This window comes from Burkholderia anthinoferrum, from assembly GCF_002925705.1.
GTDB classification, from domain to species: domain Bacteria; phylum Pseudomonadota; class Gammaproteobacteria; order Burkholderiales; family Burkholderiaceae; genus Burkholderia; species Burkholderia semiarida.
In genome coordinates this window covers 1-113048 of sequence record NZ_LFZP01000001.1, presented here as the reverse complement: position 1 = coordinate 113048, position 113048 = coordinate 1, and the positions used below count along the sequence as shown (strand labels likewise).

103 protein-coding genes, 1 tRNA gene and 1 pseudogene (1 of these 105 running past the window's edge) are annotated in these 113048 nt (G+C 66.7%); 48 read left to right on the top strand and 57 right to left on the bottom strand.

All coding sequences use genetic code 11. From position 1 onward, the window contains the following. Window positions 1-187 carry the final stretch of a Cd(II)/Pb(II)-responsive transcriptional regulator gene (cadR, locus tag C5F75_RS00565; RefSeq protein ID WP_059580548.1) on the top strand. Its footprint begins 245 nt before the window's first position, so the window shows 187 of its 432 coding nt (coding positions 246-432); the start codon falls outside the window, past its left edge; it ends in the stop codon at window positions 185-187. 68 nt (window positions 188-255) lie between these two features. Next, window positions 256-828 (top strand): PadR family transcriptional regulator, encoded by a 573-nt coding sequence (locus C5F75_RS00560; RefSeq protein WP_059580544.1) that lies wholly within the window; start codon window positions 256-258, stop codon window positions 826-828. Between the two features lie 52 nt (window positions 829-880). Here the strand turns inward: C5F75_RS00560 and C5F75_RS00555 are convergent, their stop codons facing one another. The 4 genes from C5F75_RS00555 to C5F75_RS00540 all read right to left on the bottom strand — a co-directional run bounded on the left by C5F75_RS00555 (window position 881) and on the right by C5F75_RS00540 (window position 5206). Further along, complete coding sequence (locus C5F75_RS00555) at window positions 881-2323, bottom strand: FAD-binding oxidoreductase (RefSeq protein ID WP_089464484.1); 1443 nt, start codon at window positions 2321-2323, stop codon at window positions 881-883. Between the two features lie 14 nt (window positions 2324-2337). Further along, window positions 2338-3126 (bottom strand): ABC transporter substrate-binding protein, encoded by a 789-nt coding sequence (locus C5F75_RS00550; RefSeq protein WP_059580541.1) that lies wholly within the window; start codon window positions 3124-3126, stop codon window positions 2338-2340. Window positions 3127-3174: 48 nt separating this feature from the next. Then, window positions 3175-4329 (bottom strand): pyridoxal phosphate-dependent aminotransferase, encoded by a 1155-nt coding sequence (locus tag C5F75_RS00545; protein ID WP_059580538.1) that lies wholly within the window; start codon window positions 4327-4329, stop codon window positions 3175-3177. Between the two features lie 208 nt (window positions 4330-4537). Then, complete coding sequence (locus tag C5F75_RS00540; protein WP_059580535.1) at window positions 4538-5206, bottom strand: TetR/AcrR family transcriptional regulator; 669 nt, start codon at window positions 5204-5206, stop codon at window positions 4538-4540. Window positions 5207-5324: 118 nt separating this feature from the next. On the opposite strand from C5F75_RS00540, the gene C5F75_RS00535 reads away from it, so the two are divergent. The 4 genes and pseudogenes from C5F75_RS00535 (at window position 5325) to C5F75_RS00520 (ending at window position 10041) form a co-directional block, all read left to right on the top strand. Next, window positions 5325-6977 carry an acyl-CoA dehydrogenase family protein gene (locus tag C5F75_RS00535; RefSeq protein ID WP_059580533.1) on the top strand — a complete coding sequence of 551 codons (1653 nt, stop codon included), beginning with the start codon at window positions 5325-5327 and terminating at the stop codon, window positions 6975-6977. A 50-nt stretch (window positions 6978-7027) separates the two neighbouring features. Further along, complete coding sequence (locus C5F75_RS00530; protein WP_059580531.1) at window positions 7028-8536, top strand: class I adenylate-forming enzyme family protein; 1509 nt, start codon at window positions 7028-7030, stop codon at window positions 8534-8536. 381 nt (window positions 8537-8917) lie between these two features. Continuing rightward, window positions 8918-9751 (top strand): annotated as a pseudogene (locus C5F75_RS00525) (RNase A-like domain-containing protein). 2 nt (window positions 9752-9753) lie between these two features. After that, the gene (locus C5F75_RS00520) at window positions 9754-10041 is read left to right on the top strand and encodes a contact-dependent growth inhibition system immunity protein (protein ID WP_063892429.1); all 288 of its coding nucleotides are present in this window, start codon (window positions 9754-9756) and stop codon (window positions 10039-10041) included. Between the two features lie 289 nt (window positions 10042-10330). Here the strand turns inward: C5F75_RS00520 and C5F75_RS00515 are convergent, their stop codons facing one another. The 4 genes from C5F75_RS00515 to hemE form a co-directional block, all read right to left on the bottom strand. After that, window positions 10331-11470: a branched-chain amino acid ABC transporter substrate-binding protein gene (locus tag C5F75_RS00515; RefSeq protein ID WP_059580526.1), complete on the bottom strand. Its 1140-nt coding sequence runs from the start codon at window positions 11468-11470 to the stop codon at window positions 10331-10333. 84 nt (window positions 11471-11554) lie between these two features. After that, window positions 11555-15487: a trifunctional transcriptional regulator/proline dehydrogenase/L-glutamate gamma-semialdehyde dehydrogenase gene (gene putA, locus C5F75_RS00510; RefSeq protein ID WP_059580522.1), complete on the bottom strand. Its 3933-nt coding sequence runs from the start codon at window positions 15485-15487 to the stop codon at window positions 11555-11557. A gap of 414 nt (window positions 15488-15901) precedes the next feature. After that, window positions 15902-18163 carry a primosomal protein N' gene (locus tag C5F75_RS00500; RefSeq protein WP_059580519.1) on the bottom strand — a complete coding sequence of 754 codons (2262 nt, stop codon included), beginning with the start codon at window positions 18161-18163 and terminating at the stop codon, window positions 15902-15904. Between the two features lie 451 nt (window positions 18164-18614). Further along, window positions 18615-19709 (bottom strand): uroporphyrinogen decarboxylase, encoded by a 1095-nt coding sequence (gene hemE / locus C5F75_RS00495; protein ID WP_316252108.1) that lies wholly within the window; start codon window positions 19707-19709, stop codon window positions 18615-18617. A gap of 149 nt (window positions 19710-19858) precedes the next feature. Between hemE and C5F75_RS00490 the strand changes: the two genes are divergently transcribed. Next, entirely contained in the window at window positions 19859-20659 is an 801-nt protein-coding gene (locus C5F75_RS00490) for a transporter substrate-binding domain-containing protein (RefSeq protein WP_059580514.1), read from the top strand. A gap of 748 nt (window positions 20660-21407) precedes the next feature. Here C5F75_RS00490 and C5F75_RS00475 read toward each other — a convergent pair. The 26 genes from C5F75_RS00475 to C5F75_RS00345 form a co-directional block, all read right to left on the bottom strand. Beyond that, entirely contained in the window at window positions 21408-23135 is a 1728-nt protein-coding gene (locus C5F75_RS00475) for an AMP-binding protein (protein ID WP_059580697.1), read from the bottom strand. 288 nt (window positions 23136-23423) lie between these two features. Next, a complete protein-coding gene (locus C5F75_RS00470) occupies window positions 23424-23849 on the bottom strand; it encodes a F0F1 ATP synthase subunit epsilon (protein WP_006477288.1) in 426 nt (141 codons plus the stop codon). A 151-nt stretch (window positions 23850-24000) separates the two neighbouring features. Continuing rightward, window positions 24001-25395, bottom strand: coding sequence for a F0F1 ATP synthase subunit beta (gene atpD / locus C5F75_RS00465; RefSeq protein ID WP_011350527.1), 1395 nt, complete (start codon window positions 25393-25395; stop codon window positions 24001-24003). A gap of 66 nt (window positions 25396-25461) precedes the next feature. Continuing rightward, entirely contained in the window at window positions 25462-26337 is an 876-nt protein-coding gene (atpG, locus tag C5F75_RS00460; RefSeq protein WP_034209645.1) for a F0F1 ATP synthase subunit gamma, read from the bottom strand. 119 nt (window positions 26338-26456) lie between these two features. After that, entirely contained in the window at window positions 26457-27998 is a 1542-nt protein-coding gene (gene atpA / locus C5F75_RS00455) for a F0F1 ATP synthase subunit alpha (RefSeq protein WP_059580508.1), read from the bottom strand. Between the two features lie 44 nt (window positions 27999-28042). Then, window positions 28043-28582, bottom strand: a complete 540-nt coding sequence (locus C5F75_RS00450; protein ID WP_034188172.1) for a F0F1 ATP synthase subunit delta — start codon at window positions 28580-28582, stop codon at window positions 28043-28045. 2 nt (window positions 28583-28584) lie between these two features. Further along, complete coding sequence (locus C5F75_RS00445; RefSeq protein WP_006477283.1) at window positions 28585-29055, bottom strand: F0F1 ATP synthase subunit B; 471 nt, start codon at window positions 29053-29055, stop codon at window positions 28585-28587. A gap of 129 nt (window positions 29056-29184) precedes the next feature. After that, window positions 29185-29454 carry a F0F1 ATP synthase subunit C gene (atpE, locus tag C5F75_RS00440; RefSeq protein ID WP_006482730.1) on the bottom strand — a complete coding sequence of 90 codons (270 nt, stop codon included), beginning with the start codon at window positions 29452-29454 and terminating at the stop codon, window positions 29185-29187. 75 nt (window positions 29455-29529) lie between these two features. Beyond that, window positions 29530-30381: a F0F1 ATP synthase subunit A gene (atpB, locus tag C5F75_RS00435; protein WP_012492242.1), complete on the bottom strand. Its 852-nt coding sequence runs from the start codon at window positions 30379-30381 to the stop codon at window positions 29530-29532. Between the two features lie 110 nt (window positions 30382-30491). After that, window positions 30492-31016 carry an ATP synthase subunit I gene (locus C5F75_RS00430; RefSeq protein ID WP_059580504.1) on the bottom strand — a complete coding sequence of 175 codons (525 nt, stop codon included), beginning with the start codon at window positions 31014-31016 and terminating at the stop codon, window positions 30492-30494. A 557-nt stretch (window positions 31017-31573) separates the two neighbouring features. Further along, window positions 31574-32704: an SLC13 family permease gene (locus C5F75_RS00420; protein ID WP_059580501.1), complete on the bottom strand. Its 1131-nt coding sequence runs from the start codon at window positions 32702-32704 to the stop codon at window positions 31574-31576. Window positions 32705-32714: 10 nt separating this feature from the next. After that, complete coding sequence (locus tag C5F75_RS00415; protein ID WP_006482728.1) at window positions 32715-33608, bottom strand: ParB/RepB/Spo0J family partition protein; 894 nt, start codon at window positions 33606-33608, stop codon at window positions 32715-32717. A 31-nt stretch (window positions 33609-33639) separates the two neighbouring features. Then, entirely contained in the window at window positions 33640-34419 is a 780-nt protein-coding gene (locus tag C5F75_RS00410; RefSeq protein ID WP_059580499.1) for a ParA family protein, read from the bottom strand. A 51-nt stretch (window positions 34420-34470) separates the two neighbouring features. Next, window positions 34471-35157 carry a 16S rRNA (guanine(527)-N(7))-methyltransferase RsmG gene (rsmG, locus tag C5F75_RS00405; protein WP_059580496.1) on the bottom strand — a complete coding sequence of 229 codons (687 nt, stop codon included), beginning with the start codon at window positions 35155-35157 and terminating at the stop codon, window positions 34471-34473. Then, entirely contained in the window at window positions 35154-37124 is a 1971-nt protein-coding gene (mnmG, locus tag C5F75_RS00400; RefSeq protein ID WP_059580493.1) for a tRNA uridine-5-carboxymethylaminomethyl(34) synthesis enzyme MnmG, read from the bottom strand. The genes rsmG and mnmG overlap by 4 nt, the downstream gene beginning before the upstream one ends. A 391-nt stretch (window positions 37125-37515) precedes the next feature. Continuing rightward, a complete protein-coding gene (locus tag C5F75_RS00395; protein WP_059580489.1) occupies window positions 37516-38271 on the bottom strand; it encodes an ABC transporter ATP-binding protein in 756 nt (251 codons plus the stop codon). Then, window positions 38271-40055: a branched-chain amino acid ABC transporter ATP-binding protein/permease gene (locus C5F75_RS00390; RefSeq protein ID WP_059580486.1), complete on the bottom strand. Its 1785-nt coding sequence runs from the start codon at window positions 40053-40055 to the stop codon at window positions 38271-38273. Before C5F75_RS00390 ends, C5F75_RS00395 begins: the two co-directional genes overlap by 1 nt. 4 nt (window positions 40056-40059) lie before the next feature. After that, on the bottom strand, window positions 40060-41115 hold the full coding sequence (locus C5F75_RS00385) for a branched-chain amino acid ABC transporter permease (RefSeq protein ID WP_059580483.1): 1056 nt from the start codon (window positions 41113-41115) through the stop codon (window positions 40060-40062). Window positions 41116-41315: 200 nt separating this feature from the next. Continuing rightward, window positions 41316-42473 carry an ABC transporter substrate-binding protein gene (locus C5F75_RS00380; RefSeq protein ID WP_059580480.1) on the bottom strand — a complete coding sequence of 386 codons (1158 nt, stop codon included), beginning with the start codon at window positions 42471-42473 and terminating at the stop codon, window positions 41316-41318. Then, window positions 42474-42755 (bottom strand): hypothetical protein, encoded by a 282-nt coding sequence (locus C5F75_RS36095; RefSeq protein ID WP_059580478.1) that lies wholly within the window; start codon window positions 42753-42755, stop codon window positions 42474-42476. It lies immediately after the preceding gene. Between the two features lie 768 nt (window positions 42756-43523). Then, window positions 43524-44501 (bottom strand): branched-chain amino acid ABC transporter permease, encoded by a 978-nt coding sequence (locus C5F75_RS00370; protein ID WP_059580695.1) that lies wholly within the window; start codon window positions 44499-44501, stop codon window positions 43524-43526. Then, window positions 44501-45385: a branched-chain amino acid ABC transporter permease gene (locus tag C5F75_RS00365; protein ID WP_059580692.1), complete on the bottom strand. Its 885-nt coding sequence runs from the start codon at window positions 45383-45385 to the stop codon at window positions 44501-44503. The genes C5F75_RS00370 and C5F75_RS00365 overlap by 1 nt, the downstream gene beginning before the upstream one ends. A gap of 128 nt (window positions 45386-45513) precedes the next feature. Continuing rightward, window positions 45514-46713, bottom strand: coding sequence for an ABC transporter substrate-binding protein (locus C5F75_RS00360; protein ID WP_104011764.1), 1200 nt, complete (start codon window positions 46711-46713; stop codon window positions 45514-45516). 75 nt (window positions 46714-46788) lie between these two features. Next, on the bottom strand, window positions 46789-47544 hold the full coding sequence (locus C5F75_RS00355) for an ABC transporter ATP-binding protein (RefSeq protein ID WP_059580474.1): 756 nt from the start codon (window positions 47542-47544) through the stop codon (window positions 46789-46791). Further along, a complete protein-coding gene (locus C5F75_RS00350; protein WP_006477266.1) occupies window positions 47541-48320 on the bottom strand; it encodes an ABC transporter ATP-binding protein in 780 nt (259 codons plus the stop codon). The genes C5F75_RS00355 and C5F75_RS00350 overlap by 4 nt, the downstream gene beginning before the upstream one ends. Window positions 48321-48740: 420 nt before the next feature. Then, the gene (locus C5F75_RS00345; RefSeq protein WP_104011782.1) at window positions 48741-50426 is read right to left on the bottom strand and encodes a GMC family oxidoreductase; all 1686 of its coding nucleotides are present in this window, start codon (window positions 50424-50426) and stop codon (window positions 48741-48743) included. Between the two features lie 164 nt (window positions 50427-50590). Here C5F75_RS00345 and C5F75_RS00340 point away from each other — a divergent pair, with 164 nt between their 5' ends. From C5F75_RS00340 to C5F75_RS00320, 5 genes are all read left to right on the top strand, one after another. Next, on the top strand, window positions 50591-51490 hold the full coding sequence (locus C5F75_RS00340) for a LysR family transcriptional regulator (RefSeq protein ID WP_059580472.1): 900 nt from the start codon (window positions 50591-50593) through the stop codon (window positions 51488-51490). 151 nt (window positions 51491-51641) lie between these two features. Further along, on the top strand, window positions 51642-52643 hold the full coding sequence (locus C5F75_RS00335) for a hypothetical protein (protein ID WP_059580468.1): 1002 nt from the start codon (window positions 51642-51644) through the stop codon (window positions 52641-52643). Window position 52644: 1 nt separating this feature from the next. Continuing rightward, window positions 52645-53451, top strand: coding sequence for a hypothetical protein (locus C5F75_RS00330; RefSeq protein WP_059580467.1), 807 nt, complete (start codon window positions 52645-52647; stop codon window positions 53449-53451). Then, the gene (locus C5F75_RS00325) at window positions 53451-54257 is read left to right on the top strand and encodes a hypothetical protein (RefSeq protein ID WP_059580465.1); all 807 of its coding nucleotides are present in this window, start codon (window positions 53451-53453) and stop codon (window positions 54255-54257) included. The genes C5F75_RS00330 and C5F75_RS00325 overlap by 1 nt, the downstream gene beginning before the upstream one ends. A gap of 134 nt (window positions 54258-54391) precedes the next feature. After that, on the top strand, window positions 54392-54925 hold the full coding sequence (locus tag C5F75_RS00320; RefSeq protein ID WP_059580462.1) for a class IV adenylate cyclase: 534 nt from the start codon (window positions 54392-54394) through the stop codon (window positions 54923-54925). Between the two features lie 54 nt (window positions 54926-54979). On the opposite strand, the gene C5F75_RS00315 is transcribed toward C5F75_RS00320, so the two are convergent. After that, window positions 54980-55465, bottom strand: coding sequence for an Lrp/AsnC family transcriptional regulator (locus C5F75_RS00315; protein WP_060310246.1), 486 nt, complete (start codon window positions 55463-55465; stop codon window positions 54980-54982). 106 nt (window positions 55466-55571) lie between these two features. Here C5F75_RS00315 and phhA point away from each other — a divergent pair, with 106 nt between their 5' ends. Next, complete coding sequence (gene phhA / locus C5F75_RS00310; RefSeq protein WP_104011763.1) at window positions 55572-56498, top strand: phenylalanine 4-monooxygenase; 927 nt, start codon at window positions 55572-55574, stop codon at window positions 56496-56498. 60 nt (window positions 56499-56558) lie between these two features. Further along, window positions 56559-56936: a 4a-hydroxytetrahydrobiopterin dehydratase gene (locus tag C5F75_RS00305; protein WP_256939962.1), complete on the top strand. Its 378-nt coding sequence runs from the start codon at window positions 56559-56561 to the stop codon at window positions 56934-56936. Window positions 56937-57028: 92 nt separating this feature from the next. Here C5F75_RS00305 and C5F75_RS00300 read toward each other — a convergent pair whose 3' ends face one another. After that, window positions 57029-57259, bottom strand: coding sequence for a DUF3717 domain-containing protein (locus C5F75_RS00300; protein ID WP_006401493.1), 231 nt, complete (start codon window positions 57257-57259; stop codon window positions 57029-57031). A gap of 122 nt (window positions 57260-57381) precedes the next feature. Between C5F75_RS00300 and C5F75_RS00295 the strand changes: the two genes are divergently transcribed. Both C5F75_RS00295 and C5F75_RS00290 read left to right on the top strand, forming a co-directional pair. Continuing rightward, complete coding sequence (locus C5F75_RS00295; RefSeq protein WP_006401494.1) at window positions 57382-58074, top strand: response regulator; 693 nt, start codon at window positions 57382-57384, stop codon at window positions 58072-58074. Window positions 58075-58179: 105 nt separating this feature from the next. Then, window positions 58180-59664, top strand: a complete 1485-nt coding sequence (locus C5F75_RS00290; protein ID WP_059580457.1) for a sensor histidine kinase — start codon at window positions 58180-58182, stop codon at window positions 59662-59664. A 162-nt stretch (window positions 59665-59826) separates the two neighbouring features. On the opposite strand, the gene C5F75_RS00285 is transcribed toward C5F75_RS00290, so the two are convergent. The 7 genes from C5F75_RS00285 to mnmC all read right to left on the bottom strand — a co-directional run bounded on the left by C5F75_RS00285 (window position 59827) and on the right by mnmC (window position 68727). Next, window positions 59827-60357, bottom strand: coding sequence for an SET domain-containing protein (locus tag C5F75_RS00285; RefSeq protein ID WP_059580454.1), 531 nt, complete (start codon window positions 60355-60357; stop codon window positions 59827-59829). Window positions 60358-60534: 177 nt separating this feature from the next. Beyond that, window positions 60535-61647, bottom strand: a complete 1113-nt coding sequence (locus C5F75_RS00280) for an NADH:flavin oxidoreductase/NADH oxidase (RefSeq protein WP_104011762.1) — start codon at window positions 61645-61647, stop codon at window positions 60535-60537. Window positions 61648-61857: 210 nt separating this feature from the next. Continuing rightward, window positions 61858-62568, bottom strand: a complete 711-nt coding sequence (locus tag C5F75_RS00275; protein ID WP_059638594.1) for a glutamine amidotransferase — start codon at window positions 62566-62568, stop codon at window positions 61858-61860. Between the two features lie 28 nt (window positions 62569-62596). Further along, window positions 62597-63235, bottom strand: coding sequence for a MarR family winged helix-turn-helix transcriptional regulator (locus C5F75_RS00270; protein WP_059638537.1), 639 nt, complete (start codon window positions 63233-63235; stop codon window positions 62597-62599). A 505-nt stretch (window positions 63236-63740) separates the two neighbouring features. Beyond that, window positions 63741-64856, bottom strand: a complete 1116-nt coding sequence (locus C5F75_RS00260) for a YbdK family carboxylate-amine ligase (RefSeq protein WP_059580447.1) — start codon at window positions 64854-64856, stop codon at window positions 63741-63743. Window positions 64857-64870: 14 nt separating this feature from the next. Continuing rightward, entirely contained in the window at window positions 64871-66085 is a 1215-nt protein-coding gene (locus C5F75_RS00255; protein WP_060008864.1) for a cation:proton antiporter, read from the bottom strand. Window positions 66086-66756: 671 nt separating this feature from the next. Beyond that, on the bottom strand, window positions 66757-68727 hold the full coding sequence (mnmC, locus tag C5F75_RS00240) for a bifunctional tRNA (5-methylaminomethyl-2-thiouridine)(34)-methyltransferase MnmD/FAD-dependent 5-carboxymethylaminomethyl-2-thiouridine(34) oxidoreductase MnmC (RefSeq protein WP_059580441.1): 1971 nt from the start codon (window positions 68725-68727) through the stop codon (window positions 66757-66759). Window positions 68728-69115: 388 nt separating this feature from the next. Between mnmC and C5F75_RS00235 the strand changes: the two genes are divergently transcribed. Beyond that, window positions 69116-69394 carry an HU family DNA-binding protein gene (locus C5F75_RS00235; protein ID WP_006401505.1) on the top strand — a complete coding sequence of 93 codons (279 nt, stop codon included), beginning with the start codon at window positions 69116-69118 and terminating at the stop codon, window positions 69392-69394. A gap of 128 nt (window positions 69395-69522) precedes the next feature. Here the strand turns inward: C5F75_RS00235 and C5F75_RS00230 are convergent, their stop codons facing one another. After that, complete coding sequence (locus C5F75_RS00230; protein ID WP_011694012.1) at window positions 69523-70836, bottom strand: GTP-binding protein; 1314 nt, start codon at window positions 70834-70836, stop codon at window positions 69523-69525. Window positions 70837-71003: 167 nt separating this feature from the next. Then, window positions 71004-71480, bottom strand: a complete 477-nt coding sequence (locus C5F75_RS00225; RefSeq protein ID WP_059580438.1) for a lytic transglycosylase domain-containing protein — start codon at window positions 71478-71480, stop codon at window positions 71004-71006. 367 nt (window positions 71481-71847) lie between these two features. On the opposite strand from C5F75_RS00225, the gene gspD reads away from it, so the two are divergent. Genes gspD through gspF form a run of 3 tightly spaced genes read left to right on the top strand, consistent with a single transcriptional unit; the run spans window position 71848 to window position 76908 of the window. Then, window positions 71848-74190, top strand: a complete 2343-nt coding sequence (gene gspD, locus C5F75_RS00220; RefSeq protein ID WP_060310251.1) for a type II secretion system secretin GspD — start codon at window positions 71848-71850, stop codon at window positions 74188-74190. Then, a complete protein-coding gene (gspE, locus tag C5F75_RS00215) occupies window positions 74187-75686 on the top strand; it encodes a type II secretion system ATPase GspE (protein WP_059580435.1) in 1500 nt (499 codons plus the stop codon). Before gspD ends, gspE begins: the two co-directional genes overlap by 4 nt. Window positions 75687-75690: 4 nt before the next feature. Further along, entirely contained in the window at window positions 75691-76908 is a 1218-nt protein-coding gene (gene gspF, locus C5F75_RS00210) for a type II secretion system inner membrane protein GspF (RefSeq protein WP_059580432.1), read from the top strand. 36 nt (window positions 76909-76944) lie between these two features. On the opposite strand, the gene C5F75_RS00205 is transcribed toward gspF, so the two are convergent. Then, window positions 76945-77355 carry a hypothetical protein gene (locus tag C5F75_RS00205; RefSeq protein ID WP_011882773.1) on the bottom strand — a complete coding sequence of 137 codons (411 nt, stop codon included), beginning with the start codon at window positions 77353-77355 and terminating at the stop codon, window positions 76945-76947. Window positions 77356-77535: 180 nt separating this feature from the next. Here C5F75_RS00205 and gspG point away from each other — a divergent pair, with 180 nt between their 5' ends. From gspG to C5F75_RS00165, 8 genes are read left to right on the top strand one after another with little or no spacing between them, the layout of a single operon-like run. After that, complete coding sequence (gene gspG / locus C5F75_RS00200) at window positions 77536-77988, top strand: type II secretion system major pseudopilin GspG (RefSeq protein ID WP_027783126.1); 453 nt, start codon at window positions 77536-77538, stop codon at window positions 77986-77988. Window positions 77989-78027: 39 nt separating this feature from the next. Then, window positions 78028-78597, top strand: a complete 570-nt coding sequence (locus C5F75_RS00195) for a GspH/FimT family pseudopilin (RefSeq protein ID WP_059580429.1) — start codon at window positions 78028-78030, stop codon at window positions 78595-78597. Then, window positions 78594-79001, top strand: coding sequence for a type II secretion system minor pseudopilin GspI (gspI, locus tag C5F75_RS00190; protein ID WP_059580427.1), 408 nt, complete (start codon window positions 78594-78596; stop codon window positions 78999-79001). Before C5F75_RS00195 ends, gspI begins: the two co-directional genes overlap by 4 nt. A gap of 7 nt (window positions 79002-79008) precedes the next feature. Then, on the top strand, window positions 79009-79668 hold the full coding sequence (locus C5F75_RS00185; protein WP_060008867.1) for a PulJ/GspJ family protein: 660 nt from the start codon (window positions 79009-79011) through the stop codon (window positions 79666-79668). Between the two features lie 2 nt (window positions 79669-79670). Next, the gene (gene gspK, locus C5F75_RS00180; protein WP_059580677.1) at window positions 79671-80780 is read left to right on the top strand and encodes a type II secretion system minor pseudopilin GspK; all 1110 of its coding nucleotides are present in this window, start codon (window positions 79671-79673) and stop codon (window positions 80778-80780) included. A 26-nt stretch (window positions 80781-80806) separates the two neighbouring features. After that, window positions 80807-82183, top strand: a complete 1377-nt coding sequence (gene gspL, locus C5F75_RS00175; protein WP_059580420.1) for a type II secretion system protein GspL — start codon at window positions 80807-80809, stop codon at window positions 82181-82183. Beyond that, the gene (gspM, locus tag C5F75_RS00170) at window positions 82180-82686 is read left to right on the top strand and encodes a type II secretion system protein GspM (protein ID WP_054928223.1); all 507 of its coding nucleotides are present in this window, start codon (window positions 82180-82182) and stop codon (window positions 82684-82686) included. Before gspL ends, gspM begins: the two co-directional genes overlap by 4 nt. A gap of 36 nt (window positions 82687-82722) precedes the next feature. Continuing rightward, window positions 82723-83511, top strand: a complete 789-nt coding sequence (locus tag C5F75_RS00165; protein WP_059580674.1) for a type II secretion system protein N — start codon at window positions 82723-82725, stop codon at window positions 83509-83511. 24 nt (window positions 83512-83535) lie between these two features. On the opposite strand, the gene C5F75_RS00160 is transcribed toward C5F75_RS00165, so the two are convergent. Both C5F75_RS00160 and C5F75_RS00155 read right to left on the bottom strand, forming a co-directional pair. After that, complete coding sequence (locus tag C5F75_RS00160; RefSeq protein WP_059580417.1) at window positions 83536-85107, bottom strand: efflux transporter outer membrane subunit; 1572 nt, start codon at window positions 85105-85107, stop codon at window positions 83536-83538. 312 nt (window positions 85108-85419) lie between these two features. Beyond that, the gene (locus C5F75_RS00155) at window positions 85420-85704 is read right to left on the bottom strand and encodes a hypothetical protein (protein ID WP_059638559.1); all 285 of its coding nucleotides are present in this window, start codon (window positions 85702-85704) and stop codon (window positions 85420-85422) included. Window positions 85705-85878: 174 nt separating this feature from the next. On the opposite strand from C5F75_RS00155, the gene C5F75_RS00150 reads away from it, so the two are divergent. Both C5F75_RS00150 and C5F75_RS00145 read left to right on the top strand, forming a co-directional pair. After that, window positions 85879-86367, top strand: coding sequence for a MarR family winged helix-turn-helix transcriptional regulator (locus C5F75_RS00150; RefSeq protein ID WP_059580411.1), 489 nt, complete (start codon window positions 85879-85881; stop codon window positions 86365-86367). Between the two features lie 177 nt (window positions 86368-86544). After that, a complete protein-coding gene (locus C5F75_RS00145) occupies window positions 86545-88107 on the top strand; it encodes a DHA2 family efflux MFS transporter permease subunit (protein ID WP_059580409.1) in 1563 nt (520 codons plus the stop codon). Between the two features lie 72 nt (window positions 88108-88179). Here C5F75_RS00145 and C5F75_RS00140 read toward each other — a convergent pair whose 3' ends face one another. Then, on the bottom strand, window positions 88180-89106 hold the full coding sequence (locus C5F75_RS00140) for a LysR family transcriptional regulator (protein WP_059580406.1): 927 nt from the start codon (window positions 89104-89106) through the stop codon (window positions 88180-88182). 141 nt (window positions 89107-89247) lie between these two features. On the opposite strand from C5F75_RS00140, the gene C5F75_RS00135 reads away from it, so the two are divergent. From C5F75_RS00135 to C5F75_RS00085, 11 genes are all read left to right on the top strand, one after another. Continuing rightward, window positions 89248-89721, top strand: coding sequence for a CidA/LrgA family protein (locus tag C5F75_RS00135; protein ID WP_060008905.1), 474 nt, complete (start codon window positions 89248-89250; stop codon window positions 89719-89721). A gap of 13 nt (window positions 89722-89734) precedes the next feature. Next, window positions 89735-90457 carry an LrgB family protein gene (locus C5F75_RS00130; RefSeq protein WP_059580404.1) on the top strand — a complete coding sequence of 241 codons (723 nt, stop codon included), beginning with the start codon at window positions 89735-89737 and terminating at the stop codon, window positions 90455-90457. Window positions 90458-90668: 211 nt separating this feature from the next. Further along, window positions 90669-91169: a flagellar basal body-associated protein FliL gene (gene fliL, locus C5F75_RS00125; RefSeq protein ID WP_179231707.1), complete on the top strand. Its 501-nt coding sequence runs from the start codon at window positions 90669-90671 to the stop codon at window positions 91167-91169. 22 nt (window positions 91170-91191) lie between these two features. After that, on the top strand, window positions 91192-92190 hold the full coding sequence (gene fliM, locus C5F75_RS00120; RefSeq protein ID WP_059580399.1) for a flagellar motor switch protein FliM: 999 nt from the start codon (window positions 91192-91194) through the stop codon (window positions 92188-92190). Continuing rightward, entirely contained in the window at window positions 92183-92686 is a 504-nt protein-coding gene (gene fliN, locus C5F75_RS00115) for a flagellar motor switch protein FliN (protein WP_059580396.1), read from the top strand. The genes fliM and fliN overlap by 8 nt, the downstream gene beginning before the upstream one ends. After that, entirely contained in the window at window positions 92683-93249 is a 567-nt protein-coding gene (gene fliO, locus C5F75_RS00110; protein WP_060008870.1) for a flagellar biosynthetic protein FliO, read from the top strand. Before fliN ends, fliO begins: the two co-directional genes overlap by 4 nt. Window positions 93250-93285: 36 nt before the next feature. Next, window positions 93286-94047, top strand: a complete 762-nt coding sequence (gene fliP, locus C5F75_RS00105) for a flagellar type III secretion system pore protein FliP (protein WP_059580391.1) — start codon at window positions 93286-93288, stop codon at window positions 94045-94047. Window positions 94048-94064: 17 nt separating this feature from the next. Next, the gene (fliQ, locus tag C5F75_RS00100; protein ID WP_006401718.1) at window positions 94065-94337 is read left to right on the top strand and encodes a flagellar biosynthesis protein FliQ; all 273 of its coding nucleotides are present in this window, start codon (window positions 94065-94067) and stop codon (window positions 94335-94337) included. Between the two features lie 28 nt (window positions 94338-94365). Continuing rightward, entirely contained in the window at window positions 94366-95148 is a 783-nt protein-coding gene (gene fliR / locus C5F75_RS00095; protein WP_060008873.1) for a flagellar biosynthetic protein FliR, read from the top strand. A gap of 353 nt (window positions 95149-95501) precedes the next feature. Continuing rightward, window positions 95502-97520 (top strand): site-specific DNA-methyltransferase, encoded by a 2019-nt coding sequence (locus C5F75_RS00090; protein ID WP_060008874.1) that lies wholly within the window; start codon window positions 95502-95504, stop codon window positions 97518-97520. Beyond that, a complete protein-coding gene (locus tag C5F75_RS00085; protein WP_104011761.1) occupies window positions 97520-100546 on the top strand; it encodes a type III restriction-modification system endonuclease in 3027 nt (1008 codons plus the stop codon). The genes C5F75_RS00090 and C5F75_RS00085 overlap by 1 nt, the downstream gene beginning before the upstream one ends. Before the next feature lie 206 nt (window positions 100547-100752). Here C5F75_RS00085 and C5F75_RS00080 read toward each other — a convergent pair whose 3' ends face one another. The 4 genes from C5F75_RS00080 to egtB all read right to left on the bottom strand — a co-directional run bounded on the left by C5F75_RS00080 (window position 100753) and on the right by egtB (window position 103874). Then, window positions 100753-101007 (bottom strand): hypothetical protein, encoded by a 255-nt coding sequence (locus C5F75_RS00080; RefSeq protein ID WP_059580380.1) that lies wholly within the window; start codon window positions 101005-101007, stop codon window positions 100753-100755. A 56-nt stretch (window positions 101008-101063) separates the two neighbouring features. Beyond that, on the bottom strand, window positions 101064-101360 hold the full coding sequence (locus C5F75_RS00075; RefSeq protein ID WP_060008881.1) for a hypothetical protein: 297 nt from the start codon (window positions 101358-101360) through the stop codon (window positions 101064-101066). Between the two features lie 293 nt (window positions 101361-101653). Then, the gene (gene egtD / locus C5F75_RS00070) at window positions 101654-102667 is read right to left on the bottom strand and encodes an L-histidine N(alpha)-methyltransferase (protein ID WP_059637965.1); all 1014 of its coding nucleotides are present in this window, start codon (window positions 102665-102667) and stop codon (window positions 101654-101656) included. Then, window positions 102651-103874, bottom strand: coding sequence for an ergothioneine biosynthesis protein EgtB (gene egtB, locus C5F75_RS00065; protein ID WP_060008884.1), 1224 nt, complete (start codon window positions 103872-103874; stop codon window positions 102651-102653). Before egtB ends, egtD begins: the two co-directional genes overlap by 17 nt. A gap of 578 nt (window positions 103875-104452) precedes the next feature. On the opposite strand from egtB, the gene C5F75_RS00055 reads away from it, so the two are divergent. Next, window positions 104453-104929 (top strand): carboxymuconolactone decarboxylase family protein, encoded by a 477-nt coding sequence (locus C5F75_RS00055; RefSeq protein ID WP_059580368.1) that lies wholly within the window; start codon window positions 104453-104455, stop codon window positions 104927-104929. After that, window positions 104929-105810: a sigma-70 family RNA polymerase sigma factor gene (locus tag C5F75_RS00050; protein ID WP_060008908.1), complete on the top strand. Its 882-nt coding sequence runs from the start codon at window positions 104929-104931 to the stop codon at window positions 105808-105810. The genes C5F75_RS00055 and C5F75_RS00050 overlap by 1 nt, the downstream gene beginning before the upstream one ends. Before the next feature lie 77 nt (window positions 105811-105887). On the opposite strand, the gene C5F75_RS00045 is transcribed toward C5F75_RS00050, so the two are convergent. Both C5F75_RS00045 and C5F75_RS00040 read right to left on the bottom strand, forming a co-directional pair. Then, window positions 105888-106394: a DUF2628 domain-containing protein gene (locus tag C5F75_RS00045; RefSeq protein ID WP_059580361.1), complete on the bottom strand. Its 507-nt coding sequence runs from the start codon at window positions 106392-106394 to the stop codon at window positions 105888-105890. A 449-nt stretch (window positions 106395-106843) separates the two neighbouring features. Then, window positions 106844-106920 (bottom strand) — tRNA-Val (locus C5F75_RS00040). Window positions 106921-107599: 679 nt separating this feature from the next. Here C5F75_RS00040 and C5F75_RS00035 point away from each other — a divergent pair. From C5F75_RS00035 to C5F75_RS00025, 3 genes are all read left to right on the top strand, one after another. After that, on the top strand, window positions 107600-107950 hold the full coding sequence (locus C5F75_RS00035) for a hypothetical protein (RefSeq protein ID WP_226094359.1): 351 nt from the start codon (window positions 107600-107602) through the stop codon (window positions 107948-107950). A gap of 26 nt (window positions 107951-107976) precedes the next feature. Further along, the gene (locus tag C5F75_RS00030) at window positions 107977-108294 is read left to right on the top strand and encodes a hypothetical protein (protein ID WP_060008887.1); all 318 of its coding nucleotides are present in this window, start codon (window positions 107977-107979) and stop codon (window positions 108292-108294) included. 486 nt (window positions 108295-108780) lie between these two features. Continuing rightward, on the top strand, window positions 108781-109206 hold the full coding sequence (locus tag C5F75_RS00025; protein ID WP_226094360.1) for a hypothetical protein: 426 nt from the start codon (window positions 108781-108783) through the stop codon (window positions 109204-109206). Window positions 109207-109454: 248 nt separating this feature from the next. On the opposite strand, the gene C5F75_RS00020 is transcribed toward C5F75_RS00025, so the two are convergent. Then, the gene (locus C5F75_RS00020; RefSeq protein ID WP_060008892.1) at window positions 109455-110213 is read right to left on the bottom strand and encodes an anti-sigma factor family protein; all 759 of its coding nucleotides are present in this window, start codon (window positions 110211-110213) and stop codon (window positions 109455-109457) included. Next, a complete protein-coding gene (locus C5F75_RS00015; RefSeq protein ID WP_059580351.1) occupies window positions 110210-110731 on the bottom strand; it encodes a sigma-70 family RNA polymerase sigma factor in 522 nt (173 codons plus the stop codon). Before C5F75_RS00015 ends, C5F75_RS00020 begins: the two co-directional genes overlap by 4 nt. Before the next feature lie 158 nt (window positions 110732-110889). On the opposite strand from C5F75_RS00015, the gene C5F75_RS00010 reads away from it, so the two are divergent. Both C5F75_RS00010 and C5F75_RS00005 read left to right on the top strand, forming a co-directional pair. Continuing rightward, window positions 110890-111975: a catalase family peroxidase gene (locus C5F75_RS00010; RefSeq protein WP_104011760.1), complete on the top strand. Its 1086-nt coding sequence runs from the start codon at window positions 110890-110892 to the stop codon at window positions 111973-111975. After that, window positions 111975-112505 carry a cytochrome b gene (locus C5F75_RS00005; protein ID WP_172843425.1) on the top strand — a complete coding sequence of 177 codons (531 nt, stop codon included), beginning with the start codon at window positions 111975-111977 and terminating at the stop codon, window positions 112503-112505. Before C5F75_RS00010 ends, C5F75_RS00005 begins: the two co-directional genes overlap by 1 nt. Window positions 112506-113048: the final 543 nt, after the last annotated feature.

Here is a 113048-nt window from a genome sequence, read left to right as displayed (position 1 = left end):
GCTGCTCGACGATCACATCGGACACGTCGATGCGCGCCTCGCCGAACTCACGCATCTGCGCAACCAGCTCACCGAATTGCGCCGCCAGTGCGTGGGCGAGCATTCGGTCGAGGATTGCGGCATCGTGCACGGTCTCGCGACGATGGAAACCGTCGCGCCAGCCGCAAAGCGCTCGCACCTCGGCTGAAACCCTTGTCAAACCAGATAGTCTATTCGAGAATAGTTATATTATTACTAGACATACTTTAACTATTCATGTCCACGAGCCGCCCGTCCCCACTCGCGCTGGCCGTCCTTGCGACGCTCACCGAAGCGCCGATGCATCCGTACGGGATGCTGCAGCAACTGAAGGCCCGCGGGTACGACGAAGTCGTCAACGTGCGGCAGCGCACGAGCCTCTACCAGACGATCGACCGCCTGCTGCGCGACGGGCTGATCGCCGTGCACGACACCGAGCGCGACGGCGCGTTTCCGGAGCGCACCGTGTATGCGCTGACCGAAGCCGGGCACACGGCGGGGCAGGCGTGGCTGCATGCGCTGCTCGCGGAGCCCGCCCGTGAATTTCCGGCATTCGGCGCCGGTCTCGCATTCCTGCCGCTGCTCGATGCCGAGGATGCGCGCCACCAGCTCGAATTGCGTATCGCGCGTCTCGACGCCGAGCGCGAGCGGCTGGAAGCGCTGCGCGCCACCGCGCAGGCCGACCAGGTGCCGCGCCTGTTCCTGCTGCAGAACGAACATGCGCTCGTGCTCCTCAATGCGGAGCTCGACTGGGCACGCAGCGTCGTCGAACACCTGAAGATCGGCGCGCTGCGCTGGGTGGACGGTTGACGCGTCGCGCCGGCCGTTTTCTGCCGGCGGCGGGCGACGGGCGCCGGCCGCGTCACAGCACCTTGCCGGGATTCAGGATGCCGCGCGGGTCGAGCGCGGCCTTCAGGCGCCGCATCAGCCCGATTTCCGCGTCGCTGCGCGTGTGCGCGAGATAAGGACGCTTGAGCGCGCCGATCCCGTGCTCGGCCGACACGGAGCCGCCCATGTCGCGCACCACCGCATACACGCAGTGATCGAGCGCGTCGGCGTCCGCGTCGGTCATGTCGGTCAGCGACACGCCGATATGCACGTTGCCGTCGCCGACATGGCCGAAGAACAGGCACGTGAGCGCCGGCCAGCGCGCCCGCAACGCCGCCTCGCAGCGTTCGGCGAACGCGCCGAGTTCGCCCGTCGGCAAGCTGACGTCGAAATTGACGAGATTGGGCAGCGCATCGATCGCGAGGCCTTCGCGCAGCGTCCACAAGTCCCGCGCCTGCCGCTCGGAAGTCGCGAGCACCGCATCGTCGACGAGCCCCGCATCGAACCCCGCACCCAGCTCCGTTTCGAGCGCCTGGTGCGCATCGCCGCCCGGCGCGCTCGTCGCGCATTCGATCAACACCACGAAACCGCCAGCGCCGACGAACGGCGCCGACACCCCGGGTGTATGGCGCGCGACGTAGTCGTAGAACGCCGGCCACATCGCCTCGAAACTGACGACTTCCGGCAGCGTGCGGACACGATTCCACAGCGCGACCACCGCATCGTAGTCGCGCACGCGGCAGAGCGCCGTGGCCGGCGCCGCGAGCAACGGATGCAGCCGCAGCACCGCGCGCGTGACGACGCCGAGCGTCCCTTCGCTGCCGATGAAGAGCTGCTTCAGGTCGTAGCCCGCGTTGTTCTTCAGCATCCGGTTCATCGACGACACGACCGTGCCGTCCGCGAGCACCGCCTCGAGCCCGAGCACCTGCTCGCGCATCATCCCGTAGCGGATCGCGCGCGTGCCGCCCGCATTGGTCGCGAGCATGCCGCCGATCTGGCACGAGCCGCGCGCGCCGAGATCGACGCCGAACGTGAAGCCCGCCGCTTGCGCGGCTTCCTGCACCGTCTGCAGGGGCGTGCCCGCGCGCACGGTGATCGTGCCGGCCGCCGCGTCGAGCGCGTCGATGCCCGCGAAGCGCTCCATCGACAGCACGACCTCGCCGCCCAGCGCGACCGCGCCGCGCGCGAGCCCCGTCAGTCCGCCTTGCGGCACGACCGGCTGGCCGAGCCGCGTGCACAGCGCGAGCGCGCGCGACACGTCGTCGACGCTGCGCGGGCGCACCAGCGCACGCGGCCGCACGCCGGCCGGCTCGTTGTACGCGGTGAAGTAGCGCGGATCGATATCGGCCGCGCGCGTGACGAGCGCGTCGCCCAGTTCGGCGGCGAGCACGGCATCGACGGCCTCGTCCGGCGGCGGCCTGCCGCCCGGTTCGCTGCCCGTGGCGCCCGGGTTCGGGATCGGGATCGGGATCGGCATCGTGCGCGGCCCGCTCACTTCGTCGAGATGTCGATATCGCCGAAATACTTCAGGCCGAGCGACTTCACCGTGCCGTCAGCCTTCAGCTTGTCGATCGCCGCGTCGAGCTTCGCCTTCAGCGCGTCGTCGCCCTTGCGCAGGCCGAACGCGATGCCGCTGCCGAGGATCCTGTCGTCGTGCACCGGCTGGCCGACGAACGAGAAGCCCTTGCCGTCCGGGCGCGACAGGAAGCCGCGCTGGCCGGACGGCGCGAGCACGAGCGTCGCGTCGAGGCGGCCCGCGACCAGGTCCGCATACGCCTGGTTCTGGTCCTGGTACGCGACGACCGCGACGCCGGCCGGCTCCCAGTGCGCCTTCGCGAAGGTCTCCTGGATCGACGCCTGCAGCACGCCCACGCGCTTGCCCTTCAGCGATTCCGGCGTCGGCAGCAGGCCGCTGCCGGTACGCGCGATCAACTGGGTCGGCACGCGATAGATGATCGTCGTGAAGTCGATCGCCTGGCGCCGCTGCTCGGTCGCGTTCATCGCCGAGTTGATCGCGTCGAACTTGCGGCCCTTGAGCGCCGGAATCAGCCCGTCGAACGAAGTCTCGACCCATTTGCACGACAGCTTCGCCGTCTGGCAGACGGCATTGCCGACGTCGATGTCGAAGCCCTGCAGGTCGCCGTTCGGCGCTTTGGATTCGAACGGCGGGTATTGCGCTTCGAGGCCGAAGCGCAGCGTCGGCGCATCGGCGAGCGCCGCGCCGGCGCCGCTTGCGCACGCGAGTGCGAACGCGAGTTTGAGGGTAGCCGTGTGTTTCATTGTGATCTCCTGGGTCGGGTCGATGCGACGTCTCCGCCGCCGGTTGTCCTACAGCGAACGCAGCCGCCGCGCGCCTTCGACCAGCGTCGCGTCGTCCTTCGAAAAACTGAGCCGGATCACGCCGGCGTCAGTGCCGTCGGTATAGAACGCCGACAGCGGAATCGTCGCGACCCGCGCGTCGCGGATCAGGCGCAGCACGAAATCGCTGTCGCTTTCGTCCGAGAAGTGGCGAAAGCGCGCGAGCATGAAGAACGAGCCTTCGCTCGGCAGCAGCTCGAAACGCGACTCGGCCAGCTCGCGCGCGAGCAGGTCGCGCTTGGCCTGGTAGAACGCCGACAGGCCGAGGTAGCTGTCCGGCCGCGCGAGGATTTCCGCGAACGCGATCTGCATCGGCGTGTCGGCCGAGAACACCATGAACTGGTGCACCTTGCGGATCTCGTCCATCAGCTCGGCCGGCGCGAGGCAATGGCCGACCCGCCAGCCGGTCACGTGGAACGACTTGCCGAACGACGACACGATCACGCTGCGCTCGGCCAGCTCGCGGTGGCGCGCGACGCTCTGGTGCCGCGCGCCGTCGAACACGACGTGTTCGTAGACTTCGTCGGACAGCACCACGATCCCCGTGTCGCGTGTGAGCTGCGCGAGCCGCTCCAGATCGTCGGCGGAGAACACGGTCGCGGTCGGGTTGTGCGGCGTGTTGACGATGATCATCCGCGTGCGCGGCGTGATGGCCGCGGCCACCTCGTCCCAGTTCACGCGGAAATGCTCGGGCGACAGCTTGATCGCGACCGGTGTCGCGCCCTGCAGCCGCACGATCGGCGCATAGCTGTCGAACGATGGCTCGAAATAGATCACCTCGTCGCCCGGGTGCACGAGCGCGCTGATCGCCGCATAGAGCCCTTCGCTCGCGCTCGCGATCACCGTGATCTCGGTCGCCGGGTCGTAGCGCGCGCCGTACAGCGCCTCGGTCTTCTCGGCGAGCCGCTCGCGCAGCGCGATCACGCCGGCCATCGGCGCGTACTGGTTGTGACCGTCGCGCATCGCGCGCGCGACGCCTTCGACGAGCGCCGGATCGGGCGCGAAATTGGGCGCGCCCTGCGACAGGTTCAACGCGTCGTGTTGAGCAGCCAGTTGGCCGATCACCGTGAAGATCGTCGTCCCGACGTCGGGCAGTTTCGAACGGGGCGCGGTGGCGCTTCGCATGACTCCTCCTCCTGATGTCCTTCGGGCGGGCCGCGCCACGCGCGGCACCGCATCTGCCGCATGATTTAGCCCGAGCCAATATCGGCGGACAATCGAAAGTTCGTCATGAAGGCCATGCATTTTTCTCATGGCTTGGAGGGAGAAGCACGCAACGGCACGGCCGGCTCGACGGGCCGACATGCAAATCCGGCATTTCCCCTACGAAAGGCTAGGCGTCGGCCGTCGCGAAATACGCGAGCAGCACGGCCCGCAGTTCGCGGCGTTGCGCGGCGAAATCGAGCGCGGGCCCGAGCGTCAGCAGCGCCTGCGACAGCCCGCCGTAACAGATCGTCTGGGCCATCCGCGCGATCCCGTCGAGCCGTTCGGCCGGCGGCGGATCGGCCGCGTGCGCGAGCGCATCGCGCCACAGCGCGACATAGGCGTCGTAATGCCGGCGATACGCGGCCAGCGGCGACACCTGCCGCTCCAGCGCGAACAGCGCACCCCACAGCGCCGCGTCGGCGGCGATCGCATCGACCTGGAGGTCGACCAGCGCGGCGGCGAGCGCCGCCCGCGGCGCGCCGCGCAGCCGCTGCGCCGTGTCGCGCAGCCGGTCGGCCAGCGCCAGCACGCGGCGGTGGATACAGAGCGCCGCGAGGCTCTGCTTGTCGCCGAAATACTCGTAGAAGGTGCCGATGCTGACGCCCGCGACGGCCGCGATCTCGCGGATCGTCGCCTTCGCGTAGCCGCGTTCGAGCAAAAGCTGAACGAACGCCTGTTGCAGCGCGTCGGAGCTCGCCTGCGCGCGCGACTGGCGCGGCCGGCGGCGCAACGCGGGCGCGGGTTGCGCCGCCGGCGAGCCGGGCGGCGCCGGAACCTGAACATGTCGCGGCGGCATATTTGCTACTCTGAATTCAGCAGGGAACACGTTTTACCGGCAGCCGGAACCCGCGCCGAAGCGCCTTGCGCGGCACGACGCCGGCTGACCGCGAAGCACGAGACCGGAGACAACCGCGATGACCGACCCGACTCACGCCGTCACGAACCAGTTCGACGAACTCGTCGACTATAACCTCTTCGCGACGGATCTCGCGCTGCGCGACGCGCTCGTCCGGGCCGGCGCCGAGTGGGCCGTGCCGCAGCTCGACGCGTACGGCGCGCGGCTCGGCAGCGCCGACACCGCGCAACTCGCCGACGAAGCGAACCGGCACACACCGGAGCTGAACGCGTTCGACCGGCGCGGCCGGCGCATCGATCGCGTCGACTTCCACCCCGCCTGGCACGCGCTGCTCGGCCAGTACCGCCGCGAAGGCTTCGTGTCGCTCGCGTTCCGCGAGTCGCGCCGCGGCCGCTGGGCCGCGACGGCCGCCGGCTTCTATCTGCACGGCCAGATCGAGGCCGGCACGCTGTGCCCGGCGACGATGACGCAGGCCGCGATCCCCGTGCTGCAAAAGGAACCCGCGCTGTGGGACCTGCTGCGCGACAAGCTCTACAGCGACGATTACGATCCGCGCGACGTGCCGATCGCCGCCAAGCGCGCGATCTGGTTCGGCATGGGCATGACCGAGAAGCAGGGCGGCTCCGACGTGCGCGCGAACACGACGCTCGCCACGCCGGTCGGCGCGGGCGGGCGCGGCGGCGAATACCGGCTGCGCGGCCACAAGTGGTTCTTCTCCGCGCCGATGTGCGACGCGCACCTCGTCGTCGCGCGCACCGAAGCCGGCGGCCCGTCGTGCTTCTACGTGCCGCGCTGGCGGCCGGACGGCACGAAGAACGCGGTCGAGATCCAGCGGCTGAAGAACAAGGTCGGCAACCGCAGCAATTCGAGCAGCGAGATCGAGCTGAACGACGCGTGGGGAATCATGCTCGGCGACGAAGGCCGCGGCATTCCGACCATCATCGAGATGGCGACGTACACGCGGCTGAACTGCGTGCTCGGCAGCGCGGCGATGCTGCGCCAGGGCGTCGTGCAGGCGATCGCGTACACGCGCCAGCGTCACGCATTCGGCCGCGCGCTCGCCGAGCAGCCGCTGATGCGCACCGTGCTCGCCGATCTCGCGCTCGAAAGCGAGGCGGCACTGTCGCTCGCGATGCGGCTCGCCGACGCGTTCGAGCGCGACGACTCGCCGCGCGAACGTGCATGGAAACGGATCGTCACGCCCGCCGCGAAATTCTGGGTCTGCAAGCGCGCGGTCGAGCTGACCGGCGAGGTGATGGAAGTGTTCGGCGGCAACGGCTACGTCGACGACGGCCCGATCGCGCGCCTCTTCCGCGAGGCGCCCGTCAACTCGATCTGGGAAGGCTCGGGCAACGTGATGTGCCTCGACGTGCTACGCGCGGTGTCGCGCGAGCCCGACGCGGCCGCAGCGCTGTTCGACGAACTGGCCGACCTCGGTGCGGGCGAACCGCGCATTCGCGCGGCGCTCGACGCGCTGCGCGCGATGCTCGCCGCCCCGGCCGACACGCTCGAAGCGTCGGGCCGCGTGTTCGCGCAACGGCTCGCGCTCGTCGCGCAGGGGTGCCTGCTGCGCCGCGATGCGCCGGCGGCCGTCGCCGACGCGTTCGTCGCGACGCGGCTCGTCGCGCCCGACTGGGGCCGCATCGCGGGCGGCTTCGATCCGCATGCGATCGACGTCGCCGCGCTGCTGCAGCGCGCGTACCCGGCCTGACGCCGGCCCGTTCACCCGAATTCGCGTTCGTTCGCTCGCCCGGAGCCTCGATGAACCTCGTCGCCGCCCTCGACCGCGCCGCCCGTGCGACGCCCGACAAACCGTTCCTCGTCAGCGAATCCGCGACGATCACGTATGCGGCCGCGCGCGAGCGTTCGCACCGCGCGGCGGCCGTGCTGAGCGCGCTCGGCGTCGCGGCCGGCGACCGCGTCGCCGCGATGTGCTTCAACACGCCGGCCTTCGTCGACCTGATGTTCGGCGCATGGCGGCTCGGCGCGGCGTTCGTGCCGATCAACCACAAGCTGCAGGCGCCGGAAGTCGACTACGTGCTCGAACACAGCCGCAGCACCGCACTGCTGTTCGACGTGGCGCTCGCGCCGGTGGTCGAGCGCGTCGTGCATCCGGCGCGGCGGCTCGTGACCGAGGGCGAGCTCGACGGCGTGCCGAACTTCGACACGATGTGCGCGACGATGGACGGCCTCGCGGGCATCGAGCCGGCCGACGGCGACATCGCGCAGATCCTCTACACGTCCGGCACGACCGGCCGCCCGAAGGGTTGCGTGCACAGTCATCGCACGGTGACGCTCGCGGCGATGCAGGCGGCGCTCGCGACCGGCATCGGCCGTGACGAACGCACGTTGATGGCGATGCCGATCTGGCATTCGTCGCCGCTGAACAACTGGTTCGGCGGCACGCTGTATGCGGGCGGCACCGTCGTGCTGCTGCGCGAATACCATCCGCTGCGCTTCCTGCAGACCGTCGAGCGCGAGCGCGTGACGCTGTATTTCGGCGCTCCGGTGTCGTATACGCTGCCGCTCGACACGATCGACGGCTTCGCGGCGTTCGACCTGTCGAGCGTGCGCGCGTGGCTGTACGGCGGCGGTCCGATCGGCGCCGCGCAGGCCGAACGGCTTGCCCGTGCGTATCGCAGTCACGCGTTCTTTCAGGTGTACGGAATGACGGAAGCGGGGCCCGCCGGCACGACGCTGTATCCGGACGAGCAGATCGCGAAGGCCGGCTCGATAGGCCGCCACGGCGGCCCGGGCGTCGACCTGAGGGTGGTGCGGATGGACGGCGTCGATGCGCGGCCGGGCGAGACCGGCGAGATCTGGTTGAAGGCCGACAGCATGATGCTCGGCTATCTCGACGACGCGGCCGCCACGCACGCCGCATTCGCGCCGGGCGGCTGGTATCGCACCGGCGACATCGCGCGGATCGATCAGGATCGCTATCTGTTCATCGTCGACCGGCTGAAGGACATGATCGTCACCGGCGGCGAGAACGTCTATTCGAAGGAAGTGGAGGACGTGCTCGGCGCGCATCCGGACATCGTTGAAGCGGCCGTCGTCGGCGTTCCGCATCCGGACTGGGGCGAGACGGTCGTCGCGCATGTGGTGATGCGGGCGAACGCAGCGCCCGATGCGGATGCGCTGCGCACGTTCTGCGGCGAGCGGCTCGCGGCGTACAAGATTCCGCGCGAGTTCGCGTTCGTGCAGGCGCTGCCGCGCACGCCGACGGGCAAGTTGCAGAAGTTCTTGCTGCGCGGGCGGCGTGAATAACGGTGACGCACGAGCGAGTCGCGCAACGGGCGTCGACGTGACACCGGCCATATTGGTCTTCGCGCAACGGCAGGTACTTCGTCGAAGCGCTCCTTCCTGATACTTGCCGGTGTATGCCCTCGCCCGGCGAATCGAATTGATGCCGGAACAGGCACATCTCCGGCCTTCCGACGAAAAGCGTAAGTGCCCGACTGACGTGGATGTGGGAGCCAGTTGCGCCAACGTCCGTGTGGCCTTCATTTACCGTTTGTGACGTTTCGATCCAGCGACAAGCCGCGTCGGCTCAGGGATTCGCTCCGTTAGCGCCAATCTCGAAAAATATCCATTCAATCAATGTATTAACGTCGTTTCTTTCATTTTTATTTCCATATGAGAGAAACGATGCGCGAGGACCACGATGGTGAAGTTCGGGTCATACTGAGCGCGGCCCAGTTGGCTGCCGTACTGAAGCGCCAGACGATCAATCCGGGCGAGATGTTGAGCAACCGGTTATGGGGCGGCCTGCACGTCGTGGGCGGCGTGCTTGAGATGGCAGGCGCTGCGGCGTTGTGCGTCGCGCCGGAACCGACCGGCCTCACCAAACTCGGTTGTGTCGCGTTCGGCGTACACGGCGCCGACACGGCGGCAGCCGGCCTGAACCAGGTCTGGACTGGGCGACAGACGAGCGCGCTATTGCAACACGGCGTGAGCAAGCTGGTCGAAGCGGCGAAAGCGCCGCCGGAGATGGCCGATCATGTCGGGCTGTCGCTGGATCTCGCGGTGCCGTTCGGGCTCGCGGGCGCGATCAAGGCGATTCGAGCGTCGAGTATCACCGTGGGGCGGATCAATTTGATGCAGCATGAGGCAAGCGCCGCAAACCCACGGCTGGGTGGCCATACGATTGCCAGGCATGTGGGAAAAAGTGAAGCTTATCTCCGGTCCCGACTCAAAAATGAACCCTCGAAAGAGTTTGTATCGTCATTTTCGAGCCTGGCAGAGGCGGAATGGGCCATTTCGAGTGCCATGCAGCAAAACGCGGCCCGAATTGTTGCGTGAGCTCAGTCCACCTCGAGGGCCCCTCTCGTGCTCAATGAAAACGTCGGACGAAGCGTCGGTTATGGGTTGAGCAGGGACAATGAGATCATCGGAAATCTAAGCCGCGTTCAGATCGTCTTGAAGGCACAGTCATTCAACGGAATGCCTTTCTATATTGTCACGTCGTATTTGACCAAATGAAAATGAACGCACAGGAATACCCTCGACTTTTCACTCTTTTAGGGTCCTATCTGGGGCAGGATTCGGACCTCTGGGGAAGTACTTTCGATGAAATCATCACGTGCTACAAAAACGAAGGCACGCGAGCGGAAGCACTCGAATTGCTGCACGAAATAGAGTTATTTCAGCAGCGTTTTGGTTCCGATCTGGATGGAGTGTTCCTGGAAACCTATGGGCATGATTTCAATCCCCAACTGTGGGGATTCACCACTGCGTCATTTTTCGACGCACTGAGGAAAAACCTGCAATAGTAGCCATCAAATTCGCGGCGCAGAACTACTGCCACGTAACGGGAGCATGCGTGACGCCCTCCACGGAATCGCAGGGCCGCGTCAACTGACCAATGCAATCCCGGACGCTGTGATGGCAACTAACGTCATGCTGTCGCCAGCCACGGCGATAACGCATTGACGTCCACATGTGGCGGCCCTGCTTCACCAAAGAAAAAGCCACCCGGCCCAACGGCCCGGTGGCTTTTTCGCATGAGGCGCGGGACGACGCGTTGCAACGCCGCCCGCGCGTCGCATCACATCGAACTGCTTACTTCCCGCCGATGCTCTTCAGCGGCTTCCACTCACCCTTCTCGACCTTGTACATCGTGATGCCGCCGTTCTTCAGGTCGCCCTTCGCGTCGTACGCGACGTGCGTCGACGTGACGCCGGCCATGTCGGTCTTCGCGAGCACCGGCAGGTACTTCGCCGGATCGGTCGAATCGGCCTTCTTCATCGCGTTCAGCATCGCCATCGCGCCGTCGTACGCGTACGGCGAGTACGTCTGCACGTCTTCGCCGAAACGCTTCTTGTACTTGTCGGCGTAAGCCTTACCGCCCGGCATTTCTTCCAGCGGCAGGCCGGCCAGCGACGCGATCGTGCCTTCGGCCGCGTTGCCCGCGATCTTCAGGAACGTCGGCGTCTTCACCATTTCGCCGCTCATCAGCGGAGCGGTGATGCCGAGCGCCTTCATCTGCTTGACCATCGGCGCTGCCTGCGAATCCGCGCCGCCGTAGTAGACGAGGTCCGGCTTCGCCGCCTTCAGCTTCGTCAGAATCGCCTTGAAGTCGACAGCCTTGTCGTTCGTGAATTCACGGTCGACGATCGTCGCGCCGCCGGCTTTCGCGGCCTTCTCGAACTGGTCGGCGAGACCCTGGCCGTAGGCCGTGCGATCGTCGACGATCGCGATCTTCTTCATGCCGAGATCCTTCGATGCGAACGCGCCGGCCACCGAGCCCTGCTGCGTGTCGGACGTCATCATGCGGAAGGTCGTCTTGTAGCCTTGCTGCGTGTATTCCGGCGCCGTCGCCATCGCGATTTCCGGAATGCCCGCGTTCGCGTAGATGCGCGAGGCGGGAATCGTCGTGCCCGAGTTGAAGTGGCCGAGCATGCCCTTGATGCCGTCGTCGACCAGCTTCTGCGCGACCGTCGTGCCCGTGCGCGGGTCAGCCTGGTCGTCCTGCGTGCTCAGCACGAACTTCACCGGCTTGCCGCCGATCTTCGGGTTCGTCGCGTTGAAGTCTTCCAGCGCGAGCACGATCCCGTTCTGCATATCCTTGCCGTAGTGCGCCTGCGCGCCCGTCATCGGCCCTGCGTAACCGATCTTCACGTCATCCGCATGGGCCGTCCCCGCCAGCGACATGACCGCGACGAACGTCGCGCCTGCCACCTTTTTCATCGTGTGTTGCATAGCATCTCCTTGGTACCAGGGTAAATGAAGCAGCTTCGGGATCGCCTTGCCGCTTCCTTTGTTTGATCCGAACGGCAAGGATGATCAGCCGATCGTCATCAAATTCGCATTGCCGCCCGCCGCGGCCGTATTCACGCTCACCGAGCGCTCCGTCAGGAGCCGTTCGAGCGCGTAGTCTTCCGCATCGCCGTTCTCGAACGCGCCCGCCGACACGCCCTGCACCGACACGATCGGGCCCGGCCGCTGCGCGACGTCCTTCACGAGCGTCTGCAGCTCGTCGCTGTCGCCCTCGAACAGCACCGCGTCGAACGGCGCGTCGGCCTGCTTGCGCACGGCCGCGTGCGCCTTCAGCGACGCCGGCAGCGCGGCCACCAGCGCCTCGCCCGCCGCGCCGGCGAACAGCGCGCGGTTGCCCGTCGCCAGCACCGCCGCGAACTGCGCACGCGCGCCGCCCGGCGTCGCCGCGACACACAGCACCGTGCCGCGCGGGCCGAGTGTATACGTGTTTCGCTCGCCCGTCGGCCCGCTCAGCACGGCGGTCGCGCCGGCCGGAACCTGTGCGAGGTAGCCGTCGCAGCGTGCGGCCAGCGCCGGCTCGCGCTGCTCGATCAGCCAGTCGCGCAACGTCGCGAGCGCCGCCGCCGGGTTGCCGCGCGCATCGTTTTCGGTCGCGCCGTCCGCCACCAGCGACTGCGCGAGCGAGCGCGGCAGGCCCGACGGACGCGTCGCGAGCAGGCGCTGCAGGTACAGCGCGCCGCCGGCCTTCGGGCCCGTGCCCGACAGCCCTTCGCCGCCGAACGGCTGCACGCCGACCACCGCGCCGATCACGTTGCGGTTCACGTAGATGTTGCCCACGTGCGCATTCGAGATCACGTGCGCGATCGTCTCGTCGATCCGCGTGTGGATGCCGAGCGTCAGCCCGTAGCCCGTCGCGCGAATCTGCTCGAGCAGCTTGTCGAGCTGGCTGCGGCGGTAGCGCACCACGTGCAGCACGGGGCCGAACACTTCACGCTTGAGCTCGTCGATGCTGCCAATCTCGATCAGCGTCGGCGGCACGAAGGTGCCGTGCGCGCACGCGTCCGGCATCGGCAGTTGCGTGACCGCGTGGCCCTTGTCCTTCATCGCCGCGACGTGCGCGTCGATCGTCTGCTTCGCTTCGGCGTCGATCACCGGGCCGACGTCGGTCGACAGGCGGTCGGGGTTGCCGAGCGACAGCTCGTGCATCGCGCCCTTGAGCATCGTCAGCGTGCGGTCCGCGACGTCGTCCTGCAGACACAGAACGCGCAGCGCCGAACACCGTTGACCGGCCGAGTCGAACGACGACTGCATCACGTCCGCGACGACCTGCTCCGCGAGCGCCGACGAGTCGACGATCATCGCGTTCTGGCCGCCCGTCTCCGCGATCAGCGGAATCGGCTTGCCGTCCGGGTCGAGGCGCGCGGCGAGCGTCTTGTTGATCAGGCGCGCGACTTCGGTCGAGCCCGTGAACATCACCGCCCGCGTGCGTGGATCGGCGACCAGCGCCGCGCCGACGGTCTCGCCGGTGCCCGGCAGCAGTTGCACCGCGCCGGCCGGCACGCCGGCCTCGCGCAGCAGCCGCACGGCCTGCGCGGCGATCAGCGGCGTCTGTTCGGCCGGCTTCGCGAGCACCGTGTTGCCGGCGGCGAGCGCCGCGGCCACCTGGCCCATGAAGATCGCGAGCGGGAAGTTCCACGGGCTGATGCAGACCACGGGGCCGAGCGGACGGTGCGTGTCGTTCGAGAATTCGCCGCGGATCTGCGCCGCGTAGTAGCGCAGGAAGTCGACCGCTTCGCGGATCTCGGCGATCGCGTTCGGCAACGACTTGCCAGCTTCGCGCACGATCAGGCCCATCAGCGTGTGCATCTGCGCTTCGAGCAGGTCGGCCGCGCGCACCAGGCAATCGGCGCGCGCATCGACCGGCGTCGCCTGCCAGATCGGCGCGGCGGCCACCGCGTGCGCGAGCGCCGCGCTCACGTGTTCGGCCGTCGCTTCGCTGACCGTGCCGACCACGTCGCGCTGGTCGGCCGGGTTGCGCACGTCGCGCGCCGGTGCGTCGGCGAGCGCGTCGTCGGCGAGCATCGGCGCCGCGCGCCACGGGTGATGCGCGCTCGCGAGCAGCGCGGACGACAGCGACGCGAGACGGTGTTCGTTCGACAGGTCGAGGCCCATCGAATTGGGACGCTCGTCGCCGTACAGGTTGCGCGGCAGCGGGATCTTCGCGTGCGGCGCGCCGAGCGGCACGACCTTCGACGCTTCATCGACCGGGTCGGCGACCAGTTCCTTCACCGACACCGTTTTATCGGCGATGCGGTTCACGAACGACGTGTTCGCGCCGTTTTCCAGCAGGCGGCGCACCAGGTACGCGAGCAGCGTCTCGTGCGTGCCGACCGGCGCGTACACGCGGCACGGGCGGTTCAGCTTGTCGCGGCCCGTGACTTCCTCGTACAGCGGCTCGCCCATCCCGTGCAGGCACTGGAATTCGTACTGGCCCGGGTAGTAGTTCTGGCCGGCCAGGTGATAGATCGCGGCCAGCGTGTACGCGTTGTGCGTCGCGAACTGCGGGTAGACCGCGTCGGGCGCCGCGAGCAGCTTCTTCGCGCACGCGAGGTACGACACGTCGGTGTAAATCTTGCGCGTATAGACCGGATAGCCTTCGAGGCCGTCGACCTGCGCGCGCTTGATTTCGGTATCCCAGTACGCGCCCTTCACGAGGCGGATCATCAGGCGGTGGCGGCTGCGGCGCGCGAGATCGATCAGGTAGTCGATCACGAACGGGCAGCGCTTCTGGTAGCCCTGCACGACGAAGCCGATGCCGTTCCAGCCCGCGAGCTCCGGATCGAAGCACAGCGCCTCGAGCAGGTCGAGCGACAGTTCGAGCCGGTCGGCTTCTTCCGCGTCGATGTTCAGGCCGATGTCGTAGCGGCGCGCGAGCAGCGCGAGCGCGCGCACGCGCGGCAGCAGCTCGCTCATCGTGCGGTCCTGCTGCGAGCGCGAGTAGCGCGCGTGCAGCGCCGACAGCTTGATCGAGATGCCCGGGCCTTCGTAGATGCCGCGGCCGCCGGCCGCCTTGCCGATCGCGTGGATCGCCTGTTCGTACGACGCGTAGTAGCGCTGCGCGTCCTCTTCGGTCGTCGCCGCTTCGCCGAGCATGTCGTACGAGTAGCGGAAGCCGCGCGCTTCGTACTTGCGGCTGTTCGCGAGCGCTTCGGAAATCGTCTCGCCGGTGACGAACTGCTCACCCATCAGGCGCATCGCCATGTCGACGCCCTTGCGGATCAGCGGCTCGCCGCCGCGGCCGATCAGGCGCGTGAGCGCCGACGACAGCCCCGCTTCGCTGTTGGTCGTCACGAGCTTGCCGGTGATCATCAGCCCCCAGGTGGCCGCGTTCACGAACAGCGACGGCGCGTGGCCGACGTGCGAGCGCCAGTCGCCCTTGCTGATCTTGTCGCGGATCAGCGCGTCGCGCGTCGCGCGATCGGGAATGCGCAGCAGCGCTTCGGCGAGGCACATCAGCGCGACGCCTTCCTGGCTCGACAGCGAGAACTCGTGGATCAGCCCTTCGACGCCGCCGCCCGAGCTTTTCTCGCGCAGCGCCTCGACCAGCTTCGTCGCGAGCGTCTGCACGTCCGCCTGCAGGTTCGCGGGCAAGCGCGCCTGGCCGAGCAGGAACGGCACGCACTCCGGTTCCGGGCGGCGGTACGCGGCCGTGATCGCCGCGCGCAGCACCGATTGCGGCTGCACGTTCTGCGCGAACTCGAGGAACGGATGCGGCGAGTTGTCGTCGTCGCCGTCCGCGGACTGACCGTCAGCGAGCTCCGTCACGCCGCTGTGGCCCGACAGCTCGGGCGGCAACTGGCCGTGCTCGATCCGCTCCAGATACGCGAAGATCGCCTGCTTGATCAGCCAGTGGGGAGTGCGCTCGAGACGCGCGGCGGCGTCCTTGAGGCGCGAGCGAAGAAGGTCGTCGACCTTGACGCCGAGAGTCGTGCTTGCCATGGTGGGTTCGTGCGCCGGTGCGAGCCCGGCAGTGTGGTGTAAGAGGATGCGCGAAATCCTACGGCACGCAATAAAAAGGTGCAACCAAATAAAGAGATGGGTTGCACCCATAAGTTAGTCAATATAATCAACCACTTATGCGGTTGCAACCTAGGGGTTGCCCGTGGTCCGGGGATCGGTGTTTTCCCTGATCGGGCCGGTTCGGCACGCGTGTGCAACCTTCGGCATGCGCGAAAGCGGCCGAAAGCAGGTTGCACTGGATGAGGTGACGTGCCGCGGCGCCCGCGTTGGGCCGGCGTTGGGCCCGCGTTGGGCCCGCGTTGGGCACGCGCTGGAGACGTTCGGGGCGGCGCCGCGCGGCCCACGCTTGGGGTATCGGACACAGCGTCGCGCGACGGTCGCGCGGCCCGTCGCTCAGATATCCAGCGGATCGACCTCGACGCTCCACCGCAGCACGCCCTTCAGCGCACGCAGTTCCGGCTGCCAGGCGCGCAGCGCATGCTGCAGCGCCGCCCGCGACGCACTTTCGAGCAGCAGCTGCGCGCGATGGACGTTCGCGACCTTCACGATCGTCATCGGCACCGCGTCGTACACGGTCACGCGATCCGCGCCCGGCAGCCCCGGCAACGCAGCCGCGGCCTGCAGCAGGAACGCGAGCGCCGCATCGAGCGTGCGCCCTTCGGCGCGCAGCAGCGCCTGGTAGACGAACGGCGGCAGGTGCGCGTCGCGGCGCTCGCCGAGCGTCGAATTCGCGAAGCCCACGTAGTCCTGCCGCCCGAGCGCGTGGTACAGCGCGTGACGCGGGTAGCGCGTCTGCACCATCACTTCGCCCGGCAGCCCGGCGCGCCCCGCGCGGCCGCTTACCTGCATCAGTTGCGCGAACAGCCGCTCGCTCGCGCGGAAGTCGTGCGAGAACAGCGCGGTATCGGCGTTGAGCACGCCGACGAGCGACACGCGCTGGAAGTCGTGCCCCTTCGCGATCATCTGCGTGCCGACCAGGATGTCGACCTCGCCCGCGTGCACGTCGGAAAAGAGCGCCTGCGCGCTGCCCTTGCGGCGCGTGCTGTCCGCGTCGATCCGCAGGATCCGCGCGCCCGGCACGGCTTCGGCGAGCGTCTCCTCGATGCGCTGCGTGCCGCGCCCGAGCGGCGCGATGTCGACGTTCCCGCACTCGGGGCACGACCGCGGAATGCGCGCTTCCCAGCCGCAGTGATGGCAGCGCAGCGCGTGCTCGGGCTTGTGCAGCACGACGTACGCGCTGCAGCGCGGGCAGCCGGCCACCCAGCCGCATGCGTCGCACGCGAGCTGCGGCGCGTAACCGCGCCGGTTCAGGAACACGAGGCTCTGTTCGCCGCGTTCGAGCCGCGCCTTCAGCGCCGCGACGAGCGGCCCCGACAGCCCGCCCATCGACGCACGCCCGCGCCGCCGCTCCTCTTCGAGATCGATCAGCCGCACGGTCGGCAGCGTCGCGTCGGCCACCGCGCGGCGCGACAGCGTGAGCCGCGTGTAGCGCCCCTGCTCGGCCTGCCACCAGCTTTCGAGCGACGGCGTGGCCGAGCCGAGCACGACGGTGATGCCGAGGTGCTTCGCGCGCCACACGGCCAGGTCGCGCGCCGAATAGCGCAGCCCTTCCTGCTGCTTGTACGCGGGCTCGTGTTCCTCGTCGACGACGATCAGCGCGAGCGTCGGCATCGACGCGAGCACCGCGAGGCGCGTGCCGAGCACGATCCGCGCGCGGCCCGTGTGCGCGGCGAGCCAGTTGCGCGCGCGCTCGCCTTCGGCAAGCCCGCTGTGCAGCGTGACGATCGCGTCGTCGGCGAGCGCGCCCGCGAAGCGCGCGCGAAACGCGGCCTCGAATTGCGGCGTCAGGTTGATTTCGGGCACGAGCACGAGCGCCTGCGCGTCCGGCCGCGCGTCGAGCAGCGACGCGAGCGCGTGCAGGTAGACCTCGGTCTTGCCGCTGCCCGTCACGCCGTGCAGCAGGAACGGCGCGAAGCCCTGCGCCGCGCGGATCGCGTCGAGCGCCTCGGCCTGCTGGTCCGTCAACGCCGGCGGCACAGCCCGTCCACTGCTTGTCGACAGGTTATCCACAGGGTTGACCACAGGCGCATCGGCCCAGCCGATCTCCTCGACGTCGACCCAGCCGCGCGCCGCCCAGTCGTCGAGCGTCGCGGCCGCCTTCGGATGCAGCGCGCGCGCGTCGGGCAGCGTCAGCGAGCCGGCGTCGACGAGCGCCTGCGCGAGCCGGCGCAGCGCGGCGCCGCGCGCGGGCAACGCGTCGGGCAGCGCCGCGCGGCCGGCTTCGGTCGGCCGGTAGCGCACTTCCGGCGCGAGCAGCCGCCCCCAGCGCCCGGCGTCGCGCAGCGCCTGCGGCAGCGCCGGCAACGCGACCTCGCCACGCCCGCGCTGATAGTAATCGGCGGCGAACGACACGAGCGCGAGCCAGTCCGCCGACAGCGGCGGCAGGTCGGCACAGATCGCATCGACCGCGCGCAGCCGCGATGGCGGCACATCGGTGTGAGTGGTGACTTCGCAGACGAGCCCGACGGCCTGCCGCTTGCCGAACGGCACCTGCACCAGCGTGCCGGGCACGGGCGCGGGCTGCACGTCGCAGCGGTAGTCGAACAGGGTGGCGAGCGGATGGTCGAGCGCCACGCGCAGGTAGGTGCCGCTCATCGACACGCTCCCGCAGCGGCGACACGCAGGGGACGGACGACGTGCACCCGCGCCCGCATCGCGACGGCGAACTTAAAGTAAAACTTCAGATTCGGCGCTAAGTTTTGGATTCGCATTAGGAATCGCCGTATACCCTGCCCAGCCTGTGGATAACTTTGTTGAGAACTCGCCGCTCAACAGCCGCAACGCGCGCAGGGCCGTGCTTTTCGCTGTTTTCCGCCGCTTCCGGCCGTGTCCCGCGAAGCCTTATTCCATAAGGCTGCTATTCAAATTACCCAACCATAGCGAGACAAATTGACCGATACGGGGCTCTACCGCGCTGCAACGTGGAAAATGTGTATAAGTCAAGTCTTGACAAGCATCGAATCGGCAACGGGAGCGGGGTTGCGTCCTGTTTAGTTTCAAAAACGAAACACCGCCATCCCGCAATGCAGCATGACGGCGCTTGCGTTCAGCCCGCCGCTCGGCTACGGATCGCGCGGCTGTGGGTATGCACTTCGTCGACGAGTTCGGCGACGTGATCGGGCGACGTGAATTGCGAGATGCCGTGCCCCAGGTTGAACACGTGGCCCGGATGGTTGCCGTAGCTGTCGAGCACCGCGCGCGCCTGTTCGCGCACCGCGGCCGGCGGCGCAAACAGGATCGTCGGGTCGAGGTTGCCCTGCAGCGCCACGCGTCCCGCGACGCGCTCGCGCGCGGCACCGAGGTTGACCGTCCAGTCGAGCCCGACCGCGTCGACGCCGGTCGCCGCGATCTCCTCGAGCCACAACCCGCCGCCCTTCGTGAACGTGATCACCGGCACGCGCTCGCCATCGTGCTCGCGCTTGAGCTGCGACACCACGCGGCGGATATAGTCGAGCGAGAAGCGCTGGTACGCGCCGTCGGCCAGCGCGCCGCCCCACGTATCGAAGATCATCACGGCCTGCGCGCCCGCTTCGATCTGTGCGTTCAGGTACGCGGCCACCGCCTGCGCGTTCACGTCGAGGATTCGGTGCATCAGGTCGGGGCGCGAATACGCAATCGACTTCACCGTGCGGAAATCGTCCGAGCCGCCGCCTTCGACCATGTAGCACGCGAGCGTCCACGGGCTGCCCGAGAAGCCGATCAGCGGCACGCGCTGGCGGCCCTGGCCGTCGGTGAGCGCGCGGCGGATCTCGCGCACGGCGCCCGTCACGTAGCCGAGCGTCTCGTCGATGTCCGGCACCGCGAGCTTCGCGACGTCGGCCTCGGTGCGCACCGGATGCGCGAACTTCGGTCCTTCGCCGGCCTGGAAGTCGAGGCCGAGGCCCATCGCGTCGGGAATCGTCAGGATGTCCGAGAACAGGATCGCGGCGTCGAGCGGGAAGCGCTCGAGCGGCTGCAGCGTCACCTCGGTCGCGTAGTCGGGGTTTTTGGCCAGCCCGAGAAAGCTGCCGGCACGCGCGCGCGTCGCGTTGTATTCAGGCAGGTAGCGGCCGGCCTGGCGCATCAGCCAGATCGGCGTGTAGTCGGTCGGCTCGCGCAGAAGCGCACGCAGGAAGGTGTCGTTGAGCAGGTTATGGGCCACGGTAGGAGCGACGATGCGAAGGCAAAGCGGCATTTTACCGGACAGCCGCGGTCGGACCGCGCAGGCCGATGCAATGGCGGCCATATGACGCGCGCGATGGCTCCGTTATGATCGGACGCTCATATCGAACCGAACGAAGGAGGAGACCGATGAAGACATTCGCCACGCTGGCCGCGGCCGCGTTGCTGTGCTGCACCGCCGCACACGCGCAAACTGCCGCCGGCGCCGCCACGAGCGCGCCGGGCACCGGCTCGCGGCTCGACGAGGTGCTGGCGCGCGGCACGCTGCGCGTGTGCACAACGGGCGACTACAAGCCGTATTCGTACTACCGCGCGGACGGCCGCTTCGAGGGCATCGACATCGACATGGCCGAATCGCTCGCGAAATCGCTCGGCGTGAAGGCCGATTACGTGAAGACGAGCTGGCCGAATCTCACCCAAGACTTCGTCGCGAAGTGCGACATCGCGGTGGGCGGCGTGTCGACCACGCTCGAGCGCCAGAAGCGCGTGTTCTTCACGCAGCCGTACGTGGTCGACGGCAAGACGCCGATCGTGCGCTGCGCGGATGCCGACAAGTACCAGAGCGTCGCGCAGATCGACCGGCCCGAGACGCGCGTAATCGTGAATCCGGGCGGCACCAACGAGCGCTTCGCGAAGCAGTTCTTCACGCACGCGAACCTGACCGTCTATCCGGACAACGTGACGATCTTCAAGCAGATCCTCGCGGGCAAGGCCGACGTGATGGTGACGGATGCGTCGGAGACGCTGCTGCAGCAAAAGCTGAATCCGGGCCTCTGCTCGGTGCATCCGGACAAGCCGTTCCAGTTCGGCGAGAAGGCGTACATGGTGCCGCGCGGCGACGTCGTGTTCCAGCAATACGTCGACCAGTGGCTGCATCTCGCGCTGTCCACCGGTGAATATCAGGCGCTGTCGGACAAGTGGCTGAAGTAAGCGCGCGTGCAAGCGGCGGCCGATGACGGGCACCGCCCGCTGCGGCCGCCAAGTGCGAAAATCCCGCCTGCGTCGGCCGCCGGCATGCGTTGCCGTTACACCTTCGCGTCGCGCCGCGGCGCCCATGAACGGCGCGCGACCCGCCAAATTGGCCGAATGGCCGACTTCCACGCGTCCCGATCACGTTTCAAAATCTTTCTGACGAATGAATCGCCATGCGCGGTATCGATCGTGCCGTGCACTTTCTCGCGTGAAAATCGGCAATTCATCGCGCCCGATACGCGTGAAAAACGCATCGCGCGCATACCTCGAAAACGCGGCGGAAAATATGGGTAAAAATGACCTTTTTCAGGAGCCCGAAAACAGCAAAAAATCCCGGAAAGCCTTATCTGGCGGGCGTTACAACCTGAAACACTTTGTTACCGCGAGGGGTCGTTAATTCGCCCACAATGGGCCTCAACGGTTTCAACACGGATGCGGTCTCGTGTGCCAAGTGTGAGCGGACGCGAAGCGCTGCGAGCCAGTCGGTCACGTACCGAAGCCCTTCCGAGGGGCATCCCTGTTGGAGTCGTTTCCGGCCCCCGCCGGATCCGGTTTCATCTTTGGTCTCCTCGCGCTAACCCCGTAGCGTGTGGTTTTTAGCGGGCTAATAAGCCCGCTTTTTTTCGTCCATCGAAAACGTAGCGACCTGCACCGGGCGACCCGCAGGCCGCCCCGCTTTTCCCGCATTTTCCCGCACCGCCCCGCTTCAAGCCGTCTTCTGCACGTCGAGCTTCAGCTCCTCGATCATCCGCTCGCGCATCACGAATTTCTGCACCTTGCCCGTCACCGTCATCGGCAGTTCGTCGACGAAGCGGATATAGCGCGGAATCTTGTAGTGCGCGATCTGGCCTTGGCAGAAGGCACGCACGTCGTCCTCGGTCATCTGCTCGTCGGCGCGCAGCACGATCCACGCGCACAGCTCCTCGCCGTACTTCGCGTCGGGCACGCCGAATACCTGCGCGCTCTGGATCTTCGGATGTCGAAACAGGAATTCCTCGATCTCGCGTGGATAGACGTTCTCGCCGCCGCGAATCACCATGTCCTTCAGACGGCCGACGATGTTGCAGTAGCCGTCCGCATCGAGCGTCGCGAGGTCGCCCGTGTGCATCCAGCCGTCGACCAGCACCTCGCGCGTCTTCGCGTCGTCGTCCCAATAGCCGAGCATCACCGAATAGCCCTTCGTGCACAGCTCGCCCGTCGCGCCGACCGGCACGATGTCGCCGGCCGCATCGACGATCTTCACTTCGAGATGCGGCTGGATGCGGCCGACCGTCGTCGTGCGCTTTTCGAGCGGATCGTCGGTCGAGCTCTGGAACGACACCGGGCTCGTCTCCGTCATTCCGTACGCGATCGTGATCTCCGACAGATGCATCTGCGACACGACGCGCTTCATCGTCTCGATCGGGCACGGCGAGCCGGCCATGATCCCGGTGCGCAGCGTCGACAGGTCGAATTTGGCGAATTCCGGATGGTCGAGCTCCGCGATGAACATCGTCGGCACGCCGTGCAGCGCGGTGCAGCGCTCTTCGGCCACCGCCGCGAGCGTCGCGACCGGGTCGAACGCCTCGCCGGGGAATACCATCGCGGCGCCCGTCGACACGCAGGCGAGCACGGCCAGCACCATCCCGAAGCAGTGATAGAGCGGCACGGGGATGCAGAGCGAATCCTGTTCGGTGAAGCGCATCGCCATCGCGATCGAGCGCGCATTGTTGACGACGTTGCGGTGCGTGAGCGTCGCGCCCTTCGGGCTGCCGGTCGTGCCGCTCGTGAACTGGATGTTGATCGGATCGCTGGCCGAGAGCGTTGCGCCGAGCGCGTCGAGCAGCGCGGGATCGACGGCCTGGCGGCCGCGCGCCATCACGTCCGCGAAGCGGAACATGCCGGCCGGCGCCACGTCGCCCATCGACACGATCGTGCGCAGGCTCGGCACGCGCGCCGCGTGCAGGTCGCCCGGCGTCGCGGTCGCGAGCTCCGGCGCGAGGGTCTGCAGCATCTCGACGTACGCGGAGCTCTTGAAGCGCTCGGCCGCGATCACGGCCTTGCAGCCGACCTTGTTCAGCGCGTATTCGAGTTCCGACAGCCGGTAGGCCGGGTTGATGTTGACGAGCACCGCGCCGATCCGCGCGGTCGCGAACTGCGTGAGCAGCCATTCGCTGCGGTTCGGCGACCAGATGCCGACGCAGTCACCCTTCACGATCCCGAGCGCGGCGAGGCCCGCTGCCAGCACGTCGACCTCGTTCGCGAACGCGCGCCAGGTCCAGCGCACCTGCTGCTCGCGGAACACGACGGCCGGACGGTCGGGAAAGCGGCCAGCCGTGTCGAGCAGAAACCGGCCGATCGTCGCGTCGGATAGCGGCACGTCGGTCGCGCCGCGCACGTACGACAAGCCGTTCTCGGGCGCGATCAGCGCCCCCTTGCCAAGGTCTGCTGCCATCGATGTCTCCGTCCGTTCTTGTCTGATCGGCCCGCGCGCGCCTGCTGCGCGCGCCTTCGCCGCAACGATCGCGACGGCGGGCCTCACCGCGGATGATGCCGCGCTCCGCTGACGATACTTTGACATCGAATCGCGACGGGCGGTTGAAATAGCACGACCGGACGGAATGATCGGACCCGCAAAACTCCGACGAAATGCGGGCGAAGCGCGAACGGAACGCGGGCGAAACCGCGGGCGAAAAAAAAGCAGCCCGAAGGCTGCTTTCTTTCGCGGGATACGCGGCGCGGCTCAGTGCCGGCTGCGAATCTTCGCCAGACGCTGGATCGCCTCGAGCTGCGCCATCGCGGTCGCGAGCTCGGATTGCGCTTTCGCGAGGTCGAGATCCGACTTCGCGTTCTGCAGCGTTTCCTCGGCACGCTTGCGCGCTTCCTCGGCTTTCGCCGCGTCGAGGTCCTTGCCGCGGATCGCGGTATCGGCGAGCACCGTCACGGCGCCCGGCTGCACTTCGAGAATGCCGCCCGCGACGAACACGAATTCGTCGTTGCCGCCCTCGACTTCGATGCGCACCGCACCCGGACGAATCCGGGTGATCAGCGGCGTGTGGCCCGGCAGAATACCCAGCTCACCCGTTTCGCCCGGCAGCGCGACGAATTTCGCCTCGCCCGAGAAGATCTGCTCTTCCGCGCTGACGACGTCTACTTTGATGGTTGCCATATCGACTCCTGTCGATCGGAGCGGGCACTTGCGCGCCTGCGCCGATCCCATGCACGGCGGATTGAGCGTATTGCGGTCGGCGCGACCCGCCGGGATTATCAGTCCGACTGTTAATCCCGACTAGCACGCGCCGTGCGACTCACTCGAACCCTTACGAGATCTTCTTGGCCTTTTCGAAGGCTTCGTCGATCGTGCCGACCATGTAGAACGCCTGTTCCGGCAGGTGGTCGCACTCGCCGTCGACGATCATCTTGAAGCCACGGATCGTTTCCTTCAGCGGCACGTACTTGCCCGGCGAGCCCGTGAACACTTCAGCGACGTGGAACGGCTGCGACAGGAAACGCTGGATCTTGCGCGCACGTGCGACCGACAGCTTGTCTTCCGGCGACAGTTCGTCCATGCCCAGAATCGCGATGATGTCGCGCAGTTCCTTGTAGCGCTGCAGCGTCTGCTGAACGCGACGGGTGATCGAGTAGTGCTCTTCACCGATCACGTTCGGGTCGATCTGGCGCGACGTCGAGTCGAGCGGGTCGACCGCCGGGTAGATACCCAGCGAAGCGATGTCACGCGACAGAACGACGGTTGCGTCCAGGTGGCCGAAGGTGGTCGCCGGCGACGGGTCGGTCAAGTCGTCCGCAGGGACGTACACGGCCTGAACCGACGTAATCGAGCCCTTCTTGGTCGACGTGATGCGCTCTTGCAGCTTGCCCATTTCTTCAGCCAGCGTCGGCTGATAGCCCACTGCCGACGGCATACGGCCGAGCAGTGCCGACACTTCGGTACCGGCCAGCGTGAAACGGTAGATGTTGTCGACGAAGAACAGCACGTCGAGGCCTTCGTCACGGAAGTGCTCGGCCATCGTCAGGCCGGTCAGCGCGACGCGCAGACGGTTGCCCGGCGGCTCGTTCATCTGGCCGTACACCAGCGCGACCTTGTCGAGAACGTTCGAGTCCTTCATTTCGTGGTAGAAGTCGTTCCCTTCACGGGTCCGCTCGCCCACGCCCGCGAACACGGAGTAACCGCCGTGTTCCTTCGCGATGTTGTTGATGAGCTCCATCATGTTGACGGTCTTGCCCACGCCTGCACCGCCGAACAGGCCAACCTTGCCGCCCTTCGCGAACGGGCAGATCAGGTCGATGACCTTGATACCCGTTTCGAGCAGTTCGGTCGACGGCGACAGTTCGTCGAACGCCGGTGCCTTCTGGTGGATCGAACGCGTCGTTTCGCTTTCGATCGGGCCGGCTTCGTCGATCGGACGGCCGAGCACGTCCATGATACGACCGAGGGTCGGCTTGCCGACCGGCACCGAGATCGGCTTCGCCGTGTTCTTCACGGTCAGGCCGCGGCGCAGGCCGTCGGATGCACCCAGACAAATGGTACGGACCACGCCGTCACCCAGCTGCTGCTGGACTTCGAGCGTCAGTTCCGAGCCATCGAGAATGAGCGCGTCGTAGATCTTCGGCATGCTGTCGCGCGGGAATTCCACGTCGATAACGGCGCCGATGCACTGTACGATCTTGCCTTCTACCAAAGCAGCAGTACTCATCGCTTTTCCTTTAAATACCTGATTCTTTACTCGCGCAAAGGCGCAGTTGTCGTCCCGGGCGCGCGCTTAAACAGCGGCTGCGCCGCCGACGATCTCCGACAGTTCTTTCGTGATCGCGGCCTGACGGCTCTTGTTGTATACGAGCTGCAGTTCGCTGATCACCGTCTTCGCGTTGTCGGACGCGGCCTTCATCGCGACCATGCGCGCCGATTGCTCGGACGCCATGTTTTCCGCGACGGCCTGGTACACCAGCGCCTCGACGTAACGCACGAGCAGTTCGTCGACGACTGCCTGCGCGTCCGGCTCGTAGATGTAATCCCACGACGTCGCCGGCGTACCGTCATCGGCTTCGAAGTGTTCCGACGACAGCGGCAGCAGCTGCTCGATCACGGCTTCCTGCTTCATCGTGTTGACGAAGCGCGTGTAAGCGATATAAACCGCCGACAGCTTGCCTTCCGAGTACAGATCGAGCTGCGTCTTCACGGCGCCGATCAGCTTGTCCAGGTGCGGGGTGTCGCCGAGGTGCACGACCTGCGACATCACCTTCGCGCCGAAGCGGTTCAGGAACCCGAGGCCCTTGCCGCCGATCGCGGTGGCTTCGACCTTCTGGCCCTTCTCTTCCAGCTCCTTGAACTTCTGCACCGTCGCACGCAGCACGTTGGTGTTCAGACCACCGCACAGACCCTTGTCCGTCGTGACGAGGATGATGCCGGCCGTCTGCGCGCCGTCGTTCGCCACCATGAACGGGTGGCGGTACTCCGGGTTCGCACGGCTCATGTGCGCGGCGATGGCACGGACCTTGTCCGCATACGGACGAGCGGCGCGCATGCGTTCCTGCGCGCGACGCATCTTCGATGCAGCCACCATCTCCATCGCCTTCGTGATCTTGCGCGTGTTCTGCACGCTCTTGATCTTGCCGCGAATTTCCTTCATTCCAGCCATAGCTTGCTCCTTTGCGCCCCGAATTAGCGCTTTAGCGCTTTACTCGGGGCTCATGCATCGCTCACCGAAGCGGCGCGGGCGCATCAGCACCCACGCGGCCTCCGTGTGTCACTCGCGGATCAATAGGCACCGGACTTCTTGAAGGCTTCGATCGCCGCGCGCAGCGCGCCTTCGTCGTCCTTCGAGAGATCCTTGGTGTCTTCGATACGCTTGATGAGGTCAGCGTGGCTGGTCTTCAGGTTGTCGCGCAGGCCCTTCTCGAACGGCAGCACTTGCTTGACGTCGAGATCGTCGAGGTAGCCGTTGTTCGCGGCGTACAGCGACACGGCCAGTTCCCAGACCTGCAGCGGCTGGTACTGCGGCTGCTTCAGCAGTTCCGTCACGCGGCGGCCGCGCTCGAGCTGCTTGCGGGTCGCTTCGTCGAGGTCCGATGCGAACTGCGCGAATGCAGCCAGTTCACGGTACTGCGCGAGGTCGGTACGGATACCGCCCGACAGCTTCTTCACGACCTTCGTCTGAGCGGCGCCGCCGACGCGCGACACCGACACGCCGGCGTTGATTGCCGGGCGGATGCCTGCGTTGAACAGGTCGGTTTCCAGGAAGATCTGGCCGTCGGTAATCGAGATCACGTTCGTCGGAACGAACGCGGTCACGTCGCCTGCCTGCGTTTCGATGACCGGCAGTGCCGTCAGCGAGCCGCTCTTGCCCTTCACTTCGCCGTTCGTGAACTTCTCGACGTACTCTTCCGACACGCGAGCCGCACGCTCGAGCAGACGCGAGTGCAGATAGAACACGTCGCCCGGGTACGCTTCACGGCCCGGCGGGCGGCGCAGCAGCAGCGAGATCTGACGGTATGCCCAGGCCTGCTTGGTCAAGTCGTCATAGATGATCAGCGCGTCTTGGCCGCGGTCGCGGAAGTATTCGCCCATCGTGCAGCCGGCGTACGGTGCCAGGTACTGCATCGCGGCCGAATCCGACGCCGAAGCGGCGACGACGATCGTGTATTCCAGCGCGCCCGTTTCCTCGAGCTTGCGCACCACGTTCATGATCGACGAAGCCTTCTGGCCGATCGCGACGTAGATACAGATCAGGTCCTTGCCCTTCTGGTTGATGATCGCGTCGAGCGCCACCGCGGTCTTGCCGCACTGACGGTCGCCGATGATCAGCTCACGCTGGCCACGGCCGATCGGCACCATCGCGTCGATCGACTTGATGCCCGTCTGCACCGGCTGCGACACCGACTTGCGCCAGATCACGCCCGGGGCGATCTTTTCGATCGCGTCGGTCAGCTTCGCGTTGACCGGACCCTTGCCGTCGATCGGGTTGCCGAGCGCGTCGACCACGCGGCCGACGAGTTCCGGGCCGACCGGGACTTCGAGAATGCGGCCCGTCGTCTTGACGATGTCGCCTTCCGAGATGTGTTCGTATTCGCCGAGAATCACCGCGCCGACCGAGTCGCGCTCGAGGTTCAGCGCGAGACCGAACGTGTTGCCCGGAAACTCGAGCATTTCGCCCTGCATCACGTCCGACAGGCCGTGGATACGCACGATACCGTCGGTCACGGAGATCACGGTGCCCTGGTTGCGAACGTCTGCGCTCGCTTCAAGGCCCTGGATCCGGCTCTTGATCAGCTCGCTGATCTCAGAGGGATTGAGTTGCATTATTCGCTCCTGATAGTCAATTCTGTTGCGTGCCGGCGTGGCGCTCAGGCGGTCAAGGCAGCCTGCATCGATGCGAGGCGCGCGCGAACCGAGGTGTCGAGCACTTCGTCGCCGACCGTCACGCGCACGCCGCCGATCAGCGACGAATCGACTTCGACCGTCGGTTTCAGCTTGCGCTTGAACTTGCGTTCGAGGCCCGAGACGAGACTGTCGAGATCCGCGCCGTTCAGCGGGAACGCGCTCACGATCTCGGCGTCGGCTGCGCCTTCACGTTCGTTCTTGAGCGCCTCGAACTGCTCGGCAATTTCCGGCAGCAGCGCGATGCGATGATTGTCGACCAGCATCTGCACGAAGTTCTTCGCTTCGGCGCCGGCCGCGAGCGGCGACTTCACCGCAGCAAGCAGCAGCTCGGCTACTTGCGTGCGCGTCACCTTCGGGCTCGACGCGACCGACAGCACTTCCGGCAGACGCGCAACCTGGGCCAGCTCTTGCACGAGCGTGGACCAGGCGGCGATGTCACCGCCCTCGGCCACGCGGAACAGCGCTTCTGCGTAAGGGCGGGCGATGGTTGCAAGTTCGGCCATGATCAGAGCTCGGCTTTCAGTTGATTCAGCAGTTGGGCGTGGGCCGTTTGATCGACTTCGCGCTTCAGGATCTGCTCGGCGCCCTTCACGGCCAGCGCGGCGACTTCGCCACGCAGCGCTTCGCGCGCCTTCACGATTTGCTGTTCTGCTTCCGCCTTCGCCTGGGCGACGATGCGGGCGGCTTCAGCCTGGGCGTTGGCCTTGATTTCCTCGGCGACCGCCTGCGCACGCTTCTCAGCGTCGGCGATGCGCTGCTGGCCGTCGTTGCGGGCCTGCGCGAGTTCCTGGTCCACGCGCTTGTGCGCTGCGTCGAGTTCCGCCTTGCCCTTCTCCGCGGCGGCGAGGCCGTCGGCGATCTTCTTCGAACGTTCGTCGAGGGCGTTGATCAACGGCGGCCACACGAATTTCATCGTGAACCACGCGAGGACCAGGAACACGACCATTTGCGCAAACAGAGTTGCGTTGAGATTCACGGTGTTTCCTTATCTGCTATTCCGGAAAAATGAAACGGTAAGGCGCTCATCGAGTTGCATTCGATCAGCGCCCCAAGTCTCCGTTCCGCCCTGCGCCGGCTCACGCCGGACGCATATTTCCGAGGAACCTTAGCCTGCGAGCTTCGACAGGAGCGGGTTCGCGAACGCGAACAGCATTGCGACACCCACGCCGATCAGGAATGCAGCGTCGATCAGACCAGCCAGCAGGAACATCTTCGTTTGCAGCGGGTTGATGAGTTCCGGCTGACGTGCGCAGGCTTCGATGTACTTGCCACCCATCAGCGCGATACCGATACAGGCGCCGATTGCACCCAGGCCGATGATGATGCCGATACCGATGGCGGTCAGACCCTGGATGTTGGCGATGTAAGCTTGCATGATCACTCCTTTGTGAAAAGACTTGGAACTGAGATTTAAAAAACTAAAACGAAGACTCTTTGTTGCACGCCGCGCTTAGTGCTTGTCGTGCGCCTGGCCGAGATACACCAGCGTCAGCATCATGAAAATGAATGCCTGCAACAGAACAATCAGGATGTGGAAGATTGCCCAGACGCTACCCGCGATCACGTGACCAACGAAGCCGAGGAACGTTGCGTCGCCACCGAAGCTCCACATGCTGCCGAGCAGGGCGATCAACAGGAACAACAGCTCACCCGCGTACATGTTGCCGAACAGCCGCATACCGAGGGAGACGGTCTTTGCGAGATATTCGACGATGTTGAGCGCGAGGTTAGGGATCCACAGCAGCGGGTGGGCGCCGAACGGGGCCGACAGCAGCTCATGCACAAAGCCGCCCGCGCCCTTGATCTTGATGCTGTAGTAGATCATCAGGACGAACACGCCGAGCGCGATGCCGAGCGTGCCGTTCAGGTCGGCCGTCGGGACGATGCGATGGTGGGAAATCACGTCCGACAGACCGAGCAGGCCGATCACGCGGCCCGGCAGGTCGACCGGGAGGAAGTCGAGGGAGTTCATCAGCGCGACCCACACGAACACCGTGAGGGCGAGCGGCGCGATGAAGGTGCGATTGCCGTGGACGATGGCCTTCGACTGGTCTTCGACCATTTCGACGAGCATCTCGATCGCGCACTGGAAGCGGCCCGGCACGCCCGAGGTCGCCTTGCGGGCGGCAAGACGCAGCAGGACGATCGTCACGATGCCGCATACGATCGACCAGAACAGCGTGTCGAGATTCCAGACGTGGATATCGAAAATCGACGTCTGATGCGAGGTGGAGAAATTCTGCAAGTGGTGCGCAATGTACTCGGACGGATCCGGACCGCGCGTGCCTTCGCTAGCTGCCATATCGTTAATGCCACCCAAATTGTCGAAAATCGTTTTGCCCCGTTCCGCAACACGCTATTGCGGGAACGGGCCGGTGCGGTTCGTTGTCGAAACCGCACGCTGCTTGTTCCTTACCGCCAGGCCAGCGCGATCCAGTACGTCTTCAGCACGACGAGGTACGTGACGAGGAACGGCACCCAGTGCACGCCGGCCCAGCCGAACGCCACCGCGGTGAACATTCCGATCGTCAGAGCGAGCTTCAGGGCTTCGCCCATCACCCAGCTCATCACGGTGGCCGAGCCACCTGCCTTCAGTCGTGCCACGAATACCGCACTGGGTACCCAGCCGATCGCTCCGCCCAAAAACGCGGATTGCGCAGCGGCGCCCGGCGACTTCGAAAACAGCCACCACGCCAGCGTTGCAACCAGGGACAGGACCACTTGCGCGAATACCACCTTGTAGGGGGTCACGCGCGAGGGCTTGCTCACGTTCGGGCCGAACAGCCTTTCGGCCTCTGCCCGCGTCAGCGGAACGATGTTGTTATCTTGCTGCTCGACATCCCAGTCATCGTCGGGTTCACGCCGCTCGCCGGCCGCCGAAGCGGTGCGTTGCGTGCGCTGATCATCGTGCCTGTCGTCCGGCGCCTGACCCGCCATCGCAATCTTCCGCTGAAATCCCTGAACCCGACCCCAAGCTTTCTGAAAGCTTTCAGGGGTGCCTAGCTAACAAATCCGGGCGATTGTAAGCGATAGTTGCAAGTGATTCAAGGCTTTAGACGCGACAAAAACCTGCATAAAACGACGCCTCATGATGTGAAAAAACATGCGATTCGGCGACGTACGATGACAGTTGTAAGGTCGGTTTTCCGCACCGGTATTTCTTGCGCGAAAAAGTCAGGTGACGGGGGAAACGGCGGGAAACGATACCCGATACGGGCCAGGACGAAGCGGCGCGATTGCCGTCGGGAATTCGCTGCAACGCAGCCGGCGGAAACGATTCGCCCCGATGCTCGGGAACAAGCAAGACGCCGCGGCCCAACCATCGCGCCCGCGCGCGAAATTCGACAGGATGTTCACGCAGCGATTCATCCGGTCAGTTGTCGCGCCGCCACAGATGTTCGACTGTGGATGGCGGCACTTATCAACAACCGTTGATCAGCGTGAATGCCGTGCGCCCAACCCGTCGCTCGAACGGCTTCCCTGCGCCGCCCCGTTCAACCGTGCACGAGCAGCCACGCGCCGAGCGCCGCGCTCACCAGCGCGAACGGAATCGACACGAGGTGGAACGGCAGCCACATGCGCGGCTCCTTCGCGAGACGCACCGCGATCAGGTTCGCGAGCGAACCGATCGCGAACCCGAAGCCGCCGACCGATACGCCGAATGCAAGCGCGCGCCAGTCGTGCGTGAACTCCGACAGCAGGATCGCGGCCGGTACGTTGCTGATCACCTGTGACAGCACGGCGCCGGCCGCATAGACGCGCAGCGGCGAATCGAGTTGCGCGTGCGCGATCGCGTCGTGCACGACGGGCAGCGCGGCCGCGCTGCGCAACACGACGAACATCAGCACGAAGATCAGCAGCAGAAGCCAGTCGATCTTCAGGACTGCGTCGCGTTTGACGGCAAGCAGCACGACGGCGACGCCGACGAGGCCCGGCAGCAGATGATGCGCATCGGCGAGCAGCACGAACGCGGCGAACAGCACGGCCGCGATCAGCGCCTGCATGCGCTGGACGGGAAGCGCAACGGCGTCGCCGGACAGGTCGAGCGGCTTCGCGCGGAACATCAATGCGGTCAGCGCGAGCAGCAGCGCCATCAGCGCGAGGGCGAGCGGGCCGAGCGTGACCACGAAACGGCCGAACGACACGCCGCTCAATTGCCACAGGAAAAGATTCTGCGGATTGCCGAGCGGTGTCGCGACGGACCCCGCGTTGACAGCCAGCGCGACGACGATCACGAGCCGCCGGAACGGCAGCGGCGTCAGCGCGCGCAGCGATACCATCAACGGCACGACGACGAACAGCGCGACGTCGTTGGTGAGCCACATCGACAGCACCGCGGCGAAGCCGACGAGCAGCATCGCGAGCCCGCGTTCGGAATGCACGTGATGCACGATGCGATGCGCGAGCCACATCAGGCAGCCGGACAGCTCGAGCGCCTTGGTCAGCATCAGCAGGCCCGCGAGTGTCGCGACCGTCTGCCAGTCGACACGATCCGCGAGCACCGAAAATGGTTGCGGACGCACCCATTGCAGCACGATCAGGCCAAGCGCAAGCACCGACAGTACCGGTTCCTGCGCAAGCCAGCCGAGCCACCGGCGCGGCGCCGGTGCACCCTTTTGCGTCATGGGTTGCCCGTTACTCTTCGGTCGCGACGTTGCCGCGCAGACGCGCGAGAATGCCCTCGAGCGCGTCCAGGTTGCCGAAGTCGATCAGCACCTGCCCTCGCCCGCGGCGGCCGAGCTTGATCTTCACCGTCGACGCGAGCAGGTCGGACAACTCCTCTTCGAGGCGACGCGTATCGCGGCCGCCATCGTCCTTCGCGCGCGCCTTCACGGCCGGTGCTTCCTTCGTCGTGTGCGCGACGAGCTTCTCGGTCTCGCGCACCGACATGCGCTTGTTGACCACCTGATGCGCGAGCGTGATCTGCGTGGCCGCGTCGACGGCCAGCAGCGCGCGCGCGTGCCCCATGTCGAGATCGCCGGCCAGCAGCATCGTCTGCACCGGCGACGCGAGGTTCAGCAGGCGCAGCAGGTTCGACACCGCGCTGCGCGAACGGCCGACCGATTCGGCCGCCTGTTCGTGCGTGAAACCGAACTCGTCGAGCAGGCGCTGGATGCCGTGCGCTTCTTCGAGCGGATTCAGGTCCTCGCGCTGGATGTTCTCGATCAGCGCCATCGCGGCGGCAGCCTGATCGGATACGTCCTTCACGAGCACCGGCACTTCGTCGAGGCCGGCCAGGCGCGCCGCGCGGAAACGCCGCTCGCCCGCGATGATCTCGTATTTGTCTGATGAAATAGGCCGTACCAGGATCGGCTGCATGACGCCCTGGGCGCGAATGCTTGCCGCCAGCTCCTGCAGGCTGCCCTCGTCCATCCGCGTGCGCGGCTGGTACTTGCCGGCTTGCAGCTTGCCGAGCGCGAGCGTGTTCGGTGCCCCTTCGATCTTCACCGCTTCGGTGATATCGGCACTGCCGCCGAGCAGCGCTTCGAGGCCACGTCCCAAGCCCTTCTTCTTTGGTACCGCGTTCATGTCTTTCTTCCTCGCTTCGCTCATGTCCGGATCACGACACCTCGAACGCGCGCACGCGCTCGATCATCTCGGCACCGAATTGGAGATACGCCTGCGCACCGCGCGAGCTGCGGTCGAACACGACGCCCGGCAACCCGTAACTCGGCGCTTCCGCCAGGCGCACATTGCGCGGAATCACCACGTCGAACACCTTGTCGCCGAAGTGCGCTTTCAGTTGATCGGAGACTTGCTGCTGCAGCGTGATGCGCGGATCGAACATCACGCGCAGCAAGCCGATGATCTTCAGGTCGCGGTTCATGTTCGCGTGAACCTGCTTGATCGTGTTGACGAGGTCCGACAACCCTTCCAGTGCGAAGTACTCGCATTGCATCGGGATCACGACGCCATGCGCCGCGCACAGGCCGTTCAGCGTCAACAGCGACAGCGTCGGCGGGCAATCGATCAGGACGAAATCGTAGTCGTCGGCGACGCGCTCAAGCGCGGCCTTCAGGCGGCGCTCGCGATTGTCGATGCTGATCAGTTCGATCTCGGCGCCGGACAGCTCGCGGTTCGCGGGGAGCACGTCATAGGTGACGCCTTCCGGACGCACGCGCGCGTCGGTCACCGACACGCCGTCGACCAGCACTTCGTACACGGTCGCTTCGCAGGCGGCCTTGTCGATCCCGCTGCCCATCGTCGCGTTGCCCTGCGGGTCGAGATCGATCAACAGGACGCGTTGCTCCTGCGCTGCAAGGCTTGCGGCGAGATTGACCGATGTCGTCGTCTTGCCGACGCCCCCCTTCTGGTTCGCAACGCAGAAGATCTTTGCCATCGTTGGTGTGTTCCCTTTACCTTCAAACAAACGGCGCGCTACCGCGCGCCTTCAATTCGCGTCGTCGACGGCCACTTCGAACAAATGCCGCTCCGCATCGAGCATCGGTACCGCCAGCCGGATCGTCTGCTTGACGCGGCTGCCTTCCGGCAACCGCGCAATCTCGTCGTCCGGGTGAACGCCCTTCATCGCCCAGATCGATCCGCCCGGCGCGACCAGATGACGAGCAAGTTTAACGAAGTCGGACAGATCCGCGAAAGCGCGGGATACGATGATGTCGAATTTTTCCGGCACTTCGCCCCCCGGCCGCAGCGATTCGACACGGCCGGTCACGACCGACAGGTTCGCGAGCTTCAGCTCCGCGCGCATCTGCGTCTGGAAGGCCGACTTCTTCTGCACGATATCGTTCAGCGTGACCTGCCAGCCCGGCTCGACGATCGCCAGCACGATACCGGGCAGCCCCCCGCCCGAGCCGACGTCGAGCACACGCGCCGACGCACGACCACGCAGATGCGGGATGATGGAAAGCGAATCGAGGATATGCTGGATCAGCATCTGCTTCGGGTCGCGGATCGCGGTCAGGTTGTAGACCGCGTTCCACTTGCCGAGCAGCGCGACATAGTCGAGTAGTTGGTCGCGCTGCGTATCCGTCAGCGTGAGGTCCAGTGCCGCCGTACCGTCGACGAGCATCTGTTCCAGTACGTCCCGATTAACCGCCGGCGCGCGACGCGCCGTCATCGTTGTGTCGGGACGGTGCCGTCCCCCTGCTCCGCGGCCTCTGCGGCCATGCCGTTACGGCGGCCCAGGCCGCGACGCTTCAGGTGCACCATCAGCAGCGAGATCGCTGCCGGCGTGACGCCCGAGATACGCGACGCCTGCCCGATCGTTTCCGGCCGGAACTCGTTGAGCTTCTGGCTGACCTCGAACGACAAACCACGGACCTTGCGATAATCGATACCGTCCGGCAGGCGTGTGTTCTCGTTCGCGTCGTTGCGTTCGATCTCGGATGCCTGGCGCTCGATATAGCCCTGATACTTGATGCCGATCTCGACCTGCTCCTTGATCTGTTCGAGCAGCACCGGGTCGTCCGTCAGCGGCTCCGCGGGGCCACACTCTCCGCCCTTCAGCCCGCACACACCGTCGTAGCTGACACCCGGGCGACGCAGCAGCTCCGCGAGGCTGTATTCGTGGTCGATTGCCTTGCCGAGCAACGCCGTCGCTTCTTCCGCCGGCAGCGTCTTCGGCGTGACCCACGTCGACTTCAGGCGTTCGGTTTCACGTGAAACAGCGTCGCGTTTCCGGCTGAAAGCGTCCCAGCGGACGTCGTCGACCAGCCCAAGCTCGCGGCCAATCTCGGTCAAGCGCATGTCGGCATTGTCTTCACGCAGGCTCAGGCGATATTCGGCCCGGCTCGTGAACATCCGGTACGGCTCGGCCACGCCGCGCGTGACGAGATCGTCGACCAGCACGCCCAGATAGGCCTGGTCGCGACGCGGGCACCACGCGTCCTTCTCCTGCACATAGCGGCCCGCATTGAGGCCGGCCAGCAAGCCCTGCGCAGCCGCTTCTTCGTAGCCCGTCGTACCGTTGATCTGGCCCGCAAAGAACAGCCCGTTGATCGCCTTCGTTTCGAGCGACGCCTTCAGCGCACGCGGGTCGAAGTAGTCGTATTCGATCGCGTAACCGGGGCGCAGGATATGCGCGTTCTCCAGGCCGCGCATCGAATGCACGAGCTCGAGCTGGACGTCGAACGGTAGGCTCGTCGAGATTCCGTTCGGATAGAACTCGTTGGTCGTCAGCCCTTCCGGCTCCAGGAAGATCTGGTGAGATTCCTTCGACGCGAACCGGTGGATCTTGTCTTCGATCGACGGGCAATAGCGCGGGCCCACGCCTTCGATCACGCCTGTATACATGGGCGACCGGTCGAGACCGCCGCGAATGATGTCGTGCGTGCGCTCGTTCGTATGCGTGACCCAGCACGGCAACTGCCGCGGATGCTGCTCCGCGCGGCCCAGGAATGAGAACACGGGGATCGGATCGAGGTCGCCCGGCTGCTCGTCGAGCTTCGAGAAGTCGATCGTGCGGCCGTCGATACGCGGCGGCGTACCGGTCTTCAAGCGGCCCTGCGGCAGCTTCAGTTCCTTCAGGCGCGACGACAGCGACACGGCCGCCGGATCGCCCGCGCGACCGCCCGTGTAGTTGTTCAGCCCGACGTGGATCTTGCCGTCGAGGAACGTGCCAGCCGTCAGCACGACCGCGCGCGCGCGGAAACGGATGCCGATCTGCGTGACGGCGCCGACCACGCGGTCGCCTTCGACCATCAGGTCGTCGACGGCCTGCTGGAACAGCCACAGGTTCGGTTGATTTTCGAGCCGGTGGCGGATCGCGGCCTTGTACAGGATGCGGTCGGCCTGCGCACGCGTCGCGCGCACGGCCGGGCCCTTCGATGAATTGAGGATCCGGAACTGAATACCGCTTTCGTCCGTCGCGGCGGCCATCGCGCCGCCCAGCGCGTCGACTTCCTTGACCAGATGGCCCTTGCCAATGCCGCCGATCGACGGATTGCAGCTCATCTGCCCGAGCGTTTCGATGTTGTGGGTCAGCAGCAAGGTCTTCGCGCCCATGCGGGCGGACGCCAGCGCGGCTTCCGTGCCGGCATGACCGCCACCGACGACGATGACGTCAAATTCTGTGGGAAAAAGCATGGTGGATTCCGTACGCAGAGCTGCGCACGAACCTATCAGAGAAATGTATGGGCCGAATTATAGCGGGTTCGCTTTTCCCCCGAAGGCCGTCCGAATGGTAGGGTCTGTGCATTTCGGCGATTTTTTCGCTGGGGGCGGGCGAATTTGTCGTGGCGGGCCTGCTTCGGCGGTGTGACGCGTGGTTCGACACACGTTGTCGTGCATGTGCAGAAGTCCGCCGGTTCGTCTGATCCGCGTCCGTGGCGAGCACACAGTATTTCTCTCGGTTACCTCGGGACTTATCCCTCACACCCCCGAACGACCGATGCATCGACACCCAGGCCGACCTCACAAACAAAAACGGCGTGTTTCACGTGAAACACGCCGCCCGTTTCCCCCACCGCATCAGCAATCAAGCCGTCTTCTTCGTCAACCCGAGATAAGTCTCGATCACCCGCGGATTCTGCGCAAGCTCGGCAGCCGCCCCTTCCAACGCGAACTCGCCCGTCTCCAGCACATAGCCGTAGTCGGAGATCTGCAACGCCGCCCGTGCGTTCTGCTCGATCAGTAGCGTCGCCACGCCGGTGCCGCGCAACGCGCTGATGATATGAAAGATCTCCTTCACGATCAGCGGCGCCAACCCGAGGCTCGGTTCGTCGAGCATCAGCAGGTCGGGCTTGCCCATCAGCGCACGACCGACCGCCAGCATCTGCCGCTCGCCGCCGGACAGCGTGCCGGCCGCCTGCCTGCGGCGCTCCTTCAGCCGCGGGAATAGCGCGAACACGTGGTCGAGCTGATCGAGGAAGTTCGCTTCCCCCGCCTGCTTGCGCCGGTACGCGCCGAGCACGAGGTTGTCCTCGACCGTCATCGTGCTGAACAGCTCACGCTTTTCCGGTACGAGGCACATCCCGCGCGCGACGCGCTGCTCGACCGGCAAGGCGCCAACATCGTTGCCGCGATATACGACCGCGCCCGACGCGTGCCCCGTGACCGGCAGTGCCCCCATGATCGCGTTCAGCAGCGTCGATTTGCCGGCACCGTTCGGGCCGATCACGCTGACGATCTGCCCCGCCCCGACCTTGATTGCCGCACCGTGCAGCGCTTCCACCTTCCCGTACCGCACCGCCAGCCCGCGTACTTCGAGAATCGGCATCGTCGTGTCCGTCATCACTCCACCCCGCCCAGATACGCTTCGAGCACGGCCGGGTCCTGCTGCACATCCTGCGGCAGCCCTTCCGCGATCCGCGTGCCGAATTCCATCACCACCAGCCGGTCGGTGAGGTTCATCACGAAATCCATGTCATGTTCCACGAGCAACACGCTCATGCCCTCGGCCTTCAGCCGCCGCAGCAGGTCGGCGAGTTGCTGCTTCTCCTGGTAACGCAGGCCCGCGGCCGGCTCGTCGAGTAGCAGCAGCGTCGGATCGCAGCACAGCGCACGCGCGATTTCGAGAATCCGCTGCTGGCCGAGCGCGAGGCTGCCCGCTTCGTCGTACATGTGCTTCTCGAGCCCGACGCGGCGGATCTGGCGCGCGGCTTCGGCCAGCAACTGCGCTTCCTCATGCGCATTGAGCCGAGCAATGCTGCGCCACACGCCCGTATGACCCCGCAGATGGGCACCGATCGCGACGTTCTCGAGCACCGTCATCGCCGGCAGCAGCTTCACATGCTGGAACGTGCGACCGATGCCGCGGCGGACGATCTGACGCGACGTCAGCCCGTCGATACGCTCGCCGCGGAACGTGATCGCGCCGCCGGTCGGCTTCAGCACGCCGGTCACGAGGTTGAACGTGGTCGACTTGCCCGCGCCGTTCGGGCCGATCAGCCCGATGATCTGCCCCGCTTTCACGTCGAAACTGACGTCGTTGACGGCCACGAGCCCGCCGAACTGCTTGCGTGCGTTGTCGACCACGAGCAGCGGCTCGCCGGCCACCGGCTTGGCGCGCTGCGGCAGCGGGTCGGCCTGCGCCGGCACGTGCGCGCGCGGCCCGCGTGGGAACAGTCTCGCGACGAACGGCCATACGCCCTGGCGCGCGTACTGCAGCAGCAGCACCATCAGCACGCCGAACACGATGATCTCGAAGTTGCCTTCCGAGCCGAGCAGCTTCGGCAGCAGCGTCTGCAAATAATCCTGCAGCACGGTCAGGATCGCCGCGCCGAGCACCGCGCCCCACACGTGCGACACACCGCCGACCACGGCCATGAACAGGAATTCGATCCCGTGGTTCAGGCCGAACGGCGTCGGGTTCACCGCGCGCTGCAGGTGCGCATACAGGAAACCGGACACGGCCGCGAGCACGGCCGCGTAGACGAAAATCACGACACGCATCCACGCGGTATTCACGCCCATCGCCTCGGCCATCACGCCGCCGCCGCGCAGCGCGCGGATCGCGCGGCCGGGCCGGCTGTTGAGCAGGTTCTGCACCGACACGATCGCGGCCAGCACCACGGCCCAGATCAGGAAATACAGGCTGCGCCCGCTTTCGAGCACGATGCCGAACAGGTTCAGCGCTGGAATCCCGTTGATCCCGTCGTATTTGCCGAGCACTTCGAGGTTGCCGAACAGGTAGAACAGCGCGAGCCCCCACGCGATCGTGCCGAGCGGCAGGAAGTGCCCGGACAGCCGCATCGTCACGGCACCGAGCACGAGCGCCACGAGCGCCGTCAGCACCACGCCGACGATCAGCGCGAGCCACGGCGACACGCCGTACCGCGTCGTCAGGAACGCGGTCGCATACGCGCCGATCCCGACGAACGCGGCCTGCCCGAAGCTCGTCATCCCGCCGACGCCCGTCAGCAGCACGAGCCCGATCGCGACGATCGCATAGAGGCCGATGTAGTTCAGCAGCGTGATCCAGTACTCGGGCACCTGCAGCGCGCCGGGCAGCACCGGCAGCGCGAACAGCACCACGAGAAACAGCCAGAAGGCCTTGTTGCGTACCATCGTCTTCATCGCGTCACTCCTCTTCCTCTTCCGCATGCGGCGTCACGAAGCTGCGCCACAGCAGCACCGGAATGATCAGCGTGAACACGATCACCTCCTTGTACGCGCTCGCCCAGAACGACGAATACGATTCGAGCACGCCGACGAGCAGCGAGCCGGCGGCCGCGAGCGGATAGCTGACGAGCCCGCCGATGATCGCGCCGACGAAGCCCTTCAGGCCGATCAGGAAGCCCGAGTCGTAGTAGATCGTCGTCAGTGGGCCGACGAGGATCCCGGACAGCACGCCGAGCCCCGCCGCGAACGTGAATGCGAGCCGCCCGGCTTCGGTGGTGCCGATGCCGACGAGCCGCGCACCGAGCCGGTTCACCGACGTCGCGCGCAGCGCCTTGCCGGCGATCGTGCGGCCGAAGTACACGTAGAGCGCGCCGATCAGCACGAGCGCCGTGACGACGACCAGGATGCTCTGCACCGACACCGTCAGGCTGCCGATCGCGAGCGACGCGTCCGAGAACCCGTTGGTGCGCGAGCCTTCCGCGCCGAACATCACGAGGCCGAGGCCGACCATCGCGAAATGGACGGCCACCGACACGATCAGCAGCAGCAGCGTCGTGCCTTCGGCGATCGGCTGGTACACGAGCCGGTAGACGAACGGCCCCATCGGCACGACGATCGCGAGCGTCAGCGCGATCTGCGCGAGCATCGGCATCGGCTGCGCGGCAAAGCTGCGCGTGATCGCGAACACCGCCAGCGGCAGCAGCACGTAGCGGCTGCCGAGCGTCGCGAGCGTGCGGCCGAGCTGATGGCGGCGTTCGCGATGCCGGATCAGGCCGCCGGCCTCGAGCAGGAAGCATGCGATGCCCATCACGAGCAGCAGCCAGCAGGTGGCGGGGAATTTCTGCGCCTGCAACGCGGCCAGCGTCAGCGCACCGTAGGCGACGAATTCGCCCTGGGGAATGAAGATCACCCGCGTGACGGAAAATACCAGCACGAGCGCCAGCGACAACAATGCATAAATGGCGCCGGTCGTGATGCCGTCTTGCGCGAGGATCGCCGCAATCGAGAGATCCATACGTTTCGTGTATCGAGAGAATGCTGCGGAGAAACGAAAGGCGGAAACGGCCGGGGCGCGCGCGACACGATCGGCACGTCGCGCGCCACGCGGCGGGCCCCGGGGTTCCAGGCGGCACGGGTGCGAGCCGTCATGCGCGTCACCCTGCCGACGGCATGCGCGGCGCCGTTCGCGCCGCGCATGCCGGTTTCACGTGATGCTTACTCGGCCTGCAGCTTCCACTTGCCGTCGACGATCTGCACCATCACGCGCGCACGCGTGTCGAAGCCATTGTGATCGGTCGCCGTCATGTTGATCACGCCGTGCGAGACGGGCAGATCCTTCACGCTTTCGATCGATGCGCGCAGCGCTTCGCGGAACGCCTCGGTGCCCGGCTGGCCCTTCTTCAGCGCTTCCGGAATCGCCCGCTGCAGCAGCAGGCCCGCGTCCCATGCATGGCCGCCGAACGTCGACAGCGAACCCGCGCCGTACGCCTTCTCGTACGCGGCCTTGTAGCCGAGCGCCGGCTTCTTCACCGGATTCGAATCGGGCAGCTGGTCGGTTACGAGCACGGGGCCGGCCGGCAGGATCTCGCCTTCGCAATCCTTGCCGCACACGCGCAGGAAATCGTTGTTCGCGACGCCGTGCGTCTGGTACACCTTGCCCTTGTAGCCGCGCTCCTTCAGCGTCTTGGCCGGCAGCGCCGCCGGCGTGCCGGAGCCGGCAATCAGCACCGCATCCGGGTTCGCGCCCAGCAGCTTCAGCACCTGCCCCATCACCGACGCGTCGGTCCGGTTGTAGCGCTCGTTCGACACGAGCTTCAGCCCGTTCTTCGCGGCTGCCGCGTCGAACGTCTTGTACCAGCTGTCGCCGTACGCATCGGCGAAACCGATGAAGCCGACCGTCTTCACGCCGTGCTTCGCCATGTAGCCGGCGATCGCGTCGGCCATCAGCTGGTCGTTCTGCGGCACCTTGAACATCCACGCGCGCTTCGCGTCCATCGGCGCGATGATCTGCGCGCTCGCCGCGAGCGAGATCGTCGGCGTCTTGCCCTGCGACACGGGGTCGAGCATCGCGAGCGAGTTCGGCGTGACCGACGAACCGATGATCGCGTCGACGTGATCCTCGTCGATCAGCTTGCGCACGTTCTGCACCGCGCGGCTCGTGTCGGACGCGTCGTCGAGCACGATGTACTGCACGCTCTTGCCCGCGATTTCCTTCGGCAGCAGCGCGATCGTGTTCTTTTCCGGAATCCCGAGCGAGGCGGCCGGGCCGGTGGCCGACAGCGTCACGCCGATCTTCACCTGCGCCGACGCCGTGGCCGCCGCACACACGAGGCCCGCGGCAAGCAGGGCCTCCATCCATCGATTCATCTTCATTTACGTTGTCTCCAAACGCTGCTCGAAAAAACCACGGTTGCTCGGGCGGCTCCCGGTCCCCAAACAAGTTAATATCTTAATTATCTCGCCCATCCGCGCCCATGCTCGTTTTCCCGCGAAACGCCGCACCCATGCGCCGCATGCCGATCGAAACGGCCGTTCGACCGTCACGATGCGCAGCAGCGGTGTCGTCAGGATGAAGAAGGCGAAGAAATGAGAAAGCGTGCGGAAGCTGGTTGCGCGCGCATCGATGGTCGGCACGCGCGGCGAGCGATACAACATCGGGAAGCCGGCCGCTCATGCGAATGCGAATGCAGAGACGGATGCGAGTGCAACGACCCGCACGGGCGCCGGGACGCGCATACAGGCCGCGGAGCGGCTCGGAAATGCCGCGATGCCCCGTCGCGCACCCGATGATGAACGAACGGCGCCCGCCGCCTCTGCTGCCCCGATCCACCGTGCTGCGCTGCTCATCCAACCGTACTCCCTGTTCTGCATTGTGCTTGTAGGAGAACTGCCGACCGATTTTCCCGACCGCACGGTCGGCGAAAGCCGAGTGTAACGGACGCCTTTCGCGCACGCCAACCGGGTAAGCCCGAAGCGCCTGTGCAGGATTGCGCATCGTCGGCGAACGGATCGCGGGAAACGGAAAAAACGGGGAATGCGGCGAAGCGCGGAAAAGACGCGGTGCGAACGCAAACGCGGGAAGCGGCCGTCACGCCGGCCGATGCACCATCGATGGAATCCGTGCACGCAAATGAAAAAGCGCTGTTGGATTCCGTCCAACAGCGCTTTAGGGTCCGGGCACTTTGTGCCTCGATTGTCTCCTCGTTCTCCACCTGCAAATTCGTTTCGCGGTGCATCAGAACTAGGTTGAATCTTAAAGAGGCTTAAGCACCACGACAACTTAGCATTTACCCCTATGGTGCATCGCCGCACGAAAATGGGGCACCAGCGGGCCGCGCGGTGCAGGCCCCAGCCGCCGCGCCGCCCTTCCCGGGCGGGCCGGATGGTGCTGCGCATCAACGCGCGGCGACGCGCACGGCATGCTCACGACGTCGCCCTGAGCGGCTTGATCCGCGCGACCATCTCGCCGACGATGCCGCGCCGGAACGCGAGCACGCATGCGATGAAGATCAGTCCGGTGACGATCGTCGCCGATTCGCCGAGCGAATGGAACCACGCGACGCCCGTCGTCGACGCGAGCCATTCGCCGATGTCGCCGAGCCGGTCTTCCAGCGCGACGATCAGCGCGGCGCCGAGCAGCGGCCCGAACAGCGTGCCCATCCCGCCGACGAGCGTCATCAGCACGACGAGGCCCGACATCGTCCAGTACGCGTCCGACAGCGTCTCGAAGCCGAGCACCAGCACCTTCAGCGAACCGGCCAGCCCCGCGAGCGCGGCCGACAGGATGAACGCGAGCAGCTTGAAGCGGTCGGTGTCGTAGCCGAGCGAGATCGCACGCGCTTCGTTCTCCTTGATGGCGACGAGCACCTGGCCGAACGGCGAATGGACGACCCGCACGATGAACGCGCATGCGGCCACGACCACCGCCAGCACGACGTAGTACAGCGCGACGTCGTTCGACAGGTCGAGCAGCCCGAACAGGCGGCCGCGCGGCACGCCCTGCAGGCCGTCCTCGCCGTGCGTGAACGGCGCCTGCAGATAGATGAAGTAGACCATCTGCGCGAACGCGAGCGTGATCATCGCGAAGTAGATGCCCTGCCGGCGGATCGCGAACAGCCCGACGACGAGCCCGAGCAGCGTCGCGGCGACGGTGCCGACCAGCACGCCGAGCTCCGGCGTGAAACCGAGCGTCTGCATCGAATAGCCGGTCGCATAGCCGGCTGTCGCGAGAAACATCGCATGGCCGAACGACAGCAGCCCCGTATAGCCGATCAGCAGGTTGAACGCGGCCGCGAACAGCGCGAACGCGAGCACCTTCATCACGAACACGGGATACGCGCCGATGAACGGCGCGGCGAGCAGCGCGGCGAGCAGCACGCCGTAGAGCACTTTTCTCTGCATCATTTTTCCTTGCCGAAGAGGCCCGCCGGGCGGAACAGCAGCACGATCGCCATGATCACGAACACGACGGTGGCCGATGCTTCGGGATAGAACACGCGCGTGAAGCCCTCGATCACGCCGAGCAGCAGGCCCGTGACGATCGAGCCGAGGATCGAGCCCATCCCGCCGATCACGACCACCGCGAACACGGTGATGATCATCGGCTGGCCCATCAGCGGCGACACCTGGATCACCGGCGCGGCCAGCACGCCCGCGAACGCCGCGAGCGCGACGCCGAAGCCGTAGGTGAGCGTGATCATCATCGGCACGTTCACGCCGAACGCCTCGACGAGCTTCGGGTTCTCGGTGCCCGCGCGCAAGTACGCGCCGAGCCGCGTCTTCTCGATCACGAACCACGTCGCGAGGCACACCGCGAGCGACGCGACGACCACCCACGCGCGATAGTTCGGCAGGAACATGAAGCCGAGATTGGTCGCGCCGGACAGCTGCGACGGCACGTCGTACGGCTGACCCGACGATCCGTAGATCGACCGGAACACGCCTTCGACGACCAGCGTGAGCCCGAACGTGAGCAGCAGCCCGTACAGGTGATCGAGCTTGTACAGCCAGCGCAGCATCGAGCGCTCGATCGCGATCCCGAACACGCCGACGATCAGCGGCGCCAGCACGAGCATCGCCCAGTACGGCAGCGCGAGATACGACAGGCCCATCCACGCGAGCATCGCGCCCAGCATGAACAGCGCGCCGTGCGCGAAGTTGATCACGTTGAGCAGCCCGAAGATCACCGCGAGCCCGAGGCTCAGGATCGCGTAGAACGAGCCGTTGACGAGCCCGAGCAGCAACTGGCTCAGCATCGCCGGCAACGGAATGCCAAAGATTTCCATCGACTTAGCCGTCAGAATGAGTTTCGTTGCGTACGCAACTTTCATGCAGCGCGCATGCGGGCGGCGCAGCGGGCACGTCGCCGCAGCCGCCACCGTGCGACGCGCCCGTGCGCGCCGCTACGCGATGCCTACTTCCACAACGCGCAGCGCGTCTCCTGCTTGGTGCCGAACGCCTGTTCGCCCGGAATCGTCGCGAGCACCTTGTAGTAGTCCCACGGCTCCTTCGATTCCGACGGCTTCTTCACTTCCATCAGGTACATGTCGTGGATCATGCTGCCGTCCTGGCGGATGTAGCCCTTCGCGTAGAAGTCGCTGATCTTGATCTTCTTCAGCTCGGCCATCACCTTGTCGGAATCGGTCGTGCCGGCGGCCTGCACGGCCTTCAGGTAGGTCGTCACCGACGAATAGTCGGCCGCCTGCAGGCTCGACGGCATCTTCTTCATCTTGCCGAAGTAGCGCTGCGCCCACTGGCGCGATGCCGCGTCGCGGTTCCAGTACCAGCTGTCGGTCAGCACGAGGCCCTGCGTCGTTTCGAGGCCGAGGCTGTGCACGTCGTCGATGAACATCAGCAGCGCGGCGAGCTTCATCGTCTTCATGATGCCGAATTCCTTCGCGGCCTTGATCGAGTTGATCGTGTCGCCGCCCGCGTTCGCGAGGCCGAGGATCTGCGCCTTCGACGATTGCGCCTGCAGCAGGAACGACGAGAAATCCGACGCGGACAGCGGGTGGCGCACCGCGCCGAGCACCTGGCCGCCGTTCGCCTTCACGACGTCCGACGTGTTCTTCTCGAGCGCCTTGCCGAACGCGTAGTCGGCCGTCAGGAAGAACCACGTCTTGCCGCCCTGCTTCACCACCGCCGAGCCGGTGCCTTTCGCGAGCGCCATCGTGTCGTACGCGTAGTGGACCGTGTACGGCGTGCACTGCTCGTTGGTCAGCGTGTCGGCGCCCGCGCCGATGTTGATGTAGACCTTCTTCTTCTCGGCCGCGACCTGGTTCATCGACAGCGCGGTGGCCGAGTTCGTGCCGCCGACCAGCAGGTCGAGCCCGCCGCGGTCCATCCATTCGCGCGCCTTCGACGCGGCGATGTCGGCCTTGTTCTGGTGATCGGCATAGACGACCTCGATCGGCTCGCCGAGCACCTTGCCGCCGAAGTCCGCGACCGCCATGCGGATCGCCTCGAGACCGCCCTGCCCGTCGATATCCGCGTAAAGCCCCGACATGTCGGTGATGAAGCCGATCTTCACGGTATCCGCCGCGTGGGCGGCGCCGGCGGTGAACGCGGCGCTCGCGAGCGCGAGACAGGCCTGTGCGAGGGTCTTCATTTTCATTGACGTCTCCTGTTGTTCTGATGCGTTGTGGTTGTTCGAGGGCCGCCACGGCCAGCGGCAAGGGAAACGGGGGCGTCACACACCGAGCAGGTCGTGCAGGGTCGGCATCTTGCTTTCCAGTTCGGCTGCGCGGAAATGCTCGACGATGCTGCCGTGCTCCATCACGTAGAAGCGGTCGGCGAGCGGCGCGGCGAAGCGGAAATTCTGTTCGACCATCACGATCGTGTAGCCGCGCGCCTTCAGCGCAACGATCATTCGCGCGAGCGCCTGCACGATCACCGGCGCGAGGCCTTCGGAAATCTCGTCGAGCAGCAGCAGGTTCGCGCCGGTGCGCAGGATCCGCGCGACCGCCAGCATCTGCTGCTCGCCGCCCGACAGCCGCGTGCCCTGGCTCTGCCGGCGCGACGCGAGGTTCGGGAACATCGCGTAGATCTCGTCGAGCGACATCGCATGCTCGCGCGGCCCGATCAGCGGCGGCAGCATCAGGTTCTCCTCGCACGACAGGCTCGAGAAGATCCCGCGCTCCTCAGGGCAGTAGCCGATGCCGTAATGCGCGATGCGATGCGTCGCGAGGCCGATCGTCTCGTGGCCGGCGACCTTGATCGACCCGCTGCGGCGGCCCGTGAGGCCCATGATCGCGCGCAGCGTCGTCGTACGGCCCGCGCCGTTGCGGCCGAGCAGCGTGACGACCTCGCCGCGATGCACGGTCAGGTCGACGCCATGCAGGATGTGGGATTCCCCGTACCAGGCCTCCAGGCCCGTGATCTCCAGCGCAGGCGTACCGCTCTCGACGCCGCTCAATTCGCGTTCCTCCCGTTCGCTGTGCTTCATGCGTGCGCCCCCGCGAGCGCCGCGTCGGCGCTGCCCATGTAGGCTTCGATGACGAGCGGGTTCTTCGACACTTCCGCATACGAGCCTTCGGCCAGCACCTCGCCGCGTTGCAGGACGGTGATCGTGTCGGAGATCCCCGCGATCACGTTCATGTTGTGCTCGACCATCAGGATCGTGCGGCCGCTCGCGACCTTCTTGATCAGCGCGGTCACGCGGTCGACGTCCTCGTGGCCCATGCCCTGCGTGGGCTCGTCGAGCAGCATCAGCTCGGGCTCCATCGCGAGCGTCGTCGCGATCTCGAGCGCGCGCTTGCGGCCGTACGCGAGTTCGACGGTCGGCACGTGCGCGAAATCGGTGAGGCCGACCTGCGTGAGCAGATCCATCGCGCGATCGTCGAGCCGCTTCAGCGTGCGTTCGCTGCGCCAGAAATGGAATTCGGTGCCGAGCGCGCGCTGCAGGCCGATGCGCACGTTCTGCAACGCGGTCAGGTGCGGGAACACGGCCGAGATCTGGAACGAGCGGATGATGCCGCGCCGCGCGACCTGCGCGGGCCGCTCGTCGGTGATGTCGATGCCGTTGAAGACGATCTGGCCGGCCGTCGGCGTCAGGAATTTGGTGAGGAGGTTGAAACAGGTGGTCTTGCCCGCGCCGTTCGGCCCGATCAGTGCATGGATCGCACCGCGCCGCACACGCAGGTTGACGCCGTTCACGGCGGTGAAGCCCCTGAATTCCTTCGTCAGTCCGCGTGTTTCCAGAATCGTGTCGCCGAGAATCATGTTCCCTTCCGTACGAAGTCAGGCGAAGCACCGGGAAGCCTGGCGCAAGCGGCCGCGAACAGGTCAGCGGATCAGCCGGCTGCCCCCGGGCGCCGTGGTACGCCTCGAGGGTGGTCTCCCGCGCCGACGCGTATGCACATTGCGCAACATTGTCGCGCCGTTGGTGCAGTGCAATCATCGGGATTTGCACTTATAGGGATGGCCACCCTGTCGGATGCGACCGCGCGCGAATTTCACCGTGCTTTTTTGACACGTGCATCATTACCGGTTGAGCTGCTGCAGGACATGGTACGCACGCGCCGAAAAAAGCCGCGCGACGACGCGCGGCTCGCACGGATCTTGCGCACCGGCAGCTTGTTTCGCATCGCGAATCAGCGGGCGTTCGCGCAACCGCCCGCTCGTGCGCATGTCAGCGGGCCTTCATGCCGCCGTCACCGCGGCCTCGGTTCGCACCGACGTCGTTTCGCGCGCCGCACGGCGGTCGGCGCGGATCATGTCGCTCGCGCGCTCGGCGATCATCAGCGTCGGCGAATTGGTGTTGCCCGACGTGATGAACGGCATCACCGACGCATCGACGATCCGCAGCCCGGCGATGCCGCGCACGCGCAGCCGGCTGTCGACCACCGCCCGCTCGTCGTCGGCGCGCCCCATCCGGCACGTGCCGACCGGGTGGAAGATCGTCGTGCCGACGACGCCGGCCGCATCGACCAGTTCGGCCTCGGTCCGGTACTGCGTGCCCGGCAGGATTTCCTCGGGGCGATAGCGCGCGAGCGCCGGCGCGGACGCGATGCGGCGCGTGAGGCGCAACGCGTTCGCGGCGACGTGCCGATCGTGATCGGTCGACAGATAGTTCGGCGCGATCGCCGGTGCGCTGCGCGGATCGGCGATCGTCACGTGCACGCTGCCGCGCGAGCTCGGCCGCAAGTGGCACACCGACGCCGTGAAGGCGTTGAACCCGTGCAGCGGCTCGCCGAAGCGCTCGAGCGACAGCGGCTGCACGTGGTACTGGAGATCGGGGCGCGTGAGCGCGGGATCGTCCGGATCCGATTTCGCGAACGCGCCCAGTTGCGACGGCGCCATCGACATCGGCCCGCGCTGCAGCAGCGCATATTCGGCGCCGATCATCAGCTTGCCCCACCAGCGCGCGGAGAGTGTATTGAGCGTACGCACGCCGTCGACCCGAAACGCCATCCGCAATTGCAGGTGATCCTGCAGGTTTTCGCCGACGCCCGGCAGATCGTGCACGACGTCGATGCCGAGCGCCTGCAGCCGCCGGCCGTCGCCGATACCCGACAGTTCGAGCAGTTGCGGCGAATTCACCGCGCCCGACGTCAGCAGCACTTCCGCGCTCGCCCGCGCGACGTAATCGGTGCCGCCGCCGTGGTATTCGACGCCGACCGCGCGCCGCCCGTCGAAAATCACGCGCTGCGCATGCGCGCCGGTGATCACGGTCAGGTTCGGGCGCGCCATCGCGGGCCGCAGGAACGCCTTCGACGTATTCCAGCGCACGCCGCGCTTCTGGTTCACCTCGAAGTAGCCGACCCCGGCATTGTCGCCGCGGTTGAAATCGTCGGTGGCGGGAATGCCCGTCTGCTGCGCGGCCTGCGCGAACGATTCGAGGATTTCCCAGCGCAGCCGCTGCTTCTCGACGCGCCAGTAGCCGCCCGCGCCGTGCGCGTCGCTCGCGCCCGCATGGTGATCCTCGCTGCGCTTGAAGATCGGCAGCACGCTGTCCCACGACCAGCCGGCGTCGCCGGTTTCCTGCGCCCAGTTGTCGTAGTCCTCGCGCTGGCCGCGCATGTAGATCATCCCGTTGATCGACGAGCAGCCGCCGAGCACGCGGCCGCGCGGATACGACAGCGCACGGCCGTTGAGCGCCGCTTCGGGCTGGGTCTTGTACAGCCAGTCGGTGCGCGGGTTGCCGATGCAATACAGATAGCCGACCGGGATATGAATCCAGTGATAGTCATCCTTGCCGCCCGCTTCGAGCAGCAGCACGCGGATGTCGGGATCCTCGGTCAGGCGGTTCGCGAGCACGCAGCCCGCGGTGCCCGCGCCGACGATCACGTAGTCGAATTCGCCCTCGAGCGTGCGTGGTGTACTCACGGTGTTGTCTCCTTCGTTCTTGTGTGCCGCGCTTGTGTTCCCGCGCGTCATTTTCGGCATAGTGCGCCGGGGCCGACGCGACCGATGAAGCGTACTCCCGCCGCCGTCCGCCGATCCAATGAGTTATGCTGAACTGCGTTATAAGCCGCGCTCATATCACGACGATGGATCTCACCCTGCTCCGCGCGTTCGCGACGGTCGCGCGCGAAGGCAACCTGACGCGCGCCGCCGCACAGCTGCATCTGACACAGCCGGCCGTCAGCCTGCAAATCAAGCATCTGCAGGAAACGCTGGGCGTCGTGCTGTTCACGCGTACGTCGCGCGGGCTCGCGCTCACCCGCGACGGCCAGACGCTGCTGCCGCATGCGGAACGCGCGCTAGCCGCGGCCGCCGACGTGCAGCGCGCCGCTGCCGCGCTGCGTCACGAGGTGCGCGGCCGGCTGCGGATCGGCACGATCCTCGATCCGGCGTTCCTGCGGCTCGGCGGCTTCCTGCGCGCGCTGGTCGAGACCCATCCGCAGATCGAGACCGCGCTGCGGCACGGGATGTCGGGCTGGGTGCTCGAACAGGTGCGCGCGCAGGCGCTCGACGTCGGCTACTACATCGGCCGGCCCGACGAGGACGCGCCGCGCGACAACGCGCTGTTCCACACCGTCACGCTCACGCATTTCCAGTACCGCGTGCTCGCGCCGGCTGGCTGGAAGGAGCGCGTGCAGCGCGCGCACGACTGGCGCGCGCTCGCCGCGCTGCCGTGGATCTGGACGCCGCCCGCGTCCGCGCACCACCGGCTGCTGTCGCGGCTGTTCGCGGCGGCCGGCGCGCAGCCGGTCAAGGTGGCCGAGGTCGACCAGGAGCAGTCGATGCTCGACCTCGTGAAATCGGGGATCGGGTTGACGCTCGCACGCGATTCGACCGCGCTGGCCGAGGCGCACGCGCATGCGCTGACGATCGTCGAACGCGTGACGGTGCCCACCGAACTGACGTTCGTGACGCTCGCCGAGCGGCGCGACGAGCCGGCGATCGCGGCCGCGCTGCGGCTGATCGAAGCGCAGTGGGCGATATGAGCGGCGCTCATCGTGCGTGATCGGGCTGGCGGGTGAAAAGATCGCGCGGATAGATCGACCGGCGGTTCAACTTTCGTTCCGGTCCAATTGAAGCGAGTGAAAGACGTTTGTAATCTCGTTGATTCGTCTATCGAACACGGGAAATCCAGACATGACCGGTCCGCTCGCCGATCACGCGCGATCGCAAAGCTTCGCGGTATGCGATGCGTTGCGACGCCATCGCCGCACGCTCGCTGAAAACCTGCCTCCCCATACCAGCATTCGCACGCATCAACGCAACGGCTGGTTGATCGGCGACGATTCCTTCAGTGGCGATTTCGATCTCGATCCGCATCTTGCGAGCGAGCTTCTGCACGCGCTCGTCACATCGGGCCAGTGTTCCGCGTCCGACTGGGTGCATGACGTCGCGGACAGCGGGCATACCGGCGATCCAGGAACGCTCGCCCGGCTTTACGAAGAAGGCCGCAACAACCTGGTGGGGCCGGGAAGCATCGTCGGAAACCTCAACACCGGGCTCGGTGCGGCCCATGCTGCGCATGCGCTGTCCCTGAAACGCAACATCGACGCGGGCGCGCAGACGTTGCTCCGCCGCGCTGCACCAAGCGTGAAGATCAACCATTCCGTCACGCTCTATGACGCCAACACCACGGGAAAGGGAAAACCCCGTCCGAAGCTGCGGATACGCAACCTGCCGATCCAGAGCGTCCAGCCGGCGCTCGGGCCGCATGCGAAGCACAATCCGCGCACGCAAACCACGACTGCCGCGCTCAAGGCGGCGGATCTCAAACAGCTCACGCCCAGGATTTCGCCACTCAGGCACCTGTACGCCGGCAGCCTGATCGGCAGCGGTGTTCTGACGTTTGCGCCGAGTCTGGCACTCGACATGGCGGCGAGTATCAGCCGGGATACGCAGGGCGCGTTGAGATTCGACAGTCGTGCGTTCATGCTCGCGTCTGCGCGGAGTCAAAGCGGGAATCTACTCGGGTTTGGTTTTTCGACGGCAACGTCCGCTATTCTCCTCTGGGCCGGCGCCAGTGCGCTCCCGGTCATTCTGTTCTCGTTCGGAGTCGGATTCGGCATACAAGTGCTCTGGAACGCCTCCATCGGCCCCGACCTTGCAGAATCGCAAGCCCGACGCCTGCTGGATAACTGACATGATGTTTCCCGATCTCGAGCGCGCCCGCCCGCTTCTTCGCCATGCGCCGATTTACCTCGGCCTCGTCAACTTCATACTCGTCGGCCTCTGCCTGAGCGTCATCGCGAAAGCTAACGGCATCGCGTTCAAGCTTATAAGTGGGCCTATGCTGGCGATCCTTGTCGCGGGACCGGCTGCCGGATACCACATCAAATACCGTTCCACGCTGTCCGTACGCTCGCTGGCGGCGATCATGATTTATATCGTTGGCGGATTCGGTCTCCTGATGGGTACCGCTTTGTTGAGTGCGTGGTCGCTCATCGAAAAACCGGCGTCCAGCATGCCGTACCTGCTTTTCGTGTTTCTTTATCACGCAACCATATTGACCGCACTCGCGTTGCCGTTTGCCCTCAAACTCCGCGAACTGAAGCGCCATCCCGATCGCCGTTTCAGGAATAACCAATACCTCGCCGATACCCGCACGTTCACGATCGATCCCAACTGCGGAAAGACCGTTCCCACTAACAGGCTCGCGCCAGCGACCATCGCCCTGACCGTCACCCTGCCGATTGCGTTGAATACCTACATCGGCAAAAACAGCAGCGCGCTTCTGATCGCGACATCGCTGTACGCGCTGTTATTTTCTTACGTCGCCGCCGTCTTCATCGGGCCGAAACTGGCCTACCTGTATGAGTTGTACCGATATGAGCGCCAAACCGGCCGACGCTTCATCAACCAGGAATACGAGAAAGTACAGGCGCTCCGCCGCACCTTCCTCCTGTGCCGCTTGTTGGCGAAATTGGCATCGTTTCGGCGCGCGCACTGATGATGTTTCCCGACCTCGAGCGCGCGCGGCCGCTTCTCTGCCATGCCCCGCTTTGCCTCGGCCCTTGCAGCGTCATGATCGTCGGCTTCTGCCTGTACGCCATCGCGAAGGCAAACGGCATCGCGTTCCAGATCATGAGCTGGCCCATGCTTGCGATTCTTGTCGCAGGGATGGCTGCCGGATACCAGATCAAGTATCGCTCCACGCTGTCCGTACGTTTTCTGGCGGCGTTCACAGTCTATATCGTTGCCGTATTCGGTCTTCTGATGGGTACCGCTATGTTGAGCGTGTGGTCATTCATCGAAAAACCAGCATCCACCAAGCCGTACCTACTTTTCGTCTTCCTCTATCACGCGGCCGTGCTGGCCTCGCTCGCGTTTCCGTTTGCCCTCAAGCTCCGCGAACTCAAGCGCCATCCCGGTCGCCGTTTCAGAAATAACGAATACCTCGCTGATATCCGTTCGTTCACGATCGATCCCAATTGCGGCAAGACCGTTCCCACCAACAGGCTCGCACCGGCGACCATCGCCTTGACCGTCAACCTGCCGATTGCGCTGAATACCTACATCGGCGAAAGCAGCGGCGCGATTCTGATCGTGACATCGCTGTACACGCTGACATTTTCTTACGTCACTGCCGTCTCCATCGGGCCGAGAGTGGCCTACCTGTACGAGTTATACCGGTACGAACGCCAAACCGGCCGACGCTTCATCAATCAGGAATACGAGAAAGTTCAAGCGCTCCGCCGCACCTTCCTGCTGTTCCGCCTGTCGGCGAAACTGGCATCGCTTCGGCGCGCGCGCTGATCCCTGCGAGCCCCGCATTGCGCCCCTACCCTCCGCAGCAGTCGGCTCGCCGCCCGCTCGTCACGCCACCTACCCAGGCTTTTTGCTAGATTGTGCGTTCGCACACCGCGAGACCCCGATTGAAGGAGACCCGCATGGCCCGCAACATCGAGATCAAAGCCCACGCCCGCGAATTCGACCGGCTGCGCGAACAGGCGGCGAAGCTCGCGACCGAAGCGCCGCTCTTCTACCGTCAGCAGGATTTCTTCTACGACGTACCGCGCGGCCGGCTGAAGCTGCGCCGCTTCGAGGACGGCACGCCGGCCGAGCTGATCTTCTATCAGCGCGACGACCGCGACGGCCCGAAAGCGTCGTACTACACGCGCAGCCCGGTGACAAACCCCGACGCGATGCATGCGCTGCTCGCCACCGCGCTGACCACGCGCGGGATCGTGACGAAGGAGCGGCACGTGTACCTCGCGGGCCGTACGCGCATTCACCTCGACCGCGTCGACGGCCTCGGCGATTTCATCGAGCTGGAGGTCGTGCTCGGCCCGGACGACGACGAAGCCGGCGGCGAGGCCGAGGCGCATGACGTGTTCGCGAAGCTCGGCGTCGCGCAGGAGGACCTCGTCGCGGTCGCTTATGTCGACCTGCTGAACGCCGACGCGCAATCCGAAGCGGCCTGATCCGGCCCCACGAGCGGCGGGGCCGCGCGCCCTGCCGTCAGCGTCGGCGCGCCGTCACGCGGCCCCCGGCGCCAGGTGCGCCAGCGGCAGCGCACCGTTGCGCTTGAAGGTCGTCAGCACGATGTTCGAGCGCACGCTGTCGACGCCCGGCACCCGCATCAGCTTCTTCATCACGAACTGCGACAGCGCGTTGAGATCGGGCGCGACGATCCGCAGCAGGTAGTCGGCATCGCCCACCACCGCGTGGCATTCGAGCACTTCGGGCAACACGTCGATCTGCTGCTGGAACTGCTCGATGATCGAATCGCCGTGATGCTTGAGCTTCAGGCTCGTGAACGCGGTCACGCCGAGCCCGAGCTTTTCGGGGCGCAGCATCACGCGGTAGCCTTCGATCACGCCGGCCGCCTCGAGCCGCTGCAGCCGTCGCCCGATCTGCGACGGCGACAGCGGCACCTCCTCGCCCAGCTGCTGATGCGTCGCGCGACCGAAGCGCTGCAGCACGTCCAGCAGCGCGAGATCGAAGTGATCGAGTTCCACCATGAGTGTTCTCCGCATTGACTCTTGATTTGATGCGCGATTATCGCATCATCATGCAAATCTTCGCCAACTATGCGCCCAATCCGCGCGCATCCCGCTCTACACTTGCATGGTTCCCAACCACAGCGTGCAGAGCCTGATCATGTCCACCGTCGTCACCGCGAAACTGCAAGAGCAGTTCGACGCGGGCCTCGAAACCCGTGCCGATTTCACCATCGACCAGCCACTGCAGCGCTACGGCCAGGTCGACCACGCGGTGTGGAAGCAGCTCTATGCGCGCCAGTCGGCGCTGCTGCGCGGCCGTGCGTGCGACGCGTTCGTCGCCGGGCTCGGCAAGATCGCGCTGCCGGCCGATCGTGTGCCGTCGTTTGCCGACGTGAACCGCCAGCTGAAGCCCGCGACCGGCTGGGAAATCGTCGCGGTGCCGGGCCTCGTGCCCGACCGCGTGTTCTTCGCGCACCTCGCGAACCGGCGCTTCCCGGTCACCTGGTGGATGCGCCGCCCCGACCAGCTCGACTACCTGCAGGAACCCGACTGCTTCCACGACCTGTTCGGCCACGTGCCGCTGCTGATCGAGCCGGTGTTCGCCGACTACATGCAGGCGTATGGCCGCGTCGCGCTCGCGGTCGCCGACGACGAAGCAGCGCTCGCGCGGCTCGCGCGGCTCTACTGGTATACGGTGGAATTCGGGCTGATTCGCGACCCGCGCGGGACGAACGGCCTGTCGATCTACGGCGCCGGCATCGTGTCGAGCAAGGGCGAAAGCCTGTACAGCCTCGAAAGCGCGGCGCCGAACCGGCTCGGGTTCGACCTCGAGCGCGTGATGCGCACGAAGTACCGGATCGACACGTTCCAGAAGACCTACTTCGTGATCGACGATTTCGCGCAGTTGTTCGCGCTCGCCGACGTCGACGGCCGCGCGCTGGCCGACCGGCTCGCGGCGCTGCCCGAATTCGCGGCCGGCGCGGTGCTCGAAACCGACCGCGTGCTGCATCGCGGCACGGGCGAAGGCTGGCCCGACGACGCCGACGCGTGACGCGCCGGGCGCCCGCGCGAACCGCCGCCCGCCCGTCGTCCTTCGCGCAACTATGAAACAATGAACGATGCCGGCTGCGCCGCGCGGCGCAGCCGCGCGCGGGCGCCGTTACCGAACGAGAGGTGCAAGATGATCCACAAGCTCACATCCGAAGAACGCAAGACGCGGCTCGAAGGCCTGCCGCTCTGGACGGCCGTGGCGGGCCGCGACGCAATCCAGCGCCGCCTGCGCTTCGCCGATTTCAACGAGGCATTCGGCTTCATGACGCGTGTCGCGATCAAGGCGCAGGAGATGAACCACCATCCGGAATGGTTCAACGTGTACAACCGCGTCGACGTCACGCTGTCGACCCACGACGCAGACGGCCTGACCGAACGCGACATCGAACTCGCGCGGTTCATCGACGGCGCCGCCGCGCACGCGCAACCGGGCGCGTGAGTCCCGCCTGCACCGCCGCGCATCGTTCGTTGCGCGGCGCGTCAACTTTTCATTTCGCTGAACGTTTTCTAGGATGTACTCAGCGAAAGCCTTCAGCTTTCCAAGCCATCCTTAAGGCGCACGTAAGTCTCGTACGCTTTCCGCGCCTTGGGGTCCAAACCTTCCAGTTGCAGCGCGCTTTCGCGCTGTACAATCAGCAGCGCATACGGCTTGGAAAGCGCGCTAGCCTCTTCGCAGAGTTTGAGTTCGTCGCCGCTCGACGGCGAGCGGGCGCGCCAGAAATTGATCGCGGCTTCGAGGTCGTGGATCGAAATATCGGACATGATTGGATTTAATCGTTCGCTGGCCGCCATGCTTGATGTCAGGCGATGCGGCGCCCCTGTGGAAACGGCTTCGTGCTGTCCGCGTGCCTGAACCGCCAACCCATTGTACTTGAGCGAACTTCATGCGACTCCTTCTGATCGAAGACGACCGCCCCATCGCACGCGGTATCCAGAGCAGCCTCGAGCAGGCTGGCTTCACCGTCGACATGGTGCATGACGGCATTTTTGCCGAACAGGCGCTGGCACAGAATCGCCACGAACTCGTGATCCTCGACCTCGGCCTGCCGGGCATCGACGGGATGACGCTGCTCACGCGCTTTCGCCAGACCAACCGCCACACGCCGGTGATCGTGCTGACCGCGCGCGACGAGCTGAACGACCGGATCCAGGGCCTGAACTCGGGCGCCGACGACTACATGCTCAAGCCGTTCGAGCCGGCCGAGCTCGAAGCGCGCATCCGCGCGGTGATGCGCCGCAGCGGCCCGCACAGCGACATGCCGCGTCCGGAAGTGTCGCTCGGCGGCGTCCGCCTGTCGGGTGTCGACCGCCGCATCTTCAACGACGACAAGCCGCTCGAACTGTCGCCGCGCGAATTCGCGGTGCTGGAAATGCTGCTGCTGCGTCACGGCCGCGTCGTCAGCAAGGCCCAGTTGCAGGATCACCTCACGCACTTCGGCGGCGATCTCGGCGACACCGCGATCGAAGTCTACGTGCACCGCGTCCGCAAGAAACTCGAGCAGTGCCGGGTCGAAATCGTCACGGTGCGCGGCTTCGGCTACCTGCTGCAGGAAATCCGCCAGACCGCGAGCGTCTGAGCGACGCCGCGCGCCGGCCGCCCGCGTGCGGACGGCTCCGCATCGCCGCCCGGCGCACGACCGCGCCGCTCTCCGTGAGCGGCGCTTATCCATTTGCCCGTCGAAATGTCTTCTGATCCGGCTGTGACCACCAGCCTGCGCCGCTCGCTGCTCCGGCGCCTCGCCGCCCCGCTGTCGATGCTCGCGCTGATGAGCGGCCTGATCGCCTACTGGCTCGCGTGGCAATACACGCAGCACGTGATCGACCGCTCGCTCGCCGATCTCGCGACCGCCATCTCCAAACAGATCCAGATCGCCGGCCCGGATGCGCCGTTCACGGTGCCGCCGCTCGCGCAGGCGATGTTCTCCGATCCCGCCGAAGCGTTGATCTACCGGATCAGCGACGGCGAGCAGGAACTCGCCGGCGACCCGAAGCTGCCGCTGCAGGGCATCAACGTGCGCCGCATGCATCACGCGTACGTGTTCGAGGCCGAGTACGACAACCGCGCGGTGCGGGTCGCACAGGTGCGCGTCGACGACGTCGAGGGCGGCAAGCCGATGGTCGTCGAAGTCGCTCAGCCGGTACGGCACCGCTACCGGATCGCGGCCGAATTCCTCGTCGCGATCATGATGCCGTTGCTGCTGCTGCTGCTCGCGGGCTGGGGCATCGTATGGCGCGTCGTGAACCAGCAGCTGGGCCCGCTCACGCACCTCGCCGATTCGCTGAACCGGCAGACCCACACGTCGCTGGAGCCCGTGGACGAAACCGACGTGCCGCTGGAGATCCGGCCGCTGACGAGCGCGATGAACGCGCTGCTCGGCCGGCTGAAGACCGCGCTCGACGCGCAGCGCAAGTTCATCGCCGATGCCGCGCACCAGCTGCGCACGCCGCTCACCGCGGTGAAGCTGCATGCCGAGCAGGCGGCCGTCGCGCGTGATCCGCAGCAGACCTTCGCCGCGGTGCGCGAGCTGCGCGCGGCCGCCGACCGCGCGGTGCGGCTGTCCAACCAGCTGCTGTCGCTCGCGCGTGCCGAGCCGGGCGAACAGGCCGCCCGCTTCGTCGATGTCGATCTCGCGGCGATGGCGTTCGAGACGGGTGCCGAATGGGTGCCGCGCGCGCTCGCATCGCATGTCGACCTCGGCTTCCAGCGCAGCGACGACCCGGGCGACGACGAGAAGCTGAACGTGCGCGGCAACCCCGTTCTGTTGCGCGAGGTGATCGCGAACCTGCTCGACAATGCGCTGAAGTACGTGCCGCTCGCGCGGCCGGACGGCGCGCGGATCACCGTCAACGTCGCGCGCGGTACGCTCGACGACGGCCAGCCGGCCGCGGAGATCGTGGTCGAGGACAACGGCCCGGGCGTGCCCGCGAATCAGCAGGCCGACCTGTTCAAGCGCTTTTTCCGCGGCGACGCGCAAAGCGGCAACGGCGTTGAAACGGGCGCCGGGCTCGGGCTCGCGATCGTGCACGACATCATCGCGATGCACGGCGGCACCGTGTCGTACGAGGATGCATCGGAAGGCGGCTCGCGCTTCGTGGTGAGGGTGCCGCTCGCCGCGCGCACGGAAAAACCGGCCAGCGAAACGCCGGCCGCGGCGCCGACGCACTGAACGATCGATCACCGGTCGATTCGCAGCGGGCAACCACCGGCCCGTTGCTCGGGCCGCGCGCCGGAAAGGAACGGAAAGACGGACAGCGGACGACGGGCCGCCATGACGCGGCAACCGACGGCTGAAACGACGGCGGCAGCGCGCGATGCGCTGCCGCCTGCATCACTTCCTGTTCTTCTTGTCCTTCGACCCGGAGGCGGACTTGCCGTCCTTCTTGTCCTTCTTCTTTTTCTTCTTCCCGCCTTCGTCGGACGTCGCGAGCAACGTGCCGCGGCACGACTCGGCGCCGCAGTGGCACGCGTATTCGCGCTTGAGCTTCTTCGTCAGCTTCGCGTCGATCACGAGGCCATAGTCGTAGAACAGCTCCTCTTCCGGCCCGATGTCGCGCAGCGCGTGGATGTATACGCGGCCCTTGACTTCCTCGGCCTCGCAGTTCGGCGCGCACGAATGATTGATCCAGCGCGCGCTGTTGCCGTCGACCTTGCCATCGATCACGCCGCCTTCATCGAGTGCGAAGTAGAACGTATGATTCGGCTCGCTCGGGTCGTGCGGATGACGGCGCAGCGCTTCCTTCCACGAGATTCGCTCGCCCTTGTATTCCACTACGCGCTCGCCGGCCTTGATCGGCGCCACGGCAAACACGCCCTTGCCGTGTACTCCCGAGCGGCGCACCGCGATCCTGCGTGAACTCATCGAACCAATCCTTGTGAAGACGACTTGAATGGAAGCGGCCGCGATCGCGGCCGGGCGCCGCGCCAAACGAAAACGCGGCACCGGTCGGTGCCGCGTCGGGGGAGGCGGCGAATCACCCGCATCCTACACGTTCACGATTGCTTCGTTCAACATCGCGCGCAATATTGCGCGATGTACTCAGCGCTGGCCGAACGAGACGTCGCCGAACAGCGCCTTGTGCTCGCGCGGCTGCGAGCGCCAGTACTGCGGCGGCGCCGTCACCTGCGCGCCGAGCTCGGCCGCCGCGTGCCACGGCCAGCGCGGGTCGTACAGCATCGCGCGCGCCATCGCGACGAAATCGGCATCGCCGGCCTCGATCAGCCGGTTCGCATGCGCGGGTTCGTTGATCAGGCCCACCGCGATCGTCGGCATGCCAACCGCCCGCTTCACCGCCTGCGCGAACGGCACCTGGTAGCCGGGCGACAGCGGAATCTTCTGCAGCGGCGACACGCCGCCGGACGACACGTCGATCCAGTCGCACCCGCGGCGCTTCAGTTCGTGCGCGAAGGCAATCGTATCGTCTAGCTCCCAGCCGCCTTCGACCCAGTCGGTCGCGGACACGCGCACGCCGACCGGCCGGTCTTCCGGAAACGCGGCGCGCACGATCTCGAAGATCTCGAGCGGAAACCGCATCCGGTTTTCGCGCGAGCCGCCGTATTCGTCGGTGCGCCGGTTCGCGAGCGGCGACAGGAACTGATGCAGCAGGTAGCCGTGCGCCGCGTGCACCTCGATCGCATCGATGCCGAGCCGCGCAGCGCGCTTCGCCGACGCCGCGAACGCGTCGCGAATGCGGTTCAGGCCCGCCGCATCGAGCGCGAGCGGCGGCGTCTCGCCGTCCTTGTGCGGCACGGCCGACGGCCCGTGCGGCAGCCAGCCGCCGTCGGCGACCGGCACGAGCTGGCCGCCCTCCCACGGCGTCGCGCTCGATGCCTTGCGCCCCGCGTGCGACAACTGCATCGCGATGCGGATCGGCGAATGCTTGCGGATCGCGGCCAGCACCGGCTTCAGCGCGGCTTCGGTCACGTCGTCCCACAGGCCGAGGTCGCCATGCGTGATGCGTCCGTCGGGTTCCACCGCGGTCGCTTCGATGCACAGCAGCCCCGCACCCGACAGCGCGAGATGGCCGAGATGAATCATGTGCCAGTCGGTCGCTTCGCCGCGTTCGGCCGAGTACTGGCACATCGGCGAAATCACGATCCGGTTCGGAAGGGTCACGCCGCGCAGCGTGAACGGAGAAAACAGCGCAGTCATGGAAGCCGCTCGCCAGGAAAGGGAAAGAGCGGACGAGCGTAGCACGCAGGCTCGAAGCGTGCAGACGGCGTGCTCGGCAGTAAGCGGATGGTCAGGTACGGCCGGCCGGATGCCGACGGTGCGGAGAACGTGCGGGGTACGGCGACGCGCCGGCCCGCAACGGATGCAGGCCGGGCCAGCGCTTTGCCGCAAGCGGGGCCGCCCGGGGTGTCAGAGCCCGACGCTGTCGAGCCACTCGGCGAACATGCGGCGCGCGGCCGTCTCGAGCGCGGGGCCGTGCTGCGCGGTATCGGCGCGCAACCGGCGCGCGTCGACGCCTGGCGTCGCGGCGATTTCGCCGGCGTTCGCGATCAGCCACGGTTCGAAGCGATCGGTACGGATCTCGGGATGACATTGCAGCGCCAGCACGTGCTGCCCCCAGGCGAACGCCTGGTGGCGACAGGCCGGTGTGGACGCGAGATGGATCGCACCGCCCGGCAGGTCGAACGTATCGCCATGCCAGTGCAGCATCGACGTCGTCGCGCCGTCGAGATGGCGCAGCGGCGACGCACGGCCGGCGTCGGTGAGCGTCAGCGGCGCCCAGCCGAGTTCGTGCTGCGCGGCCGGATAGACGCGCGCGCCGAGCGCCCGTGCGATGAACTGCGCGCCGAGGCAAATGCCGAGGATCGGCAGCCCCGCGTCGATGCGCTGGCGCACGAGCGCCAGGAGCGGCGCGATCGACGGGTACTGCGCATCGTCGTACACGCTGAGCGGCCCGCCGAGCACGACGAGCAGCGACGGCTCGAGCACGTCAAGCACCTCGACCCGCGACGATCCGACATCGACATAGCGCACCCGTCGACCGCGTTCGCCGAGCACCTGCTCGAAGCTCCCGAGATCCTCGAAATGCACGTGGCGGATCGCCACGACTTCAGCGTTCATCATCGGCCTCCCGGTCGATCGACGGACGTCAGCCGGCGAAAATCTTCCAGGTCTTCTTCTGCGTCGCCGCGTCGGCCTCTTCCTGCCCCGAGCAGTCGAGACGCAGATCGCTGTCGGACATCGCGACGTCGAACACCGCGCAGTGATGCACCGTCTTCTTCGACGGCTTGCCCGGCTGGAAGTGGCTGCACGTCAGGCACATGCGCTGCGGCGGCGTCGCGCCGGCCACCTGCAGTTCGCGCAGCGTCTTCAGCAGCGCGCGATACAGCGCGCCCTGCTCGTCCGCGCCGAGCTTGCCGACCGCTTTCGTCAGGAATTCAGGCCATTGCAGCGCCTTCTTCGCGGCCGTACGGCCACGTGCCGACAGGCGCACGGCCAGTGCCCGGCCGTCGTCCAGCGCACGGCGCTTTTCGACGAGCCCCTTCGTCTCGAGCGTGCTGACCGCATCGCTCGTGGTGGCCGCGGTGAGCTGCGTCTCGCGCGCGATCTCGCCGAGCCGCATCGGGCCCTTGCGCTGCAGCAGCAGCACGAGAATCTCGCCCTGCGTCGGCGTGAGGCCGGCGCCTTCCGCCCAATCCCATGCCTCGCTCCGCATGGCCGTGCTCAACCGCAGCAGGCTATGGGTCACACGTCCCGCAGCCTGGTTCCCGTAAACGCCTTCGCTCATAGTCTTTTCGCTTTGCCGCCGCCCGGTTGGCCGAGCGGCCGTAGTGTGGAGATCGAATCTATCTCAAAACAGACGCGCTCTGTCGAGCGCGTCGACACGGCCGTCGCGAGGCACACGCGGCGGTCGCGTTCGCGGCGACCGGAGAGACACGCATCGTTCCGGCGTCCGCAAAGCCGACATTCTAAGCGAGAGCGGAAAATCGCACAGCTAAGTTATCCCCTGCGCGCTGTGGAAAATCGCTGAATAACCGTAATTTTTCGTTGTGCGCGCAATGTCGCGCGCCCGCGAGACGGGGCGCGCCGACATTGTCCTGTCCGGATCGGCCATCGGCCGCACGGTGATGATCCACCGGGTTATCCCGCGCGCAGAGCGTTGACTTTGCAGCGGAATATCCGGTTATCCACAGATTTTCAGGAGGCCTGCCGACGATTGCGGGCCGACCCGGCGCGGACTGCCGTTCAGCGAATCGCGGCGCGGTCGATCCTGCAATCTGCAAAACATATTTTCACTCGCGCCAACGTAAGCACTGCTGCCGGACCGTCTCGTTCAGCGATTTTTCCTGTTTGAAAACGGTTCTCAACCACGATGCGTCGTTCACGCGTGCCTTCGCGAGCGCGCCGATCTCGTCGAGCGCCGCGCGCGAACCGAGGGCCGCCGCATGCGGCGCGATCCGGTCGAGCGTGTCGAGGATGTCTTCCGCGATCGTGCGGCGCTCGCCCGTCTGAGGATTCACGCAGGTGCCCTCGAGCCCGAAGCGGCACGCTTCGAAACGGTTGAACGTGTAGACGAGGTAATCGTCCTCCGACAGCTTCAGCGGCCGGTCGGTCAGCAGGTAGCGTGCGAGCGTCTGGATGTAGCAGGCGATCGCCGCCGCGCGATCGACCGACAGCGGCGTGTCCATCACGCGCACCTCGATCGTGCCGTAGCCGGGCTTCGGCCGGATGTCCCAGTAGAAGTCCTTCATCGAGTTGACGACGCCCGTGTTCACCATCTTCGTGAAGTACTCCTCGAAGCTGTCCCAGGTCAGCACGAACGGCGCGCGGCCCGACAGCGGGAACGCGAACACCGAATTCAGGCGCGCCGAATGGAAGCCCGTGTCGACGTTCTGCACGAACGGCGACGACGCGGACAGCGCGATGAAGTGCGGAATGAAGCGCGACATCGAGTGCAGCAGGAACAGCGCGCTGTCGGGATCGGGGCAGCCGATGTGCACGTGCTGGCCGAACACGGTGAACTGCTTCGCGAGATAGCCGTACAGCTCGGAGATGTACTGAAAGCGCGGCGCATCGTAGATCTGCCGGTCGCTCCATTGCTGGAACGCATGCGTGCCGCCGCCGGCCAGCCCGACGTTGAGCTGGTCGGCCGCCTTCACGAGCACGTCGCGGATCGCATGCAGCTCGCTGACGGCCTGCTCGTGCGAATGGCAGATGCCGGTCGACAGCTCGATCATGCTTTCGGTGATTTCCGGCGTGATGTTGCCCGGGAAAGTCTCGGCCTGGATCAGGCGCATCAGGTCGGAGGCCGCTTTGGTCAGGTCGTAGTTGTGCGTGTTGACGACCTGGATCTCCAGTTCGACGCCGAACGTGAACGGCTCGGAATTGACGAAGGTTTCGAGTGCCATGGCAGGTTCCGGAATCAGTTGCTGTCGCTGCGTTCGCCGACGGCCGACAGGCAGCGGTAGACGACGAACGGGCTGACGAGCTGCAGGATCACGATCGAGCACATCACGATCGCGCGCAGGTGCGGGTCGAAATTCGGATAGAGCTGGTAGGTATCGTCGACGAGCAGGTACGACAGCGCGGACATCGGCGTGAGCGCGATGCCGAGCGCGACGCCCTGCTTCATCCCGAGGCCGCTCGGCTTCGCGAACGCGACGACGCCGGCCAGCTTCGCGGCGAGCCGCGTGACGATCAGCACGATCGCGAGCAGCCCGCCGAGCGCGATGTCGCCCCACGTAAACGACGTGAGCGTCAGCACGAACAGCACCACCGTCAGCAGCCAGCCGGCCGTGCCGAAGTGCTCGGGCCACAGCTGCGGGCGCGCCTCGAGGTTCTTCACGATGATGCCGGCGAGCAGCAGCGTGAGCAGCGTCGACAGCTTCAGCGCCTGCGCGACGGCGATCGCGAGCATCACGAGCCCGAACAGCGCGACGAACGAATGCTCGTCGCGCATCGTCGCGGTCATGTGGCGGAACAGGTAATTGCACGAACGCGCGACCAGATACGCGACGATGAACGAACCGGCGATCAGGTAGACGGGCTGCAGGATCGTCGCGAAAACGTTGCCGTACGCTTCCTGGTGCAGCCAGCTCGTCACGAGCTTGGTCAGCACGATCGCGTACACGCTGTTGAGCGCGGTGAGCGTGATCAGGCGTTGCGACACCTGCCCTTCCGCGCGCAGTTCCGTCTTGAGCTGGATCACCATCGACGGCGATGTGGCAATCGCGATCGCCGACAGCACGAGCGCGACCATTCCCGATACGCCGAGCGCGAGCATCACGAACAGCACGAGCACGAACGTGAGCGTGGCTTCCGCGAGGCTCGACGCGACGAGCCACGGATTGCGCCGGATCCAGCGCAGGTCGAGGCGGCTGCCGAGCTCGAACAGCAGCAGGCCGAGCGCGACATCCATCAGCAGCCGCGACGTTTCGTCGGTGCTGGTGTCGATCACGCCGAATCCGAACGAACCGGCGATCAGGCCGATCACGGCATAGCCGGTGATGCGCGGCAGGCGCCACGCGCGATAGCACAGCTCGCCGCACAGGCCGGCTGCGAACAGCGCGAGCCCGGCCCAGAACACGGCATCCGGCGCGAGCGGCCAGTTGGGCAGGAATGAGAACGCCGACTTCATCGTGGTGACTTCTCCTTTGGAAGCAACCGCCAGCGACGCGGGTCAAGCGACAGGAATGGATGCGCGCCGGCTGGGTATCGCCCCGAATGTGATTGTTGTGCTCGACGACGGCGGTACATGGGATCCGCCTGTTCCACCACAGGGCGGAACGTCGTTCAGGTTGCCGATCTGGATTGTCGGCCTGGTGTGTGAACGGACTGCGCAGTCCCGAAGATTCAGATTCGAAACCGTGCCGACCGTTCCATTGAAGCATGTCCGGCGCCTGGCCGAACGAACGCGAAGGAAACCGATTGTGCCACAGCTTTTTCGCTCCGGAACCGATTGAATCGACTCGCGGCGCTGTGCGGCACCGCAGGTCTTTGGTTTCAAAGGTTTACCTGTATATATACGTAGTAGAAGTTAACAAAGGACGCACAGTTCTGTGGATAACTCCGGTTTACATCGGCGGATCAATGGGTTGGCGAAACCATAACCGGTTGCACAGGCTGTTCGTGCACAGGCATTTGAATTGAGCAACTTTCGGGCCGCCGCGCAGCTGTGCCGAGTTGCCCAGTTTACGTCCACTGTGATTGCACACGAAGTGCGTACGGATTCCACGCGGTTATCCACAACGTCGCGTGGATAACCTTGCACGGAAAAATCGGGAAACTGTGAAGAAGGTGCGCGATCGGTCAGCCGGCCGAGCCCACGCGGCGGGCGCGCAGTGCGCGGATCAGGAAGCGGGCGGGATCGACCGCGTCGGCGAGTTCGCGCTCGAGCGGCCAGGGCTCGCCCTCGAGTTGCGAGGCGATCAGCTCGGCGCCGAGCGCCGCCCACACGAGGCCGCGCGAGCCGAAGCCGAATGCGCCGTAGAGCCCGGGCAGGCGCGGCAGGTCGCGCGCCTGCGCACCGGCCAGCGCGCGTGCGTTCGCGGTAGCCTGCGCTTCGTCGGCGAGCGGGCCGACGAGCGGCAGGCGGTCGCCGACGACCCAGCGGAACGCCACGCGGCCGCGCAGCGTGGCGGGATCCGGCACCTCGCCGATCAGGCCCGGCAGCAGGCGCCGCACGCGCTCGAGGTTTTCGGCATGGCCGGCCGCGCGCATCGCGGGATCGGTATCGTCGGGTTCGAACGTCGCGCCGATCAGCAGCGTGCCGTCGTCGAGCGGGACCGCGTAGCCGTCGCCGATCGCCGGGCACGGCAGCGGCGCCGTCGTGCCCGGCGGCAGCAGCGTGAGCTGGCCGCGCACCGGTTGCAGCGCGACATGCTGGAGCCCGGCAAGGCGCGCGGCGTCGCCCGCGTTCGCGAGCACGACGACGGGCGCGTCGGCCAGCGTGGCCCCTGTCTCATCGAGCGCATGCCAGGTGTCGCCCCGCCGTTCGAGCCCTGCGACGCGGGTGGACGCGAGCAGGCGCACGCGCTCGCCGGCCGCCGCATATTGCGCGGCGCACAGCCCAGCCGGCCAGACGGCGCCGCCGTGCGGAAACAGCAGGCCGCCGTGCGCGACCGGCAGGTTCAGATGTGCGCGCGCGGCGTCGGCGTCGAGCAGCGTCACGTAGTCGGACGGCGCGCCAAACGCCTCGAACGCGTCGCGCATCCGCGCGAAGTCGTCGGCCGATTCGGCGAGATGGATCATCCCGTGCGTGCTGCGTGCGAACGCATGGCCCGCGTGTTCGAGCGCGCGCCAGCGTGCGATCGCGTGCAGGAAGCCGCTGCGCGTGAGCCGGCTCGCGACGTTGTCGTCGCGCGTCATCAGCGGATGGAATACGCCGGCCGGATTACCCGATGCTTCGCTGGCGATTCGTTCGTGCCGTTCGATCAGCGTCACGTCCCAGCCGCGCGCGGCCAGGCGTTCGACCACCGCGCAGCCGGCGAGGCCCGCGCCGATCACGATCGCGCGGCGCGTCGCGACGGGCAGCGCGCGTGGCGGCTCATGCCGGCGCGAGCGCCAGCGCGGCGCATAGTCGCCGACGAGCATCGCGTACTTGCCGGCGAGCCCGGGCATCTTGCGATACGTGAATCCCGTTTCGACGAGCGCTTTTTTCACCATGCCCGCGCTCGAGTAGGTCGCGAAGGTGGCCTCTTCCGCGGCGACGCGCGCGAGTGCGCGGAACACGTCGACCGACCAGAGATCCGCATTTTTCGCCGGCGCGAAGCCGTCCAGATAGAACGCATCGGCGCGCGCGACGAGTTTTGGCAGCAACGCGCACGCGTCGCCGAAACCGAGCGTCAATACGACCCGTCCCGCGTCGAACTCGAGCCGGTGCAGACCCGGCACGAGCATCGGCCACGCGTCGGCCAGCAGCGCGGCTTCCGCCGAGATGGTTGTGTTCGCAACGATATGGGAAAGCGCGCGGCGCAGGTCGTCGCGCGAAAACGGGTGCTTCTCGAACGAGACGAAGTGCAGCCGCTCGCAGCGCGCGGGATCGTCGCGCCACGCGGCCCAGGTCGCGAGGAAGTTGGCGCCCGCGCCGAACCCCGTCTCGACGATCGTGAAGGTGCGGCGGCCTTGCCAGCGCGCCGGCAGCCCGTTGCCGGCGATGAACACGTAGCGCGCCTGCGCGAGCGCGCCCGCGACGTTGTGATAGATGTCGCCGAACTCGGGCGAGACGAGCGTGCCGTCGTCGCGAACGGCGAACGTGGCGGGAACAAGTCGGTCGGGCATGCGAAACAAAAAACGTGGCAGCCAAGCCTGGCAAGGGATTGCGGGCGGCCGTCCGAGCGGCCGTTGGAAAGGGGCAACGGCGCGACGCTCGGGCGGACCGCGCTGCGCATCCCGTCCGGTTGGCGCAGGTCAAAAAACGGTCAATCGACGATTCATTCGGCGAAATACCGATGAAAATCTTTGAAACCCTTGTCGTTATTGGGTTTGCGCTGCGCTATCATAGCAACGCCGTACCGCGGGGTGGCCGCCGGCAAGCCGGAGGGCGCGTCGCGCGGGCCAGGATTCGGCGCTGTGTCGTCGGAGTCTGACTCTCGACGGCACGGTTCGCGCACGTATAATCGGCGCGTTCGCGCTGTTCGTGTCAACCTAACCTGATAAAGGAACCTTAATGAACAAACAGGAACTGATCGACGCCGTCGCCGCCCAAACGGGCGCCAGCAAGGCTCAAACCGGCGAAACGCTGGACACGCTGCTCGAAGTCATCAAGAAGGCCGTGTCGAAGGGTGATGCGGTTCAGCTGATCGGCTTCGGCAGCTTCGGTTCGGGCAAGCGCGCAGCACGTACGGGCCGCAACCCGAAGACGGGCGAAACCATCAAGATCCCGGCAGCCAAGACGGTCAAGTTCACGGCCGGCAAGGCGTTCAAGGACGCCGTCAACAAGCGTTAAACCCGCGCCTGTTCCGGAAAAACCCGCCTCTCGGCGGGTTTTTTGTTGGGCGCGCGCGGCATTTTCGCCACAGTTCGCGCCGCTCTTGCAAAAGTTAACGGTTACTTTTACAAGCCGTTACCACGCGATCACGCATGCACGATCTGCGTGTCGCCGTGATCGTCGTCGTCGTGGGAATCGACGTCCCACGCCGGGAACGGATCGTCGAACGCGGCCCATCCCGCCGCGCCGAGCGCGAACTCCGCATCGGTGAGCAGGCACGCGTCGAGTTTCGCACGCCATGCATCGGCGTCGAGCGCGATGCCGATCAGCACGAGTTCCTGCCGGCGATCGCCGACCGTGCGATCGTCGAGATCGCCGAGCCATTCGGTGCGGATTTCGGCGAGCAGCTCGTCGTCGTCCGGCCATTCCGCGCGATCCTGCGCCGCCCACCACAAACCCGCCGGGCCATGCCGGCATACGCCGCCCGCCTGCGACAGCGAACCGGCGATGTCGTTGCGCGTCGCGAGCCAAAAGAAACCCTTGCTGCGCAGCACGCCCGGCCACTCCTGGTGCAGCAGCGCCCACAGCCGTGCCGGGTGAAACGGACGGCGCGCGCGGTAAACAAAATTGCCGATCCCGAATTCGTCGGCTTCGCCGTGCACGTGCGCATGATGGTCGTCATGGCAGTCGGGATCGTCGCAATGCGTGTGATCGTGATCGAGCGACGCGAGCCAGCCCGGCGCATTCGCGGCTTCGTCGAAATCGAAGCGGCCGGTGTTCAGCACTTCGTCGAGCGGCACGTTGCCGAACGTCGATACGACCTGATGCGCGCGCGGATTCAGGCGCGCGAGGATGTGCTGCAGGCGCGCGAGATCGTCCGCGCCGACGAGGTCGGCCTTGTTGATCACCAGGACGTCGCAGAATTCGATCTGCTCGATCAGCAGTTCGACGAGCGTGCGGTCGTCGTCTTCCGACGCGGCGATGCCGCGCGTCGCGAGCGCGTCGTCGGAGCCGTAGTCGCGCAGGAAGTTGTACGCGTCGACCACGGTGACGAGCGTGTCGAGCCGCGCGATGGCCGACAGCGACGCGCCGTCGTCGTCGACGAACGTGAACGTTTCGGCGATCGGCATCGGCTCCGCGATGCCGGTCGATTCGATCATGATCGCGTCGAAGCGGCCTTCGGATGCGAGGTTGCGGATCTCGACGAGCAGATCGTCGCGCAGCGTGCAGCAGATGCAGCCGTTCGACATTTCGACGAGGCGCTCCTCGACGTGCGACAGCGCCTGCGCATCGCGTACGAGCGACGCGTCGATGTTGACCGCCGCGAGATCGTTGACGATCACCGCGACTTTCAGGCCCGCGCGGTTCGCGAGCACGTGGTTGAGCAGCGTGGTCTTGCCGGCGCCGAGGAAGCCGGACAGCACGGTGACGGGCAACGGCTGTTTCATTGCCGGATTCATGATGATTTGCACCAACGGAAAAGATGAAAAAGCGGCCGCGGCGCCCTGGCGGGGCGCGATCGGCCCGCGCACGGGCGAAACGGCGGCGTCAGCCCGCATTGTGCATCAAACGCGCGCGGCCGGCCCGGCGCCGGCCGGCCGGCATCAGCCGGCGACGCGGCGCGGAATCACTGAGCGGCCTGAGTGGTCTGAGTCGTCTGCACGGGCGGCAGCAGCTTCCATTGCGCCAGGATGCCGGCGATCTGCCGCGCGTACTTGTCACGCAGCGACGGCGTTTCCGAATGATAGGCGCCGACCGCCTGCCACGTGTTGCCGTAGCGGTTCATCTTCTGTTTGAGATGCCACGCGGCGATGTACACGTTCTTGCACGGCTCCATCAGCGTGTCGCGGCCGATTCCGTAGCGCGACAGCGTCGGCAGGTGGATCGAATTGATCTGCATCAGGCCATAGTCGACCGAGCCGTTCGTGTTCTTGTTCAGCGCATCGGGCCGGTTGCGCGACTCCTGCCAGGCGATCGCGCGCAGGATCAGCGGATTGACCTGCTGATACCTGGCCGCTTCGTCGAAACAATCCGCGCGCGCGTTGCCGCTGGCGAACCATGTGCCAGCGGCGATCAACGCGATCGAAGCGAACCGTCTGTTCATCGTGCGAAAAACGAAAAGGAATGGCGCGAAGCTCGGGAAAACCCGTGCGTGTTATTAGTGCGACGAGAAACGTGCCGCCCGTATCATACCGGCAGACCGTCGAATTGCGACAGGCAGGAATACGGCAGCCCGGTTATACCGCATTTTCGTGTCGGCTCATCGCAAAAAAGCGTGAGGGCCGCCGCGCGAAGGGTTGCGCCGATCCTTACATATTGCATACGATTTACCGCACGCATGTCGTATGTGAGACAGTCTTCGGATCAATGTGATATTTCGGACATGAAAAACTGCTAATGTCGCCCTTTTCGGACTTGGATCTCAGCACTACCGCCGGAAGTGGCCTGAGCCGGCATCGACCCATTTATCCATGACAAGAAATCGCTTCGTTATGCGGCGTGTTGCCACGACCCTGCTCGTGGCCGGCATCATCGTCTCGCAGGCCGCCTACGCTCAGGTCACGCTCAACTTCGTGAATGCGGACATCGACCAGGTCGCGAAAGCGATCGGCGCCGCGACCGGCAAGACCATCATCGTCGACCCGCGTGTGAAGGGTCAGCTCAACCTCGTGGCCGAACGGCCGGTGCCGGAAGACCAGGCGCTGAAGACGCTGCAGTCCGCGCTGCGCATGCAGGGCTTCGCGCTCGTGCAGGATCACGGCGTGCTGAAGGTCGTGCCGGAAGCCGACGCGAAGCTGCAGGGCGTGCCGACCTACATCGGCAACGCGCCGCAGGCGCGCGGCGACCAGGTGATCACGCAGGTGTTCGAGCTTCGCAACGAATCGGCGAACAACCTGCTGCCCGTGCTGCGGCCGCTGATCTCGCCGAACAACACGGTGACGGCCTACCCGGCGAACAACACGATCGTCGTGACCGACTATGCGGACAACGTGCGCCGCATCGCGCAGATCATCGCGGGCGTCGACAGCGCCGCGGGCGCGCAGGTGCAGGTCGTGCCGCTGCGCAATGCAAACGCGATCGACCTCGCCGCGCAGCTGCAGAAAATGCTCGACCCGGGCGCGATCGGCAACAGCGACGCGACGCTGAAGGTATCGGTCACGGCCGACCCGCGCACCAACGCGCTGCTGCTGCGTGCGTCGAGCGCGTCGCGCCTCGCAGCCGCGAAGCGCCTCGTGCAGCAGCTCGATGCGCCGAGCGCGGTGCCCGGCAACATGCACGTCGTGCCGCTGCGCAACGCCGATGCGGTGAAGCTCGCGAAGACGCTGCGCGGGATGCTCGGCAAGGGCGGCAACGACAGCGGCTCGTCGGCGTCGTCCAACGATGCGAACAGCTTCAACCAGAACGGCGGCTCGTCGTCGAGCGGCAACTTCTCGACCGGCACGTCGGGCACCCCGCCGCTGCCGTCGGGCGGCCTCGGCGGTTCGTCGTCCTCGTCCGCGTATGGCGGCGGCTCGTCCGGCGGCGGCCTTGGCACCGGCGGCCTCCTCGGCGGCGACAAGGACAAGAGCGGCGACGACAACCAGCCGGGCGGGATGATCCAGGCCGACTCGGCCACCAATTCGCTGATCATCACCGCGTCCGATCCGGTTTACCGGAATCTGCGCTCGGTGATCGACCAGCTCGACGCGCGGCGCGCGCAGGTCTATATCGAAGCGCTGATCGTCGAGCTGAACTCGACGACGCAGGGCAACCTCGGCATCCAGTGGCAGGTCGCGAGCGGCCAGTTTCTCGGCGGCACGAACCTGAACCCCGGGCTGGGGCTGGGCAACAGCATCATCAACCTGACGGCGGGCGGCGTGACCAACGCCGCCGGCGGGATCACCGGCGGCGGGCTGGCCTCCAACCTCGGCTCGCTGAGCCAGGGGCTCAACATCGGCTGGCTGCACAACATGTTCGGCGTGCAGGGGCTCGGCGCGCTGCTGCAGTATTTCGCGGGCGTGAGCGACGCGAACGTGCTGTCGACGCCGAACCTGATCACGCTCGACAACGAGGAAGCGAAGATCGTCGTCGGCCAGAACGTGCCGATCGCGACCGGCTCGTATTCGAACCTGACGAGCGGTACGACGAGCAACGCATTCAATACCTACGACCGGCGCGACGTCGGCTTGACGCTGCACGTGAAGCCGCAGATCACCGACGGCGGGATTCTCAAGCTGCAGCTCTACACGGAGGATTCGGCGGTCGTCAGCGGCACCACCAACGCGCAGACCGGGCCGACCTTCACGAAACGCTCGATCCAGTCGACGATCCTGGCCGACAACGGCGAGATCATCGTGCTCGGCGGCCTGATGCAGGACAACTACCAGGTGTCGAACAGCAAGGTGCCGCTGCTCGGCGACATCCCGTGGATCGGCCAGTTGTTCCGCTCGGAATCGAAGCAGCGCGCGAAAACCAACCTGATGGTGTTCCTGCGCCCGGTGATCATTTCCGATCGCAGCACCGCGCAGGAAGTCACCGCGAACCGCTACGACTACATCCAGGGCGTGACGGGCGCGTACAAGTCGGACAACAACGTGATCCGCGACAAGGACGACCCGGTCGTCCCGCCGATGCCGCTGGGCCCGAGCCAGGGCGGCACGCCGGCCGGCAACCTGTTCGATCTCGACAAGATGCGCCGGCAGCAGTTGCAGCGCCAGGTCGCGCCCGTGCCGGCGCAGCCGTTGCCCGAAGCGACGCCCGCGCAGCCGCAAAGCGTGCCGCAGCAGGCGGTGCCGCAACAGCCGCTGACCACCGCGCCGGGAGCCTCGCAGTGAGCGACGTGCTCGCGTCCTCCGCCCACGACGGCGCGCCGGGCGAGCGCCAGCCGCCGTCGCCGCTGGCCGCGCGCCTGCTGCCGTACGGCTTCGCGAAGAGCGGCCAGGTGCTGATCGCGCATCAGCTCGACGACACGCTCGAGGTGTGGATCAGCGAACGCACGAGCGACGCCGCGCTCGCGGAGATCGCGCGCAACTTCGGCTCGATCGCCGTGCACCGCGTGCCGGCCGACGAACTCGCGCAGGCGATCAACCAGGCCTACGCGCGCCAGGACGGCAGCGCCGCGCAGGTGGTCGGCGAGGTCGAAGGCGAAGTCGACCTGTCGCGGCTGATGCAGGACATCCCCGAAGTCGAGGATCTGCTCGAATCGGAAGACGACGCGCCGATCATCCGGATGATCAATGCGCTGCTCACGCAAGCGGCCCGCGAACAGGCATCCGACATTCACATCGAGCCGTTCGAGAATGCGTCGGTGGTGCGCTTTCGCGTCGACGGCACGCTGCGCGACGTCGTGCGCCCGAAGAAGGCGCTGCACGGCGCGCTGATCTCGCGGATCAAGATCATGGCGCAGCTCGACATCGCGGAGAAGCGCCTGCCGCAGGACGGCCGCATCACGCTGCGCGTCGGCGGCCGGCCGGTCGACGTGCGGGTGTCGACGCTGCCGACCGGGCACGGCGAGCGCGCGGTGCTGCGTCTGCTGGAAAAGGACGCGCAGCGCCTGAACCTCGAAGCGCTCGGGATGGGCCGCGATACGCTCGTCCAGTTCGACAAGCTGATCGGCCGCCCGCACGGCATCGTGCTCGTCACCGGCCCGACCGGATCGGGCAAGACGACCACGCTGTACGCGTCGATGTCGCGGCTCGAAACCGCGACGACCAACATCATGACCGTCGAGGACCCGATCGAATACGATCTCGCCGGCATCGGCCAGACGCAGGTGAACGAGCGGATCGGGATGACTTTTGCCCGTGCGCTGCGCTCGATCCTGCGACAGGACCCGGACGTGATCATGATCGGCGAAATCCGCGACCTCGAAACCGCGCAGATCGCGGTGCAGGCGTCGCTGACGGGCCACCTCGTGCTCGCGACGCTGCACACGAACGACGCGGCGTCCGCCGTCACGCGTCTGACAGACATGGGCGTCGAGCCGTACCTGCTCGCTTCGTCGCTGCTCGGCGTGCTCGCGCAGCGCCTCGTGCGCCAGCTCTGCCCGGTCTGCAAGGAAGAGCGGCACGAGGAAGGCCGTACCGTGTGGCATCCGGTCGGCTGCGACAAGTGCGGGCATTCGGGGTATTCGGGCCGGCGCGGCGTCTACGAACTGCTGCTGGTCGACGAGTCGATCCGCGCGCTGATCCACCGCAACGCGGCCGATGCCGAGATCCTGGCCGCCGGCCGCGCGGAAGGCATGCGCACGCTGCGCGACGACGCGGAGCGCTGGCTCGCGGCCGGCGCGACGTCGCTCGAGGAAGTGCTGCGCGTGACGGGAGGCGCATAGCGCGATGCCGGCATTCCGTTTCGAAGCAATCGATGCGGCGGGACGCGCGCAGAAAGGCGTGATCGATGCCGACAGCGCGCGCGCCGCGCGCGGCCAGTTGCGCACGCAGGGGCTCACGCCGCTCGTCGTCGAGCCGGCCGCGAGCGCCACGCGCGGCGCGCGTTCGCAGCGGCTCGCGTTCGGCCGCAAGCTGTCGCAGCGCGAACAGGCGATTCTCACGCGCCAGCTCGCGAGCCTGCTGATCGCAGGGCTGCCGCTCGACGAGGCGCTCGGCGTGCTGACCGAGCAGGCCGAGCGCGACTACATCCGCGAACTGATGGCCGCGATCCGCGCCGAAGTGCTCGGCGGCCATTCGCTCGCGAATGCGCTGGGCCAGCACCCGCGCGATTTTCCGGAGATCTACCGCGCGCTGGTCGCGGCCGGCGAGCACACCGGCAAGCTCGGCATCGTGCTGTCGCGCCTCGCCGATTACATCGAGCAGAGCAATGCGCTCAAGCAGAAGATCCTGCTGGCGTTCACGTATCCGAGCATCGTCACGCTGATCGCGTTCGGCATCGTCACGTTCCTGCTGAGCTACGTCGTGCCGCAGGTCGTCAACGTGTTCGCGAGCACGAAGCAGCAGTTGCCGATCCTCACGGTCGTGATGATGGCGCTGTCGGAATTCGTGCGGCACTGGTGGTGGGCGATCCTGATCGCGGTCGCGCTCGTCGTGTGGTTCGTGAAGACGACGCTGTCGCGCGCCGGGCCCAGGCTCGCGTTCGATCGCTGGGTGCTGACCGCGCCGCTCGCGGGCAAGCTCGTGCGCGGCTACAACACGGTGCGCTTCGCGAGCACGCTCGGCATTCTGACCGCGGCCGGCGTGCCGATCCTGCGTGCGTTGCAGGCGGCCGGCGAGACGCTGTCGAACCGCGCGATGCGCGCGAACATCGACGACGCGATCGTGCGCGTGCGCGAAGGCTCCGCGCTGTCGCGCGCGCTGAACAACGTGAAGACGTTTCCGCCGGTGCTCGTGCACCTGATTCGTTCGGGTGAAGCGACGGGCGACGTGACGACGATGCTGGATCGCGCGGCCGAAGGCGAGGCGCGCGAGCTGGAGCGCCGCACGATGTTCCTGACGAGCCTGCTGGAGCCGCTGCTGATCCTCGCGATGGGCGGCATCGTGCTCGTGATCGTGCTGGCCGTGATGCTGCCGATCATCGAGCTGAACAACATGGTGCAGTGACGTGGCGGCCCGATTCCGCGTGCCGGGCCGCGGCCGTCAGCGCATGTAGATCGCGGGGGACGGCGTGTTCGCCGGGAGCTGGACTTCGGCGCGCGCGCCGTTGCGGTCGACGATGATCGAGCGGCTGCGCACTTCGGCGAGCTTCGCGCCGGGCGCGAGCTCCGCGCCGAGCGACACGGCGCGCGGCGGTTCGCCGCCGATGCCGACGATCGCGGCGCCGCCATGATCGAGCGCGAGAATGCCGAACAGGTGGATGTCCTGGACGGGATTCTTGTCGAGCTGGCCGCCGAAGAGCGCGGCGGCGTCCTCGGTGCGGATCGGCAGCCGCGCGGCGGCGGCGGGCAGCGGCGCTTCGCGGGCCGACAGCGTGACGACCCAGTAGGTGGCCGTCGCGCACAAACCCGCGAAGAGGGCGAGGGAAAGGATCCGGATCGAGAGCGCGTTCATGCGCGCTATTGTACGGATGTATGTGAAATTTGCGTTGGGTGAAAGCCCTCGGCGATGCGCGCCTTACAATGCGGGCTCCGCGCCCGGGGTATCGGAAGCCTGTCGTCAGGCCGGCATTCCGGAATGCCCGTCGGGTGCGTCACTCAATCGACGACATTTTTTGGAAAGAGGTAGTCAGTCATGCAAACGTGGATCACTCGCCGCAACGCGGCCGTGCGTCGTCAGCGCGGTTTCACGCTGATCGAGATCATGGTGGTGGTCGCGATCCTCGGGATCCTGGCGGCGCTGATCGTGCCGAAGATCATGAGCCGCCCGGACGAGGCGCGCCGCATCGCCGCGAAGCAGGACATCGGCACGATCATGCAGGCGCTCAAGCTGTACCGTCTGGACAACGGCCGCTATCCGACGCAGGAACAGGGCCTGAACGCGCTGATCCAGAAGCCGACCACCGATCCGATCCCCAACAACTGGAAGGACGGCGGCTATCTCGAGCGCCTGCCGAACGATCCGTGGGGCAACGGGTACAAGTACCTGAACCCGGGCGTGCACGGCGAGATCGACGTGTTCAGCTACGGCGCCGACGGCAAGGAAGGCGGCGAAAGCAACGACTCCGACATCGGCTCGTGGCAATGAGCCGGCGCTGATCGCCCCGACGTTTCATTCCCGTTCTTCATGCTCGCCATTCGCACGACCTCCCGCTGCGGCCGCGATTGCCGTGTGCGTCGCGGTGCGGTGCCGTCCGTCCCGGCGGGCGCCGATGGCGGCTTGACGACACCCCGCGCGGCGCGGCGTCGCGCGCGCGGTTTCACGCTGCTCGAAATGCTGGTCGTGCTCGTGATCGCGGGGCTGCTCGTGTCGCTCGCGTCGCTGTCGCTGACGCGCAATCCGCGCACCGACCTGCGCGAGGAAGCGCAGCGCATCGCGCTGCTGTTCGAGACGGCCGGCGACGAAGCGCAGGTGCGCGCGCGGCCGATCGCGTGGCAGCCGACCGCGCACGGTTTCCAGTTCGACGTGAGCTCGCCCGACGGCTGGCGCACGCTGCGCGACGACTTGCTGCGCCCGCGTGACTGGGACGGCGGCGTCACGGGCGCGGACATCGATTACCCGGGATCGGACACGCGCGCGAACCGCGTCGTGTTCGGCACCGAGAGCATCGACACGCCGGTGCGCGTGACGCTGCATTCGGCCGCCGGCAGCGCGACGATCGTCGGCACCGGCAACGGCCGCTACGAGGTGCAATGACGATGCGTCGTCGCCTGCCCTTCCCCGCTTCTTCCGCCCGCGGCTTCACGATGATCGAGGTGCTGGTCGCGCTCGCGATCATCGCGGTCGCGCTCGCCGCGTCGATCCGCGCGGTCGGCACGATGGCGACCAATGCGTCCGACCTGCATCGCCGCCTGCTCGCCGGCTGGAGCGCCGACAACGCGCTCGCGCAACTGCGGCTCACGCATGCGTGGCCGGAGGTCGGCGAGCAGAGTTTCGACTGCTCGCAAGGCAACGTGCAGCTCGTCTGCACGCAGCGCGTGAGCACCACGCCGAACCCGGTGTTTCGGCGCGTGCGGATTTCGGTGAGCATGCCCGGCCGTTCCGGCGTGCTCGCGCAGATGGTGACGGTGGTCGCGAATGAAACCAGCCGTCCGCTCTGACGCGCCGATGCGACGCCCGTCCGCCCGTGCCGCCCGCGGCTTCACGCTGATCGAGCTGATGATCGCGATCGCGATCCTCGCGGTGGTGGCGATCCTCGCCTGGCGCGGGCTCGACCAGATCATGCGCGGCCGCGACAAGGTGGCCGCCGCGATGGAGGACGAGCGCGTGTTCGCGCAGATGTTCGACCAGATGCGCATCGACGCGCGGCTCGCCGCGACCGACGACGAGGCCGGCCAGCCGGCGATCGGCGTCGCCGGCAATACGCTGCAGATCGTGCGCGAGCTCGACGTGCCGGGCGTCGCGCCGCGGCTGCAGGTGGTCCGCTACCGGATCGCCGGCGGGCGCGTCGTGCGCTATGCGTCGCCGCCGGTCGACGACACGAACCGGCTGCGCACGATGCTGAAGGACAGCAGCGTCGAAGGCTGGAGCTGGGTCGCGCTGATGGGCGGCGTCGGCGCGATCGACGCGAAGCTGTACGTGCCGCGCGTGGGCTGGACCACCAACCTGCAGACGGCCGACGAAGCGCTCGCGCAGAACAACGACGCGCTCAAGGTGCCGCAGCTCGGCAACGCGCCGCCCGCGCGCGCGGTGACCGGGCTGCAGGTCAGCATCGGCGCGACGTCGCTGCGCGTGCCGGTCACGCGCATCTTCCTCGTCGGGGAATGACGATGCGTGCGCGCCCTTTCCGTCGAATGCCTGCCCGCCGCCAGCGCGGCGCGGCGATCATCACCGCGCTGCTCGTGGTCGCGCTGTCGGCGATCCTCGTGTCGGGGATGCTGTGGCGCCAGCAGGTGCAGATCCGCCGCATCGAGAACCAGCGCGTGATCGCGCAGGCACAGTGGGTCGCGCGCGGCGCGCTCGACTGGACGCGAATGATCCTGCGCTCCGAAGGCGACACGGCGCCCGGCATCACGTATCTCGGCGGGATCTGGGGCGTACCGATCGCGAAGACGAAGCTGTCGGATTTCCTCGGCCGGATCGGCGCGCCCAACGAGACGGGCGGCGACGACACCTACCTGTCCGGCTCGATCGAGGACGCGCAGGCGAAGTTCAACCTGCGCAACCTCGTGTCGTCGCCGGCGCCCGGCGTGCTGCAGTTGAACGTCACGCAGATGCAGGCGTTCCAGCGCCTGCTGACGACGCTCGGCTACGACAGTGCCTTCGCGAAGCGCATCGCGCTGCAGGTGCGCGCGGGGCTGCTGCATTCGGCCACGCGATTCCAGATGCCGAACCTGCCCGGCGGCGGCGGCACCGCGGCGAATGCCGCGACCGCACCGGTGACGAGCGGCGACATGCAGGGCAGCGGCTTCACCGACGATCCCGGGATGGCCGGCGGCGAGCGCGGGCCCGCGCCGCTGATGATGACGCGCGTCGACAGCCTGCTCGACGTCGACGGCGTGACACCCGAAATGGTCGCGCGGCTGCGCCCGTTCGTCACCGTGCTGCCGACCACGACGCCCGTGAACATGAACACCGCGCCGGCCGAAGTGATCGCCGCGCTGATACCGGGGATGAGCGTGTCGTCCGCGCAGGCGCTCGTCGCGCGCCGCGAGACCGTGTTTTTCCGAAACGTCGGGGACGTGCAGCTCGCGCTGCGCGGCGCCGGCGCGCCGCCGAACGTGACGATCGACTCGAGCCTCGTCGACGTCAATTCGAGCTATTTCATCGTGCATGGCCGGATCCAGCACGAACGCGCGGAGGTCGACCGTACCTCGCTCGTGTATCGTGATCCGACCACGCACTCGACGCGGATCGTGCGCATCCGCGATCAGCTATAACGACGCCAATCGGGAGAGGAGCGCTTGTGAGCACGTTGATTGTTTCTTTGCCGCCGCGCGAGCCGGCCGTGCCGCTGCAGGAATGGCAGTGGCCCGAGCTGCCGTTCATGCTCGTCGACAAGGCCGGCCAGGTGCAGCGCGCGGGCCGCGCCGCGCTCGCGCTGTTGCCGCGCGCGAACGCAACGGTGCTGATCGTCGCCGCGCGCGACGTGCTGCTGCTGGCCGCGACCGTGCCGCCGCTGAAGGGGCCGAAGCTGCGTCAGGCGCTGCCCAACATCGTCGAGGATCAGTTGATCCAGGATCCGCTCGGCTGCCACATCGCGCTCGATCCGGCCGCCCTGCCCGACGGGCGCCGCGTGCTGGCCGTCGTCGACCGCGCGTGGTTCCGCACGATCTGCGACGCGTTCACCGCTACCGGCCACCGGCACCTGAGCGCGGTGCCCGCGACCCGCTGCCTGCCGGCGCCGCGCGCGCCGGCCGAAGCGGCATCCGCCGCCGCGCTGGCCGACGGTGAGGCGATCGACGCCGCCGCGCTTGCCGCGGACGCCGCCGAGCCGCCTGCCCGCCCGGCCACGGTCGCCGCGGTGCTCGGGCTCGCGACGGCGGTCGAGCCGGTGCTCGTCGAAGCCGGCGCGCTGCCGGCGGCGGCCGGTGCGCCGCGCCTCGAGCTGGCGGTCGCGCGCGGCGCGCTCGGCGAAGGCTTCGCGGCGCCCGCGTCGCGCGCGGCCGGCACGCTGGCCGCGCTCGCGGGCGGCGGCGCCATCGAACTGTACGAACTCGGCGAACCGGGCGCGGAGCCGCGGCTCGCGTCGGTCGGCCGCGCCGACGCGCCGCTGCTGCCGGGCGCCGCGCCGCTGTCGTTCGACACGTTCGCGCGCCGGGCGCTCGCCGAGCCATTCGATCTGTGCCAGTTCGAATTCGAGTCGCAGCCGTGGCGCTTCGATCGCGCGACGCTCAAGCGCCTGCGCGTGCCGATCGCGCTGGCCGCGGCGACGCTCGGCGTCGCGGTGATCGGGATGAACCTGCACTGGTGGAAGCTGTCGCGCGAGCGCGATGCGCTGTCCGCGCAGATCACCGAGACGCTGTTGTCCGCGTTCCCGAAGACGACCACCGTGCTCGATCCGCCCGCGCAGATGCAGCGCCAGCTCGACCAGCTTCGGCTCGCTGCCGGCGAGCTGTCGCCGAACGATTTCCTCGCGCTGTCGAGCGGCTTGTCGCGCTCGATGGGCGCGTTGCCGCTGAACGGCATCGCGTCGCTCGACTATCACGACCGGCGGCTCGACGTCGGCTTCAAGCCGGAGGTCAAGGTCGATCCCGATTTCACGCAGCGCCTCGCGCGCAACGGACTGTCCGGCGAAGTCGACAGCAACACGGGCAAATGGACGATCCGGAGCCGCTCATGAAAACCGAACAACTGAACCAGACGCTCGCCCAGTTCTGGGGCGAACGCACGCCGCGCGAGAAGACGCTGCTCGGCTGGGGCGGCGCCGTGCTGGCGGTCGCGATCGCGTATTCGGTGCTGTGGTCGCCCGCGCAGGAAGGCCGCGCGCGGATCCAGCGCGAGCTGCCGGCGATGCGTCACGAACTCGCGCAGATGACCGCGCAGGCGAACGAGGCGAAGTCGCTGGCGGCCGCCGCGCAGGGCGTCGCGCCGACCGGCCTCGCGCTGAAGGATGCGCTGACCGCGTCGCTGTCCGATCACGGGCTGCAGGGCGCGCAGGTGCAGATCGTCGGCAATGGCGTGCAGATCCAGATGAAGAACGTGTCGTTCCCGGCGTGGACCCAGTGGCTCGACGATGCGCGCCGGCAATTCAAGGTGCAGGTCGGCGAGGCGCATGCGACGGCGCTGAAGGAGGACGGCCAGGTCGACCTCACGGCCGTGATGCAACCTTCCGTCCAGAAATAGATGACGGCAGTGGATGACGCATACGAAGGCCGGCCGATGCGGCCGTGGGTGAGACGGCTCGTCACCGTATTGCCGTGGGTGCTGGCAGGCGGTCTGGCGACGGCGGTGACGCTCGTCGCGCTCGCGCCGGCCGCATGGATCGCGCCGCAGTTCGCGCGTGCGACCGGCGGCCACGTGAATCTCGTCGATCCGGAAGGCTCGCTGTGGCACGGCTCGGGCACGCTGATGCTCGCGCCGGGCGCCGACCAGAGCGCGGCGACGCTGCTGCCGGGCCGGGTCGAATGGACCACGCGCTTCTGGCCGTTGCTGACCGGGCGCGTGCAGATGCGCATGCGGCAGACCGAAGCGATGCCCGATGCGGTCACGCTCGATGCGACGTGGCGCGGCGCGGTGCTGTCGGCGGGCGCGATGGCGGTGCCCGCGTCGCTGCTCACGGGGCTCGGCACGCCGTTCAACACGCTGGATCTGCAGGGCGACGTGCGGCTCGCCTGGAGCGACTGGCGGCTCATCGGCAGCAACGCGTTCGGCCAGCTGACGGTGACGATCGATTCGATGAGTTCGCGCGTGTCGCGCGTGAAGCCGCTCGGTTCGTACCGCGCGGTATTGCAGGCGAAGGGCGCGGGCGCCGATCTCGACCTGTCGACGACACAGGGCCCGCTGTTCCTCGACGGGCACGGCAGCTTCGGCCCCGGCCAGGGATCGTTCCGCGGGACCGCGCACGCGGCGCCCGAGCAGCAGGCGAACCTCGCCGGGCTGCTGAACCTGCTGGGCCACCCGATCGGCAACAACCAGGTTTCGCTGATCTTCGGCGACGCGCAGCGCTGAACGCGCGCGTCGCCCGCTTCCCTTCTACTTCTGCGCGAGCGGCGCGGCGGCCGACGGTGCGGTGGCCGCGGGCGCGGCCGCACCGGACGCCGGCAAAGGCGCCGGCGCCGCCATGTCGCCGTTCTCGCGCGCCATTTCCGATACGTTCCAGCCGCCGCCGAGCGCCTTCACGAGCCCGACCGACGACACCATCCGCTGCCCGGCGATCGTCGCGAGCTTCTGCTGCGCGGTGAACGCGGTGGTCTGCGCGGTCAGCACGTTCAGGTACGCGACCGTGCCGGCCTTGTACTGGTTCGTGACGATCGCGAGCGCGTGCTCGGCGCTGTCGACGGCTTGCCGCTGCACGTCGATTTCCTGCGCGAGGATGCGCTGCGACGCCAGGTTGTCCTCCACGTCCTGGAATGCGGTGAGCACCGCGAGACGATAGGCGGCGACGTCCTGGTCGTAGGTCGCGCGCGCGGCGTCGGTCTGCGCGGCGCGCAAGCCCGCGTCGAACAGCGTGGCCGCGAGCTGCGGGCCGACCGTCCAGAAGCGTGCCGGCAGCGTGAACAGCTGCGACCACACCGAACTCTGGAAGCCGCCGCTGGCCGACAGCGTGAGCGTGGGGAAGAACGCCGAGATCGCGACGCCGATCTGCTCGTTCGCGGCCGCCGCGCGGCGCTCGGCCGCCGCGACGTCGGGCCGGCGCTCGAGGATCGCGGACGGCACGTCGACCGGCGTGACCGGCGGCTCGGCCGCGAGCGGGTTCGGCGGCAGCGAGAAGGTCGACGCGGGCTCGCCGATCAGCGTCGCGATCGCATGCTCGTACTGCGCGCGGGCGACGCCGTTGTCGATCTGCGCGGCCTGCGCGCTTTGCAGCTGCGTCTGCGCCTGGATCACGTCCGCGCGCGCGGCGACGCCCTGCGCGTACTGGTTCTGCGTGAGCTGCAGCGACCGTTCGTATGATTTCACGGTGTCGTCGAGCAGCTTTTGCAGCGCATCGGACGTGCGCAACTGGAAATAGGTCTGCGCGAGCAGCGCCTGCTGCGACAGCCGCGCGTTCGCGAGATCTGCCGCGGCGGCCGCTTCACCGGCGCGCTGCGCGCTGACGGTGCGGCTCACCTTGCCCCATAGATCGGGCTCCCAGCTGGCGTCGAGGCCGACGCTGTAGCTGTTGTTGATCGATCCGGTCGACCCGCTGCCGAAATTCGACGACGAGCCCGACGACAGCGACGTGCGCGGCGTCCGCGCGCGCGAGCCCGATGCGCTCAGCCCGACGGTCGGGAAATACGCGGCGCGCGCCTCGGTGACGAGCGCGCGCGCCTGCCGGTAGGCGGCGGCCGATTGCGCGATGGTCTGGTTCGACGCGTTGAGCTTGCCGATCAGCGCATCGAGCTGAGGATCGTTGTAGACCGTCCACCACGCGCCGCGGTCGGCCCGATCGGCGGGCTGCGCGACTTTCCAGCCGGCCGGCGCTTCCTTGAAGGCGGCGGGAATCGACGTGTCGGGCCGGTGATAGTCGGGCCCGACGGCGCAGCCGGCGAGCAGCACGGCCGTCGCAATGGCGACGGCGGCGCTCAGCGGGCGAACGGCGCGCGGGAGGGAAGCGTACGGCATGGTGGTTTTCCTGTCTGGGCGCGACGGCCGGCGAGCGGCGCCGCGCGATGCGGTCATGCGGTGCGGTCGTTGGCCGCTGGCGGACAAATGGTAACTGACGGCGGGAAAGCCGCGCAGCCCTAAGGGTACGGTGGGCTGCGGCCCGGATGTGTTACCGGCGCGGGCGGCCGGTTTACCGGCCATTACGGCCGGCTTGCGGGAAAACGGGCGTGCGAATGGACATCCAACGGACGGACGCCAGCGGTAGCGCGCGACGCGGCCGGCGATCGGGCGGGACAGTGTGGAAAGCGGGCGCGCGGCGGCGTCAGTGTGTCAGTGGCAGCGCACGGGCACCGCGACGGGTTTGGCGGCGGCCGGCCATGTCGACGGCTCCGTCGCGGCCGGCTGGCTCGTGCGGCGGGCGCCGCCCTTCGCGTTGCGCTGCCGGCGATGATCGAACCATGCGAACCCGAGCGCCGCGAGCGAGCCGCCAGGCACGACCAGCATCGTCACGTACAGCGCGATCTTCCAGCCGCGGTGCGGCCCGGAGAACACATGATGAGCGGTATCGGTCAGGTTGCGGCGCAGCGCGCCGGCGGCATTTTTCAGGAACAGCATCGCGAACATCCTCGGGTGCCCGGCAGTGCGGGCCAATCGGTCAGAACATAGTCTCCGGCGGTGCAACATGCACGTCGTAACTGGTTGACTTAAATAATATTGACTAAGCAATCATTTTTCAAGATACTGGGCGCGTTTTAACCCGAAACGCACTATTGCTGCGCGCGCAATCGTATGACCGGCGGCCTCTACGATCCCGAGAACATCGCGCTGGAAACGAGCCTCGGCTATTACCTGTCGAAGGCGAAGCAGGCGCTCGTCGAGCGGATGGATCGCGCGCTCGAGCCGCTCGACCTCACCGCGCAGCAGATCGGCGTGATCCTGCTGCTGTCGCGCGGTTACGCGCGCACGCCGTTCGAACTGTCGCGCAAGATGTCGTACGACAGCGGCTCGATGACGCGCATGCTCGACCGGCTCGAACGCAAGGGGCTGATCGCTCGCGCGCGCAGCGAGCAGGACCGCCGGATGATCGAGCTGACGCTGACCGACCGCGGCATCGAAGCCGCCCGCGCGCTGCCGTCGCTGGTCGCGACCGTGCTCAACGCGCAGCTCGAAGGCTTCTCGGCCGACGAACTCGCGACGCTCACCGGCCTGCTGCAACGCTTCATCGCCAACGGGCCCGGCTCGACCGGCTGCCCGAAGCCCGACGAACCCGACTGCTGATGCACGCGGAGCCCCCATGTCGCAGTTAAACATTCGCTTATTTCTCTGTCTGGGCAGAAGATGACAAGGCACCCGCTCCGCTTTTCCCCTTTTTCCTTCCACCCGGCCGGGCCGCGCTGCGTCGCGCGTCCGTGCGTTGTGCCGGCGCGTCGCGCGCGCCGCGTCTAGGAGATTCCGATGTCCGCCACCACGGCATCCGCCCCCTCCCCCGCCGCCGAACCGGCGCCGCTGACCGGCGGCGCGCTCGCGCTGCTCACCGTCGGGCTCGCGCTCGGCACCTTCATGGAAGTGCTCGACACGTCGATCGCGAACGTCGCGGTGCCGACCATCTCGGGCAGCCTCGGCGTCGCGACGAGCGAAGGCACGTGGGTGATCTCGTCGTACTCGGTCGCGTCCGCGATCGCGGTGCCGCTCACCGGCTGGCTCGCAAGGCGGGTCGGCGAAGTGCGCCTCTTCACGCTGTCGGTGCTCGCGTTCACGATCGCGTCGGCGCTGTGCGGCCTCGCGTCGAACTTCGAGACGCTGATCGCGTTCCGATTGCTGCAGGGCCTCGTGTCGGGGCCCATGGTGCCGCTGTCGCAGACGATCCTGATGCGCAGCTACCCGCCCGCGAAACGGGGGCTCGCGCTCGGGCTATGGGCGATGACGGTGATCGTCGCGCCGATCTTCGGCCCGCTCCTGGGCGGCTGGATCAGCGACAACTACACGTGGCCGTGGATCTTCTACATCAACCTGCCGATCGGCGTGTTCTCGGCGACCTGCGCGTACTTTCTGCTGCGCGGCCGCGAGACGAAGACGACGAAGCAGCGGATCGACGCGATCGGCCTCGCGCTGCTCGTGATCGGCGTGTCGTGCCTGCAGATGATGCTCGACCTCGGCAAGGACCGCGACTGGTTCAACTCGTCGTTCATCGTCGCGCTCGCGCTGATCGCGGTCGTGTCGCTCGCGTTCATGCTCGTGTGGGAGGCGACGGAGAAGGAGCCGGTGGTCGACCTCACGCTCTTCAAGGACCGCAACTTCGCGCTCGGCGCGCTGATCATCTCGTTCGGCTTCATGGCGTTCTTCGGCTCGGTCGTGATCTTCCCGCTGTGGCTGCAGACGGTGATGGGCTACACGGCCGGCAAGGCGGGCCTCGCGACCGCGCCGGTCGGGCTGCTCGCGCTCGTGCTGTCGCCGCTGATCGGCCGCAACATGCACCGGCTCGACCTGCGGATGGTCGCGAGCTTCGCGTTCATCGTGTTCGCGGGCGTGTCGCTGTGGAACGCGACGTTCACGCTCGACGTGCCGTTCAACCACGTGATCCTGCCGCGACTCGTGCAGGGCATCGGCGTCGCGTGCTTCTTCGTGCCGATGACGACGATCACGCTGTCGAGCATCTCCGACGAGCGGCTCGCGAGCGCGTCGGGGCTGTCGAACTTCCTGCGTACGCTGTCCGGCGCGATCGGCACGGCCGCCAGCTCGACGTTCTGGGAGAACGACGCGATCTACCACCATGCGCGGCTGTCGGAATCGGTGAGCGTCTATGCGCAGAACACGACCGATTACCAGGGCGCGCTCGCGCAGCTCGGCATCGTCGGGCAGACGGCCAACGCGCAGCTCAACCAGCTCGTCACGCAGCAGGGCTTCATGATGGCGACCAACGACTTCTTCCACCTGTCGGCGGGCGTGTTCATCGCGCTCGCGGCGCTCGTGTGGATCACGAAGCCGAAGAAGGGCGCGGGGCCGGCGATGGGGCATTGAGGGCCCGACGGGCGGCCGTCACGGCCGCCCTTTTTGTTTCACTGTCCGCTTCATCGCCCGGCGGCCCCCCCCTCACTCCCGCGCCCGTAATCCCCCGAACGCCAGATCGTCGGCCGGCGCGAGCGGCAGCGTCGCCCGCGCGACGTCGAGCCACGCGCGCGCCGCGTGCGACAGGTAGCCCTTCTTCAGCCAGCCGAGCGCGATCGCCCACGTGATTTCCGGCTCGACGATCGGCCGGCACGTGAACTGGCCCGCGTCGAGCCGCCGGCAATACGGCTCGGGCAGCAGCGCGATGCCGACACCCGCATGCACGAGCGCGGCCATGAAATCCCAGTGGCCGCTGCGGCTCACGATCGACGGCGTGAAGCCGGCCTGCCGGCACGCATCGAGCACCGCGTCGTGCAGCGCGAGGCTTTCCGCATAGAACACGAACGATTCGCGCGCGAGATCCGCGAGCGGCACGGCCGTGTGATCCTCCCAGCGCGACTCGCGCGGCGCGACGAGCCACAGCGGCGCGCGCACCATCGGCAGCCGCTCGAACGTGCCGGGATCGACCGGCTCCAGCAGCCCGCCGAGCTCCAGCTCGCCCGACGTCAGCGCGGCCTCGATCATCCGCGCGCCCTGCTCGAACAGCTTCAGCTCGATGTTCGGGTAGCGCTGCTTGTACGCGGCGATGATCGGCGTGAACAGCGAGCCGCCGAGCGGCGGAATGCCGATCGTCAGCTCGCCGCGCCCGAGCGTGCCGAGATCGTTCAGCTCCGACTGCAACTGCGCCTGCGCGGCGAGCACGTCCTGGCCGCGCTGGAACACGATCCGCCCGGCGTCGGTCAGCACCATCTGCCGGCCGTCGCGCAGCAGCAGCGGCGAACCGATCTCGTCCTCCAGCGCCTTCACCATCTTGCTGATGGTCGGCTGCGTGACGAACAGCCTGTCGGCCGCCGCGGTGAAGCTCTGCTGGCGAACCACCTCGACGAAGTACCGCAGCGCGCGCAATTCCATCGATCACTCCCCAGATTGGTGCAACCACGTCAAAACGAATTCCGGATTGGAATGATAAGGATAGAGACAAGTCATTTTATTTATGGTTAGGGGAAACCCTATACTGACGCCATCGACAGAAACATCCGTATGGAGCCCGCCATGAACCAGCCGACCGCCACTGCCGCCGCCCGCTCCGCCGCTTCGGGCAGCCTCGCGCACACGGGCCGGATCGTGCTGCAGGCCGCCGCGCTCGGCGTGCTGTGGATGGCGGTCGACTGGGCCGTGCGCAAGGTCGGGCTGCCGATTCCGTCCGGCGTGATCGGCCTCGCGGTGCTCCTCGTGCTGCTGTTCTCGGGCCGCGTCGCACCGGCGTGGGTAAAGGACGGCGCGAACTGGCTGCTGTCCGACATGCTGCTGTTCTTCGTGCCGGCCGCCGTCGCGGCCGTGCAGTACGGCGGGCTGTTCCGCGAGGACGGCTGGCGCATCGCGCTGGTGATGCTCGCCGGCACCGCGTTCGTGATGGTCGCGGTGGCCGTCGCGGTCGATCTCGCCGCGAAGCTCGAACGCCGGCTCGCCGCACAACGCGTGTTCGCCGAGCGCCGCCGCGCGCGCCTGAGCGCCGTCGCACACTGAGCCGGAGCCTTCCATGCTCGCCGCGCTATCGAACCTGCCCGCCGACCGCGTGAATACCGCGATCTCCGTCGGCTGCTTCGTGCTGACGGTCGTGCTGTATTTCGCGTCGAAGCGGCTCTACGCGTACAAAAAGACGCTGCTGTTCTCGCCGCTCGTGTTCGTGCCGGGCGTGCTGGTGCTGCTCGTGCTGCTGACCGGCATCCCGTATTCGGTCTACTTCCGCGACACGCGCTGGCTGATGTGGCTGCTCGGCCCGGCGACGATCGCGTTCGCGGTGCCGATCTACGAATACCGCGACCTGATTCGCCGGCACTGGCTGTCGTTGTCGGTCGGCGTCGCGGTCGGGATCGCCGCGGGCGTGTGCGGGTCGCTGCTGCTCGCGAAGCTGCTGCATCTGTCGCCCGAGCTGCAGCGCTCGCTGATGACGCGCTCGGTGTCGACGCCGTTCGCGCTCGCCGTGTCGGACAAGATTCACGCGCCGAAGGACCTCACCGCCCTCTTCGTGATCGCGACCGGCATCTGCGGAATGCTGCTCGGCGAGCTCGTGCTCGCGCTCGTGCCGATGCGCACGCGGCTCGCGCGCGGTGCGCTGTTCGGCGCGGCCGCCCATGGCGTGGGCACCGCGAAGGCACGCGAGATCGGCAGCGAGGAAGGCGTCGTGTCGAGCCTGACGATGATGATCGCAGGCGTCGCGATGGTGCTGATCGCGCCGCTGCTCACGCTGCTGCCGATCTGACGCCCGACGGGCAGGCGCCGCCGCCTGCCCTTTTCTCCGCGCGGCCGGTTCCGCCCCGCTGGGCCGCCTGCGCCGCCGTTCCCCCCTGCATCGAGCCGGCGCCGAGCCGACAATCGGCTGAGATAGCCGCAATTCCCCCCTCTTTTCCGCCCATCGGCCTCGGCCCGGATGCCGAACAATGCATGCTACGAGACATCACGCACGCATTCACATGGCCACGACCGCAACCCCGACCGCCGACAAGCCGGCTTCCTCCGGCAAGTTCAAGCGCATCGCGCTCATCGCCGTCATCGCGCTGGGCGCGGCCGCCGCCGCCGCCGGCGGCATGTACGTGTTCCTGGGCAAGGCAGGCGTCGGCCATGCGAGCGCGCCCGCCGAGCCGGCGCCGCTTGCCGCGCCGGTGTTTTTCCCGCTCGACCCGATGACGGTGAACCTGCAGTCCGACGACGGCGTGCAGCACTACCTGCGCGTGGGCCTGTCGCTGAAGCTCACCGACCCGAAGGCGCAGGAGCAACTGACCGCGCGGATGCCGGAAATCCGCAGCCGGATCCTGCTCGCGCTGTCGAACAAGCATCCCGAGGAGCTCGCGACGCCGGACGGCAAACGTTCGCTCGCGAACGAGCTGCGGGAGCTGATCGCGCAGCCGACGCAGCCGGGCAACCAGCGCGCGAAGGTCGACGAGGTGCTGTTCACCGAATTCGTCGTCCAGTAACGCGGCCGCGAAAGGAGCGCGTATGGGTCACCAGGAGTTCATGTCCCAGGAGGAGGTCGATGCCCTCCTCAAGGGCGTCACGGGCGAAACCGATGCGGTCGACGAGCAGCGCGACACGTCGGGCGTCCGTCCCTACAACATCGCGACGCAGGAGCGAATCGTCCGCGGCCGGATGCCCGGCCTCGAGATCATCAACGACCGCTTCGCGCGCCTGTTGCGGATCGGCATCTTCAACTTCATGCGACGCACGGCGGAAATCTCCGTCAGCCAGGTGAAGGTGCAGAAGTACAGCGAATTCACCCGCAACCTGCCGATCCCGACGAACCTGAACCTGGTGCACGTGAAGCCGCTGCGCGGCACGTCGCTGTTCGTGTTCGACCCGAACCTCGTGTTCTTCGTCGTCGACAACCTGTTCGGCGGCGACGGGCGCTTTCACACGCGTGTCGAGGGCCGCGATTTCACGGCCACCGAGCAGCGGATCATCGGCAAGCTGCTGAACCTCGTGTTCGAGCACTACACGACCGCGTGGAAGAGCGTGCGGCCGCTGCAGTTCGAATTCGTGCGCTCGGAGATGCACACGCAGTTCGCGAACGTCGCGACGCCGAACGAGATCGTGATCGTCACGCAGTTCTCGATCGAGTTCGGGCCGACGGGCGGCACGCTGCACATCTGCATGCCGTACTCGATGGTCGAGCCGATCCGCGACGTGCTCAGCTCGCCGATCCAGGGCGAGGCGCTCGAAGTCGACCGCCGCTGGGTGCGCGTGCTGTCGCAGCAGGTGCAGGCCGCCGAGGTCGAGCTGACCGCGAATCTCGCCGAGATCTCGGCGACGTTCGAGAAGATCCTGAACCTGCGCGCGGGCGACGTGCTGCCGCTCGAGATCGAGGACACGATCACCGCGAAGGTCGACGGCGTGCCGGTGATGGAATGCGGCTACGGAATTTTCAATGGTCAATATGCGTTGCGCGTGCAGAAGATGATCGGCGCGAGCGATTCGATGAAGGAAGGTGGATATGAGTGAGCTGAACCAGACGCCCGACGACGACATGCAGGCGATGGCCGATGCGGCCCTCGCGGCATCGGCCGCCGCGGCATCGGCCGCCGACGCGAAGGCGCCGGCCGCGGCCGACGAAGAGCAGGGCCTCGACGACTGGGCGGCCGCGCTCGCCGAGCAGAACCAGCAGCCGGTGCCGGCCGGGGCGACGGGCGCCGGCGTGTTCCAGCCGCTGTCGAAGGCCGCGGCGAGCTCGACGCACAACGACATCGAGATGATCCTCGACATCCCGGTCAAGATGACCGTGGAACTCGGCCGCACGAAGATCGCGATCCGCAACTTGCTGCAGCTTGCGCAGGGGTCGGTCGTCGAGCTCGACGGCATGGCCGGCGAGCCGATGGACGTGCTCGTGAACGGCTGCCTGATCGCGCAGGGCGAAGTCGTGGTCGTCAACGACAAGTTCGGTATTCGCCTGACCGACATCATCACGCCGGCCGAACGCATCCGGAAGCTGAATCGATGAACGTCGTGAAGCCAGGCCGGCGCGGGTGCCGCGCGATGGCGGCGGTGCTTGCCGTCGCCGCGTCGCTCGCGTGCGCGCCGGCCGGCGCCGCCGACATGAACGCGGTGAACCACGCCGGTTCGATCGCGTCGAGCGTGACGGTCGGTTCGGCCGTGCCGTCGCTCGGCATCGGCGCGGTGCTGCAGACGCTCGTCGGGCTCGCGGTCGTGATCGGCCTCGTGTTCGCGTGCGCATGGCTCGCGCGCCGCTTCGGCTTCCAGCCCGCGCGGCGCGGCGGCCCGCTGAAGGTCGTATCGAGCGTCGGGCTCGGCGCGAAGGAAAGCGCGACGATCGTCGAGATCGGCGACACCTGGCTCGTGCTCGGCGTCGCGCCGGGCAACGTGCGCCTGCTGCATACGCTGCCGGCCGGTTCGGTGGCCGCAGTCGCGGGCCCGGCCGCGTCCGACGCGTCCGCCGGCGGCGCTTCGCCCAGCGCCGGCCTGCCCGGCACGTTCGGCTCACGGTTTCGCGACGCGCTCGCGGGCGAAGCCGCGAAACGCCTCGGGCGCGGCAAGGACCGCTGACATGGCGCCGCGCCCTCTTTCCGACTTCGCATTCCGATGAAACACGCCTTCCTGCGGCGCGCCGCGCGCGTCGCGCCCGTGCTGATCCTCTGTCTCGCCCCTGCGCTCGCGTATGCGCAGGCGAACGGCCTGCCCGCGTTCAACGCGAGCCCGGGCCCGCACGGCGGCACCACCTATTCGCTGAGCGTGCAGACGATGCTGCTGCTCACGATGCTGTCGTTCCTGCCGGCGATGCTGCTGATGATGACGAGCTTCACGCGGATCATCATCGTGCTGTCGCTGCTGCGCCAGGCGCTCGGCACCGCGACGACGCCGCCGAACCAGGTGCTCGTCGGCCTCGCGATGTTCCTCACCTTCTTCGTGATGTCGCCGGTGCTCGACCGCGCGTACAACGACGGCTACAAGCCGTTCTCCGACGGCTCGATGCCGATGGAGCAGGCCGTGCAGCGCGGCGTCGCGCCGTTCAAGACCTTCATGCTGAAGCAGACCCGCGAGACCGATCTCGCGCTGTTCGCGAAGATCTCGAAGGCCGCGCCGATGCAGGGCCCCGAGGACGTGCCGCTGTCGCTGCTGGTGCCCGCGTTCGTCACGAGCGAGCTGAAAACCGGCTTCCAGATCGGCTTCACGGTGTTCATCCCGTTCCTGATCATCGACATGGTCGTCGCGAGCGTGCTGATGTCGATGGGGATGATGATGGTGTCGCCGTCCACCGTATCGCTGCCGTTCAAGCTGATGCTGTTCGTGCTGGTCGACGGCTGGCAGTTGCTGATCGGCTCGCTCGCGCAGAGCTTCACGTAAGCGGAGGAACACGCGCGATGACGCCCGAACAAGTGATGACGCTGGCGCACCAGGCGATGATGGTCGGCCTGCTGCTCGCGGCCCCGCTGCTGCTGGTCGCGCTCGCGGTCGGCCTCGTCGTGAGCCTGTTCCAGGCCGCGACGCAGATCAACGAGGCGACGCTGTCGTTCATCCCGAAGCTGCTCGCGGTGGCCGCGACGCTCGTGATCGCCGGCCCGTGGATGCTGACGACGATGCTCGACTACCTGCGGCAGACGCTGCTGCACGTCGCGACGCTCGGCGCCGGCTGAGCCGCGCGTCCGCCCTCCTTTTCCCGCGATGTTCTCGGTCACCTACGCGCAGCTCAACGGCTGGCTGACGGCTTTCCTGTGGCCGTTCGTGCGGATGCTCGCACTCGTCGCGACGGCGCCCATGGTCGGCCACGCGGCCGTGCCCGTGCGCGTGAAGATCGGCGTCGCCGCGTTCATGGCGCTGGTCGTCGCGCCGACCCTCGGCGCGATGCCGGACGTCACCGTGTTCTCCGCGCAGGGCATCTGGATCGTCGTCACGCAGTTCCTGATCGGCGTCGCGATGGGTTTCACGATGCAGCTCGTGTTCGCGGCCGTCGAAGCGGCCGGCGACTTCATCGGGCTGTCGATGGGGCTCGGCTTCGCGACCTTCTTCGATCCGCACTCGAACGGCGCGACGCCCGCGATGGGCCGGTTCCTGAACGCGGTCGCGATGCTCGCGTTCCTCGCCGTGGACGGCCACCTGCAGGTATTCGCCGCGCTCGCCGCGTCGTTCCAGTCGCTGCCGGTGTCGGCCGACCTGCTGCACGCGCCGGGCTGGCGCACGCTCGCCGCGTTCGGCGCGACCGTGTTCGAGATGGGGCTGCTGCTGTCGCTGCCGGTGGTCGTGGCGCTGCTGATCGCGAACCTCGCGCTCGGCATCCTGAACCGCGCGGCGCCGCAGATCGGCATGTACCAGATCGGCTTTCCCGTCACGCTGATCGTCGGGCTGTTGCTCGTGCAACTGATGGTGCCGAACCTCGTGCCGTTCGTGTCGCACCTGTTCGACATGGGGGTCGATGCGATGGGGCGGGTGCTGATCGGGTGGCGGTAAGGCGCCCTGTCGACCCACGTCGATGCTCGTTCGCGTCACTCGGGCGGGACTCATCCCCTCCCGCCGTGAGTCTCCCTGCGGCACGCCCGCGTTCGGCGCCGACCGTGCCCCTTTTTTCGTCCTTTCCGCGGCGCCGTCGAATGCCCGCCGCCCGACCGCCCCGTGCCGCAACCGGCCCGACCCCGCTTGCGCCCCGTCCGGCGGGCAATCGCGGCCGATGCCCGCACGTTCGGCTCACATCGGCGCTTGACCTCGGCCGACCGACTCGCTAGCGTTTCGGGTTTGCCCCGGGCGGCCCTTGCCGCCGGTGCCGTGAGCGCGCCCGACGTCCTGGCGCGCACGGCCGGGCTCCGATGGAAAAGACGATGCACAAACTCGATGCGGCCAGCCCGCAGGCGATGTCGACGGATTTCACCGCCGACAACGTCGCGCGCCTGAAGGCGCTGTTCCCCGAACTCGTGACCGAAGGCCCGCACGGCGCGTCGGTCGACGTCGACGTGCTGAAGGCGCTGGTCGGCGAACGCACGGTCGGCGACGCCGACGAGCGCTACGGCTTTCACTGGCACGGCAAGCGCGCCGCGCGCCAGGCCGCGCTCACGCCGTCGACGGGCACGCTGCGGCCGTGCCCCGACGACAGCGTCGCGTGGGACGACACGCGCCACCTCGTGATCGAGGGCGACAACCTCGACGTGATGAAGCTGCTGCACAAGAGCTACGCGGGCAAGGTGAAGCTCGTCTACATCGACCCGCCGTACAACACCGGCAACGATTTCGTCTATCCGGACGACTTCAGCGACAGCATCCGCCACTACCTGGCGATGACCGGCCAGACCGAAGCCGGCGTGAAGCGCAGCACCAACACCGAGGCGAACGGCCGGTTCCACACCGACTGGCTGAACATGATGTATCCGCGCCTGAAGCTCGCGCACGCGCTGCTGTCCGACGAAGGGCTGATCGCCGTGCACATCGACGAGCACGAACTGCATGCGCTGGTGCTGATGCTGCGCGAGATCTTCGGCGAGGAAAACGAGCTCGGCGTGGCCGTGTGGGACAAGCGCAACCCGAAGGGCGACGCGCGCGGCATCGCGTACCAGCACGAATCGCTGGTGCTGTTCGCGCGCAACGCCGAGACGCTGCTCGAACGCGCGCCGCTCAAGCGCCCGAAGCGCAACGCGCAGCGCATGCTCGACGCCGCGCACGACGCCGTGTACCGCAGCGGCAACCCGAAGGACGCGCAGAAGGCGTACCGCGCGTGGATGAAGGCGCAGACCAACCTGTCCGGCGGCGAGGCGATGTACGACCGGCTGTCGGCGGAAGGCCGCGTGTACCGTCTCGTGTCGATGGCGTGGCCGAACAAGAAGAAGGCGCCGGAAGAATACTTCACGCCGCTGATCCACCCGGTCACCGGCAAGCCGTGCGCGATGCCGGCGCGCGGCTGGCGCAACCCGCCCGCGACGATGCAGGCGCTGATCGAGCGCGGCCAGATCGAATTCGGCCCGGATGAAACCACGCAGCCGCAGCGGATCTACTACCTCGACGAGAACATGTACGAGAACGTGCCGTCGGTGCTGCCGTTCGCCGGCTCCGACGACGCGCTGCTGAAGGCGCTCGGCATCCCGTTCGACCTGCCGAAGCCGGTCGACTTCGCGGCCGCCGTGATCGGCTGGTGCACGCGCGGCGACGACATCGTGCTCGACTGCTTCGCCGGCTCCGGTTCGACGGGCCACGCGGTGATGCAGGTGAACGCGACCGACGGCGGCGCGCGCCGCTACGTCCTCGTGCAGCTGCCCGAGGCGCTCGACCGCCGCGACAAGACGCAAACCGCGGCCGCCGATTTCTGCGCGAAGCTGAAGAAGCCGCTGACGCTCGCCGAAGTGACGAAGGAGCGCCTGCGCCGCGCCGCGCAGCAGGTCGCGCGCGACTATCCGGAAAGCTATGGCGACCTCGGCTTTCGCGTGTACCGGCTCGACACGACCAACGTGATCGAGTGGGACCCGCGCCGCGACGACTTCGACCATGCGTTGTTCGCATCCGTCGAACACGTGAAGACCGGCCGCACCGAGGACGACCTGCTCGCCGAGCTGACGCTCAAGCTTGGGCTCGACCTGTGCACGCCGGTCGAGCACCACCAGGTGGCCGGCAAGACGGTGCACCTGATCGGCCGCGAGATCGTCGCGTGCTTCGATGCGCGCCTGTCGCGCGACGATGCGGGCCCGCTCGCCGACGGCATCGTCGACCTGCTCGATGCGAGCGGCGCGTCGCGCGACGTCACGTGCCTGTTCCGCGACAACGGTTTCGTCGACGACGTCGCGAAGCTCAATCTCGCCGCGCTGCTCGAACAGCACGGCGTGAAGCGCGTGCGGAGCCTGTGATGCGGCTGCATTTCGAAGCGGATCTCGACTACCAGCGCGAGGCGATCGACGCCGTCTGCGACCTGTTTCGCGGCCAGGAGTCGTATCGCGGCGATTTCAGCGTGCTCGCGAACGCCGCGCCCGGCACGACGGCGGCCGCACAGGGCTCGCTCGGCTTCGCAGTGTCGGAGCAAGGCGTCGGCAACCGGCTGTCGCTGACCGACGACGCGCTCGCGCGCAATCTCGCCGACGTGCAGTTGCGCGGCGGGCTGCCGCCGTCCGGCCTGCCCGGCTCGCGCGACTTCACCGTCGAGATGGAGACGGGTACCGGCAAGACCTACGTGTACCTGCGCACGATCTTCGAGCTGAACCGCCGCTACGGCTTCACGAAGTTCGTGATCGTCGTGCCGTCGATCGCGATCAAGGAAGGCGTGCACAAGACGCTGTCGATCACCGAGGATCACTTCCGCGCGCTGTACGCGGGCGTGCCGTACGACTACTTCCTGTACGACTCCGCGAAGCTCGGCCAGGTGCGCCACTTCGCGGCGAGCGCGGCGATCCAGATCATGGTGATGACGGTCGCCGCGATCAACAAGAAGGAAATCAACAATCTCTACAAGGACAGCGAGAAGACCGGCGGCGAGAAGCCGATCGACCTGATCCGCGCGACGCGGCCGATCGTGATCGTCGACGAGCCGCAGAGCGTCGACGGCGGGCTCGAGGGGCGCGGCCGCGAGGCGCTCGCCGCGATGGCGCCGCTCTGCACGCTGCGCTATTCGGCCACGCACGTCGACCGGCATCACATGGTGTACCGGCTCGATGCCGTCGACGCGTACGAGCGCAAGCTCGTCAAGCAGATCGAGATCGCGTCGGCGATCGTCGAGGACGCGCACAACAAGCCGTATGTGCGGCTCGTCGGCGTGTCGAACCGGCGCGGCGCGATCAGCGCGCGCGTCGAGCTCGACGTCGCGACGGCGGCCGGCGTGAAGCGCCAGATCGTGTCGGCCACCGACGGCGACGATCTCGAACGCCTGACCAAGCGCGCGCTGTACGCGGGCTTGAGGATCGGCGAAGTGCACGCGGTGAAAGGCGCCGAGTACGTCGAGCTGCGCCATTCGGAAGGCGAGGCGTTCCTGTCGCTCGGCGAGGCGTTCGGCGACATCGACACGCTCGCCGTGCAGCGCGAGATGATCCGCCGCACGATCCGCGAGCATCTCGACAAGGAGCTGCGCCTGGCCGAACGCGGCGTGAAGGTGCTGTCGCTGTTCTTCGTCGATTCGGTCGAGCGCTATCGCCGCTACGACGAGAACGGGATGCCCGTGAAGGGCGACTACGCGCTGATCTTCGAAGAGGAATATGCGCGCGCGGCGCGCGTGCCGGCCTACCGTGCGCTGTTCGACGGCGTCGACGTCGCGCTCGAGGTCGAGCGCGCGCACAACGGCTACTTCTCGATCGACCGCAAGGGCGGCTGGACCGACACGAGCGAAAGCAGCGCGGCGGCCCGCGAGAACGCGGAGCGCGCGTACGGCCTGATCATGCGCGAGAAGGAGGCGCTGCTGTCGTTCGACACGCCGCTGAAGTTCATCTTCTCGCACTCGGCGCTGAAGGAAGGCTGGGACAACCCGAACGTGTTCCAGATCTGCACGCTGCGCGACATCCAGACCGAACGCGAGCGCCGCCAGACGCTCGGCCGCGGGCTGCGCCTCGCCGTCGACCAGGACGGCGAGCGCGTGCGCGATCCGGGCGTGAACACGCTCACCGTGATCGCGACCGAGCGCTACGAGTCGTTCGCCGAGAACCTGCAGAAGGAAATCGAGGCCGATACGGGCATTCGCTTCGGGATCGTCGAGGAACACCAGTTCGCGGCGCTGCCGGTGCAGGAAGACGACGGCCCCGCGCATGCGCTCGGCATCGAGCTGTCGCGCGTGCTGTGGAACCATCTGCACGAGCAGGGCTACATCGACGCGCAGGGCAAGGTGCTCGATCGGCTGAAGGATGCGCTGCGCCAGAGCGCGCTCGTGCTGCCGGACGCGTTCGAGCGGCTGCGCGCGCCGATCGTCGCGACGCTGCGCAAGCTGTCGGGCCGCTTCGCGGTGCGCAACGCCGACGAGCGCCGCGCGATCGCGTTGCGGCGCGACGCGTCAGGCAAGGCCGTCGTGTTCGGCGAGGATTTCCGCGCGCTGTGGGACCGCATCCGCCATCGCACCGTGTACCGCGTCGAGTTCGACAACGCGAAGCTGGTGCGCGACTGCACGGCTGCGTTGCGCGACGCGCCGGACATCGCGCGGGCGCGGCTGCAGTGGCGCAAGGCCGAGATCGACATCGGCAAGGCCGGCATCGAGGCGATCGAGGTGGCCGGCGCCGGCACGGTGCTGCTCGACGAAGGCGAATTGCCGCTGCCTGACCTGCTCACCGAGTTGCAGGACCGTACGCAGCTCACGCGCCGTTCGCTCGCGACGATCCTCGCCGACAGCGGCCGGCTCGACGATTTCCGCGTGAATCCGCAGCAGTTCATCGCGGTGGCGGCCGACGCGATCAACCGCTGCAAGCGGCTCGCGCTCGTCGCGGGCATCGCGTACCGCAAGCTCGGCGAGCGCCACGTGCATGCGCTCGAATCGTTCGAGAGCGAGGCGCTGACCGGCTACCTGCGCAACCTGCGGCTCGACGCGCGCAAGTCGATCCACGAAGCGGTCGTGTGCGAGACGGACGCCGAACGCGCGTTCGCCGATGCGCTCGAAGCGCACGACGGCGTAAAGCTGTACGCGAAGCTGCCGGCGTGGTTCCGCGTGCAGACGCCGCTCGGCAGCTATCACCCGGACTGGGCCGTACTTGCGGAGCAGGATGGCGGCGAGCGGCTGTACTTCGTCGTCGATACGCCGAATACGGACGGCCACGTGCCGAGCGAGCACGAGCGCGCGAAGCTCGCGTGCGGCGAAGCGCATTTCCGTGCGCTGGCCGATGGCGACGGCGCGGCGCACTTCGTGCGCGTCAGGCACGTCGACGCGCTGTTCGAACCTGCGGCGCCGCTGGCAGGCGCGAGGCGGTGAGACAAAGGGCGGCGACGAGTCGCCCTTTTTTGTCGGCGTGGCCGGGCCTTTATCGATCGCGCCGCGCACGATGCGCGCCGCATGACGTTGTAAATGATCGTAACGATGCGTGCGGCACGCATTCGTCGGATCAATCCGGGGCGTGCATGAACGCGGGAACGAAGCACCGGCGCGACGCCACGGCATCGCGCCGGCGGCGAGGTCGCTTACTGCGCCGGCTGCATGCCCTGCGCGGCGGCCTTGTGCTGCGCGGCCTGCTCTTGCGCCTGCTTCTTCGCCATGTGATGACCGACGATACAGCCGCCGACCGCGCCGACCACCGCGTGGTGCCCCGCGTAGTGGCCAGCCACACCGCCGACCACCGCGCCCTTCATGCAGCCCGCCGCGTGCGCGCTGCCGATCGTTGCGAGCGCAACGACCGCGGCGGTTGCATACCGTCCGATGTGCCGGATGGAATTCATGCGATCACTCTCCTCGTGTTGTCGTGATCAGTGTTCGCGCGAGCGGGTCGCCGCGCTCAGTCCCAACGGCCGCGCCAGCCGCCACCGTCACGCCAGGCGCGCTCGCGCCATTCGTGTTCGCGCCATTCACGGCGGCGCCACTCGCGTTCACGCCATTGACGCGCACGCCAGTCGTCGCGATAGCCGACCGGCGCGTACATCACCGGCGGAGGCGGCGCCACGTAGACGGGCGCCGGCGCCGCATAGGCGGGCACACCGATGCCGACCGACAGGTCGACGTGGGCCGAGGCGACGCCCGAAGCTGCCAGCGCCGCTACACCGAGAACTGCACCGAGAATAAGTTTCTTGCTCATTTCGCGACTCCCTGCACGTGTCGTGCGTCATGTGACTACGGTTCGGAGTCTAGGCACCGTGCGCCGACACAGGTGAAACGGGTATGCGAGACAGGTAACGGACGTTTACGGGTGCCCGCAAAGCCTTGTGGAACAAGGAAGAGACGGTATTCCACACACCGTTGCAGCGATGCATCGGGCTGGTAAAAAGGGGATTTTCGGCACGAAACCGGGCAACGGGATCGAACCCGCCGGTGTGCATGGCGGGCGAACCGCCCTCGCCCTGCGGCGCGAGCGGTTCGTGGCGGCGCGCGTTACGCGCGGATATCGTCGACGCTGCGCAGCCAGTGCACGCTGAACAGATTGTCCGCGTCGGTCCACACGGTATCGGGTTCGAACCCGGCGCGGCGCGCGATCGCACGAAAGCCGTCGATCGTGAACTTGTGCGAGTTTTCCGTGTGGATGCGCTCGCCGGCCTCGAAGCGGAACGCGTGGCCGCGCACGTGCACGGTCTGCGCGACGTCGCTGACGAGATGCATCTCGATGCGCTGCCGCTCGCGGTCGTAGAACGCACAATGCGAGAACGCATCGACGTCGAAATCCGCGCCGAGCTCGGCATTCGCACGCGCGAGCAGGTTCAGGTTGAACTGCGCGGTCACGCCCTGCGCGTCGTTGTACGCGCGGTGCAGCGTGCGCTCGTCCTTCACGAGATCGACGCCGACCAGCAGGCCGCCGCCCCGCAGCAGCCGCGCGGCGTCGCGCAGGAACGTGTCGGCCTCTTCCGGCGAGAAGTTGCCGATCGTCGAACCGGGAAAGAAGCCGATGCGCCGCCGCGGCGTGTCCGTCAGCGCGGCCAGTTGCTCGGCCTTCGTGTAGTCGGCCGCGAGCGGCGCGACGTCGAGCCACGGATACGCCGCCCGCAGCCGCGCGGCCGCGCCGTGCAGGTAGTCGGCCGAGATGTCGACCGGCACGTAGCGCGCCGGCGCGTTCGCGTAGTTGCCCGCGAACGCGTCGAGCAGCACGCGGATCTTCTCGAGCGAACCCGCGCCGAATTCGACGATGTCCGCATGCGGGCCGACGCGCCGCACGATCTCGGCCGCGCGATCGCGCAGGATGCCGAGCTCCGTGCGCGTCGGGTAGTACTCGGGCAACTCGCAGATGCGGTCGAACAGCGCGGAGCCGGCCGCATCGTAGAAGTATTTCGGCGGAATGCTGCGCGGCGTGCGCGACAGTCCGTCGATCAGGTCGCGCTCGAACGCGCTCGGCCGCGAATCGCGGGCGGGTTGCAGGCCACCGCTCGTGGCCGTCAGATCAGACGTCTCGCGCAAGTCGCACCCCCGTGAATTGCCAGCGTGCCGCCGGCGGAAAGAAATTGCGGTACGTCGGCCGTTCATGCCCCGGCGGCGTCGCGATGCTGCTGCCGCGCAGGACCTGCTGGCCGACCATGAACTTGCCGTTGTATTCGGCAGCTACCCCGGCGAGCGGCCGAAAGCCCGGATACGGCTCGTACGACGAACGCGTCCACTGCCAGACGTGCCCGAGCATCTGCCGGATGCCGTCGGCCGCGAACGCGGTTTCCCATTCGAATTCGGTCGGCAGCCGTGCGCCGGCCCATTCCGCGTACGCGGCCGCTTCGTAGAAGCTCACGTGGCATACCGGCGCGTCGGGCGCGAGCGGCTCGACGCCGTGCAGGCCGAACGTGCGCCGCACGCGCGTGGCGGCCGCATCGTCGTCGTCCGGCATCCAGTACGCGGGCCCCTGCCACCCTTCCCGCTGCACCGTCGCCCAGCCGTCGGACAGCCAGAACTCGGGGCGCGTATAACCGCCGTCGGCGATGAACGCCGCGAATTCCGCGTTCGTCACGAGGCGGTTCGCGATCTCGTACGGCCGTACGAGTGCCGTGTGACGCGGCCGTTCGTTGTCGAACGAGAACGTGTCGCCGTCGTGGCCGATCTCGACGAGCCCGCCTGGCTGGGGCAGCCAGCGCAGCACGCCGGCGTCGCCCGCGGCCATCGCGTCGCCGTCCGTCGCGTTGCGCGGCCGGAACGCCGGCTTCAATGGATTGCACGAGAACGCGTGCAGCATGTCGGTGACGATCAACTCCTGGTGCTGCTGCTCGTGATGCAGGCCGAGCACGAGCTCGGGTTCGATGGCGTCGAGTAGCGCCGCATCGGCGCTGGCCAGCGCGCGCAGCATCGCGTCGTCGACGTACTGCCGGTAAGCGTGCACCTCGTCGAGCGACGGACGCGTGAGCAGCCCGCGCTGCGGCCGCGGATGGCGCGGGCCGAGCGCTTCGTAATAGGAATTGAAGAGGAACTGGAAGGCGTCGTCGAATGGCGCGTAGCCGGGCACGCGGCGCATCAGTACGACGGTTTCGAAGAACCAGGTCGTATGCGCGAGATGCCATTTCGTCGGACTCGCGTCGGGCATCGACTGCACGGCCTGGTCTTCGGCGGATAGCGTCGCGGTCAACGCGACGCTATGGGCGCGCACGTCCTGGTAACGGCGCTGAAGCTGGGATGCAAGAAGGCTCATCGGTTTACCGTTCACGTCGCGATTCGCTGCGTTGCGTTGCCGGAAAAGGGAAAGCCTTGCGCGGATGCGCGCGGCTGACGTGCGATTTGCTGCTGCGTCGTCGGGCAGCCGGCGCGCGCGCCGGGCCGCGGATGCGGCGTCACTTCGTCTGCCCGTGCAGAACAGTATGGTCCAGAAATGTGAACGTCGCGAATCGGATTTCGGATGAAACAAAGGCGAAAGAAAAATGAAAGCATGCGTGATGTCGGCATCGCCCGTGCAGCGGACCGTCGATGCCCCGTCGTGGTGGGTTCGGCGACGGGGGCAATACGCGTGCCCGCCGCTGCATGCTGCTGACGCCCGGTGACAGCCGCACGGCGTGCGTGAAAGGTCGATGGCGCGCGTGGGTCGGAGGCGCGGCGTCCCGCGGACGATTCGTCAGTCGATATCGCGTTGTTCTCCGTGCCCCGCTCAACGCCTCTGCCCTTCGCTGGCCGCCGCTTTCTTCTCCGGCCGCAAAAAATTTTTTACGCCGATGTCACACACGCGAGTGGCTCGCTCGTCATATCGGCGGAACCCACACGAAAGGAGAAGGAACCATGACTGCGAAACTCAATCCGTTTGCCGCCGCCCCCGCGTTGATGAAGCAATGGATGACCGTGTCGGTCGCCGCTGCCGGGAGCCTCGAGCCGACGCTGATCGAGCTGGTCAAGATCCGCGCGTCGCAGATCAATGCATGCGCGAACTGCCTTAACATGCACACCGTCGAGGCGCGCGAACAAGGCGAGACCGAGCAGCGCATCTACCTGCTGTCCGCGTGGCGCGAAGCGCCCTGCTACACCGACCGCGAACGCGCGGCGCTCGGCTGGACCGACGCGCTCACGCGGCTGTCGGAGGGCCACGCCGCGCACGAAGCGGCCCATGCGGCGCTGAACGACCATTTCAGCGAGGAGGAACAGGTGAAACTGACGGTGATGATCAACGTGATCAACGGCTGGAACCGGCTCGCCGTCGGCTTCGGGCTGTGGGTCGACCCGGCCGACGCGAAGGCCGCCGCCGCGAAGATGGTGGCCTGATGCCGAACCTCGACCCGGCCAGCGGCGGCGCCGACGAACGGGCCGACGCGGCGGCGAGCTTCGATCCGCTGCGTCGCACGCTGATCCGCGTCGCGTACCGGATGCTCGGTTCCGTCGCGGATGCCGAGGACATGGTGCAGGATGCGTTCATCCGCTGGATGGACGTCGACCGCACCGAGGTGCGCGTGCCGGAGGCGTTCCTGCGCCGCATGGTGATGCGCATGTGCCTCGACCAGTTGAAGTCCGCGCGGTATCAGCGCGAGACCTATATCGGCCCGTGGCTGCCGGAGCCGGTCGTCGAGGAAGACGAACAGGACGACGTCACGCTGCCGCTGCTGCTTGCACTCGAACGGCTGTCGCCGCTCGAACGCGCGGCGTTCCTGCTGCACGACGTGTTCGGCGTCGAATTCGACGAAGTGGCCACGACGATCCGGCGCGACCCGGCCGCATGCCGGCAGCTCGCCGCGCGGGCACGCACGCACGTGCGCGACGCGCGGCCGCGTTTTCATGTCGAGAAGCAGCGCGGGATCGAACTGGCCGAAGCGTTCTTCGCGGCGTCGCGCAGCGGCGACATGCGCGCGCTCGGCGCGATGCTTGCGGAGGACGTGAGCCTGCATTCCGACGGCGGCGGCAAGCGCGCGGCCGCCGGCAAGCCGGTGTTCGGCTTCGAGCTCGTGATGCGGGTGCACGCGCACCTGGCCGAGTTGTTCGAGACGCATGCGTCGAAGCTCGTGCGGGCCGGGTTCATCAACGGGCTGCCGGGGTTCGTCACGCTGGAAGCCGACGGCGAGCTGCAGACGACCGCGCTCGAGATCGACGACGGCAAGATCGTCGCGATCTATGTCGTGCGGAATCCTGATAAATTGAAGCATCTGCATTGAGATGCGCGCGGTGGCGTGCGGGTTCAAGGCGGCCACCCCGCCCGCTTTCTCGTTCGATCCGGCGCGAGCCGATGACGTCAACGGAATGCGGCCACCAAGGCGTGAATGAGCGACGTCGCGTAACAGAAAAATACGAACGCGACGGCAAAGCCGATTACCGCGAGCCAGTTCGTGCCGCCTTGCACGCTCAGGAGTGCAAGAAAGGAGTCGCCGGGTGCGGAATGGGGACGCAGCCTCGTGATCGCCCGGCGGACATGCGCCTGGTAGAAACTGTTGCCATGCAAGCCAAGCATCACCGAAATCCCGATCCCGATTGCGTTGCTCTGACTCGAGTCGAAGAAATTCGGGAAGAACAGCATTTCGATCAGCGAGAGCCCGAATACGATGCCGAATAGCGCCAGCGCATGCCAGTACATGCCGCGGTACGCCATCCAGAACGGCCCCACCAGAAAGGCTGCCCAGTTCCAGGAATGCTTGCTCCTGCGTGTCGCGGCGATTGCCCATTTCGTTTCATACCAGCGGGCTTTTTTCCCAACGTAAGCGGCGATTTCGTCAGTGCTGACGGGTGTCGTGGTCTCGGACATGTGTGTGTTGGCCCTCGGTGGCGCAGCGTGCGCGTTATTGGTATCGGGTCCGCTCACGGCGTCGGCAAGATGTGTGCGCGTTCCCGGGAATGCCGCGACGGGTCTTTTCGGGTATCGGGACGCGTCGACGGTCGGCCGAGTCTATGCGGCATACGGCGATGGAGTAAGAGAAGCCGGAGTAGCGTGGATGCGGGCGCGCGGACGAAACGCACGTCGGCTGGTGCTGTGCCGCGCCCTGTGCATACGGCCGCAATTGTGTCGAACCGTTTCGACAGTCAATACGTGTAGCGCGGGATACGGAGAGAAACGTGAAGGCTGGCGCGCGGCCGGATGCTACCCGTCGGCGCAAAGAAAAACGCCACGCGAGGTTGCCGCGTGGCGTTTGTATGTTTGGCGAGCCGCGTTGCCTGTAGGCAAGTTGTGCTGCCGGACCCCTTCATTTTGTTCGTTGGTAGGCTCGATTGGATTCGAACCAACGACCCCCACCATGTCAAGGTGGTGCTCTAACCAACTGAGCTACGAGCCTAAGAAGCCGCGAATTATAGAGAGGGTTTTGGGGGAGCACAAGCCCCTTCGTGAAAATTTCTTGAAACGCGCCGGGCCGCGTGCTGACGATCGATGTCGTGCAGCGATGCGTGGAACGTCGGCTTCACATCTGCGCTCGGCTTCACATCTGCGCAGCACAGTAAAACGCGTCGATGTGCTGCCGTGTTATCCACATTGCCCTCTGGATAACCGTCCGGCAAGCCTCTGGATTCACAGTGGAACGATTGAGGATATGTCGGCGCGGCTGTGAATCGACGAAAAGTTGTTCTGTGCTGCCGGACGCTGTTCACGTCGCGCGCCCAGAGTTATGCATTTCGGTTCGCGTTGAAAATTCAGTGCGTTACCGACGTTATCCACTGTGGGGCACAGGGTTTGTTAACTATCACTACGTATATATACGAACTCTGTTAACACCTTTGGATAAGCACAGTCCGTCGACTGTGATCCGCTCACGCCGTGCGCTTCGTGTAGCGATTGGATGAACGAAGTCGAAAACTGTGGAGAGCATTGACCGATGCTTGGACCAGCCGCTCTGTAGAATTGCCGTCATCCTTGGTGAGCGGTCACGTGATGACATACGAGGTTCCGATGGTGTCGCGCGGTGCGATTGATCTGTCCGATGGCGAGCGCATCGTCCGGGTGTTGAGCGACGCGCAGCCATGGGATTGGAAATCAAAGGTGAAATGATGCCGCTGGTGAATTGTTCATATCACGGACGTGTCGGAGGCGAGCTCGTGACTCGTGCTGTGTCCGAACTCGTCAACGATCGTGGCAACTGGAAGGGCGGCCGCGGGGTCGTGCCGTTGACGCTGGTGCGCGATGAGATCGAGTTTCCGGGCTACATGCTCGAATCGGAAGCGACGAAGCTGCTTGAATTGGGCGGGACGCACGCAGGCGGAGGCGTCTATCGGTTCGACAATGACGAGCCGATGGAGACGGCGATCGGATGGTTGACGGCAACGTGCGTTGAATGCCTGAGGGAATTGATGGCCGGGCAGGAAGCAGGATAGAAGCGCGGCGTCTTCGGGGAGAGGCGATGACCCAATTGAATTTCGGCGCGGTCGATCGATGCTCGGTCCGGCTCAATACCGCGACGCTGCTCGGCCTGAAGGCGGCCTACGAGGAATTTGCGAAGACCGGGCAGGACCTGCGTAACTTCGAGATCTACATCGAGGACGAAAGTGCAGCCAGGGTCGATCCGAAGCCCGAGGACGCCGTCATCGGTGTGACGTTCGCAGCGAAGATGCCCCCAGGCGTGCGCGGGCTCGGCAACGCGAGTCCGGTCGGGACGTCGATGAAGTATGTCGTCTCTCCGGAAACCGGCGAGATTCTCAGGGTTTATCTGATCAAGTGACTTCGGAGGCGATGAAGGTAGTCGGCCTTCATATGTGGATAACCGCGACACAAAACGATGCGAAACGCTGTGCAGGCAAAAGGTGAGGGCGTGCGCGGATCACAAGCTGGGCCCAACTGGACGGAGAGAAGCAATCCCTGAGAACGAGGTGCATGCGAAACGGACATCCGGTTTCGTGCGCTTGTCGACAGCCCGTATGTGGACAACCCGCACGCCCAACCAGTCGCATCGCTGTGCTCCGGACAGGTGAGCACCATGCATTCGACCATGCGAATCAGCCCGAACGTCTTGTCTGACGGGGATTTTCCGGAATAGCGCAGGCGATGCGGAGCGTCCTCGCGCGATCCGTAGTGATGGAATGTCTTGTGGATATCGAGCAGCCAACGCACGCGAAATCCTGTGCGCTCAACAGGCGAGGGTAAGCGAATTCGGTGCTATCCCCTCATCTATCCCTCCGACGACAGAGGCGTTCTCGGCGAAATAGCGGTGCTTGGGACAATCGGAAGCATCGTCGTCATCGCGGTTTTCCTGGCGCTGGTCTATGCGTACGCGAGCGACCTCAGGACGACCCTGAAATCGGTCAGCCGGGGATCGCGTGTGGCCGAACCCAACAGTGTCTGGTTCCTCTTGCCGTACAACTTCATCGAGGACTTCTTCATTATTTCCAACGTTGTGAAGTCCCTGGAAGGGGAGTCTCGTATCCATCCGGCGCTGTCGGGTTTGCGCTCGTTCGGCCGGATCAGCGGCATCGGGTGGTGTTTTGCTCAGGTTCTTTCGTTGATACCCAATGCCATGGGCTCCATCGCGGTTTTCCTCGGGGTTTGGCACCGGGTGTTTGTGCGCCGAGCCAACAAGATGCTTGCCGGCAGCCAGGTCTCCGTGGCGACTCTACCTGGATGGACAGAGTCGTAGCCTGCCTTGGAAGCCAGATCGCTTACCCGTGCTCGATGTGGATATCCCGTTCCGCAGCGACTCGAAACCCTGTGATTCCAAAGGTGAGGGCGCCGCCGGGGTTCCGATGTGAACAACAGCCCGGGAAAGTCAGTCGAAACGCTGTGCGCTCGACCGATGAGCATGAGCTCGTTCAAGCCCGCCGGGCCGCCCCACAAAAGCCGCTGACGGCCACCACCAACCGCCACCCGCGCGCGCATCCTACCGCATCAAGTCTGCTGATCAAGCGCCTGCGCGATCGCCTTCTCGCCGACGCTGCCGGCCGGCCCGACCACCGCATAATTGAGCCCGTTCACCGACCCATACCGCGCGAGCAGCGCGCCATCCGCGCGTTGCCCGTTCGGCAACAGCCGATGTCCCGATTCCGCCGGCCGCAGATAGAAGCTCAGCGTCCGTCCGGCCTCGTCCTCATAGAGCACCATCGCAGCAGTAGCGCCGCTGTCCGTCGTGAACAAGCGCCCACCGACCGGCCTGAACCCCGCCGCGCTCAAATCCGGCAGCTTCGCCGATGCGCCCACGCCTTTGGTGAGCCATCCCTGCAAATCGCCCGCACCGGTCGGCCGGTAATCGACCTTGGCCGTTCGATCGACCACCATCATCTGATAAGCCTTGACCGCATCGCTCATCGGCGCGATCGGCGGCGCCGCGTTCCACCCGCGCGCCTGCCATCCGCCGAACGTCCCGAGCCCGACGCAGAACACGAACGAAGCCGCCATCGCGAACCGCATGCGCGCGCGCTCAGCCCGCCGGCCGCGAATCGCGGCCGGGTCCAGCGCGGGGTTGTCCGCCGGCATCCGCACGCTTTCCAGCGCGGCCCGCAGCCGCTGCGCGTCCTGCTGCCATTGCTTCACCTGTTCCGCACGGGCCGGATGCAGCGCGAGATAGCGCTCGACCGCGGCGCGCGCATCGTCATCGAGCTGGCCGTCGACATAGGCCTGAAGGTCATGTTCGTTCGGAGGCGTGTTCATTTTTTCATCAACCGCAAGGAAGGAGCAGGAAGTTCGCCGTCGCTCAGCTGGCGCAGCGCCTGGCGCGCGCGGGACAGCCGCGACATCACGGTGCCGATCGGCACCTCGAGCAGGTCGGCCACTTCCTGATAGGTGAAGCCTTCGACCGCGACGAGCAGCAGCAGGCTGCGCTGTTCGTCCGAGAGCCGGCCGAATGCTTCGAGCGTCGCGCGCGCCGCGAATTCGCGTTCGGCGGACGGCCAGTGCGCTTCGTCGTCGTCGTGGATGCGGCCGAGCAGCCACGCGTAGCGCTTCGCGCTGCGTTTGCCGTCGAGAAATTGTCGGTACAGGATCGTGAAGAGCCAGCTGCGCAGCGACGCGTCGTCGCGACGGCTCGTCCAGCGCGACAGCGCGCGCTCGAGTGTCGACTGGACGAGATCGTCGGCCGCATGGACGTCGCGCGCCAGCCAGAGCGCGAAACGTCGCAGCCTGGGGATGAGTTCGCGCAATGCTTCGTCGTCGAGGGCGGTGGAGGGCATGGCGGGGCCGGTTGCCGAAAGGGTCGTGGATGCCGCGTAGGACGCCGGCCGGCATCGATTATTCCCTCCAGCATACGAAAAAATGTTTCGTGGAATAAAGCGGCGCGGGCGACGTCCTACGCGCGTTCGACAATGATCTGACGATCGGGAGTGCATTCATGAAGCAATCTTCTTCTTCGCCGCAGCGCGAGCCCGGGCGCGGGTGGTGGCGCTGGGCCGTGATCGGCGGCGCGGTGGCCGGCGTGGCGGCGGCGTTCGGGTATGCCGGCGGGTGGCTCGCGCCGGCGCGTCTGACCCCGCACCGGCTCGTCGACGCGCTGCAGACCAACAGCGGCATCCATCCCGGCTACCGGCGCAATCACGCGAAGGGCGTGTGCGTGACCGGCTATTTCGAAGGCAACGGGGCCGCGAGCGCGTATTCGGTCGCGCCGTTCTTCAAGCCGGTGCGCACGCCGGTGGTCGGGCGCTTCGCGTTGCCGGGCGGGAATCCGTACGCGCCCGACAGCAGCGTGCCGATCCGCAGCCTCGCACTGAAGCTCACCGCGCCGGACGGCCAGCAATGGCGGACCGGGATGAACGCGATGCCGGTGTTTCCGGTCGCGACGCCGCAGGCGTTCTACGAGCAGACACTCGCGACCCGGCCCGATCCGAAGACGGGCAAGCCCGACCCGGCGAAGGTGAAGGCATTCTTCGGCGCGCATCCGGAGGCGGCCGCGTTCCTGCAATGGGTGAAGGGTGCGAAGCCGAGCGCGAGCTACGTCACCGAAAGCTATTACGGGTTGAACGCGTTCTACTTCGTCGATGCGGCCGGCAAGCGCCAGGCCGTGCGGTGGCGTGTCGTGCCGGAGCAGACGGCCGGCGCCGGCGACGTCGCGACGGCCGCGGATCCGAACGTGCTGCAACAGGACGTGACGCAGCGCATCGCGGCCGGCCCGCAGAAGTGGAAGCTGCTGGTCACGCTGGCGGAGCGCGGCGACCCGGTGGACGACGCGACGAAGGTCTGGCCCGCGCAGCGCCCGACGATCGATGCGGGCACGCTCGTGCTCGACCGCGTGGAGGCGCAGGACAGCGGCCCGTGCCGCGACGTGAATTACGACCCGACGGTGCTGCCGCAGGGGATCCAGGTGTCGGGCGATCCGTTGCTGGCGGCGCGCTCGGCCGCGTATGCGGATTCGTATCTGCGGCGCACGAGTGAAGAGGCCGGCGTGGCAGGCGTGGCGCGAGTGAGTGGGGAGGGACGGTGATGAAGGCTTCGACGACGTTTAGCTTGCCGGCGCGGGTGCTGCACTGGGTGATGGCCGCGATGATTCTCGCGATGTTGTTCATCGGGGTGGGGATGGTGGCGTCGGTTTCCGGGCGGCACGAGATTCTGGTGGCGATTCACAAGCCGCTGGGTGTGGCCGTGCTGGTGCTGGTGTGCGTGCGGATCGTGGTGCGGATGCTGTCGAAGCCGCCGGCGTTGCCCGACGATCTGCCGTGGTGGCAGAAGGTGGCCGCGCACGGGTCGCATCTCGTGCTGTATGCGCTGATGGTGGCGATGCCGCTGATCGGCTGGGCGATGCTGTCGGCAGGCGGGTATCCGGTGACGCTGGGCGGCGGCGTGCAGTTGCCGGCGCTGGTGTCGGCTGATCCGGTGACGTTCGCGTGGCTCCGGGTTGCGCATCGCGTGCTGGCTTATCTCTTCTTCCTGACGTTCCTCGCGCACTTTGCCGCGGCGTTGTATCACGGGCTGATTCGGCGGGACGGCGTGGTGAGGGCGATGGTCGGGCGGTAATCGACGGAAGGTTGCGTTCGATACGGCGGGGGCTGTTCAAGGGCGACCGAGGCCGCCCCTGCCGTGTCGTCTTATATATGAGCCCTGGGAAGGCTCGGCGGCCCCCGCCATAGCACGTCAAAAATATTTCACAAAAGGGGTTGCGGAGACCGGGGCGGATGCATAGAATCACGCCTCTTTCGCGCTAACGGAAACACGGCGCGGGGGAAGAAGAGGGAAGCGGTGCTGTTGCAGTCGGTTTTATCGATTCCAGTGCACGCGAAATTAAACCGCAGTCGTCGCAACGAAGTAGTTAAAAAAGTTGTTGACGAGTCTCAAAAAACGGTTGATAATCTTGCTTCTCTGCTGCTGAAAACGCAGCGCTGCCGAGGGGTCTCAGATTCCTCGCAGAAACGCTCTTTAAAAATTAACAGCCGATAAGTGTGGGCGCTTGATGAAAGCGAGCTGATCCTCGGATCAGATAGCAAAAGTATCAAGAGTCTCACACTAAAGTAAGTCAGGTTTATGAAGTGATTCATATTCCTGTCAGCTTTGAGTGAGCGA

What these genes read in the sequence shown, in the direction of transcription:
- C5F75_RS00015 (WP_059580351.1), bottom strand. Translation starts at nt 110,731, where the DNA reads ATGCCCTCCACCGCCCTCGACGACGAAGCATTGCGCGAACTCATCCCC.
- C5F75_RS00320 (WP_059580462.1), top strand. Translation starts at nt 54,392, where the DNA reads ATGGCCCGCAACATCGAGATCAAAGCCCACGCCCGCGAATTCGACCGG.
- egtB (WP_060008884.1), bottom strand. Translation starts at nt 103,874, where the DNA reads ATGAGCCTTCTTGCATCCCAGCTTCAGCGCCGTTACCAGGACGTGCGC.
- C5F75_RS00395 (WP_059580489.1), bottom strand. Translation starts at nt 38,271, where the DNA reads ATGACGGACACGACGATGCCGATTCTCGAAGTACGCGGGCTGGCGGTG.
- C5F75_RS00355 (WP_059580474.1), bottom strand. Translation starts at nt 47,544, where the DNA reads ATGAAGCACAGCGAACGGGAGGAACGCGAATTGAGCGGCGTCGAGAGC.
- C5F75_RS00555 (WP_089464484.1), bottom strand. Translation starts at nt 2,323, where the DNA reads ATGCCGATCCCGATCCCGATCCCGAACCCGGGCGCCACGGGCAGCGAA.
- C5F75_RS00315 (WP_060310246.1), bottom strand. Translation starts at nt 55,465, where the DNA reads ATGGTGGAACTCGATCACTTCGATCTCGCGCTGCTGGACGTGCTGCAG.
- C5F75_RS00470 (WP_006477288.1), bottom strand. Translation starts at nt 23,849, where the DNA reads ATGGCAACCATCAAAGTAGACGTCGTCAGCGCGGAAGAGCAGATCTTC.
- C5F75_RS00035 (WP_226094359.1), top strand. Translation starts at nt 107,600, where the DNA reads ATGGGATTGGAAATCAAAGGTGAAATGATGCCGCTGGTGAATTGTTCA.
- fliL (WP_179231707.1), top strand. Translation starts at nt 90,669, where the DNA reads ATGGCCACGACCGCAACCCCGACCGCCGACAAGCCGGCTTCCTCCGGC.
- C5F75_RS00140 (WP_059580406.1), bottom strand. Translation starts at nt 89,106, where the DNA reads ATGGAATTGCGCGCGCTGCGGTACTTCGTCGAGGTGGTTCGCCAGCAG.
- C5F75_RS00055 (WP_059580368.1), top strand. Translation starts at nt 104,453, where the DNA reads ATGACTGCGAAACTCAATCCGTTTGCCGCCGCCCCCGCGTTGATGAAG.
- C5F75_RS00260 (WP_059580447.1), bottom strand. Translation starts at nt 64,856, where the DNA reads ATGGCACTCGAAACCTTCGTCAATTCCGAGCCGTTCACGTTCGGCGTC.
- C5F75_RS36095 (WP_059580478.1), bottom strand. Translation starts at nt 42,755, where the DNA reads ATGTTGTATCGCTCGCCGCGCGTGCCGACCATCGATGCGCGCGCAACC.
- C5F75_RS00530 (WP_059580531.1), top strand. Translation starts at nt 7,028, where the DNA reads ATGAACCTCGTCGCCGCCCTCGACCGCGCCGCCCGTGCGACGCCCGAC.
- fliN (WP_059580396.1), top strand. Translation starts at nt 92,183, where the DNA reads ATGAGTGAGCTGAACCAGACGCCCGACGACGACATGCAGGCGATGGCC.
- C5F75_RS00500 (WP_059580519.1), bottom strand. Translation starts at nt 18,163, where the DNA reads ATGAGCGGCACCTACCTGCGCGTGGCGCTCGACCATCCGCTCGCCACC.
- phhA (WP_104011763.1), top strand. Translation starts at nt 55,572, where the DNA reads ATGGTTCCCAACCACAGCGTGCAGAGCCTGATCATGTCCACCGTCGTC.
- C5F75_RS00045 (WP_059580361.1), bottom strand. Translation starts at nt 106,394, where the DNA reads ATGTCCGAGACCACGACACCCGTCAGCACTGACGAAATCGCCGCTTAC.
- C5F75_RS00280 (WP_104011762.1), bottom strand. Translation starts at nt 61,647, where the DNA reads ATGACTGCGCTGTTTTCTCCGTTCACGCTGCGCGGCGTGACCCTTCCG.
- C5F75_RS00410 (WP_059580499.1), bottom strand. Translation starts at nt 34,419, where the DNA reads ATGGCAAAGATCTTCTGCGTTGCGAACCAGAAGGGGGGCGTCGGCAAG.
- C5F75_RS00090 (WP_060008874.1), top strand. Translation starts at nt 95,502, where the DNA reads ATGGAAAAGACGATGCACAAACTCGATGCGGCCAGCCCGCAGGCGATG.
- putA (WP_059580522.1), bottom strand. Translation starts at nt 15,487, where the DNA reads ATGGCAAGCACGACTCTCGGCGTCAAGGTCGACGACCTTCTTCGCTCG.
- C5F75_RS00330 (WP_059580467.1), top strand. Translation starts at nt 52,645, where the DNA reads ATGATGTTTCCCGATCTCGAGCGCGCCCGCCCGCTTCTTCGCCATGCG.
- C5F75_RS00520 (WP_063892429.1), top strand. Translation starts at nt 9,754, where the DNA reads ATGAACGCACAGGAATACCCTCGACTTTTCACTCTTTTAGGGTCCTAT.
- C5F75_RS00020 (WP_060008892.1), bottom strand. Translation starts at nt 110,213, where the DNA reads ATGAACACGCCTCCGAACGAACATGACCTTCAGGCCTATGTCGACGGC.
- C5F75_RS00050 (WP_060008908.1), top strand. Translation starts at nt 104,929, where the DNA reads ATGCCGAACCTCGACCCGGCCAGCGGCGGCGCCGACGAACGGGCCGAC.
- C5F75_RS00365 (WP_059580692.1), bottom strand. Translation starts at nt 45,385, where the DNA reads ATGGAAATCTTTGGCATTCCGTTGCCGGCGATGCTGAGCCAGTTGCTG.
- fliR (WP_060008873.1), top strand. Translation starts at nt 94,366, where the DNA reads ATGTTCTCGGTCACCTACGCGCAGCTCAACGGCTGGCTGACGGCTTTC.
- C5F75_RS00295 (WP_006401494.1), top strand. Translation starts at nt 57,382, where the DNA reads ATGCGACTCCTTCTGATCGAAGACGACCGCCCCATCGCACGCGGTATC.
- atpB (WP_012492242.1), bottom strand. Translation starts at nt 30,381, where the DNA reads ATGGCAGCTAGCGAAGGCACGCGCGGTCCGGATCCGTCCGAGTACATT.
- atpA (WP_059580508.1), bottom strand. Translation starts at nt 27,998, where the DNA reads ATGCAACTCAATCCCTCTGAGATCAGCGAGCTGATCAAGAGCCGGATC.
- C5F75_RS00325 (WP_059580465.1), top strand. Translation starts at nt 53,451, where the DNA reads ATGATGTTTCCCGACCTCGAGCGCGCGCGGCCGCTTCTCTGCCATGCC.
- C5F75_RS00255 (WP_060008864.1), bottom strand. Translation starts at nt 66,085, where the DNA reads ATGAAGTCGGCGTTCTCATTCCTGCCCAACTGGCCGCTCGCGCCGGAT.
- C5F75_RS00080 (WP_059580380.1), bottom strand. Translation starts at nt 101,007, where the DNA reads ATGAATTCCATCCGGCACATCGGACGGTATGCAACCGCCGCGGTCGTT.
- C5F75_RS00165 (WP_059580674.1), top strand. Translation starts at nt 82,723, where the DNA reads ATGCGGCCGTGGGTGAGACGGCTCGTCACCGTATTGCCGTGGGTGCTG.
- fliO (WP_060008870.1), top strand. Translation starts at nt 92,683, where the DNA reads ATGAACGTCGTGAAGCCAGGCCGGCGCGGGTGCCGCGCGATGGCGGCG.
- gspD (WP_060310251.1), top strand. Translation starts at nt 71,848, where the DNA reads ATGACAAGAAATCGCTTCGTTATGCGGCGTGTTGCCACGACCCTGCTC.
- gspI (WP_059580427.1), top strand. Translation starts at nt 78,594, where the DNA reads ATGACGATGCGTCGTCGCCTGCCCTTCCCCGCTTCTTCCGCCCGCGGC.
- C5F75_RS00300 (WP_006401493.1), bottom strand. Translation starts at nt 57,259, where the DNA reads ATGTCCGATATTTCGATCCACGACCTCGAAGCCGCGATCAATTTCTGG.
- C5F75_RS00195 (WP_059580429.1), top strand. Translation starts at nt 78,028, where the DNA reads ATGCTCGCCATTCGCACGACCTCCCGCTGCGGCCGCGATTGCCGTGTG.
- C5F75_RS00390 (WP_059580486.1), bottom strand. Translation starts at nt 40,055, where the DNA reads ATGAAGACGATGGTACGCAACAAGGCCTTCTGGCTGTTTCTCGTGGTG.
- mnmC (WP_059580441.1), bottom strand. Translation starts at nt 68,727, where the DNA reads ATGCCCGACCGACTTGTTCCCGCCACGTTCGCCGTTCGCGACGACGGC.
- fliP (WP_059580391.1), top strand. Translation starts at nt 93,286, where the DNA reads ATGAAACACGCCTTCCTGCGGCGCGCCGCGCGCGTCGCGCCCGTGCTG.
- C5F75_RS00270 (WP_059638537.1), bottom strand. Translation starts at nt 63,235, where the DNA reads ATGAGCGAAGGCGTTTACGGGAACCAGGCTGCGGGACGTGTGACCCAT.
- C5F75_RS00130 (WP_059580404.1), top strand. Translation starts at nt 89,735, where the DNA reads ATGCTCGCCGCGCTATCGAACCTGCCCGCCGACCGCGTGAATACCGCG.
- C5F75_RS00160 (WP_059580417.1), bottom strand. Translation starts at nt 85,107, where the DNA reads ATGCCGTACGCTTCCCTCCCGCGCGCCGTTCGCCCGCTGAGCGCCGCC.
- C5F75_RS00135 (WP_060008905.1), top strand. Translation starts at nt 89,248, where the DNA reads ATGAACCAGCCGACCGCCACTGCCGCCGCCCGCTCCGCCGCTTCGGGC.
- C5F75_RS00230 (WP_011694012.1), bottom strand. Translation starts at nt 70,836, where the DNA reads ATGAATCCGGCAATGAAACAGCCGTTGCCCGTCACCGTGCTGTCCGGC.
- C5F75_RS00515 (WP_059580526.1), bottom strand. Translation starts at nt 11,470, where the DNA reads ATGCAACACACGATGAAAAAGGTGGCAGGCGCGACGTTCGTCGCGGTC.
- fliQ (WP_006401718.1), top strand. Translation starts at nt 94,065, where the DNA reads ATGACGCCCGAACAAGTGATGACGCTGGCGCACCAGGCGATGATGGTC.
- gspK (WP_059580677.1), top strand. Translation starts at nt 79,671, where the DNA reads ATGCGTGCGCGCCCTTTCCGTCGAATGCCTGCCCGCCGCCAGCGCGGC.
- C5F75_RS00560 (WP_059580544.1), top strand. Translation starts at nt 256, where the DNA reads ATGTCCACGAGCCGCCCGTCCCCACTCGCGCTGGCCGTCCTTGCGACG.
- C5F75_RS00550 (WP_059580541.1), bottom strand. Translation starts at nt 3,126, where the DNA reads ATGAAACACACGGCTACCCTCAAACTCGCGTTCGCACTCGCGTGCGCA.
- C5F75_RS00185 (WP_060008867.1), top strand. Translation starts at nt 79,009, where the DNA reads ATGCGACGCCCGTCCGCCCGTGCCGCCCGCGGCTTCACGCTGATCGAG.
- C5F75_RS00155 (WP_059638559.1), bottom strand. Translation starts at nt 85,704, where the DNA reads ATGCTGTTCCTGAAAAATGCCGCCGGCGCGCTGCGCCGCAACCTGACC.
- C5F75_RS00290 (WP_059580457.1), top strand. Translation starts at nt 58,180, where the DNA reads ATGTCTTCTGATCCGGCTGTGACCACCAGCCTGCGCCGCTCGCTGCTC.
- C5F75_RS00535 (WP_059580533.1), top strand. Translation starts at nt 5,325, where the DNA reads ATGACCGACCCGACTCACGCCGTCACGAACCAGTTCGACGAACTCGTC.
- C5F75_RS00010 (WP_104011760.1), top strand. Translation starts at nt 110,890, where the DNA reads ATGAAGCAATCTTCTTCTTCGCCGCAGCGCGAGCCCGGGCGCGGGTGG.
- C5F75_RS00150 (WP_059580411.1), top strand. Translation starts at nt 85,879, where the DNA reads ATGACCGGCGGCCTCTACGATCCCGAGAACATCGCGCTGGAAACGAGC.
- C5F75_RS00360 (WP_104011764.1), bottom strand. Translation starts at nt 46,713, where the DNA reads ATGAAAATGAAGACCCTCGCACAGGCCTGTCTCGCGCTCGCGAGCGCC.
- C5F75_RS00145 (WP_059580409.1), top strand. Translation starts at nt 86,545, where the DNA reads ATGTCCGCCACCACGGCATCCGCCCCCTCCCCCGCCGCCGAACCGGCG.
- C5F75_RS00380 (WP_059580480.1), bottom strand. Translation starts at nt 42,473, where the DNA reads ATGAAGATGAATCGATGGATGGAGGCCCTGCTTGCCGCGGGCCTCGTG.
- C5F75_RS00085 (WP_104011761.1), top strand. Translation starts at nt 97,520, where the DNA reads ATGCGGCTGCATTTCGAAGCGGATCTCGACTACCAGCGCGAGGCGATC.
- C5F75_RS00285 (WP_059580454.1), bottom strand. Translation starts at nt 60,357, where the DNA reads ATGAGTTCACGCAGGATCGCGGTGCGCCGCTCGGGAGTACACGGCAAG.
- atpE (WP_006482730.1), bottom strand. Translation starts at nt 29,454, where the DNA reads ATGCAAGCTTACATCGCCAACATCCAGGGTCTGACCGCCATCGGTATC.
- C5F75_RS00340 (WP_059580472.1), top strand. Translation starts at nt 50,591, where the DNA reads ATGGATCTCACCCTGCTCCGCGCGTTCGCGACGGTCGCGCGCGAAGGC.
- C5F75_RS00490 (WP_059580514.1), top strand. Translation starts at nt 19,859, where the DNA reads ATGAAGACATTCGCCACGCTGGCCGCGGCCGCGTTGCTGTGCTGCACC.
- C5F75_RS00205 (WP_011882773.1), bottom strand. Translation starts at nt 77,355, where the DNA reads ATGAACGCGCTCTCGATCCGGATCCTTTCCCTCGCCCTCTTCGCGGGT.
- C5F75_RS00540 (WP_059580535.1), bottom strand. Translation starts at nt 5,206, where the DNA reads ATGCCGCCGCGACATGTTCAGGTTCCGGCGCCGCCCGGCTCGCCGGCG.
- fliM (WP_059580399.1), top strand. Translation starts at nt 91,192, where the DNA reads ATGGGTCACCAGGAGTTCATGTCCCAGGAGGAGGTCGATGCCCTCCTC.
- gspM (WP_054928223.1), top strand. Translation starts at nt 82,180, where the DNA reads ATGAAAACCGAACAACTGAACCAGACGCTCGCCCAGTTCTGGGGCGAA.
- C5F75_RS00420 (WP_059580501.1), bottom strand. Translation starts at nt 32,704, where the DNA reads ATGACGCAAAAGGGTGCACCGGCGCCGCGCCGGTGGCTCGGCTGGCTT.
- C5F75_RS00430 (WP_059580504.1), bottom strand. Translation starts at nt 31,016, where the DNA reads ATGGCGGGTCAGGCGCCGGACGACAGGCACGATGATCAGCGCACGCAA.
- rsmG (WP_059580496.1), bottom strand. Translation starts at nt 35,157, where the DNA reads ATGACGGCGCGTCGCGCGCCGGCGGTTAATCGGGACGTACTGGAACAG.
- C5F75_RS00370 (WP_059580695.1), bottom strand. Translation starts at nt 44,501, where the DNA reads ATGCAGAGAAAAGTGCTCTACGGCGTGCTGCTCGCCGCGCTGCTCGCC.
- C5F75_RS00350 (WP_006477266.1), bottom strand. Translation starts at nt 48,320, where the DNA reads ATGATTCTCGGCGACACGATTCTGGAAACACGCGGACTGACGAAGGAA.
- C5F75_RS00475 (WP_059580697.1), bottom strand. Translation starts at nt 23,135, where the DNA reads ATGGCAGCAGACCTTGGCAAGGGGGCGCTGATCGCGCCCGAGAACGGC.
- C5F75_RS00275 (WP_059638594.1), bottom strand. Translation starts at nt 62,568, where the DNA reads ATGAACGCTGAAGTCGTGGCGATCCGCCACGTGCATTTCGAGGATCTC.
- C5F75_RS00235 (WP_006401505.1), top strand. Translation starts at nt 69,116, where the DNA reads ATGAACAAACAGGAACTGATCGACGCCGTCGCCGCCCAAACGGGCGCC.
- atpD (WP_011350527.1), bottom strand. Translation starts at nt 25,395, where the DNA reads ATGAGTACTGCTGCTTTGGTAGAAGGCAAGATCGTACAGTGCATCGGC.
- C5F75_RS00225 (WP_059580438.1), bottom strand. Translation starts at nt 71,480, where the DNA reads ATGAACAGACGGTTCGCTTCGATCGCGTTGATCGCCGCTGGCACATGG.
- C5F75_RS00450 (WP_034188172.1), bottom strand. Translation starts at nt 28,582, where the DNA reads ATGGCCGAACTTGCAACCATCGCCCGCCCTTACGCAGAAGCGCTGTTC.
- C5F75_RS00030 (WP_060008887.1), top strand. Translation starts at nt 107,977, where the DNA reads ATGACCCAATTGAATTTCGGCGCGGTCGATCGATGCTCGGTCCGGCTC.
- gspG (WP_027783126.1), top strand. Translation starts at nt 77,536, where the DNA reads ATGCAAACGTGGATCACTCGCCGCAACGCGGCCGTGCGTCGTCAGCGC.
- C5F75_RS00545 (WP_059580538.1), bottom strand. Translation starts at nt 4,329, where the DNA reads ATGCGAAGCGCCACCGCGCCCCGTTCGAAACTGCCCGACGTCGGGACG.
- gspF (WP_059580432.1), top strand. Translation starts at nt 75,691, where the DNA reads ATGCCGGCATTCCGTTTCGAAGCAATCGATGCGGCGGGACGCGCGCAG.
- C5F75_RS00335 (WP_059580468.1), top strand. Translation starts at nt 51,642, where the DNA reads ATGACCGGTCCGCTCGCCGATCACGCGCGATCGCAAAGCTTCGCGGTA.
- C5F75_RS00385 (WP_059580483.1), bottom strand. Translation starts at nt 41,115, where the DNA reads ATGGATCTCTCGATTGCGGCGATCCTCGCGCAAGACGGCATCACGACC.
- C5F75_RS00415 (WP_006482728.1), bottom strand. Translation starts at nt 33,608, where the DNA reads ATGAACGCGGTACCAAAGAAGAAGGGCTTGGGACGTGGCCTCGAAGCG.
- C5F75_RS00005 (WP_172843425.1), top strand. Translation starts at nt 111,975, where the DNA reads ATGAAGGCTTCGACGACGTTTAGCTTGCCGGCGCGGGTGCTGCACTGG.
- C5F75_RS00075 (WP_060008881.1), bottom strand. Translation starts at nt 101,360, where the DNA reads ATGAGCAAGAAACTTATTCTCGGTGCAGTTCTCGGTGTAGCGGCGCTG.
- mnmG (WP_059580493.1), bottom strand. Translation starts at nt 37,124, where the DNA reads ATGCTTTTTCCCACAGAATTTGACGTCATCGTCGTCGGTGGCGGTCAT.
- C5F75_RS00305 (WP_256939962.1), top strand. Translation starts at nt 56,559, where the DNA reads ATGAACGATGCCGGCTGCGCCGCGCGGCGCAGCCGCGCGCGGGCGCCG.
- atpG (WP_034209645.1), bottom strand. Translation starts at nt 26,337, where the DNA reads ATGGCTGGAATGAAGGAAATTCGCGGCAAGATCAAGAGCGTGCAGAAC.